Origin of the sequence: Streptomyces sp. NBC_01635, from assembly GCF_045209715.1 — a bacterium.
Taxonomy (GTDB): Bacteria; Actinomycetota; Actinomycetes; order Streptomycetales; family Streptomycetaceae; genus Streptomyces; species Streptomyces hirsutus.
On the sequence record NZ_CP109277.1, the window covers coordinates 2,903,924 to 3,018,911 of the forward strand.

Annotated in this window: 86 protein-coding genes, 3 tRNA genes and 7 pseudogenes (2 of these 96 cut by a window edge); 42 read left to right on the forward strand and 54 right to left on the reverse strand. The window is 71.9% G+C overall.

Translation table 11 applies throughout. The features are described 5' to 3' along the window. The 4 genes from OHB56_RS13745 to OHB56_RS13760 all read left to right on the forward strand — a co-directional run. Window positions 1-437, forward strand: the 3' portion of a protein-coding gene (locus OHB56_RS13745; protein ID WP_406353518.1) for a GvpL/GvpF family gas vesicle protein. 388 nt of this gene lie to the left of the window's left edge; the window shows 437 of its 825 coding nt (coding positions 389-825); the start codon falls outside the window, past its left edge; its stop codon occupies window positions 435-437. Window positions 438-440: 3 nt separating this feature from the next. Beyond that, the gene (locus tag OHB56_RS13750; RefSeq protein WP_055594173.1) at window positions 441-668 is read left to right on the forward strand and encodes a gas vesicle protein; all 228 of its coding nucleotides are present in this window, start codon (window positions 441-443) and stop codon (window positions 666-668) included. Continuing rightward, entirely contained in the window at window positions 665-943 is a 279-nt protein-coding gene (locus OHB56_RS13755) for a gas vesicle protein K (protein WP_055594174.1), read from the forward strand. Before OHB56_RS13750 ends, OHB56_RS13755 begins: the two co-directional genes overlap by 4 nt. 203 nt (window positions 944-1,146) lie before the next feature. Continuing rightward, on the forward strand, window positions 1,147-1,605 hold the full coding sequence (locus tag OHB56_RS13760; protein ID WP_326752541.1) for an Asp23/Gls24 family envelope stress response protein: 459 nt from the start codon (window positions 1,147-1,149) through the stop codon (window positions 1,603-1,605). Window positions 1,606-1,683: 78 nt separating this feature from the next. Here OHB56_RS13760 and OHB56_RS13765 read toward each other — a convergent pair whose 3' ends face one another. The 14 genes from OHB56_RS13765 to OHB56_RS13830 form a co-directional block, all read right to left on the reverse strand. Next, window positions 1,684-2,937 carry a lytic transglycosylase domain-containing protein gene (locus tag OHB56_RS13765; protein WP_406353521.1) on the reverse strand — a complete coding sequence of 418 codons (1,254 nt, stop codon included), beginning with the start codon at window positions 2,935-2,937 and terminating at the stop codon, window positions 1,684-1,686. 82 nt (window positions 2,938-3,019) lie between these two features. Next, the gene (locus OHB56_RS13770) at window positions 3,020-3,856 is read right to left on the reverse strand and encodes a hypothetical protein (RefSeq protein ID WP_406353523.1); all 837 of its coding nucleotides are present in this window, start codon (window positions 3,854-3,856) and stop codon (window positions 3,020-3,022) included. A gap of 53 nt (window positions 3,857-3,909) precedes the next feature. Next, window positions 3,910-4,458 carry a nuclear transport factor 2 family protein gene (locus OHB56_RS13775; protein WP_406353525.1) on the reverse strand — a complete coding sequence of 183 codons (549 nt, stop codon included), beginning with the start codon at window positions 4,456-4,458 and terminating at the stop codon, window positions 3,910-3,912. Window positions 4,459-4,484: 26 nt separating this feature from the next. Further along, window positions 4,485-5,222: a hypothetical protein gene (locus OHB56_RS13780; protein WP_406353527.1), complete on the reverse strand. Its 738-nt coding sequence runs from the start codon at window positions 5,220-5,222 to the stop codon at window positions 4,485-4,487. Next, a complete protein-coding gene (locus OHB56_RS13785; RefSeq protein WP_406353529.1) occupies window positions 5,219-5,770 on the reverse strand; it encodes a hypothetical protein in 552 nt (183 codons plus the stop codon). The genes OHB56_RS13780 and OHB56_RS13785 overlap by 4 nt, the downstream gene beginning before the upstream one ends. Beyond that, complete coding sequence (locus OHB56_RS13790) at window positions 5,767-7,068, reverse strand: MlaD family protein (protein WP_326752546.1); 1,302 nt, start codon at window positions 7,066-7,068, stop codon at window positions 5,767-5,769. The genes OHB56_RS13785 and OHB56_RS13790 overlap by 4 nt, the downstream gene beginning before the upstream one ends. Then, window positions 7,065-8,429 (reverse strand): MCE family protein, encoded by a 1,365-nt coding sequence (locus OHB56_RS13795; RefSeq protein WP_406359049.1) that lies wholly within the window; start codon window positions 8,427-8,429, stop codon window positions 7,065-7,067. Before OHB56_RS13795 ends, OHB56_RS13790 begins: the two co-directional genes overlap by 4 nt. A 50-nt stretch (window positions 8,430-8,479) precedes the next feature. Continuing rightward, entirely contained in the window at window positions 8,480-9,559 is a 1,080-nt protein-coding gene (locus OHB56_RS13800) for an MCE family protein (RefSeq protein ID WP_406353530.1), read from the reverse strand. Beyond that, a complete protein-coding gene (locus OHB56_RS13805) occupies window positions 9,556-10,680 on the reverse strand; it encodes an MCE family protein (protein ID WP_406353531.1) in 1,125 nt (374 codons plus the stop codon). The genes OHB56_RS13800 and OHB56_RS13805 overlap by 4 nt, the downstream gene beginning before the upstream one ends. After that, complete coding sequence (locus OHB56_RS13810; RefSeq protein ID WP_326752549.1) at window positions 10,677-11,735, reverse strand: MCE family protein; 1,059 nt, start codon at window positions 11,733-11,735, stop codon at window positions 10,677-10,679. Before OHB56_RS13810 ends, OHB56_RS13805 begins: the two co-directional genes overlap by 4 nt. Then, window positions 11,732-12,985, reverse strand: coding sequence for an MCE family protein (locus OHB56_RS13815; protein WP_406353532.1), 1,254 nt, complete (start codon window positions 12,983-12,985; stop codon window positions 11,732-11,734). The genes OHB56_RS13810 and OHB56_RS13815 overlap by 4 nt, the downstream gene beginning before the upstream one ends. Window position 12,986: 1 nt before the next feature. Continuing rightward, a complete protein-coding gene (locus tag OHB56_RS13820) occupies window positions 12,987-13,793 on the reverse strand; it encodes an ABC transporter permease (protein WP_055597687.1) in 807 nt (268 codons plus the stop codon). A gap of 5 nt (window positions 13,794-13,798) precedes the next feature. Beyond that, window positions 13,799-14,563, reverse strand: coding sequence for an ABC transporter permease (locus OHB56_RS13825; protein ID WP_326752551.1), 765 nt, complete (start codon window positions 14,561-14,563; stop codon window positions 13,799-13,801). Continuing rightward, window positions 14,560-15,570, reverse strand: coding sequence for an ATP-binding cassette domain-containing protein (locus OHB56_RS13830; protein ID WP_326752552.1), 1,011 nt, complete (start codon window positions 15,568-15,570; stop codon window positions 14,560-14,562). The genes OHB56_RS13825 and OHB56_RS13830 overlap by 4 nt, the downstream gene beginning before the upstream one ends. Before the next feature lie 715 nt (window positions 15,571-16,285). Between OHB56_RS13830 and OHB56_RS13835 the strand changes: the two genes are divergently transcribed. From OHB56_RS13835 to OHB56_RS13850, 4 genes are all read left to right on the forward strand, one after another. After that, on the forward strand, window positions 16,286-16,921 hold the full coding sequence (locus OHB56_RS13835; protein WP_326752553.1) for a hypothetical protein: 636 nt from the start codon (window positions 16,286-16,288) through the stop codon (window positions 16,919-16,921). A 109-nt stretch (window positions 16,922-17,030) separates the two neighbouring features. After that, entirely contained in the window at window positions 17,031-18,614 is a 1,584-nt protein-coding gene (locus OHB56_RS13840) for a DUF6801 domain-containing protein (RefSeq protein ID WP_406353535.1), read from the forward strand. Window positions 18,615-18,661: 47 nt separating this feature from the next. After that, the gene (locus OHB56_RS13845) at window positions 18,662-19,603 is read left to right on the forward strand and encodes a hypothetical protein (RefSeq protein ID WP_406353537.1); all 942 of its coding nucleotides are present in this window, start codon (window positions 18,662-18,664) and stop codon (window positions 19,601-19,603) included. A 217-nt stretch (window positions 19,604-19,820) separates the two neighbouring features. Beyond that, on the forward strand, window positions 19,821-21,032 hold the full coding sequence (locus OHB56_RS13850) for a helix-turn-helix domain-containing protein (protein WP_326752556.1): 1,212 nt from the start codon (window positions 19,821-19,823) through the stop codon (window positions 21,030-21,032). A 168-nt stretch (window positions 21,033-21,200) separates the two neighbouring features. On the opposite strand, the gene OHB56_RS13855 is transcribed toward OHB56_RS13850, so the two are convergent. Continuing rightward, window positions 21,201-21,851, reverse strand: a complete 651-nt coding sequence (locus OHB56_RS13855; protein ID WP_406353539.1) for a DUF4360 domain-containing protein — start codon at window positions 21,849-21,851, stop codon at window positions 21,201-21,203. Window positions 21,852-22,290: 439 nt separating this feature from the next. On the opposite strand from OHB56_RS13855, the gene OHB56_RS13860 reads away from it, so the two are divergent. Continuing rightward, window positions 22,291-25,293 (forward strand): glycoside hydrolase family 35 protein, encoded by a 3,003-nt coding sequence (locus OHB56_RS13860; RefSeq protein ID WP_406353541.1) that lies wholly within the window; start codon window positions 22,291-22,293, stop codon window positions 25,291-25,293. 33 nt (window positions 25,294-25,326) lie between these two features. Here OHB56_RS13860 and OHB56_RS13865 read toward each other — a convergent pair whose 3' ends face one another. The 4 genes from OHB56_RS13865 to OHB56_RS13880 form a co-directional block, all read right to left on the reverse strand. Further along, on the reverse strand, window positions 25,327-26,841 hold the full coding sequence (locus OHB56_RS13865) for an alpha-N-arabinofuranosidase (RefSeq protein WP_406353543.1): 1,515 nt from the start codon (window positions 26,839-26,841) through the stop codon (window positions 25,327-25,329). Window positions 26,842-26,918: 77 nt separating this feature from the next. After that, complete coding sequence (locus OHB56_RS13870) at window positions 26,919-27,782, reverse strand: carbohydrate ABC transporter permease (protein WP_326752560.1); 864 nt, start codon at window positions 27,780-27,782, stop codon at window positions 26,919-26,921. After that, window positions 27,779-28,720 carry a carbohydrate ABC transporter permease gene (locus OHB56_RS13875; protein ID WP_406353545.1) on the reverse strand — a complete coding sequence of 314 codons (942 nt, stop codon included), beginning with the start codon at window positions 28,718-28,720 and terminating at the stop codon, window positions 27,779-27,781. Before OHB56_RS13875 ends, OHB56_RS13870 begins: the two co-directional genes overlap by 4 nt. After that, complete coding sequence (locus OHB56_RS13880; RefSeq protein ID WP_406353547.1) at window positions 28,717-30,075, reverse strand: extracellular solute-binding protein; 1,359 nt, start codon at window positions 30,073-30,075, stop codon at window positions 28,717-28,719. Before OHB56_RS13880 ends, OHB56_RS13875 begins: the two co-directional genes overlap by 4 nt. A 305-nt stretch (window positions 30,076-30,380) precedes the next feature. Here OHB56_RS13880 and OHB56_RS13885 point away from each other — a divergent pair, with 305 nt between their 5' ends. The 4 genes from OHB56_RS13885 (at window position 30,381) to OHB56_RS13900 (ending at window position 34,857) form a co-directional block, all read left to right on the forward strand. After that, entirely contained in the window at window positions 30,381-30,923 is a 543-nt protein-coding gene (locus tag OHB56_RS13885; protein ID WP_406353549.1) for a toxin, read from the forward strand. Then, complete coding sequence (locus tag OHB56_RS13890; RefSeq protein ID WP_406353551.1) at window positions 30,920-32,122, forward strand: MAB_1171c family putative transporter; 1,203 nt, start codon at window positions 30,920-30,922, stop codon at window positions 32,120-32,122. The genes OHB56_RS13885 and OHB56_RS13890 overlap by 4 nt, the downstream gene beginning before the upstream one ends. A gap of 76 nt (window positions 32,123-32,198) precedes the next feature. Then, window positions 32,199-33,437, forward strand: coding sequence for an MAB_1171c family putative transporter (locus OHB56_RS13895; RefSeq protein ID WP_406353552.1), 1,239 nt, complete (start codon window positions 32,199-32,201; stop codon window positions 33,435-33,437). After that, on the forward strand, window positions 33,427-34,857 hold the full coding sequence (locus OHB56_RS13900; RefSeq protein ID WP_406353554.1) for an FAD-binding protein: 1,431 nt from the start codon (window positions 33,427-33,429) through the stop codon (window positions 34,855-34,857). The genes OHB56_RS13895 and OHB56_RS13900 overlap by 11 nt, the downstream gene beginning before the upstream one ends. A 36-nt stretch (window positions 34,858-34,893) precedes the next feature. On the opposite strand, the gene OHB56_RS13905 is transcribed toward OHB56_RS13900, so the two are convergent. The 4 genes from OHB56_RS13905 to OHB56_RS13920 all read right to left on the reverse strand — a co-directional run bounded on the left by OHB56_RS13905 (window position 34,894) and on the right by OHB56_RS13920 (window position 38,538). Continuing rightward, window positions 34,894-35,763, reverse strand: coding sequence for an SMP-30/gluconolactonase/LRE family protein (locus OHB56_RS13905; protein WP_406353555.1), 870 nt, complete (start codon window positions 35,761-35,763; stop codon window positions 34,894-34,896). Then, entirely contained in the window at window positions 35,760-36,533 is a 774-nt protein-coding gene (locus OHB56_RS13910) for an IclR family transcriptional regulator (RefSeq protein WP_326752568.1), read from the reverse strand. The genes OHB56_RS13905 and OHB56_RS13910 overlap by 4 nt, the downstream gene beginning before the upstream one ends. Window positions 36,534-37,134: 601 nt before the next feature. Then, complete coding sequence (locus tag OHB56_RS13915; protein ID WP_406353557.1) at window positions 37,135-38,382, reverse strand: helix-turn-helix domain-containing protein; 1,248 nt, start codon at window positions 38,380-38,382, stop codon at window positions 37,135-37,137. 3 nt (window positions 38,383-38,385) lie between these two features. Beyond that, window positions 38,386-38,538 carry a hypothetical protein gene (locus OHB56_RS13920; protein ID WP_167353774.1) on the reverse strand — a complete coding sequence of 51 codons (153 nt, stop codon included), beginning with the start codon at window positions 38,536-38,538 and terminating at the stop codon, window positions 38,386-38,388. 253 nt (window positions 38,539-38,791) lie between these two features. Between OHB56_RS13920 and OHB56_RS13925 the strand changes: the two genes are divergently transcribed. From OHB56_RS13925 to OHB56_RS13975, 11 genes and pseudogenes are all read left to right on the forward strand, one after another. Continuing rightward, the gene (locus OHB56_RS13925; protein WP_326752570.1) at window positions 38,792-39,766 is read left to right on the forward strand and encodes a DUF3068 domain-containing protein; all 975 of its coding nucleotides are present in this window, start codon (window positions 38,792-38,794) and stop codon (window positions 39,764-39,766) included. A 403-nt stretch (window positions 39,767-40,169) separates the two neighbouring features. After that, window positions 40,170-41,363, forward strand: coding sequence for a glycosyltransferase family 4 protein (locus tag OHB56_RS13930; protein ID WP_055593306.1), 1,194 nt, complete (start codon window positions 40,170-40,172; stop codon window positions 41,361-41,363). Between the two features lie 56 nt (window positions 41,364-41,419). Then, window positions 41,420-42,175, forward strand: a complete 756-nt coding sequence (locus OHB56_RS13935) for a class I SAM-dependent methyltransferase (RefSeq protein ID WP_406359051.1) — start codon at window positions 41,420-41,422, stop codon at window positions 42,173-42,175. After that, the gene (locus OHB56_RS13940; protein ID WP_406353559.1) at window positions 42,172-46,599 is read left to right on the forward strand and encodes an alpha-(1->3)-arabinofuranosyltransferase family protein; all 4,428 of its coding nucleotides are present in this window, start codon (window positions 42,172-42,174) and stop codon (window positions 46,597-46,599) included. The genes OHB56_RS13935 and OHB56_RS13940 overlap by 4 nt, the downstream gene beginning before the upstream one ends. Beyond that, complete coding sequence (locus tag OHB56_RS13945; protein ID WP_406353560.1) at window positions 46,596-47,936, forward strand: condensation protein; 1,341 nt, start codon at window positions 46,596-46,598, stop codon at window positions 47,934-47,936. The genes OHB56_RS13940 and OHB56_RS13945 overlap by 4 nt, the downstream gene beginning before the upstream one ends. Continuing rightward, window positions 47,933-48,688, forward strand: a complete 756-nt coding sequence (locus tag OHB56_RS13950; protein ID WP_055629734.1) for a bifunctional 2-polyprenyl-6-hydroxyphenol methylase/3-demethylubiquinol 3-O-methyltransferase UbiG — start codon at window positions 47,933-47,935, stop codon at window positions 48,686-48,688. The genes OHB56_RS13945 and OHB56_RS13950 overlap by 4 nt, the downstream gene beginning before the upstream one ends. A 28-nt stretch (window positions 48,689-48,716) precedes the next feature. Then, on the forward strand, window positions 48,717-49,643 hold the full coding sequence (locus tag OHB56_RS13955; RefSeq protein WP_406353562.1) for a hypothetical protein: 927 nt from the start codon (window positions 48,717-48,719) through the stop codon (window positions 49,641-49,643). After that, a pseudogene (locus tag OHB56_RS13960) lies at window positions 49,640-49,894 on the forward strand (Trm112 family protein); the annotation flags it as partial. The gene OHB56_RS13955 and the pseudogene OHB56_RS13960, both read left to right, overlap by 4 nt. 101 nt (window positions 49,895-49,995) lie before the next feature. Then, window positions 49,996-50,841 carry an FkbM family methyltransferase gene (locus tag OHB56_RS13965; RefSeq protein WP_406353564.1) on the forward strand — a complete coding sequence of 282 codons (846 nt, stop codon included), beginning with the start codon at window positions 49,996-49,998 and terminating at the stop codon, window positions 50,839-50,841. Then, window positions 50,807-51,463, forward strand: coding sequence for a hypothetical protein (locus OHB56_RS13970; RefSeq protein ID WP_406353566.1), 657 nt, complete (start codon window positions 50,807-50,809; stop codon window positions 51,461-51,463). Before OHB56_RS13965 ends, OHB56_RS13970 begins: the two co-directional genes overlap by 35 nt. A gap of 136 nt (window positions 51,464-51,599) precedes the next feature. Continuing rightward, window positions 51,600-52,679, forward strand: coding sequence for a MerR family transcriptional regulator (locus OHB56_RS13975; protein WP_406353567.1), 1,080 nt, complete (start codon window positions 51,600-51,602; stop codon window positions 52,677-52,679). Window positions 52,680-52,884: 205 nt separating this feature from the next. On the opposite strand, the gene OHB56_RS13980 is transcribed toward OHB56_RS13975, so the two are convergent. Next, the gene (locus tag OHB56_RS13980; protein WP_406353569.1) at window positions 52,885-54,162 is read right to left on the reverse strand and encodes a lanthionine synthetase LanC family protein; all 1,278 of its coding nucleotides are present in this window, start codon (window positions 54,160-54,162) and stop codon (window positions 52,885-52,887) included. Window positions 54,163-54,438: 276 nt separating this feature from the next. Between OHB56_RS13980 and OHB56_RS13985 the strand changes: the two genes are divergently transcribed. The 4 genes from OHB56_RS13985 to OHB56_RS14000 all read left to right on the forward strand — a co-directional run bounded on the left by OHB56_RS13985 (window position 54,439) and on the right by OHB56_RS14000 (window position 59,591). Then, window positions 54,439-55,911: an acyl-CoA synthetase gene (locus OHB56_RS13985; RefSeq protein ID WP_326752581.1), complete on the forward strand. Its 1,473-nt coding sequence runs from the start codon at window positions 54,439-54,441 to the stop codon at window positions 55,909-55,911. Then, window positions 55,904-57,325 carry a carboxyl transferase domain-containing protein gene (locus OHB56_RS13990; protein ID WP_406353571.1) on the forward strand — a complete coding sequence of 474 codons (1,422 nt, stop codon included), beginning with the start codon at window positions 55,904-55,906 and terminating at the stop codon, window positions 57,323-57,325. The genes OHB56_RS13985 and OHB56_RS13990 overlap by 8 nt, the downstream gene beginning before the upstream one ends. Window positions 57,326-57,537: 212 nt before the next feature. Continuing rightward, the gene (locus tag OHB56_RS13995; RefSeq protein WP_406353573.1) at window positions 57,538-58,575 is read left to right on the forward strand and encodes a rod shape-determining protein; all 1,038 of its coding nucleotides are present in this window, start codon (window positions 57,538-57,540) and stop codon (window positions 58,573-58,575) included. Between the two features lie 347 nt (window positions 58,576-58,922). Next, complete coding sequence (locus tag OHB56_RS14000) at window positions 58,923-59,591, forward strand: ANTAR domain-containing protein (RefSeq protein WP_326752584.1); 669 nt, start codon at window positions 58,923-58,925, stop codon at window positions 59,589-59,591. A 15-nt stretch (window positions 59,592-59,606) separates the two neighbouring features. Here the strand turns inward: OHB56_RS14000 and OHB56_RS14005 are convergent, their stop codons facing one another. From OHB56_RS14005 to OHB56_RS14045, 9 genes are all read right to left on the reverse strand, one after another. After that, on the reverse strand, window positions 59,607-60,869 hold the full coding sequence (locus OHB56_RS14005; protein ID WP_406353575.1) for a beta-ketoacyl-[acyl-carrier-protein] synthase family protein: 1,263 nt from the start codon (window positions 60,867-60,869) through the stop codon (window positions 59,607-59,609). Window positions 60,870-60,898: 29 nt separating this feature from the next. Continuing rightward, a complete protein-coding gene (locus OHB56_RS14010) occupies window positions 60,899-62,284 on the reverse strand; it encodes a beta-ketoacyl-[acyl-carrier-protein] synthase family protein (RefSeq protein WP_406353577.1) in 1,386 nt (461 codons plus the stop codon). 54 nt (window positions 62,285-62,338) lie between these two features. Then, window positions 62,339-62,806: an SRPBCC family protein gene (locus OHB56_RS14015; RefSeq protein WP_406353578.1), complete on the reverse strand. Its 468-nt coding sequence runs from the start codon at window positions 62,804-62,806 to the stop codon at window positions 62,339-62,341. Continuing rightward, window positions 62,803-66,846, reverse strand: coding sequence for a non-ribosomal peptide synthetase (locus OHB56_RS14020; RefSeq protein WP_406353580.1), 4,044 nt, complete (start codon window positions 66,844-66,846; stop codon window positions 62,803-62,805). Before OHB56_RS14020 ends, OHB56_RS14015 begins: the two co-directional genes overlap by 4 nt. A gap of 14 nt (window positions 66,847-66,860) precedes the next feature. Then, window positions 66,861-67,154, reverse strand: a complete 294-nt coding sequence (locus OHB56_RS14025) for an acyl carrier protein (RefSeq protein WP_326752588.1) — start codon at window positions 67,152-67,154, stop codon at window positions 66,861-66,863. Between the two features lie 128 nt (window positions 67,155-67,282). Next, a complete protein-coding gene (locus tag OHB56_RS14030; protein ID WP_406353582.1) occupies window positions 67,283-69,148 on the reverse strand; it encodes an acyl-CoA dehydrogenase in 1,866 nt (621 codons plus the stop codon). 734 nt (window positions 69,149-69,882) lie between these two features. After that, a complete protein-coding gene (locus OHB56_RS14035) occupies window positions 69,883-71,484 on the reverse strand; it encodes an MFS transporter (RefSeq protein ID WP_406353584.1) in 1,602 nt (533 codons plus the stop codon). Window positions 71,485-71,849: 365 nt separating this feature from the next. After that, window positions 71,850-72,350, reverse strand: a complete 501-nt coding sequence (locus OHB56_RS14040; RefSeq protein ID WP_355886191.1) for a MarR family winged helix-turn-helix transcriptional regulator — start codon at window positions 72,348-72,350, stop codon at window positions 71,850-71,852. 237 nt (window positions 72,351-72,587) lie between these two features. Beyond that, window positions 72,588-72,845 carry a hypothetical protein gene (locus OHB56_RS14045; protein ID WP_406353587.1) on the reverse strand — a complete coding sequence of 86 codons (258 nt, stop codon included), beginning with the start codon at window positions 72,843-72,845 and terminating at the stop codon, window positions 72,588-72,590. A 122-nt stretch (window positions 72,846-72,967) separates the two neighbouring features. On the opposite strand from OHB56_RS14045, the pseudogene OHB56_RS14050 reads away from it, so the two are divergent. The 4 genes and pseudogenes from OHB56_RS14050 to OHB56_RS14065 all read left to right on the forward strand — a co-directional run. Further along, window positions 72,968-73,123: pseudogene (locus tag OHB56_RS14050) on the forward strand (DUF2252 family protein); the annotation flags it as partial. A 140-nt stretch (window positions 73,124-73,263) separates the two neighbouring features. Continuing rightward, on the forward strand, window positions 73,264-74,880 hold the full coding sequence (locus OHB56_RS14055) for an MFS transporter (RefSeq protein ID WP_406353589.1): 1,617 nt from the start codon (window positions 73,264-73,266) through the stop codon (window positions 74,878-74,880). A 406-nt stretch (window positions 74,881-75,286) separates the two neighbouring features. Beyond that, on the forward strand, window positions 75,287-75,862 hold the full coding sequence (locus tag OHB56_RS14060) for an IS607 family transposase (protein ID WP_406353591.1): 576 nt from the start codon (window positions 75,287-75,289) through the stop codon (window positions 75,860-75,862). After that, a complete protein-coding gene (locus OHB56_RS14065; protein ID WP_406353593.1) occupies window positions 75,855-77,513 on the forward strand; it encodes an IS200/IS605 family accessory protein TnpB-related protein in 1,659 nt (552 codons plus the stop codon). Before OHB56_RS14060 ends, OHB56_RS14065 begins: the two co-directional genes overlap by 8 nt. 271 nt (window positions 77,514-77,784) lie before the next feature. Here OHB56_RS14065 and OHB56_RS14070 read toward each other — a convergent pair whose 3' ends face one another. From OHB56_RS14070 to OHB56_RS14110, 9 genes are all read right to left on the reverse strand, one after another. After that, window positions 77,785-78,087 carry a hypothetical protein gene (locus tag OHB56_RS14070; protein WP_406353595.1) on the reverse strand — a complete coding sequence of 101 codons (303 nt, stop codon included), beginning with the start codon at window positions 78,085-78,087 and terminating at the stop codon, window positions 77,785-77,787. A 221-nt stretch (window positions 78,088-78,308) separates the two neighbouring features. After that, window positions 78,309-81,881, reverse strand: coding sequence for a GH32 C-terminal domain-containing protein (locus OHB56_RS14075; protein ID WP_406353597.1), 3,573 nt, complete (start codon window positions 81,879-81,881; stop codon window positions 78,309-78,311). An 84-nt stretch (window positions 81,882-81,965) separates the two neighbouring features. Then, entirely contained in the window at window positions 81,966-83,510 is a 1,545-nt protein-coding gene (locus OHB56_RS14080; RefSeq protein WP_406353598.1) for a glycoside hydrolase family 32 protein, read from the reverse strand. Further along, window positions 83,507-84,550: an ATP-binding cassette domain-containing protein gene (locus tag OHB56_RS14085; protein WP_332427345.1), complete on the reverse strand. Its 1,044-nt coding sequence runs from the start codon at window positions 84,548-84,550 to the stop codon at window positions 83,507-83,509. The genes OHB56_RS14080 and OHB56_RS14085 overlap by 4 nt, the downstream gene beginning before the upstream one ends. Beyond that, window positions 84,547-85,500 carry an ABC transporter ATP-binding protein gene (locus OHB56_RS14090; protein ID WP_406353600.1) on the reverse strand — a complete coding sequence of 318 codons (954 nt, stop codon included), beginning with the start codon at window positions 85,498-85,500 and terminating at the stop codon, window positions 84,547-84,549. The genes OHB56_RS14085 and OHB56_RS14090 overlap by 4 nt, the downstream gene beginning before the upstream one ends. 3 nt (window positions 85,501-85,503) lie before the next feature. Further along, window positions 85,504-86,424 (reverse strand): ABC transporter permease, encoded by a 921-nt coding sequence (locus tag OHB56_RS14095; protein WP_055627281.1) that lies wholly within the window; start codon window positions 86,422-86,424, stop codon window positions 85,504-85,506. Window positions 86,425-86,437: 13 nt separating this feature from the next. After that, entirely contained in the window at window positions 86,438-87,415 is a 978-nt protein-coding gene (locus tag OHB56_RS14100) for an ABC transporter permease (RefSeq protein ID WP_055595802.1), read from the reverse strand. A 95-nt stretch (window positions 87,416-87,510) separates the two neighbouring features. Beyond that, window positions 87,511-89,136 (reverse strand): ABC transporter substrate-binding protein, encoded by a 1,626-nt coding sequence (locus OHB56_RS14105; RefSeq protein WP_406353602.1) that lies wholly within the window; start codon window positions 89,134-89,136, stop codon window positions 87,511-87,513. A 131-nt stretch (window positions 89,137-89,267) separates the two neighbouring features. Beyond that, window positions 89,268-90,260: a LacI family DNA-binding transcriptional regulator gene (locus OHB56_RS14110; protein WP_326756987.1), complete on the reverse strand. Its 993-nt coding sequence runs from the start codon at window positions 90,258-90,260 to the stop codon at window positions 89,268-89,270. A gap of 227 nt (window positions 90,261-90,487) precedes the next feature. Here OHB56_RS14110 and OHB56_RS14115 point away from each other — a divergent pair. Both OHB56_RS14115 and OHB56_RS14120 read left to right on the forward strand, forming a co-directional pair. Beyond that, a pseudogene (locus tag OHB56_RS14115) lies at window positions 90,488-91,207 on the forward strand (PfkB family carbohydrate kinase); the annotation flags it as partial. Between the two features lie 133 nt (window positions 91,208-91,340). Beyond that, window positions 91,341-94,480: pseudogene (locus OHB56_RS14120) on the forward strand (Tn3 family transposase). Window positions 94,481-94,577: 97 nt separating this feature from the next. Here OHB56_RS14120 and OHB56_RS14125 read toward each other — a convergent pair. Together OHB56_RS14125 and OHB56_RS14130 are read right to left on the reverse strand one after the other, a co-directional pair. Further along, window positions 94,578-95,756: a GDSL-type esterase/lipase family protein gene (locus tag OHB56_RS14125; RefSeq protein WP_406353603.1), complete on the reverse strand. Its 1,179-nt coding sequence runs from the start codon at window positions 95,754-95,756 to the stop codon at window positions 94,578-94,580. Between the two features lie 73 nt (window positions 95,757-95,829). Then, the gene (locus OHB56_RS14130) at window positions 95,830-96,399 is read right to left on the reverse strand and encodes a TetR/AcrR family transcriptional regulator (protein ID WP_406359054.1); all 570 of its coding nucleotides are present in this window, start codon (window positions 96,397-96,399) and stop codon (window positions 95,830-95,832) included. Window positions 96,400-96,696: 297 nt separating this feature from the next. Here OHB56_RS14130 and OHB56_RS14135 point away from each other — a divergent pair, with 297 nt between their 5' ends. Continuing rightward, entirely contained in the window at window positions 96,697-97,725 is a 1,029-nt protein-coding gene (locus OHB56_RS14135; protein WP_406353605.1) for a recombinase family protein, read from the forward strand. Between the two features lie 33 nt (window positions 97,726-97,758). Further along, window positions 97,759-98,046, forward strand: a pseudogene (locus OHB56_RS14140) (PfkB family carbohydrate kinase); the annotation flags it as partial. Window positions 98,047-98,185: 139 nt separating this feature from the next. On the opposite strand, the gene OHB56_RS14145 reads toward OHB56_RS14140, so the two are convergent. The 4 genes from OHB56_RS14145 to OHB56_RS14160 form a co-directional block, all read right to left on the reverse strand. Continuing rightward, the gene (locus tag OHB56_RS14145; RefSeq protein WP_267893674.1) at window positions 98,186-98,311 is read right to left on the reverse strand and encodes a hypothetical protein; all 126 of its coding nucleotides are present in this window, start codon (window positions 98,309-98,311) and stop codon (window positions 98,186-98,188) included. Window positions 98,312-99,060: 749 nt separating this feature from the next. Then, window positions 99,061-99,134 (reverse strand) — tRNA-Ile (locus tag OHB56_RS14150). 204 nt (window positions 99,135-99,338) lie between these two features. Continuing rightward, a tRNA-Asn gene (locus OHB56_RS14155) sits at window positions 99,339-99,411 on the reverse strand. Between the two features lie 5 nt (window positions 99,412-99,416). After that, window positions 99,417-99,489: transfer RNA gene (locus OHB56_RS14160), tRNA-Asn, on the reverse strand. 182 nt (window positions 99,490-99,671) lie between these two features. On the opposite strand from OHB56_RS14160, the gene OHB56_RS14165 reads away from it, so the two are divergent. The 4 genes from OHB56_RS14165 to OHB56_RS14180 all read left to right on the forward strand — a co-directional run bounded on the left by OHB56_RS14165 (window position 99,672) and on the right by OHB56_RS14180 (window position 105,384). Further along, entirely contained in the window at window positions 99,672-99,977 is a 306-nt protein-coding gene (locus OHB56_RS14165) for a YtxH domain-containing protein (protein ID WP_326752601.1), read from the forward strand. Between the two features lie 84 nt (window positions 99,978-100,061). Continuing rightward, window positions 100,062-101,516, forward strand: coding sequence for an FGGY family carbohydrate kinase (locus OHB56_RS14170; protein ID WP_406353607.1), 1,455 nt, complete (start codon window positions 100,062-100,064; stop codon window positions 101,514-101,516). Between the two features lie 206 nt (window positions 101,517-101,722). After that, window positions 101,723-103,456, forward strand: coding sequence for an ABC transporter ATP-binding protein (locus tag OHB56_RS14175; RefSeq protein ID WP_326752603.1), 1,734 nt, complete (start codon window positions 101,723-101,725; stop codon window positions 103,454-103,456). Continuing rightward, window positions 103,456-105,384, forward strand: coding sequence for an ABC transporter ATP-binding protein (locus tag OHB56_RS14180; protein ID WP_406353609.1), 1,929 nt, complete (start codon window positions 103,456-103,458; stop codon window positions 105,382-105,384). Before OHB56_RS14175 ends, OHB56_RS14180 begins: the two co-directional genes overlap by 1 nt. A gap of 91 nt (window positions 105,385-105,475) precedes the next feature. Here the strand turns inward: OHB56_RS14180 and OHB56_RS14185 are convergent, their stop codons facing one another. Both OHB56_RS14185 and OHB56_RS14190 read right to left on the reverse strand, forming a co-directional pair. Continuing rightward, window positions 105,476-106,369 carry a class I SAM-dependent methyltransferase gene (locus OHB56_RS14185; protein WP_406353610.1) on the reverse strand — a complete coding sequence of 298 codons (894 nt, stop codon included), beginning with the start codon at window positions 106,367-106,369 and terminating at the stop codon, window positions 105,476-105,478. Window positions 106,370-106,496: 127 nt separating this feature from the next. Continuing rightward, a complete protein-coding gene (locus OHB56_RS14190) occupies window positions 106,497-107,099 on the reverse strand; it encodes an XRE family transcriptional regulator (protein ID WP_326752606.1) in 603 nt (200 codons plus the stop codon). A 150-nt stretch (window positions 107,100-107,249) separates the two neighbouring features. Here OHB56_RS14190 and OHB56_RS14195 point away from each other — a divergent pair. Then, a pseudogene (locus tag OHB56_RS14195) lies at window positions 107,250-107,819 on the forward strand (MFS transporter); the annotation flags it as partial. 127 nt (window positions 107,820-107,946) lie between these two features. Here OHB56_RS14195 and OHB56_RS14200 read toward each other — a convergent pair. From OHB56_RS14200 to OHB56_RS14215, 4 genes and pseudogenes are all read right to left on the reverse strand, one after another. Further along, window positions 107,947-109,320: pseudogene (locus OHB56_RS14200) on the reverse strand (sigma-70 family RNA polymerase sigma factor). A 152-nt stretch (window positions 109,321-109,472) separates the two neighbouring features. Continuing rightward, on the reverse strand, window positions 109,473-111,407 hold the full coding sequence (gene dnaG / locus OHB56_RS14205) for a DNA primase (protein ID WP_406353611.1): 1,935 nt from the start codon (window positions 111,405-111,407) through the stop codon (window positions 109,473-109,475). Window positions 111,408-111,513: 106 nt separating this feature from the next. After that, window positions 111,514-112,779: an FAD-dependent oxidoreductase gene (locus tag OHB56_RS14210; RefSeq protein ID WP_326752609.1), complete on the reverse strand. Its 1,266-nt coding sequence runs from the start codon at window positions 112,777-112,779 to the stop codon at window positions 111,514-111,516. A gap of 188 nt (window positions 112,780-112,967) precedes the next feature. Further along, entirely contained in the window at window positions 112,968-114,308 is a 1,341-nt protein-coding gene (locus tag OHB56_RS14215; RefSeq protein ID WP_406353613.1) for a deoxyguanosinetriphosphate triphosphohydrolase, read from the reverse strand. A 154-nt stretch (window positions 114,309-114,462) separates the two neighbouring features. On the opposite strand from OHB56_RS14215, the gene OHB56_RS14220 reads away from it, so the two are divergent. Beyond that, window positions 114,463-114,988 carry the 5' portion of a phosphotransferase family protein gene (locus OHB56_RS14220; RefSeq protein ID WP_406353615.1) on the forward strand. It continues 458 nt past the right edge of the window, so only the first 526 of its 984 coding nucleotides appear in the window; it begins with the start codon at window positions 114,463-114,465; the stop codon falls past the right edge of the window.

Genomic DNA, 114,988 nt, shown 5'->3' on the forward strand with positions numbered 1-114,988 from the left:
ACCATGCCGAATGGGGTGTGAAGGTCTACGCGACCGGCTCTCCCGGCGATGTCGGCGGCGGGGCGGCGCAGCGGCCCAGCACGCCGAGTACGCCAGGCGATCGGGGGCGTCCGGCTCCGGGAGCGGGGCGGGCGTATCTGGAGCGCAAACGGAACCTGCAGGCGCGGCACGAGCAGCAGCGGGAGGAGTCCCTGCGCGTCGCCGAGACCGTGGACACGCGGGTGTGCCGCATCGCCAAGGCGTCCCGCCGGCTCCGGCCGCACGGCCCGGGAACGGCCGGCGACCACCGTGTCCAGGTCCTGAACGCCACCTACCTGGTCGCCGAGCACCGGTCGGCCGAACTGGAGCTGTTGGTGAAGGACTTGCGGGAGAGCACCGACGCCGGGATCGAACTCTCGGGCCCGTGGGTGCCCTACTCCTTCGTGGGCGAGGTGTGAGGGGTGACGCACGACGTGGTTCCGTGGGACGGTCCGGGCCCCTTGAGCGGCCCCATCGGGGTGCCGTTGGTCGATCTCCTGGACCGGGTCCTGGCGACCGGGGTCGTCGTCAGTGGGGACCTGGTCATCGCGATCGCCGATGTCCCGCTCGTGCGGGTGTCGTTGCACGCCCTGCTGTCCTCGGTCAGCGAACGCGTGCCCGCCCCCTGGGCCGACAGCGGGCCGCTGTGACGGCCTCACGGGTCGACCTGGACTCCGAGCAGATGGGGCGCGACCTGGTCGCCCTGGTGCTCACCGTGGTGGAGCTCCTGCGCCAGCTGATGGAACGGCAAGCGCTGCGGCGCATCGACCAGGGCGACCTCACCGACGGCCAGATCGACGAGATCGGCACCACGCTCATGCTGCTCGACCAGCGCATGACGGAACTCTGTGAGCAGCACGGCGTACGTCCGGAGGATCTCAACCTCGATCTGGGGCCGCTCGGCACCCTGCTGCCCCGGACCTGACCGGACCTGAGGGCCGGACCTGACCTGACCGGACCGGAAGGGGCGACGAGGTGGAGCCCGGTGCCTCCGCCGGTCACTCACCCGAATGGCGGAGGACCGGTTCCCGGAGCACAGTGGAGTGAGGGCGCGAGACAGCGGATGCCGGTGGATGGCATCCGCCGGATCCGGCCCGCCCCTCCCCGACAGCTCTGTGCGAGGAACTCATGACGACGAACGACAGTCTGAGCGGCACTGCTCTGGGCACGGGCGGCACCGCGGGTGAAACCCCTGGGACGACCGTCATCGCGAACACCGTGGTCTCCACGATCGCGGGCATAGCCGTGCGCGAGACCGAGGGGATCCACTCCCTCGGCGGGGGCGCCTCGCGAGCTCTGGGAGCGGTCAAGGACAGGGTGTCCCGCTCCACCGACCCCAGTCGTGGGGTGAAGGTGGAGGTGGGCGAGAAGCAGACCGCCATCGACGTCGACGTCGTGGTGGAGTACGGCATCGAGATCCTGGAGGCCGCGAGGGAGGTCCGCTCCCGGGTCACGGACGCCGTCGAGACGATGACCGGACTGGAGGTCGTCGAGATCAACATCAAGGTGATCGACGTCCACGTCCCGGGAACGGACGAGGGCGACGAGGGAACGGAGCGCGCTTCCTCGGGTTCCCGCGTCCAATGAGGCGGGTCTCCCGCCCCGCTCCCGCACCCCTGCCTGCGGGAAACCGCTGACGGACGCGGTCGACGCCTCCGGGACGGCTCAGTCGGCGGAGGGTGGGGCCGGGGCGGTGGGACACGGGGAGGTGGTCGGGGAAGGGGCGGGCTCGGGGGACGGGGATCCGGACTCCGGGGAGCAGTCGTCCGGTTCGGTGGGTGAAGGGCCCGGGTCCGTGGGGTCCGGGGAGGGCGACGGGTCCTCGGTGGGGGACTCCTCGGGCGGTGTGGAGGGGGTCTCGCTCGTCGGGGGCTCCGTCGGGGAGGAGGGGCCCGGCGACGGGGACGGGGAGGTGGTGGGCGACGGGGACGAGGAGGGGGGCCGTGTGGGAGTGGCGGGGGTGGTGGGGTCCGGGCCGATGATGATGCCGTCGTCGTTCTCGTTCCCGGTGTCGGCGGGCTCGGTGGCCGGGGTGTCGCTACCCGCGCCGGGGCTCTTCGGGATGACGCCCTCGCCGTCGGGGACGGTGTGGATCCCCCGGCTGTAGAACTCCAGCCAGTACCTGACCAGTCTCAGGTAGGCGCGCGAGTGGTTGTAGCTGAGGATCGCCCGGTCCAGGTCCGCGGCCCGGCCCAGGTTCCGGTCGCCCGCGCACAGGTAGTGCCCGGCCGCCAGGGCCGCGTCGAAGATGTTGTTCGGGTCGGCGCGGCCGTCACCGTTGCCGTCCGTGCCCCAGCGGGCCCAGGTGGACGGCAGGAACTGCATCGGTCCCACCGCACGGTCGTAGACCGTGTCACCGTCGTGGACGCCCCCGTCCGTGTCCCGGATCAGGGCGAAACCCCGGCCATCGAGCGGCGGTCCGGTGATGCGGCCCAGCGTGGTGCCGTTCCGGTCGACCGCTCCGCCGCGCGCCTGGCCGGACTCGACCTTGCCGATCGCCGCGAGCAGCTCCCAGGGCAGTCGGCAGCCGGGGTCCGTCCTGCCCACGGAGGTCCCGGCCGCACGGTAGGCGCGCAGCACGGTGGCCGGGATGCCGGACTGGGAGCGGAGTTCGCGGACGAGCGCCGGGGCCGCCGACCCGACGTCCGGCACCTTCAGGGGCGGGATCTCGGTGTGGTAGGAACCGTCGCCCGGAGGCGCGGACTCGGCGTACGGGATGCCTGCCGCCGTCGGTCTGCCGCCGTCGGTCGAGGGGGCGGCGTGGGCGTCCTTCGCGTCCCGGGCGGGACCGGGTGCCTGGGAGGCGGTGAGGGCTGCCACGGCCGTCACCGCGAGGGCGGTCGTCCGCAGTCTCCTGCGGGCCCGGCCGGGACGCCGACGTCGTGCGCGTGCGCGGTGTCGTGCGCGGGGTAAGGACATGGCGGTCACTCCTGTCGGGTGCGGGGCGTACGGGCGGTGCCGTGCGTACGGTCGGTCACGCGGTCGGTCGTGCGGTCGGCTCTCAGCGGCCGAAGGTGTCGATGGCGGAGACGAGCCAGCGTCCGTCGCGGTGGACGACGTCCACCGCGAGCAGGGCTCCGGCGTACACGCCCTCGTCCTGCCGCTGCTCCTGCTCGCCCTTCGCGGCCTTCCCGTCCTTGTTCGCGGTGGGCTCGGTTCCGGCGGTGCCGACACTGCTCTGGTCGGCGTAGACGAGGACCCGGGCCCGGTCGCCGTCGATGCGTTCGACGGCGCTCTCGGTGACCGTCGTGGTGATCAGCGCCTTCTGCTCGTCGGCCCGTTCGCGGACGTCGGCGAGCAGGGTGTCGTGCCGGCCGACGGCCTTCTCGGTGAGCAGGTCCTTCGCGGCCTCGTCCAGGGCGCCGGGGTCGGTGTGGTCGTACGAGAAGAGCGCCTCTACGGCCTGGGACGTCTGCCCCTTGATCTCGCTGGTGCGGGCGAGGTCGGTCAGGGCGGTGTTGCTCCGCGCGGGGTCGTCCCGGAGTGCCTCGGCCCGCGCGTGGGCCCAGCCCGCGAAGCCGCCGAGGAGCAGGGTCAGGGCGCAGAGGACCGCGAGGGTCGTGGCCGGGCGGCGCGGACTGCGGCGGGCCCGGGTGGTCCTGTGGTCGTCCGCCCCGGGCGCCTTCCGGGTCGCCCCGGACGCCTTCCCGGCCGTGCCTGGTGCCTTCCGGGTCGTCGTCCCGTCCGTGGCCGGCTCGGCCGGAGGGGGGAGGACGGCCGCGTCGCCCGTGCCGGACCGGCTCTCGGTGCCCGGCCGGGTCCCGGTGGAGGCGGCGGGGCGGGTCTCGCGGGCCTGCCGGCGGCGCTGGCGGTTGATGTGGTGGCGGGTCGTCGACATCGTGCGGGTGTCCTCCTCGGTGCGGCGGCCGGCGCTGTACGGACGGGGCCGGATCAGCCGGCCGAGGTGCCGCCCACGGGTGCCTGGCCCAGGGCGCTCAGCTTCCAGCGGCCCTCGGTCCGGGTGAGTTCGCCGAGCATGCGGCTGTCCTTGTCGGTCTTCGCGCCGTCGGCCGCCTCGACGGTGACACGCAGGGCGATCAGCACCCGGGCGCGTCCGGCGCGGTCGTCGATCTCGGTGACGGCGCCCGACAGCACCCGGGCCGTGGTGACCGTCTTGGCCGCTTTCACCTGTTCGGCGAACTCCGTGCGACCGGAGGCCAGTTGCTCGTGCAGTTCCCCGGTCGTCGAGGATTCCCACAGGTCGAGGCCCTGGTCCAGGTTCCGGTGGTCGAGCGTGTTGAGGTTCCGCACGGCCTGCTCCCCGGCGGCGAGCGCCTCGTCCCGTTGCTCGGCGTACGCGGCCCGGTCGTCGTGGGCCGCGCGGTACCAGTCCTGTCCCGCCCACGCCGCGAAGCCGCCCGCCGTGAGGGTGAGGGCGAGCAGCACGGCCGGCAGCGGCCGGGCACGGGTGCCGGCGAGGGCGCGGACCGCGCGTCTCATGGGGTGCTCCACTCTCCCGCGCACGGTCAGCGGGCCTTGATGTCGGTGATCCGCCACTGGTCGTTCACGAGCCGTGCCGTGACGGTGAGTTGGGCTGCCGCGGTGGTGGCCGTGTCCTTGCCGCGGTGGGAGGTCTGGTCGAGGAAGACCAGCAGACGTGCTTTCTCGTCGTCGAGTTCGATCACTCCGGCGCGGGCGACCCGGGTGCTCAGGGTGACGCGCTGCTCGGTGAGGTCGTCGCGGACCTGGTCGAAGAGGGCCTGGTACTGGCGGGCGGCGCGGCCGCTGAGGACGGTGCGTGCGGAGCGTTCGGCGGCCGCGGTGCCGTCCGGTGTGTAGGAGAAGGCCCGCGCGAGGGCATGGCCGACCTCACCGGCGACACGGGTGGTGGCCTCGGTGTCGGTGAGCGCCTGGTTCCGGGCGGGCGGGGCCGATCGCAGTTGGTGGGCGCCGTGGAAGAAGCCGCAGCCGGCGCCGAGGAGCAGCGCGGCGGATCCGGCGAGGGCGGCCCGCCGAAGGCGTTCGGCGGGGAGGTGACGGGAGTGGACGTCGCGCGTAGTGTCTTCCGGCTCCGGGACGGCATCCGGCCGCCCAGCTTCCGTGGCGGGTTGTGTGTCCGTCGCGTCTGTCGCGTCTGTCGCGTCTGTCACGTCCGGCACGTCTGTCACGTCCGGCACGTCCGGCATGTCCGGCACGGAGGTTTTGTCGGGCTCCGGCCGTCTGCCCCTGCGCAGCAGCCGGGTCGGCATCGGGGTCCGCTTCATCGGCCGCTGCCCTCCTTCTCCTCGGAGGTCTCTCCCGCGTCCCGGACCGTCTTCTCCCCCGTGACCGGCACCGCGCTCAATGCCCTCACCTTCCACTCCCCCTCGTCCGTGCGGGCCAGAACCGCCTCCAGCCGTTTGCGGCCGGTGGTCGGCTGCTTCGTCCCGGCGGGCGTGACCTCGACCCGGACGGTGGTGATGAGCTTGGCCGTGCCGGTGCGTGGGTCGAGCGCGGTGACGGCGGCCTCGGTGACCGTGCCGCGCGCCGAGGCGCCCGCCTTGGCCTCGGTGCCGCCCAGTTCCTCGCGCAGGGGCCCGGTGGAGGCGGCGCGCCAGGATGCGATGCCCTTCTCGGCCCGCTGCCGGGTGGAGGCGTCGAGTGTGGTGAGTACGGCGACGCCCTCGCGTCCGTCGGCGAGCGCCCGGTCGCGTTCCCGGCCGTAGGCGAGCGCGTCGTCGGTGCGTGCCTGCGCGTAGGTCCACGCGCCGGCGCCGCAGAAGCCGAGCGCCAGGGCGAGCCCCACGCCGGTGAGGATGCGGATCCGCTTCATCGGGTGCTCCCGGTGCTCGGGGTGAGCAGGCCCGTCATGTCCTCGGGCGCCTCGCCGTCCTGGCCGGGCAGGGCGAGGGCGCCGGGGAGCGCGGTCGCACCGGTCGTCCTCGCCCCGCCGCCGCTCCCGCCGCCGGTGCCGCTGCTGCCTGAGGGCAGGGTGCCGGGCTTGGCCGGTTCGGGTACCGGGCCGCCCTTCGGGGCGTTCGCCGAGCCGCGCACGTTGACCCCGTCCGCGGCGGAGGCGGTGCAGGCCGCGCCGGTGTTGAGGGCGGGCGTGGTGCCGAGGTCGAGCCCGTTGCGGTAGCGGGTGGCGCCGTATCCGGCGGTGCAGGGAAGGGGGTTGAAGAAGGTGACGGCCATGCCGAAGTTCAGCTTTCCTCCGTCGACGGCGGTGGCGCCGGCGGCGACGGCCGCCGGGAACTTCACCAGGAACTCCTCCGTGCCGCGCTGCCGGGTGACGGCGATCTCGGAGGTGGTGAGCAGGTTGGCTAGGACGACGCCGAGACTCGGATCGAGGTCCCGCAGGACGCCGCTGACCTGGGTGGCGGCGTCGGGGGCGACGGTCAGCAGGCGGCGCAGGTCGGCGTCGGATCCCTTGAGGGCGCGGGCCAGTTCCTCCGCTCCGGTGGCGAAGTCGCGGATGGCCTGCGCCTCTTCGGCCTGGGTGCGCAGGACGGTCTCGCCGTCGGTGAGGAGCCGGGTGGTGGACGGCAGGTTGCGGTCGGCGGCCTCCACGAAGCCGCTCCCGCTCTCGAGCAGGACCTCGAGGTCGTCGCCGTGGCCCTCGAAGGCCTTGCCGAACTCGTCCACGACCGTGCGCAGGTCTTCGAGCGGTACGGAGTCGGCGAGGGCGTTCACGCCGGTGAGGACGTCGGTGACGGGGGCGGGCACCTGGGTGTCGGTCTCTTCGATGCGGGTGCCCTCGGCGAGGTAGGGGCCGCCGTCGCTCTCGGGCCTCAGGTCGATGTACTGCTCGCCCACGGCGGAGAGTCCGGCGACCACCGCACGGGTGTCGGCGGGAATGCGCGGGGCGGACTTCTTGATGCGGAGTTCGGCGACGACGCCGTCGGCGGTGAGGCCGATCGGGCCGACCCGTCCCACGGAGACGCCCCGGTAGGTGACGTCGGAGTGGGTGAACAGGCCGCCGGTGCGCGGGAGCAGCACGTCGACGGTGTAGTGGTCGGCGACGCCGAGGTACCGGCCGAGGTCGGCGTAGCGGATGCCGAGGAACGAGAGGGCGAGGACGGCGACGAGGAGGAAGGCGAGGTTCTTCAGGCGTACGGCGAGGGTGATCAACCGGGTTCACCTCCCCGCGTGGCCGCCGGGTCCGCCGGCGGCCCGGCGGCGGTGGCGGTGGCGGTGGCGGAAGCCGTGGCGGGGACGGAGGGCAGGGGCAGCGGCGAGGAGTGCTCCGGTGCGGGCTGCCGCGACGACGTTCCCGGTGACGGAGTGGATTCCGCTCCCCGGCCGGACTCCTCTCCCCCACCGGCCTTCCTGGAGGACGGTCCCTCCCCGGCCGCCGCCGGTCCGCCGTCCGCCGGGGCGGAGGGGGAGGGGGAGGCCGTGCCCTGCGGCACCAGGGGCGGGATCACCTGGGTACCGGGGGCGGCGGTCATGTTCAGGTACACGTTGAGGTAGTCGCCCTTCACTCCCCGCAGCACCTCGTCGGTGAACGGGTACGTCAGCAGTACCTGGAGCGAGTCGGGCAGGTCCGTGCCCGCGTCCGCGAGCGCCTTCAGGGTCGGCGCGATGGCCTTGAGGTCGGCGATCATGTCGTCCTTGCTCGCGTCGATGGTGGAGACGGCGACGCCGGAGAGGGTGTCGAGGGAGCGCAGCATGGTCAGCAGGGAGCCGCGTTGCTTCTCGAGCGTCTTCAGTCCGGGCGAGAGGTCGGTGAGGACGGTGCCGACGTCGTCCTTGCGGGTGGCGAGGGTCGCGGAGAGCCGGTTGGCGGCGTCGAGGGCGTCGGTGATGTCGCCCCGGTTGTCGTCGAGGTCGGTCACCAGGGTGTTGACCCGCTTCAGTACGGAGCGGACCTCGGGTTCACGGCCGCCGAGCGCCGCGTTGAGCTCCCGGGTGATGGTCTTGAGCTGGTTGACGCCGCCGCCGTTGAGGAGCAGGGACAGCGCGCCGAACACCTCCTCGACCTCGGTGTCGCGACTGGTGCGGGAGACCGGGATGACCCCTCCGTCCTCCAGCCTGCCGGTGCCGGTGCCGGTGCCGGTGCCGGCCGTGCTGCCGGACTCCCGGGCGGGCGCGACGAGTTGGACGTACTTCTCGCCCAGCAGGCTGGACTGTTCGAGCCGGGCGGTGGCGTCGGCGGGCAGCCGTACCTCGCCGTTGATCCTCATGGTGACGCGGGCCGACCACTCGTCGTGGCCGAGTTCGATGGCGGTGACCCGGCCGACGGCGACGTCGTTGACCTTCACCGCGGACTGCGGGACCAGGCTGAGTACGTCGTGGAGTTCCGCGGTGACGGTGTAGGGGTGGTCGCCGAGGTCGGCGCCGCCGGGCAGCGGCAGGTCCTCGATGCCGTCGAAGCTCGGGAGGCCGGTGGTGGCCGCGCCGAGGGCCAGGGCGAAGCCGAGACCGAGGGCGATCAGCCCGCCCAGGGTGAGGCCGGCCGCGCCGCCCGTGGTGAGCACGCCGCGCTTGATCCCGTCGGCTCCCGCGCCGGCGCGCCGTGCGCCGTGCTTCCTCGCTCCCTTCACCGCTCCTCCTTTCCGGAGGCCGCGGACCCGCCGTCGTTCCCGGCCCCGCTGCCGCCCGTCGCCCCGCTGCCGCTCGTGGACGAGCCGCCCGCCGCGGGCAGGGGCAGCAGCGGTCCGCCCATGCTGATCTCGTTGAGGTCGGCGCGGCCGTCGAGGGTGCGGGTGTCGGGGTTGTAGGCGCTCACGAGGTTGCCCGCGGCCAGCGGTGCCACGTCCAGCGCCTCGGCGAGGGAGGCCCGCTGCTCGACGAGGGTCCGGGTGAGGGGGACGAGCCGGTCGACGTTCTTCTTCAGCTCGCCCCGGTTGTCCTCGATGAAGGTCTTGACCTGGCCGAGGGCGGTGCCGAGTTCCTCGAGCGCGCCGGTGAGGTCGCCCTTGTTGTCGGCGAAGAAGGTGACGACCTCGTCCAGGCGTTCCTGAGCGGTCCGTACGTCGGTGTCCTTGTCCTTCAGCATGGTGGTGAAGGTCTGGAGGCGGCTGAGCGTGCGGAACAGGTCGCCGCTGCTGCCGTCGAGGGTCTTGGCCGCCTTGCCGAACTCCTCGATGCTCGTGCCGATGGTCTCGCCGTTGCCGTCGAGGTTGGCGGCGCCGGTCGTCAGCAGGTCGGACAGCGCGCCGGTGGAGTTGGCGCCGTCCGGGCCGAGGGCCTCGGAGAGTTCGGTGAGCGATGCGTAGAGCTGGTCGATCTCGACGGGGGTGCGGTTGCGGGAGGCGGGCAGTACGGCGCCTTCGGCGAGGGCGGGCCCCGAGCTGTGGGCGGGGGTCAGCTGCACGTAGCGGTCGGCGACGACGCTCGGGGCGACGACGACGGCCCTCGCCCCCTCGGGAACCTTCACGCCCTCGTCCAGGAGGAGGCCGACGCGCACCGTGGTGCCCCGCGGCCGCACCGACTCCACCTCGCCGGCCCGCACGCCGAGGATGCGCAGGTCGGACCCGGCGTAGATGCCGACGGCGCGGTCGAAGTAGGCGGTGATGCGGGTGCCTTCGGAGTCGAGGACCCTCACGGCGGTCAGGCCTCCGGCGGCGAGCACCGCGAGGGCGAGCACGCCGGTGAGGACTCTTCTGCGTCTGCTCATCGTTCACCGTTCCCCTGGGCCGCCGTCTGTTTCGGCGGCAGGCATCCGGCCTCGGGCAAGGACGTCTCGGGCAGGTAGGCGCGGGGGACGACACCGCACAGGTAGCTGTCGAACCAGCGGCCGTTGCCCAGGGTGTTGCCGACGAGGCGGTAGTACGGTCCGGCCAGGGCGAGGGTCTTGCCGAGCTGGGCGCTGTTCTTCTCCAGGACGCCGGTGACCCGGCCGAGGGCCTTGAGGGTGGGGCCGAGCTGCTTCTCGTTGTCCTCGACGAGGCCGCTGAGTTCGGTGCCGAGCTTTCTGCTTCCCTTGAGGAGGGCGCGGATGGCGTCGCGGCGGTCCTGGAGTTCGCCGAGCAGGGTTCCGCCGTCCTCCAGCAGGGTCTCGAAGCCGGACTGCTTGTTCTGCAGGGTCTTGGTGAACGTGGCGCTGCCCTTGAGGAGTTCGGAGAGTTCCGCGTCCCGCTCGGAGACGGACTTCGACAGCGCGGACAGACCGCCGGCGGCTTTCCTCACGTGGGGCGGGGAGTCCTCGAAGGTGTCGGAGAGGGTCTCGAAGCTCTCCGCGAGTTTTCGGGTGTCGATGGCGTCGACGGTGCCGCTGAGATCCTGGAACGCCTGCGTCACGTCGTAGGGGGAGGTGGTGCGGGACAGCGGGATGCGGCTGCCGGGCTCCTGCCGGGCGGAGCCGAGCGGGTCGAGTGCCAGGTACTTGTCGCCGAGGAGGGTCTTGATGGCGATGGCGGCGGTCGTCCGGTCACCGAGCCAGGCGTCCTCGACCTCGAAGGTGACCTTCACCTTGGCGCCGTCGAGCCCGACGCCGGTGACCCGGCCGGCCTTGACGCCGGCGATGCGCACCTCGTCGCCCTCGTCGAGGCCGGCCGCCTCGGAGAAGTCGGCGCTGTAGGAGGTGCCGCCGCCGAGCGGCAGCCGGTCCACGTGGTAGGCGAGGGCGGCGAGCAGGGCGAGGGCGAGGAGCCCGACGACGGCCACGGCGACGGGGTCGCGTTCCTTGACCGGTCTGATGCGCGGGCGCCGGGGCCCGGAAACCGTCCGCTCGGCCTTCTCCGCCTCCTCGCTCCTGCCTGCCCCGTCGCTCCCGCCGCGTCGCATGAAGGGCCTCATCCCCGGCACCTCGATTCGGTGATCGCGATGCCGGTCGGCGGCTTCGAGCCGTCGGAGGTGCCCACTCCGCTCACGCGGGCCTCGCAGAGGTAGAGGTTGAACCACGATCCGTAGGAGGAGAGGCGGGCCAGGGCGGTCATCTTGGCAGGGGTCCGGTCGAGGAAGTCCTCGATCTGCGGGGTGTGTTCGCCCAGGCCCGTCGAGAGCCGGCCCAGTTCGCGGATGTCCTGCTTGAGGGGCGCGCGTCCGTCCTCGAGGAGGTCGGCGGTGACGGTGGTGAGGTCTCCCATGGCCTCGACCGCCTCGCCGAGGGGTTTGCGGTCCTCGTTGAAGCCGGTGACGAGGTCCTGCAGGGTGTCGACGAGGTCGTCGAATCCGGCCTCGCGGTCGTTGAGGGTCTTCAGGACGGTGCCGAGGTTGTCGACGACCTGGCCGATCACCTTGTCCTTGGCGGCGACGGTGGTGCTGAGCGAGCCGATGTGGCGGATCAGGCTGTCGACGGTGGCGCCCTCGCCCTGGAGCACCTGCACGATCGATCCGGCGAGTTCGTTGACGTCCTTCGGGGACAGTCCTTCGAACAGCGGCTTGAACCCGTTGAAGAGGAGGGTCAGGTCGAGGGCGGGCGCGGTGCGGTCGAGCGGGATGGTGGCGCCCTGGTCGAGGGTGCCGGTGAGGTCGCCGCTGCCGCGGTCGAGGGCGACGTAGCGCTGGCCGACCATGTTGAGGTACTTCACGGCGGCGGTGGTCGACCGGGGCAGCCGGCGGTCGTCGCGGACGGTGAAGGTGACCTGCGCGGTGCGTCGCCGCACGACGCGCACATCGGTCACCTCGCCGACCTTCACCCCGGAGATCCGCACGCTGTCGCCGTCGACGAGCCCGGTGACGTCGGTGAACAGGGCCTTGTAGCTGTGGGTGTCGGAGCCCACGCCGGTGTCGGCGACGCTGAGACCGAGCACGGTCGTGGCGATGCCGGTGACCAGGACGAAGACGAGGGACTTGAGCAGCGTCCCGGTCAGCGGGCGGCGTCGGGTGTGCGCGTCATCCCGGGGAGTCATCCGAGGGTCACCTCCGTGCCGCGGTAGACGGGCCCGACGAGCAGGCTGCTCCAGTCGGGCAGGTCCGCGGGTCTCTGACCGGCGGCGGGCGCGAGCAGTTCGTTGACGAGGGCGTTCTCCTGCGGGGAGTTGGCGGGGCCGAGGTCCTCGTCCGCCCCGGCGGACGCCCGGGCGGCGGGTGCGGCGGACACGCCGAGGTAGGGCACCGGGTGGCAGCGGGGGCCGCCGCCGGAGTCGTAGGCCGGGGTGTCGCGGCCGGGGACGTAGGCGCCGCGCGAGGGGACGGTGGTGACGTCGACGTGGATGCCGGGCCGGTCGGTGCCCTTGCCGAGCACCTTGTCCATGGCGGGCACGAACTCGGCGAGGGTGCGCAGGGTGCAGGGGAAGGAGGGGGCGTACTCGGCGAGCAGTTCCAGGGTGGGCCTGCCGGTGGCGCTCAGGCGGATGATCGTGTCCTCGTTCTTGCGCAGGAAGGCCGTCATGTCCTCGGCCGTCCGGGTGGTGGCGCCGAGGGTGCCGGCGAGGTCGGCCTCCTGTGCGGCGAGGGTGCCGCTGGTGGTGGTGAAGTCGGTGAGCGCCGTGATGATGTCGGGTGCGGCGTCCGCGTAGACATGGCTGACCTTCACGAGCTGTCTGAGGTCCCGGTTGAGCGTGGGCAGGTGGGGGTTGAACTTCCGCAGGTGGTCGTCGAGGACGCCGAGCGTGTCGCCGAGCCGGTCGCCGCGTCCCTCCAGGGCCTGCGAGACGGCCGACAGGGTGGCGGAGAGCTTCTGCGGCTGGACCGCGGTGAGCATCGGCAGGACGTTGTCGAGGACCTGCTGGAGTTCGACGGCGTTCTCGGAGCGGTCCTGGGGGATGACGGCTCCGGCGGCCAGCGGCCGGGGCGAGGGGTTCCGGGACGGTACGAGGGCCACGAACCGTTCGCCGAACAGGGTGGTCGGCAGCATCTGGGCGCGGACGTCGTCCGGTACCCGCTCCAGGGTGCCGGGCTTCATGGCGAGGGTGAGCCGGGCGCCGTCGCCGTGGGCGTCGATGGAGCGGACCTCGCCGACGACGACCCCGCGCAGTTTGACCTCGGCGCCCGGGTGCATCTCGTTGCCAACGCTGCCGGTCTCGACGACCACCGGGTCGGACGCGGTGAACCGCTTGTCGTAGACGGCGACGGCCAGCCAGATCAGCAGGGCGGGCACCAGCAGGAACGCCACCCCGGCGCACCGGCGGCCCAGTGTGACGCCTCGTCGTCCGCTCATGTCACCCCGCTACCTTCACGGTCGTGGTCGCGCCCCACAGGGCGAGCGACAGGAAGAAGTCGGTGACGCTGATCAGCACGATGGCGTTGCGCACGGACCGGCCGACGGCGACGCCGACCCCGGCGGGGCCGCCCGTGGCGCGGTAGCCGTAGTAGCAGTGGGCCAGGATCACCATCACGCTGAAGATCAGCACTTTCAGCACGGAGAGCAGGACGTCCGTGGGCGAGAGGAAGAGGTTGAAGTAGTGGTCGTAGGTGCCCCGGGACTGGCCGTTGAACAGGACGGTCACGTAGCGGGACGCCACGTAGGAGGAGAGCAGCCCGATCGCGTAGAGCGGGACGATGGCGACGACGCCGGCGATGATGCGGGTGGTGACCAGGTAGGGCTTGGAGCGGATGCCCATGCCCTCGAGGGCATCGATCTCCTCGTTGATGCGCATGGCGCCGAGCTGGGCGGTGAAGCCGGCGCCGACGGTCGCGGAGAGGGCGAGTCCGGCGACGAGCGGGGCGATCTCGCGGGTGTTGAAGTAGGCGGAGACGAATCCGGTGAACGCGGCCGTGCCGATCTGGTCGAGGGCCGCGTAGCCCTGGAGTCCGACGACGGTTCCGGTGAAGAGCGTCATCGCGATCATCACGCCGACGGTGCCGCCGACGACGCCGAGGCCCCCGGTGCCGAAGGCCACCTCGGCGAGGAGGCGCTGCACCTCCCTGAGGTAGCGGTGCAGGGTGCGCGGGATCCACAGCAGGGCCCGTGCGTAGAACAGCAGTTGGTCGCCGGTGCGGTCGAGCAGGGCGAGCGGGGAGGCCATCGCGCTCAGCCTCCCTTCGGCGGGACGATCTGGAGGTGGACGGCCGTCATCACCATGTTGACGAAGAAGAGCAGCAGGAAGGTGATGACGACGGACTGGTTGACGGCGTCGCCGACGCCCTTGGGGCCGCCGCGCGGGTTGAGGCCCCGGTAGGCGGCGACGATGCCCGCGATGAACCCGAAGACCAGCGCCTTGAGTTCGCTGACGTACAGGTCGGACAGCTGGGCGAGGGCGGAGAAGCTGGACAGGTAGGCGCCGGGGGTGCCGCCCTGCAGGACGACGTTGAAGAAGAAGCCGCCGAGGGTGCCGACGACGGAGACCAGGCCATTGAGCAGGACCGCCACGCCCATGGTGGCCAGCACCCGGGGCACGACCAGGCGTTGCACGGGCGAGACGCCCATGACCTCCATGGCGTCGAGTTCCTCGCGGATCCTGCGGGAGCCGAGGTCGGCGCAGATGGCGGAGCCGCCGGCGCCGGCGATGAGCAGGGCGACGATGAGCGGGCTCGCCTGCTGGACGACGGCCAGGACGCTGGCGCCTCCGGTGAACGACTGGGCTCCCAGCTGCTGGGTCAGGGAGCCGACCTGGAGGGCGATGACGGCGCCGAAGGGGATCGAGACGAGTGCGGCGGGCAGGATGGTGACGCCCGCGATGAACCAGAACTGCTCGACGAACTCGCGGAACTGGAAGGGTCTTCGGAAGAGGGCGCGGCTCACTTCGGCGGCGAGCGCGAAGAGCCGGCCGGTCTGCCGCAGCGCACCGGTGATCATGCGCCGCTCCCGGTGGCGGGCATCGGCAGCGTGGGAGCCTGGGCGCTGTGCGCGTAGGTCTCCCGGATGGCGGAGCGCGCGGCGGGCGGCAACCGGTCGAGCATGCCCATGACTCGTTCGCGCCGTCGGGCGACGGCCCGGCGCGGCGGGAGGCCGGGCGACGGCTCCAGTTGCGGCACGATCCTCCGGGGCCGGGCGTCGTCGGCGACGGCCGTACCCGCCTCGGCGGCGAGGGTGGCCGCGTCCTTCTCCTCGGACATCCCGATGGGGCCCTCGCGCCGGCCGCCGAGGAACTGGGCCACGACCGGCTCCTCGCTGGTGAGCAGCACCTCGCGCGGGCCGAAGGTGACCAGCTCGCGCCGGAAGAGCATCCCCATGTTGTCGGGCACGGTGGCGGCGATGTCGAGGTTGTGGGTGACGATCAGCATCGTCGCGTCGATCTGCGCGTTCAGGTCGATCAGCAGCTGGGAGAGGTAGGCGGTGCGGACCGGGTCGAGCCCGGAGTCCGGTTCGTCGCAGAGGACGATCTGCGGGTCCAGCACGAGCGCGCGGGCCAGGCCGGCCCGCTTGCGCATGCCGCCGCTGATCTCTCCCGGAAGCTTGCCCTCCGCGCCCAGCAGTCCGACGATCTCGATCCGCTCCATGACGACGCGGCGGATCTCGGACTCCTTCTTGCGGGTGTGCTCGCGCAGCGGGAAGGCGATGTTGTCGAAGAGGGACATCGACCCGAAGAGGGCGCCGTCCTGAAACATGAGACCGAAAAGTTTCCGGGTCTCGTAGATATCCCTTTCGGGACTGTTCACCATGTCCACCCCGTTGATGAGGACACGGCCCTGCTCGGGTTTGAGCAGCCCTATGAGCGACTTCAGGAAAACGGTCTTCCCGGTGCCGGACGGTCCCAGCATCACGCTCACCTCTCCGGCGGGAAGGGTGAGTGTCACGTCCCGCCAGATGCTCTGCTTACCGAAGGACTTGGTCAGGCCCTCGACCACCACTTCGATTCCCATATCACCTCCAGCGGACGCAGGTCGGATGTGCACCGCGGGGCGCACGTTAGGTCGGTGCGGAGCGCAATGACAACGGGCGCGGTGCCGGATTCCCGTCCCCTTTCCGGAACTTGTCACCGCGCAGACAACCGGCCGGCCGCACTTGTCTCCGGGGAGACAGGGGCGGGGTCTCGCGGCTCCGGGGGTGCGGATCCGCGAGACCCCGCCTACGGACGTCCGGGCCCGGCGGGAGGGTGAGGCCGGAAAGCATCCGTCGTGGCTCCGGCCGACGGGGGCCACCGACCTGGAGCCGAGCACCGCATCGGCACGTTACGGTCCAGTAACCTCGGCGGGCAATACCGGGATCCGAGTTTTCCGGGATACTCGCTTCAGCCAACCGGAACCTGTCAGGGCGCAGATAAAAAACGTCCCGGAAATTGTCACCGGATGAGCAGGGCGGATCGACGGCGAGCGGCGAACGGCGAGACCCCGAACCACCGGACACGATGTCGACATTGATATTCGATGACTAAGACGACCTGCGGACCACTCACCCAGGAAACAGATGGTTCGACTTTTGAAAGAATCATGAACGGCGGCATTGTTCGGCCAAGTTTCCCGCAAGTAACGTCATTTCTCGCGGACAGGGAACACCGAGCCGCGGGCCGCACGGCCTTCCCTCGACCGACCGGCCACGGCCCCCTCTGCCGGTCAATCCACAAGGAGTCCTGACGTCATGAAGAAGAACACGAGAAGGTTCGCAGTCGTGGCGGGTGCGGCCGCGGCCGCCTTCGGCCTCACCGTCGCGCCCGCCTCGGCGGTGCCCTCCACGGTGTGGACCGTCACCCCGGCGGGCAGCTACACGGCGACGAACAGCGGCAACATCGTGCTGACCGCCACCATCCCGATGACGTGCACCACCTCGGGCGCGTCGGGCACCGTGGCGAGCGCCACGGGCAACCCGGCGACGGTCGCCGCCATCAACGCCATCAACTTCGGCACCGCCGCCTCGCCGTGCACCAGCGTCCTGGGCAACGTCACCACCGTGGCGGTCACCCCCTGGACCGTCGTCGCCCAGGACTACACCGCCGCGACCGGCGTCACCAAGGGCTACGTCGGCAACGTCACGGCCAACGTGACCGCCGGCGCCTGCAAGTTCACGGTGACGGGCAAGGCCTCGGCCACCTACACCAACTCCACCGGCGTCCTGGCCGTCAACAGCGTCTCCGGTGACCTGGCCGTCAGCTCCAGCCCCGCCCCCGTCAACTGCGGCTCGGTGGTCACGACCACCACCAAGCCCACCTTCAAGGGCAACTACGCCATCAAGGCGTCGAACGGCTCCATTCCGAAGATCGTCGGCTCCAACCCGTAAGGCCACCTTCGCTCGTGAACGCCCGGCCGGCCGTCCCGGCCGGGCGTTCGCGGGCCGTCCGCGCCGGATTTTGCCGGAGTCGGCTTCCGAACCCCTCGAGCGGAGCTGTATGAGAGGCCACCGTGCCGCCGCGTCGCGGCCGTCCCGCGTCCGCGCCAGGAGCGCGGCGATCGCCGCGTTCGTCGTGCTCGCCGCCATGGTCCCGGCCGTGGCCTCCGCCGCGGGCACCCAGGAGGTCGACGCCGAACTCCCCTACGTCTGCACGCTCCCGTCCGGACGGCAGCCCGCCGAGGTACGGGTCTCGGCGGCCTTCCCGGACCGGATGGAGGCCGGCGAGGCGATCTCGCCCACCGACGTCACCACCACCGTGGAACTGCCGGCGGAGGCGGTCGCGGACCTCACCGCGCTCAAGGCCACCACCGCGCAGGCCGCCACCCGCCTCACCCTCGGCGTCGCCCAGAACGAGTCCGCCGCCGAGGCGACCTGGCGCGGCACCGCGGAGCCGGTCGCCCTTCCCAAATCCGGACCGTTGACGCTGACCGCGACGGGTGACGTCCCGTCGGTGACCGGGCGGAGCGACGGCGATCTGACGTTCTCCGCCGGGAATCTCGCCGTCGACCTGGCGCTCGGCACCGCGGACGGGGCCGCCACCGACCCCAGTTCGCTGACCGTCGACTGCTCCCCCGCCGAAGACACTCCGGAGAAGGGGCTGCTGGCCACCGTTCAGGTCGGTACGGAGACGGCCGAGCCGAGCGGCTCGCCGTCCTCGTCCGGCTCCTCCCCCGGGACACCGGACCCCTCCTCCGGGACACCGGACGCACCGGAGGACCGACAGGGGGACCGCGCGCCGAAGGCGGCGGAGAACCCGCCCGGCGCCGCCGCGGACCGCGACGCGCCGCCCTGCCTCTACGACGACGAGCACCCGCCCACACCGGCGTCACTGAACGCCTACGTCACGGGCTACACCGACGTGAAGAAGCTGGACGCCGCCTCGCTCCTGCCGCCGTCCTGCATGCTGATCGAGCAGGGGAACCCCGTGGACGGCCCTCCCGACCCGGACCACCTCGTCTTCGACACCGTGTCGTCCGCCGACTTCCACTACGAGGGACGCAAGGAGACGCCTCCCTTCGAGAGCACCTTCCTGGCTTTCGGCTTCACTCCCGTGAAGGCCACCATGGTGCTGAAGCAGACGGGCCCCGTCACCATCCACTCGCGCATCACGATGCGCCTGTCCGACTTCAGAACGACCACGGACACCTACGTCCGGGCTCTCCTGACCCTCCAGGTGACCGACCTCGAGGTCAACGGAACCCCTCTGGACGTCGGCGCCGGCTGCAGGACCGAGAAGTCCCTCACCTCCCTCGAGCCGGACCCCTCGAACCACCCCGGCGACCACCTGGTGCTGTACGGCAGGGGCGAGCAGGACCTCGGCATGCCGGCCACCGGCTACCTGCTCCTCTCCGGCGGTGTCCTGTCCGGTGAGGCGACCGTCCCGGCCTTCACCGGCTGCGGCGCCGGCGGCGAGAACCTCGACCGCCTCCTCACCGCCTCCGTCTCCGGCCCCGGCAACCAGATCAAGCAGGTCCAGGGACAGACCTGCAGCATCGCCAATCCGGTGTTCGGGGACGAGTTCAACGCACCCCAGTGCACCAGTGACCTGCAACCGCACGTGATCCCCGTCCCCGAACGCTGAGCCGCGCCCCCTCCCGTCACCCTCCCTCCTCCACGGAAGGCCCCACCATGCCCCGGTTCTCCACCCGCACCAGACTCGCGACCGTCTCCGCGCTGACCGCGCTCGGCGCCCTCGCCTCCCTGGGCACCGCCACCGCCGCCGACCCCGCGCTGAACGGCGAGTGGGCCCCCTTCACCCGCTGCCCCGTGGACTCCGCGCCGATGCTGGCCGCCGACGGACTCGCCAAGACCCCGCAGTGCGTGGTCTCCACCTCCGCCGGCGGCTCCATCAAGCTGGGCAAGACCACCGTGGTCACGGGGAAGACCGATCTCCAGATCGGCGTCATGCAGAACGCGGACGGCACCAGCAGCGTGGTCGCCCCGCCCTCCGGCGCGCTCGTCGCCGACCCCGCCACCGTCCCCGGCGGCCTGCTCGGCCTGATGTGCCCGAGCGACGTTCCGGTGATCACGGCCATCTGCCGGACGCTCGACGACTCCGGCCTCAACAGGATCACCGCCACCATGGAGTCCGTCGGCGCGCCCTACGCCTTCGACCAGACCGCGGGCATCCTCACGGACCTGCCGATCGTCGCCCTCCCGGTCCGCATCCACCTGGAGAACCCCCTCCTGGGCGGCAAGTGCTACATCGGAACGGCCTCGAACCCCATCGTGCTGCGCCCGAAGAACCTCAACTACCCCGAGTTCGGGATGAGCTTCTTCCAGGGCGACGGCACCCCCGACGAGGCCGGTGAGATGAGCCGGATCAACCTCACCGGCGCCACCCAGAACGACAGCGCCTTCGCGGTCCCCGCGGCCACCGGCTGCGGTCTGAACGTCGGCCTGATCAACGCCGCGGTCAACGCGAAGACCGGGCTGCCCTCCGCCGCCGGGAACAACAGCCTCACCCTCGACAACACCCGGACCCACCTCACCGGCCTCAACGCGCCCGGCACCGTCGCCCCCGACGCCGGCAGGGTACTCGCAAAGAACTGGCACTCCGCCGTCAAGTAACAGCCACGAAAGGGCGGTTCCCGGCCGTCCCACTGGACGGCCGGTGCCCCCGTACGTCACTTCTGCTCAAAGCGTGTACAAGGCAACCGCGTTGATTTAGCTTCAGCGTGCCAGAACGGCGTGACCCCATGGACCCGGCCGGACGTCATCCGCCCTCCGGCGGAACGGCGCCCGGCCGGTCGCCCCGCCGGACACATCTGAGAGCAAAGGGTGACTCATGCCCTCGATCACACGGTCACCGGAGGCCGGGGAACCGCTCGGCCCCCTCCCCAGACAGTTCGCGGCCTTCATCCGGCCGGAACTGCCGGGGCTGCTGAACGAGATACGGGCGGAGGTCACCCGCGCCTACCCGGTGTACGGCCGGCTGTTCGACGGCCCCGACGGGGACGCGATCCGCCAGGGTGTGGAACATACGCTGGCCGCCTTCGTGGACCGGGTGGCCAACCCCGGCCAGAGCTCGGAACCGCGGGACGAACTGCTGCGCAGGTTCGGCCGGGTGGAGGCCTACGAGGGCCGTGACCTGGAGACCCTGCAGGGCGCCTACCGGCTCGGCGCCCGCATCGCGCTGCGCCGCGCCAAGACGGTGGGACGCCAGCACAACCTCTCCCCCGCCCTCGTCCTCGCCTTCGCGGACGCCCTCTTCGCGTACGTCGAGGAGCTGGAGGCGGTCACCCGCGAGGGGTACGCAGAGGTGCGGGAGCGGAGCGCGTCCGAGGTGTCCGCGTTACGAAGACAGTTATTGCACCTGATCCTGGCCGCGCCGCCGCTGCCCCGGGCGACCGTCTCCGAACTGTGCGAGGCCGCCGCCTGGGAACTGCCCCGGGAGTGCACCCTCGTCGCCCTCCGTCCCCCGGTGCCCCACCACATCCAGGCGGGTCTCGACGACGACGTCCTCGCCGACCTCGACATCCCGCAGCCGTATCTGCTCCTCCCCGGGGACCTCACCCCGCAGCGCCTCACCATGCTCGGCACGGCCCTGGCCGGCACCCGCGCCGCGGTGGGCCTGACCGTGCCGCTCGCGCAGACCGCCGACTCCGTGCGCTGGGCCCGCCGGGTGCTCCAGCTCGTCGACGACGGTGTCGTGCCCGACGCCCCGCTGATCCCCTGCGCGGACCATCTGACGACCTTGTGGCTGTTGTCCGATCCCGCCCTCGTCGACCACCTCGCCGCCCGCGAACTGGCGCCCCTGGGCGGGCTGTCCCCCAGTCGGCGCGACCGGCTCGTCGAGACCCTCCGGGTCCACGTCTCCACCCGGGCGCCCGCCGAGCAGGTCGGCGAGATGCTGGGCGTCCACGCCCAGACCGTCCGCTACCGCCTGCGGAACCTGGACGGCTACCTGGGCGACAGCCTCAGCGACCCCGACCACCGCTTCGCCCTCGAAGCGGCCCTGCGCGCCCTCCACCTGCGCGGCCGCGCCGGCCAGGAGTGACTCCCCGCGGCCGGCCCTCTCCCCACCGTGCGGTGCGCGGGCCGGCCTGCCCGCGCACCGCACGGTGACACGACGGGTCGTCGCGTCCAGGGGATGCCTGCGGCGGCGACCGGTGTGCGGCCCGTGCGGCCGGGGGCCGGACGCACGGGCCGCGCGCCTGTCGCCCCGTCAGGAGCCGGGGCACTCCTTCCAGGCCATGTGGTAGGTCGTACTGATGTCCCCGTCGGTGGAGTCCATCGTCATGAAGCTGACCTTGCCGGGGGACGAGGTGCCGACGCCGACGCGCAGTTCGGTGTTGATGTTGAAGTTGCGCTGGACGCCGCAGGGAGCGTAGACGAGCTGGGCCCAGTCGGTGGTGTCCGTGGCCTGCCAGTTGTCGTCGTAGGGGCCGGCGAAGGGGTGGCTGCGGTACTCCGTGTTCGGGGAGCCCTGGAAGTAGTACGACGCCCTCTGCGTGCCCGTCGCGCCGGGCTGGAGGGCGGCGAAGCCGCGGTAGTCGGCGCTGGCGATGGCGTAGGTGAAGCCCTGGGGCACGTGGACGATGAGGCTGAGCTGGCAGTTCTTGCGTGAGGCGGTGGGATCGGAGGCGCCGCCCGCCTGGGCGAGGTAGTCGCTGTACGTCACCGTGAACGCGGTGTTGTCCTCGGAGACGGCGACCGCGGTGGTGCCCTGGGGACAGCCGGAGCCGTTCACCGTGGCGACCTTGATGACGATCTTGTCCGGGGGCGGGTCCACGAACCCGGTCGACGGGTTGTGCGCGGGTGTCGAGGCGGTGAGCAGCGCGGCCACCGCAGTGCTGAGGAGCAGGCCACCAGCCATGGTTCTCCCTGTCGGTTCAGTGGGGGGTGAGTGGGACGTGATGGTTGAAAAGTCATGCACCTGACAAGAGGCCGGTCGGCCTCCACACATGCCGGCGCACGGACTCCCGGCCCTCGTGAAGGAGGCATGGAGGTGACGTGAAGGCCGGGAGCGCTCGCATCGTAGGCGGCGCCCCGGGGCGCGGGCAGGGTGAACTCCGGCCATTCGCCCCCGCCGGGCGGTGCGGGTGTTCACAGGGAACGGGCGATGGGAACAGCCCGCGCGCGCGTCACTCGTACCGGGCGAAACGGACGTACCGGGAACCTGGCGTGAACACCGTGGCGCCCGGGCGTAGACAATGGCCCACCAGGACCACCCGTCACGGGGGACCAGGACCACCCGACGGCACCACCCGCGGCCCCATGCGGCCGCACCAGCGGCACAACAGGAGGCGGCTCCCTTGGAGCTCAGCAGGCGTACCTTCACCGCGCTGGCCGGCACGGCGGCGCTCGGCCTCACGCTGGCCGGCAGCGGGGCGGCGACCGGCACGAACGGGACGAACGGGACGCGTGCCGTGCCGACGGGGCCGCCGCCCGCCCCGCCGCGCGCGGACGGCAGGCGGCACGAGGTCGGCTTCGACCGGTACTCGCTCCTCGTCGACGGCCGGCGACTGGTGCTCTGGTCGGGCGAGATGCACCCCTTCCGGCTGCCGAGCCCGTCCCTGTGGCGGGACGTGCTGCAGAAGCTGCGCGCCCACGGCCACAACGCGGTGAGCGTGCCCGTCCCCTGGAACGTCCACTCCCCCGCGCCCGGCAGGCACGACTTCACCGGGGTGCGCGACCTCGACCTGTTCCTCACGATGGCGGCCGAGGAGCGGCTGTACGTCGTGCTGCGCCCCGGGCCGTACCTCGGCACCGCCGACCTCGACGCCGGTGGCTTCCCCGGCTGGCTGACGGTCGCCGAGGGCGCGGCCGGGGCCGCGGACCCCGCGTACCTGGGACACGTGGACGCGTGGCTGAGCGCCGTCGACGCCATCGCCGTCCGGCATCTGTTCACCGGGGGCGGCGGCACCGTGCTCCTGTACCAGGTCGAGGACCGGTACGAGGGGCGGAGCGGCTCGGCGGGCGCGGGCGCGGGCGCCTACATGTCCCACCTCTTCGGGAAGGTGCGCGCCGACGGGATCGACGTACCGCTGTTCCACAACGACGGCGGCGCGGACGGCCTGTGGGCGCCCGGATCCTTCCCCACCGGCGCGAAGAAGGGGGAGAGCGACTGGCTGTACGGGTTCGAGTCCTCGCCCGTGCCCGGTGAGGCGCCGGCCGACCTCGGGCACTTCGGTGGGCGCGGGAAGGGGGCCCGGGCCAGTGCGCGCACTCCCGGGTTCGTCGCCGGGGCGGCCGTCGGCGCGTCCGACCCCTGGGGCGGGGCCACCTCCCGGGGCAAGGGGTACATCGAGGTGCGGGAAAGGTGGAACCCGGCGTACGAGCGGAGCAGTCTTCTCACCGGCCTCGCCAACGGGATCACCCTGCACAACACGCGCGTGGCGGCCGGCGGGACCTCGTGGGGGTGGCTGGCCGCGCCGCACGTCTACACCTCGTACGACTACGGGGCCCCGATCGACCAGGCCCGCCGGCCCACCGCCAAGCTGGCCCCGCTCCAGCAGCTCGGGCATCTGCTGCGGACCGTGCCGGACCTCGCCCGCCTCGAGCCGGCGCCCGCGGTACGGCCCGAGGACGACCGGCTGAAGGTCTACCACCTGGCCAACCCCGACACCGACGCCCAGGTGTACGTCCTGCGCAACGACTCCGCCGAGGAGGTCGGGTCGGCGCTGCCGGGCACCGATGTCGGCGTGCCCGTCACGGTCGGCGCGCGGGACGCCAAGCTGCTCGTCACCGGGCTCGACCTGGGGCGGCGCAGGCTGGCGTTCACCACCGCGCAGCCCATGTTCGCGATGACCGTCGGGCGGCAGGACATCGCCGCGTTCGTGGGCCGGGCCGGTGAGACGGCGCAGGTCGTCCTCGACTGCGAGGTCCAGCCGCTCACCAACCGGCTGGACCTCGAGCCCGCCTGGTCCTACGACCGGGGCCGGCTGAACGTGGTCACGCCGCTCGGGGTGGGCGGGCTGAGCAGGGTCCTGATCGAGGGCGGCGACTCCGAGACGCCGATGCTGCTCCTGTTCGCCGACGACGCGACCGCCCAGCGGCTGTGGCCCTACGAGACCCCGTCCGGCCCCCTGCTGGTCTACGGCCCGCCGCTGCTGCGGTCGGCCACGCTGCGCGGCTCCACCGTCCACCTCACCGGCGACATCACGGGCGAGACCGGCCTGGAGGTGTGGGCGCCGCGCGGGATCACCGCCGTGACCTGGAACGGGCAGCCGGTGCGCACCACGGTCAGCAGGGCCGGGTGCCTGGTGATGGAGGGGCTGATGCCCGGCACGCCCGCGCCGTCCCTGCCCGCCCTCACCGGCTGGCGGCGGCGGGCGGAGAACCCGGAGTCCGAACCGGACTTCGACGACGCCGGGTGGACGGCCGCCGACCGCACCGCCTCCCCGGGCGCCACGCCCGTGCCCGAGGGCCGGCCCGTCCTGTTCGCCGACGACTACGGCTTCCACTACGGCGACGTCTGGTACCGGGGACACTTCGAGGACGCACGCGGCGCCACCTCGGTGTCCCTGTCCTACAGCACCGGCACGCAGGGGCTGTTGATGGCCTGGCTGGACGGGAAGCCGCTGGGCACGCACCGGATGCCGGTGCCGGACGAGGACACGGCGGACCGGGGCACCTGGACCGCGACCGCGACGTTCCGCGTGCCCAAGAGGCTGCGCAAGCGCGGCGAGCACGTCCTGTCCGTGCTCGTACGGCGGATGCAGCAGGAGGGGGACACGACGGGCGGGCGCGGTACCCGCCGGGCGGCTCGTGGACTGACCGGCGTCGGCTTCGAGGGGGCCTCCCCCGAGGTGAGCTGGCGGATCCAGGGGGCCGGGGCGCCGGACCGGGTGCGCGGGGCGCTGAACAACGGCGGCCTGTACGGGGAGCGCGAGGGCTGGCATCTGCCGGGATACGGCGACGACCGGGACCGGAACGCCTGGGAGGCCGTGGACCGGCCGCGCGAGGACCGGCGGCGGCAGGGGGTCACCTGGTACCGGACGGAGTTCCGGCTCGACGTCGACCCGGACGTGGACGCGTCGGTCGGGCTCGTCCTCGAGGACGACCCCGAGCGCGCCTACCGCGTCCAGATCTTCCTCAACGGCTGGAACATGGGCCAGTACATCAACGACGTGGGCCCGCAGCACACCTTCATGCTGCCGAACGGGATCCTCCGCACCCGGGGGACCAACACACTGGCCCTGGCCGTGCTGTCCGACGGGACCACACCCTCGGGGCCGGACCGGGCGCGGCTGACCCTGGTGGGCGCGGCGCGCGGCGGAGTGCCGGTGGAGGCGGTGGAGTCGCCGGGACGGTGACCCACGCGCCTCCACCCGCCCCCTCCGGCACGCTCACGCCAGCCGGATCACGTTCCAGGACAGCGGTTCCAGGACGGCTTCGAGTGCGCCGTCCGTCAGGGTCGTGCTCCCGACGGTGTGCGGGGTGACCCGCTCCGGTTCGGCGAGGGTGTTGCGGGCGTCGGGGTCGGCGTCCGCGAGGGCCGTGTGCTCCACGACCGAGGTGAGGCCGAGGCCGCCGAGGGCGATCTCCAGCGGCAGCGGCTCGGTGCGGCTGCGGTTGACGGCGAAGACGGTGACCGTGCCGTCGTCGGCGCGTACGGCGGTGGCGTGCAGCAGGTCGGTCGTGCCGTACCGGGCGGTCTCGTACGTCGGTGAGTCCACGCGGACGTCGAGGACCTCGCCGCGCCCGTGCCGGGAGGCCTGCGCGAACGGGAAGAACGTCGTCTGCCGCCAGGCGGGGCCGCCCGGCTCGGTCAGGATCGGGGCGATGACGTTGACGAGCTGGGCGAGGCAGGCGACCTTGACCCGGTCGGCGTGCCGGAGCAGCGCGATGAGGAGCGAGCCGAACACGACGGCGTCGGTCACGCTGTAGTTGTCCTCCAGCAGGCGCGGCGCCTCGGGCCAGTCGTCCTGCGCGAAGGTCGTCGCCCGCTCCTGCCAGCGGGTCATGTACCAGACGTTCCACTCGTCGAAGGAGAGGTTGATCCGCTTCTTCGACTTGAGCTTCGCGCCGACGTGGTCGCAGGTGGCGACGACGTTCTCGATGAAGGACTCCATGTCGACGGCGGAGGCCAGGAAGGAGTCGAGGTCGCCGTCGTGCGGCTCGTAGTAGGCGTGCAGGGAGATGTGGTCGACGAGGTCGTACGTCTCGGTGAGGACCGTCGCCTCCCACGCGGCGAAGGTGGGCATGGACCGGCCCGAGGAACCGCAGGCGACCAGTTCGACGCCGGGGTCCTGCTGGCGCATCGCGCGGGCGGTCTCGGCGGCGAGGCGGCCGTACTCCTCGGCGGTCTTGTGGCCGGTCTGCCAGGGGCCGTCCATCTCGTTGCCCAGGCACCACAGCCGGATGCCGAAGGGGTCCTTGTCGCCGTGCGCGACGCGCAGGTCGGACAGGGCGGTGCCGGCGGGGTGGTTGGCGTACTCCTGGAGTTCGAGCGCCTCGGTGACCCCGCGGGTGCCGAGGTTGACGGCCAGCACGGGCTCGGCCTGCGGGCCGATCTTCCGCAGGAAGGAGACGTACTCGGACAGGCCGAAGCGGTTGGTCTCGGTGGAGTGCCAGGCCAGGTCGAGGCGGCGGGGGCGGTCCTCGGCGGGGCCGACGGAGTCCTCCCACTTGTAGCCGGAAACGAAGTTGCCGCCGGGGTAGCGGATCGCGGTGACGCCGAGTTCGCGGACCAGGTCCAGCACGTCGGTGCGCAGACCGTCGGCGTCGGCGGAGGGGTGGCCGGGTTCGTGGATGCCGGTGTAGACGCAGCGGCCGAGGTGTTCGACGAAGGAGCCGAAGAGACGGGGGTCGACCGGGCCGACGGTGAAGGCCGGGTCGAGGGTGAAGCGGGCGGTACGCATGTGTTCCTTTCAGGGGTTCGCGGGTCTCCCCGGGGCCGGTACGGGCGCCGGTGCGGGCGCCGGTGCGGCGGGGGGCGTCACTGGCCGGCGAGGCCGGTGTGCGCGACGCCCGCCACGATCTGGCGCTGGAAGAAGACGAAGACGACGATCAGCGGCAGGCCCGCCATGAGGCCGCCGGCCATCAGCTGGGCCCACTGGATGCCGTAGGAGTTCATGACGGTCGCGATGCCGTTCGGCATGGTCATCAGGTCGGGGTTGTTGGTGACCATGTAGGGCCACAGGAAGTTGTTCCACGAGCTGATGAAGGTGAAGATGCCGACCGCCGCGAGCGAGGGGCGCGACAGCGGCAGGATGATCGTGAAGAAGACGCGCCAGCGGCCGGCGCCGTCGATGAAGGCGGCCTCCTCCAGTTCGCGCGGGACGCCCTGGAAGAACTTGTAGAGGATGTAGACCATCGCGGCCGGCGCGCACTGCGGCAGGATCATTCCCCAGTACGTGTCGACCATGCCCATCTGCTGCACCGTCGTGAACAGGGGAACGCCGAGCACGGCCGGGGAGACCATCAGCCCGGTCATCACGACGCCCATCAGGGCGCCCCGGCCCCGGAACTCGGTGCGGGCGAAGCCGTATCCGGCCAGCGCGCTCACCACCAGCACGACGGCGGTCACGCACACCGACACGACCAGGGAGTTGACGAGCCAGTCGGTGAGGTTGCCGGACTCGACGACCGCCGACCACGCCTGGCCGGTCCACTCCTTCGGCAGCCAGTGCGGCGGTACCTCGACGGCCTCGGTCTCCGACTTCAGGGAGGTGAACAGCGCCCAGGCCAGCGGCGCGAGGAACACCACGGAGACGGCCGTGCCGACGAGGGTGAGCACGATCTGGCTCGGCGGCCAGTTCCGGCGGGGCTCGACCCGTACCTGCGGTGCGGCGGTGGTCATCGGCCGCCCTCCTCACGGTTGCGCAGCAGCCGCATCCGGGCGAGGGCGACGGCCGCGATGAGCACGAAGAAGATGATGGAGACGGCGGAGGCGTAGCCCACGCGGTAGCTGGTGAAGCCCTGTTCGAGGGTGTACTGCACGAAGGTGCGGGTCGATTCCTCCGGCCCCGGACCGAAGTCCTGGATCACGACGGCCTGGTCGAAGACCTGGAGCGAGGCGAGGATCTGCAGGGCGAGGACGAGCCCGGTGATGTTGCGCAGCATCGGCAGCGTGATGTGGACCATGCGGTGCCAGGCGTTCGCGCCGTCCAGCTCGGCGGCCTCGTACAGGTGCGCCGGGATGCCCTGGAGCGCGGCGAGGTAGAGCAGGAAGCTGAAGCCGGCCGTCCACCACAGGGTGGTGATGACGATCGCGAGCATCGCGTAGGACTTGTCGGTCAGCCACGGCGTCCCGATGCCGAAGACGTGGTTCACCATGCCCGTGCCCGGGTTGAACAGCCACTGCCACAGGTTGGCGGCGACGGTGGAGGGCAGCAGGAACGGCAGGAAGAAGCACAGCCGCCACAGCCACGTGCCGTGCTCGATGTGGTGGGCGAGCATCGCGAGGAGGAAGGCGAGGACGGTGATGCAGGGCACGACGAGCAGCGTGAAGTACGCGCTGTGGCCGAGCGAGTCCCACATCAGCGGGTCCTTCAGGGCCTCGCGGTAGTTGTCGAGGCCGATGAAGTGCGCGCCGTCGCCGGAGATGTTGGCGTCGGTGAAGCTGAGGTAGAGGCCGCGCAGCAGGGGCCAGATCACGAAGAGCGCGAACAGGGCGAGGAACGGGGCGACGAACCAGCCGCCGTGCTGGAGTCCCTGTGTGCGGCGGACGGTGGCGCCGTCCGCGGCGGTCGTCGCGCGCACCGGGCGGACGACGGTCCCGGCACCGGTCGTCGTCATGCGACCGCACCTCCCTCGGCGGCGGTCCTGCCGTCCATCGGGTTCTTCGTGGCGAGCAGTTCGGTGAGCGTGCTCCGCATCCGGCGGGCGGCCGTCTCCGGCCCGGCGGAGCCCATCGTCGAGGAGACGACGATCGGGCCGACGCGCTGGGCGAGGATGCCGGTGGACCCGGCGAACCACACCTTCGGCTCGGTGGCCTGGTGGTCCATCGCCGTGACGTACTCGTTCTGCGGCTCCAGTTCCCGGTACGCGGCCGTGGACAGGGTCGGCGTGTGGGCGGGGATGTGTCCGCCGCCCGCCCACTGCCGGGCGTGCTGGACGACGTAGGCGGCGAGCCGGTGCGCGCCCTCGTTGGCGGCGCCGCCGCGGTCCGCCTGGTGCGGCAGGACGAAGGAGTGCGACTCGGCGTGGGTGGCCGGCTTGCCGAAGACGGCCGGCAGCGGGGTGGCGCCGTAGTCGAGCTCCGCCCCGGAGAAGACGGGCACCGACCAGTTGCCCTCCCAGACGAAGGGGGCGCCGTTGACGAACTGTTCGGCGCCCGCGCCGCCCCCGAAGCCCGGGTCGGCGTACCCGTCGGTGATGTGCCGGCGCAGGAACTCCAGGACCTGGACGGCCTTGTCGGTGTCGAAGGTGACCTCGGTGCGGGTGTCGTCGAACCAGGTGCCGCCGAGCTGGGTGTAGAAGGCGACGAAGAACCACCACTGGAAGTTCTGGTCGTTGACCCATAAGCCGATGGTCTGCAGCCCTTTCCCGGTGGCCTTCTTCGCCTCCTTCAGGACGTCGAACCACTCGTCGGCCGACGTCACGGGCACCATGCGCCCGTCGGCGTCGAGCAGGCCCGCCTTCCCCAGCACGTCCTTGCGGTAGAAGCAGAGCTGGACGTGGATGTCGAGCGGCAGGGCGTAGAGCTTGCCGTCGACGACGGCGCGCTTCCACAGTGCGGGGTTGAAGTCCTCCTCCCGCACGCCGTACTCGGCGAGCAGGCCGACGTCCCAGGGGTCCAGGAGACGGCCCGGCGAGAAGCCGGTGACGCGGCCCAGGTGCATGACGCCGAGGTCCGGCGCCCTGTTGCCCGCCGCGGCCATGGCGAGCTTGGTGTAGAAGGGGCTCCCCCACTGAAGGGTGGAGTCCTTCACGTCGATGCCGGGGTTGTCCTCACGGAAGGCGTCCAGCATCGCGATCATGTTGTAGCCGTCGCCGCCGCTGAAGAGGTTCCAGTACCGCACCCGCGTACCGGCGTCGGAGGCCAGGGCGTCCGCGCCGGTGCCGAGGGCCGCGAAGCCGAAGCCGCCCGCGACCGTCAGGCCGCCCGCCGCGGCCAGTAAGTGTCTGCGATTCAGGCCAGGTCGTCCCATGCCCTGCCTCATCTGTCGAGGTGTCGTGTCGGAGAGGTGCCTCGTAGGAGATGTGCTCGTAGGAGGTGTGCACGGCATCCGAAGCGGGTGCGTCGGGATGCCCGAGATGACGTGTTCGATATACCGAATAGCGCCCGTAACTTCGAACGGACCGTAAGGGGCGGGCGCGGGCGCGTCAATGCTTCGGACAAGATCTCGGGGCCTGGCCGACGGGACACCTGTTCGCATGACGTGGACCCTCACGGCGCGTACTCTCGAACGGCCTTGAGATCACCCGGGGGAACAGGGAAACAAGGGAGAGAGCGGTGCGTACCAGGAAGGAGATGCGTCGTCTCGCCGACGCGCTCATCGAGCCCATCCGGGTGCCGGTGCCCGCCGATCCCGAGGTCCTGTTCGACGCACTCGTCGCCTCCGTCGGCGTCTGGCGGGGACGTGAAGTCCTCGTCCACCGGGCGGCGTTCCCGCCGCACACCGCGAGCGGCCTGTGGCTGGAGCGGGAGGGCCACGACGACGTGGTGGTGGACGAACGGGCCGCCGCGTGGCACCAGATCGTGATCTTCTGCCACGAGGTGTGGCACATGAACCGGCGGCGGATGGAAGCGGGATCCGGCGACCGCCCGGCCGCCGGCCCGACGATCCGTCGGCCCGTCGCCGCCCGGACCGACTTCAGCCTCGCCGAGGAGCAGGAGGCCGACCGTTTCGGCATGCTGATGGGCCGTCGGCTGCGCACCTGGATGGACGCCTCCACCGACTCCGTGTTCGCCGCCGGGGGCGACGGCTCGGGCGAACCGCAGGACCTCGCCGGACGCATCGGCGCCGCGCTCAACCACCGCGGGACCAGACGATGAACGGCCTGATCAACTACGCCAGTTGCGGGGCGCTGTGGCTCGGTCTGCTGGTGCGGGCCCCGGACCTGCTGCGGCACCGGCGCGATCCGTATCTGCGCTCCATCTGCGCGGTGCTGGGGCTGGCCGGGCTCTGCTTCTTCCTCGGGGCGCCGCCGACGGTGGGCGCGATCAACCGCCTCGGCGGGGTGCCGAACCTGGCGGCGCCGCTGACGTACGCGGCGATCATCGCCTACGGCGCCGCCTCCCAGGTCCTCGTCGTGCACTGGCGCGGCGGACCCGGGGTGCGCCGCACCGCCCGCCGCTGGATTCTCGCCTACACCGGCGTCCTGGCCGGGGTGGCGGTGACCTTCGCCCTCGGGGACGCGCCGGTGGAGCGCCGCACCGACCTGGACACCTATTACGCGACGACCCCCTACCTGGCCCAGATGATCGTGCTGTACCTGGTCGCGCACCTCATCGCGGTGACCGTGACCGCGGTGACGTCGCTGCGCTGGGCGCGCCGGGTGCGGGGCGGACTGCGGGCGGGCCTGACCCTGATGGGAGTGGGCGCGCTGTGCGGCACCGGTTACAGCGTGGCCAAGCTCGTCGCGGTGGTCGCCCGCTGGTCCGGCCGGGACTGGGCGGCGCTCGGCACCGCCGTCTCCCCGGCCGCCGCGGGGCTGGGCGCGCTGCTGACGGTCGTCGGGGTGCTGGTGCCGCTGGTCACGCCCCGGGTGGCCCGGTGGGGGCGGGCCCGGCGGACGTACGCCCGGCTCGAACCGCTGGAGCGGGCGCTCGACGACCTGCTCGTCCGGCGGACGCTGCGGCTGCCCCGACCCCGGCTCGCCTCCCCCGCCGCCCTCCTCGTGTGGCGGCAGACCAGCATCCACAATGCGCTGAGCCACCTGGACGCCTACTTCGACCGGGACCTGTTCGACCGGACCCGCGCGTCCGCGCTCAGGACGGCGGCCGGTCCCGAATGGGCCGAGGCCGCCGCCTGGGCCGCCGTGATCGGCACCGCGGTACGGGACGAGGCCGCGCCCGGACGCCGTCCACCGCCGGCCCACGGCACCGGACGGTTCCTCGACCGGATCCCGGGGCCGGCCGAACTGGCCCGGATCGCCGACGTCCTGGCCGGCGCCGCACCGGTCGCCCCGGTGACGCCGGCGGAACCGGCACCGTCCGCCACGGCGCCCGCGACACCGACGGGGGCCGTATGAACCACGACGCCCGCGGCGGCCGGCCCCGCCGGTCCGGTGGTGCCGGGCGCCCCGCGCCGCGAGGGGGCGCCGCGGCATGAGCCTCGTCGTGTACCTGGCCGCCTTCATGCTGGGGATCTCCTCCGTCCTGGTGCGGCGCCGCCCGCGCACCGCCCTGCGCGACCCGCTGACGCTGTCCACCTGCGTGGCGATCGCGCTCGCCGCCCTGGTCTTCGTCTGTGCCGCCCCGGCGACCCTGGCCGCCGTCAACGAGCTCACCGGCATCCCCAACTTCGGTGCGCCGCTGACCTACGGGATGCTCTCCGCGTACAGCTGCGCCGCGCTCGTCCTGCTGATCAACTGGCGGGGCGGGCCCCGCGAGCTGGTGCGGCGCATGGTGCTGCGCAGCGTCGCCGCGTACGGGCTGCTGGTGCTCGCCATCGTCGTCCTGTTCGCGCTCGCCGACGCGGACACCGAGCGGCTGACCGACCTCGACACGTACTACGCCAACACCCCGTTCATGCGGGAGATGATCCTGCTGTACCTGCTCGGGCACAGCGCGGCCATGCTGGTCATGTGCGCCGTGTGTCTGAAGTGGGCCCGTGAGGTCACCGGGCTGCTGCGCACCGGGCTGCGGCTGATCCTGCTGGGCACCCTGCTGGACGTGGTGGGCTTCCAGCTGACCAAGTACGCGGCGGTCGTGGCCCGTTGGAACGGGCACGACCTCGACTTCCTGTCCACCGGCGTCGCCCCGCCGATGGCCTCGCTGGGCGCGGTGCTGTGCTCGGCGGGATTCGTGCTGCCGAGGCTGCTGCCCCCGGCGCTCGCCCAGTGGCGGGGGCTGCTCGACCACCGGCGGCTGGCTCCCCTGTGGTGCCTCGTCCGGTCGGCGTCCACCGCTCCCAAGCCGCCCACCGCCTGGTGGCAGCTCCCCCAGGTCCGGCTGCAGTGGCGCGAGGTCTCCATCCACGACGCCCTGCTCGCGCTGGCGCCGTACTTCGACCACCGCGTCCGCGAGCGGGCGCGGGACGACGCCCTGGCCGCCGGACGCTCCCCCCACGAGGCCCGGCTGGCGGCGGAGGCCGCCATGCTCGCCGACGCCGCGCGCCGGGCCGCCGCCCGCGAGGAACCGCCCCAGACGGACGGCCGTTACCGGCTGCACGCCACCGAGGTCTCCGGCACGAGCGGGCTGGTGGAACTGGCCCGGGCGCTGGACCGGGACCGCCCTCCCCCCACCGCCGCCACCGCGCCCCGCACACCTCCCGCGCCCGACGGCGCGGGGCCGAACTCCATGGCTGGACCCATGGCAGAACCCGAGGAGCCCCATGTCGCGTAGAGCTGTCGTCATCGGTGCCGGGCTGGCCGGCATGCTGGCAGCGGCCGCCCTGTCCGACGCCGGAGCGGACGAGGTGATCGTGCTGGACCGCGACGATCTGCCCGACGGCCCCGAGCACCGCCGGGGCCTGCCGCAGGGGCACCACGCGCACCTGCTGATGCCGGGCGGGCTGGACGCCATGGAGGAGCTGCTGCCGGGCGTGGATCCGCGGGGGCGGCTGCTCGCCGCCGGCGCGCACGAGGTGTCCCTCAGTTCGGGCATGCTGGCCCTCACCTCCGAGGGCTGGCTGAGACGATGGCGGCGCGCGGGACCGGTCATGCTGACGTGCACCCGGCCGCTGCTGGACTGGGTGATACGGACCGCGGTGCTGGAACACGCGCCGGTCGAGATCCGCAAGGCGGCGGTGACCGGGCTGACGGGATCCGCCGGGCGGGTGCACGGAGTACGGGTGGCGGCGCCCGGCGGCCGGGAAGACCGCCACGCGATCCGCGACGAGGAACTCGACGCGGACCTCGTCGTCGACGCGAGCGGGCGCGGTACGCGGGTCATGACCTGGCTGGACGGGCTCGGGGTGTCCGGCATCCGGGAGCGGATCGTGGACTCCGGTCTGGTCAACGCGACGCGTCTGTACCGGGTGCCGGAGGGGGCGGAAAGGTTCCCGCTGACGATCGTGCAGGCGAACCCGTTCGTCTCCCGGCCGGCGCGGAGCGCGATGGTCATGCCGATCGAGGGCGGCCGGTGGCTGGTGAGCTGCGGCGGCTCACGCGGCGGTGAGCCGCCCGCGGACCCGGACGGCTTCCTGCGGTACATGCTCGACCTGCCGGACCCGATCGTGGGCCGGCTGGTCTCCGGCGCCGAACCGCTCACCGACATCCATCTGAGCCGGTCGACGAGCAACGTGCGGCGGTATCTGGAGCGGGCGCCCCGGTGGCCGGACGGCTTCGTCGCCCTCGGGGACGCGCTGGCCACCTTCAACCCCGCGTACGGGCACGGCATGTCGGTGGCCGCGTTCGGCGTGCGGGTCCTCGGCCGGGAGCTGAACGGGGTGGCCGGTGACCTCGGCGCGCCCGGTCTCGCCCGGCGGGTGCAGCGGGGTGCGGCACGGGTGACGGAGGCGGCCTGGTCCATGGCGGTCAGCCAGGACGTGCTGTACCCGGGGGTGCGCGGCGGCGCGCCGACCGCCGCCGACCGTGTCGTCTCCGCGTACACGCGGCGCGTCACGCGGGCGGCCACCGGTTCGTACCCGGCGGCCTCGGCGCTCTGGGACGTCACCGGTCTGCGCACGTCCCCCGCCCGGATGCTCCACCCGGCCACGGTGCTCGCCACCGTCGCCGGCTCCCCCCTGCCCCCGTCCACCCGGCCGCCGATGACGCCCGGCGAGCACAAGGTCCTCGAACAACTGGACCGTACGGGGTTCTGAGCGACGGGCGGGCGGGGGAGGGGAGCGGTCCGTGCGTCAGCCCGCGAAGGCGGGCTGGGCGACGCCCTCGCCCGCACCCGGGACGACCAGGAGCGAGCCGGCCAGGGGCGGGGCGGGGTGCAGGCCCACCCGGGCCGTGGTGATGTACAGGTCGGTCAGGCCGGGGCCGCCGAAGGCGCAGGCGGTGACGCGCGGGACCGGGAGTTCGATCACCCGGTCCAGGGCGCCGGACGGGGTGTAGCGGCGTACCGCCGCGCCGTCCCACAGCGCCACCCACACACAGCCCTCGGCGTCGACGGTGAGGCCGTCGGGGAAGCCGGCGCCGTCCTCCACCTCGGCCAGCGGGCGGCGGCCGGTGACCCTGCCGGTGTCCGCGTCGTGGTCGAAGACGTCGATACGGCGGGTGGGGGTGTCGATGTAGTACATCCGGCGCCCGTCGGGGCTCCAGCCGGTGCCGTTGCTCACCGTCACGTCGTCGAGGACGAGTTCGGCGGTGCCGTCGCCGGTGACGCGCGCGAGCGTGCCGCCGCCGGTGGCCTCGTCGTAGCGCATGGTGCCGGCCCACAGGGCGCCGTCGGGGGCGACGGCGGCCTCGTTGCCGCGGCGGCCGGGCACGGGCTCGTGGCACAGCCAGCGGAAAGTGTCGTCGGGGTCGAGCAGGCCGATGCCGTCCCGCAGGTTGAGGACCAGGCCGCCGCCCGCGCGGGGCTTGACCGCGCCCACGTGCTGGTCGGTGCGGCGCAGGGTGCGCCGGCCGGTGGCCGGATCGTAACTGTTCAGGCGGGAGTTGAGGATGTCGATCCACAGGAGGCGGCCGGTCGCCGGGTCCCAGGTGGGGCCCTCGCCGAGGGCGGACTCCGCCCGGACCGCCACCTCGTAGGAGGCGCCGTCGCGTGTCGCCGTCATGACGTCCTCCGGTGGCCGAGGCGCTCGGACAGGTCGTCGGCGCCCTTGGCGGCGAGCTGTTCCAGCTCGGCGAGGCGGTCGTCGCTCCAGCGGATCATCGGTACGGAGATGGACAGCGCGGCGACCACCTGTCCGGTGCGGTCGCGGACCGGGGCGGCCACGCAGCTGACGTCCGGGTTGGACTCGCGGCTCTCCACGGCGACGCCCCGGGCCCGGATCTCCGCGAGGGCCTCGCGCAGGGCGGCCGGGTCGGTGATGCTGTTGGGGGTCATCGCGGCCAGCCCGGCGTCGTCGGGCAGGCGCGCGGCGAGTTCCTTCTCGGGGAGGGAGGCCAGCAGCATCTTGCCCACGGAGGTGCAGTGCGCGGGCAGACGGCGGCCGGCCGCCGACACCATCCGTACCGCGTGGGTGGAGTCCACCTTGGCGATGTAGATGACGTCGGTGTCCTCCAGGATCGCCACGTGCACCGTCTCGTCGCAGGTCTCGGCGACGGACCGGGCCACCTGCTGGCCCTCGGCGGCGAGGTCGAGGTGCTCGGCGTAGCGGGCGCCGAGCTGGTACGGGCGTACGCCGAGCCGGTAGCGGCCGGGCTGGCCGGTCACCGGGACGATGTACTTCCGGGCGGCGAGCGTGGTCACCAGTTCGTGCACGGTGGTGCGCGGCAACTGGAGCCTGCGCACGATGTCGGGAGCGGAGAGCGTCCCGTCCCCGTCGAGGAAGAGCTCGAGAATGTCGAGAGCCCGGGTCACGGCTGGTACGAGACGTCCCACGACCGGCCCCTCCCTGTCTGTCTCAGCCCGTTCGAGATATCAACAGGCGATCGGAATGACGAACACACAGGCTAGCCATCCGGACCCACCCGGGCAATGGCCTGCCGGAGAGTCGACACCGGCCTGCCGGACCCGGCGGCCGGACCGGTCCCGACACGGCCCCGGCGGCCCCACCTGCCCGGGCAGTGCGGGGAATCCGGGAAGCCCGGGCAGTCAAGGCAGTCCAGGCAGTCCAGGCAGGCGGGGCAGTCCACCCCGCTCTCGCCGGCCTTGCCTGCCCCGCCTGCCTCACCAGTCCTGGCGGTTCGTCGGTCCTGCCTGTCCGACCGGTCCCGTCTGCCCTACCGGTCCTCTCCTGTTCCGCCGGTCCCGTCTGCCTCACCAGTCCTGGCGGTTCGTCGGTCCTGCCTGTCCGACCGGTCCCGTCTGCCCTACCGGTCCTCTCCTGTTCCGCCGGTCCCGTCCGCCTCACCAGTCCTGGCGGTTCGTCGGTCCTGCCTGTCCGACCGGCTCCGTCTGCCCTAGCAGCCCTACCGGTTCTCTCCTGTTCCGCCGGTCCTGCCCGCCCCGCCGGCCCCGGCGGTCCGGGGCGCCCCTCCGGTCAGCGCCGGGTGCGGGTTCCTCCCAGTTCGCCGCGGAGGCGCTGCGCCCGCAGGACCAGTTCCAGTTCGAAGCGGCGGTCCGGGTCGTCGATCTCGTCGCCCCACAGTTCGCGGATCTGCCGCAGCCGGTAGCGGACGGTCTGCGGGTGCACGCCGAGCCGCGCCGCCACCTCGGGCGCGCCGCCCCGGGTCTCCAGCCACGCCAGCAGTGTTTCCGCGAGCCGCCGCGCGTTCGCGGGGGCGCAGTGGGCCAGCGGGGCGAGGCACTTGAGCGCGAGGTCGTCGATGAGTTCCTCGGGCTGGAGCAGCACCAGCGCCTCGGTGTGCTGGGTGCAGTGCAGCACCTCGCCGGCGGGCAGCAGCCCGCGTTCCATCAGGCGCAGGGCGGCCTCGGCCCAGCGCAGCGACTTCGCCGCGTCGGCCGGCGGCACCGGCGGTCCGATCGCGCCGGACCAGCCGGTGAGCGCGCGGTGCAGCAGTTCGGGGCGGCCCGCGGCGTCCGGCTCGGGGACGATCATCCGGGGCTGCTCGTACTCCATGTCGAGCAGCACCTCCTGGCCCACGGCGGGCGCCACCGCCTCCCGCGCGGGGCGCCGCAGGACGCCCACCGCGACCTTCCCGGGCAGCGGCCAGCCGACGCGGGCGGCCCGCTCGGCGAGCGCTTCGGCCGGATCGCCCCGGTGGTGCTCGGTGAGCAGGAGTTCCATCAGCCGGCGCTGCAACCGCAGCCGCTCCCCCGCCTGCCGGGCGGCGGCCTCGGCGTAGCCGCGGACGGACTGGTCGACCAGTCCGTCCAGGTATTCGTAGCCCGCGTCGGCGAGTTCGTACATCGCGGGCGGCGGGATGTCGATGCGCTGGCCGATCTCGGCGAGCCGCCGCCAGGCCATGCGGACACCGAGCCGGTAGATCGCCTGGAGCGAGTCCAGTGACCGTCCGTGCAGGCCCTCACCGCGCCCGAAGTCGTGGAAGAGACCGGGCGGCACCGTGGGAGGGCCCGCCACATGGTCGGCGTGCTCCAGGTGCTGCACGAACACCTCGATGGCGCGGCGGATACCGACGAGAGCCATCGGTTCGCCCGAGTCGTCGAGCACGACGGGGAGTTCGGGGTACTCCCGCTGGATCTCACCCATGATCTCTTCGGCGAGTCCGGGCGCCTCGGCCATGGCCGTCTCGGCGAACCTGTGCACCTGTGAGCGTGGTACGTCCTGCCAGGCGGACCGGGCCGTGACGGTTCTGAACGCCGTCACCGGTCAGCTCCCCTGCCCCGCGTGCTCGTAGGTGATCAACGGCGTGTTCGGCTGCTCGGGGGTGGCATCGAGCAGCGCGACCACGCCGAGGGCGGCGCCCACGGCGAGGGCCGAGGCGAGCACGACCGTCAGCGCGGCGGCAAGCAGTCTGGACATTTCAGGGTCAGCCTCTCTGTTCGGAGGATTTCCCCACCCCCGAAAGTGCGTTCCGCCATCCCTGTGCGTCGTCCCTCAGTGTCGAGTGTGCATTGACACTGCGTCAAGGGGCGTTTACGGTTCCCGGCCCAGAGGGAGTTCGGTCCCGGCCCGCAGGGGGTGCCGGATGGCTCCGCCCCTCCCCCATGCGCGTTTCCCCTCTACGGATCCGGCCTGTCCGCGTCGATCCGTCCCAAGCCTCTGGAGTGCCCGGATGCGCCGTACAGCCTCCCCCTTTTCCCTGGCCATGCTCGGTTTCGGAACGTTTCTGCTGGTGCTGGCCCCCCTGCTGGCGTGGTACGTCCAGCCACGCGCCGCCGTGAACCCGGTCGACATCGACACCACCGCCGTCTACACCGGCCGGGGCAGCGTGTTCGACCTCGACCGGGTCGAGACCGTGTCGGGCCAGGCGATCACCGTCACCCAGCGGGTGCGCGGGAACGTCGAGGCCAGCGCGGACAGCGGGAACGCCGCCGTGTGGGACGTGATCACCACGGTGGACACCGACAAGTCGCTGCCGGCCGCCGATCCGCACGACGCGCTGGACTTCGCGCCGCACCGCTGGGTGCTGGACCGGCAGACCACGAAGCCGGTCCACTGCTGCGAGGCCGAGCCCCGCATCGAGGGTGAGGCGTACCTCAAGTTCCCCTTCGACGTGCAGAAACGCTCCTACCAGTGGTGGGACAACACCCTCGGCGACACGGTCGTGATGCGCTACCGGGGCACCGAGAAGGTCCAGGGGTACACGGGCTACCGGTTCACCGCTTCGGTGCCGGCGACGAAGACCGGTACCCGACTGGTGCCGGGCAGCCTCGTGGACGAGCCGGACCAGCCGCAGGTGCTGGCCGAGGAGTGGTACTCCAACCACGGCCTCGAGCTGGTCGTGGACCAGGCCACCGGCCGGGTGGTCTACGCGCAGACCGGCCCCCGGCGCACGCTGCGGGCGCCGGGCGGGGACGAGGACGCGGCGGTGCTGCTGGACGCGGAGAAGCTCGCGTTCACGACCGCGACGCAGAAGGAGGCCGTGCGGCAGGCGAAGCGTGACAGCGGGCAGCTGCGCATGGTGGGCGAGACCGTTCCGGTCGGCGCGGCCGTGGCGGGATTCGTGCTCGCGGTGACCGGTGGGATTCTGGTGGCACGTGGACGGAAGGAAGAAGAGCGTCCCGGTTTGCCCGGTACTGCTCAGTAAATACTCACGAAACTCAGTGACTTTCGAGTCACCCGGGCCCGAAATTGTCATCCCGGTGAGTAGCCCTGGGGGACGTCTGGGCGAAAACTGTCCATCCCCACCCCGTGCACAAGCCATTCACCGTGCACGCCCAGGGGGAGCCCGAGCGCTCTCCCGGAGCGTGCGCGTCCCGCTCGACGTCGTCCCGTCCGTCCGAAATCCATCCGTCCCGCACCACCACGTCCCGCACCACCACCACGTTCCGCACCCCCTGCGCCTCGTGACACTCCCTGCACCTCGTGACCTCCCCGCACCTCAGACACTCCCCGCGCTTCGCACCGCGGTCCGCGCTTCGCACACCCCAGCCCCATCCGCACGTGTCCCGCGTACCCCACGCATGACCTCAAGACGAGTTGGAGCACCGATGCCCCAGCACGTACCGTCCTCCTCGCTGCGCACGCCGCTCCCCAGCGTGCCGCAGCCACCTCCGGCGGTGCCTGCCAACCCCCGCCGGATCGTCTTCCTCGCCCACCGCGACCTGGACAATCCCTCGGCCGGCGGCTCCGAACTGCTGGTCGACCGGCTGGCCGACGGCCTGACCCGCATGGGCCATCAGGTCACCCTGCTGTGCGGAGGGCCGGCCTCTCCCAGGCTCTCGGCGGCGCCCGAGCGGGGCGGCACCCCCGTCCGCGGCTACCGCGTGGTGTCGGCGGGCGGCGCCTACAGTCACTTTCTGCGTGCCCGTTCCACCTTCGCCCGCCAGGTCGGCGACTGCGATCTGCTGGTCGAGGTCTGCAACGGCATGCCGTACCTGGCGCCGATGTGGCACCGCGGGCCGACGCTGTGCCTGGTCAACCATGTGCACACCGACCTGTGGGGCATGCGCTTCGGCGGTCCGCTGGCTCCGGCCGCACGGATCGGGCGCAGGCTCGAGCACTGGGCGCTGACCGGCGCCCGGCAGCACGGGCTGCTGGTCGCCGTCTCCCCGTCGACCGCGAACGCGCTGCACGGGATCGGCGTACCGCGCGAGCGGATCAGGGTCGTGCACAACGGTGTGGAGGAACCCGGTCCGCGGACCGGGCGGTCCCCGGAGCCGCTGTTCGTGGCGGTGGGCCGGCTCGTCGAGTACAAGCGGATCGATCTGCTGCTCAGGCTGTGGGAACGGGTGCGGCCGGTCACCGGCGGCCGGCTGGTGATCGTCGGCGACGGCCCCGAGCGGGAGCGTCTCGAACGCCTCGCGGGTCCCGGTGTCGAGTTCACCGGTCACGTCTCCGAGGAGGAGAAGCACCGGCTGCTGTGCGCGGCCTGGCTGCTGCTGCACCCCTCCGCCGTGGAGGGGTGGGGCCTGGTCGTCACGGAGGCGGCCACCCGCGGGACCCCGACCGTCGCCTTCGACGTGCCGGGGCTCAGGGACTCCGTGGTGGACGGTGAGACCGGCGTGCTGGCGCCCGGCGAGTCCTCGTTCGCGGCGGCCTGGTGCACGCTCGCCCTGTCCGGCGCCCGCCGGGAACTGATGGGCGAGACGGCCAGGGACCACGCCGCCCGGTTCCGCTGGGACCGCACGGTGCGGCGGTTCCGCGCGGTGGCGGCGGAGGCGGTGCGGAGTCACCGGCCATGAGCGGCAGACATATGAGTGACAGGGGCATGACCGAAACAGGGCCGGGTGGCAGAGGCATGGGCGGCAGAGGCAGGAGCGGCGGCGCGCCGAAGGATCCCTCCCCGCGCCGTTCACTCGCTCTCTTCCGCGCCTTCATGCGTGAGCAGGAGGACCCCGACGCCTGTTACGCGCTGCTCGCCCGGGACGCCGCCGACCAGGTCGAGGCGTACGGCGGGCCCGTCGCGGGCCGCGTCGTGGTCGACGTCGGCGGCGGCAGCGGGCACTTCACCCAGGAGTTCCGCCGCCGCGGCGCGGACGCCTTCCTGTTCGAGCCGGACGTGCGCGAGCTGGCCGAGAAGCCTCCCGAGGGCACCGTGGTCGCGGACGGCTACCTGCTGCCCCTGTGCGACGGGGCAGCGGACGTCACGTTCTCGTCCAACGTCCTGGAGCACGTGGCCGATCCGCAGACCTTCCTCAGTGAGCTGGCCCGGGTGACCACACCGGGCGGACTCATCTATGTGTCGTTCACCAACTGGTTTTCGCCGTGGGGCGGGCACGAATGGGCCCCGTGGCACTATCTCGGCGCCGAGCGGGCCCGTGCCCGCTACCGGCGCCGAACCGGCAGGCCCGCCAAGCACACGCTCGGCGAGAACCTCTTCCCGGTACACATCGGTACCACCCTGCGGCAAGTACGGGGCCGCGCCGACGTACGCATCGTCTCGGCGCGCTCCCGTTACTGGCCGTTCCTCACCGAGACCGTGGTCAAGGTGCCCGGTCTGCGTGAGTTCGCAACGTGGAATCTCCTTCTCATCCTCCGGCGGTGTCCCGAATGACGACCACGGTCCAGGCTCCCCCTCCGGCAGCCGTCCCCCGTACCGCGACCGCCGCGGGCCCACCCCAGGGTCCGCGGTCGCGGCGCTGGCTGCTGGGCTTCTGGGCGGTGATGTTCGTCCTGCTCCTGGCGGTACAGCCGGGGCGGCAGACGTTCGACACCAAACTGGGTGTCACCGTCGACCCGGGGCGGTTCCTCGCCGACCTCGGCCAGCTCTGGCAGGACCAGGGGTCTTTCGGCGGGGTCAACAACCAGTACGTCGGCTACCTGTGGCCGATGCTGCCGTTCTACTGGCTGTGCGACCTGGTGCAGCTCCCGGTGTGGCTGGCGGAGCGGCTGTGGTTCTCGCTGATCGTGTCCGTCGCCTTCTGGGGCGCGCTGCGCCTCGCGGAGCGGCTGCGCGTGGGCAACGGGACCTCCCGGCTGCTCGCGGCGACGGCGTACGCGCTGTGGCCGCTGTTCACGACGGTGATCGGCTCGACGTCGGCCGCCGCCCTGCCGGGCGCGCTGCTGCCGTGGGTGCTGCTGCCGCTGACGAACGAGCGGTACACGGCCCGGGTCGCGGCGTTGCGTTCGGCCCTGCTCGTCCCGTTCATGGGCGGGGTCAACGCGGCCTCGACGCTGGCGTCGCTGCTGCCCGTGGGCCTGTATCTGCTGTCCCGGCCGCCGGGACCGCGCCGGTGGAAGCTGATCGCCTGGTGGGCGCCCGCGGTCGCGGTGGCGACCTCCTGGTGGTGGATCCCGCTGCTGCTGCTCGGCGTGTACGGCGAGAACTTCCTGCCCTACGTCGAGACCGCGCAGACCACGACGGACACCATGGCGGCCACCGAGGCGCTGCGCGGGGCCGGGAACTGGGTGGCGTACCTGCACTTCGGTGAGGCGTGGCTGCCCGCGGGCTGGACGGTCGCCTCCTCGGTGCCGGTGATCGTCTGCTCGGCGCTCGCGGCCGGTCTGGGCCTGGCGGGGCTGGCCCGGCGGGACCTGCCGGAGCGGCGCTGGCTGGTGCTGACCGTGCTGGTGACGGTGCTGGTGCTGCTCGCCGGCTACGGCGGCGCGTTCGGCGGCCCGTTCCACTCGGTGGTGCAGGGCTGGCTGGACGGCTGGCTGTCGCCGTTCCGCAACATCTACAAGTTCCAGACGGGCCTGGCGCTCGCCCTGGTCCTGGGCCTGGCCCACCTGGTCAGCGTGGCCGCGCGCTCGCGGACGGCCGACACGGCGAGCGGGGCCGGGCGGCGTGTGCGGGGCCGACGGGGCGGGCGTTTCGCGCCCCTGGTCGCCGCGGTGCTGATCCTGCCAGGGCTGGCCTGGCCGTATCTCAACGGGTCGATCCTCAACCCCGGTTCGTTCCAGGAGATCCCCAGGTACTGGCAGGCCACGGCCGACTGGCTGGAGGAGAACTCCCCCGACTCCCGGGCCCTGGTCGTACCGGCGACCGCGCACGGCATCCACACCTGGGGCTCGACCATCGACCAGCCGCTCGACGTGGTCGCCGACTCCCGCTGGGCACAGCGCGACTACGTGCCGTTCGGCACCCCGGGCAACCGGCGGGCCATGGACGCGGTCGAGCAGGCCCTGCTGACCGGCGCCGAGGTGCCGGGCCTGGCCGACTACCTGAGCCGGGCGGGCGTCTTCTACGTCGTCGTCCGCAACGACCTCGACCCCGACCAGGTCGGGCAGGTGCCGACCACCACGGTCAAGCGCACGCTGGCGCAGTCCGGGTACGAGCGGGTCACCGGGCTCGGTCCGGTGTCGACCGGCGGAGTGATCGCGAACGGCACCCCGCTCCAGGTCGAGGGACTGTACCCGCAGCAGCGGGCGGTGGAGATCTACCGTCCGACCGGGACGGACGTCCGGCGTCCGGGGCAGGCCTCGCTGGCCCCGATCGCCGACACCGCCGTGGTCTCCGGCGGCCCGGAGGCGCTGCTGCCGCTGGCCGGCGAGCTGCGCGGCCGGCCGGCGGTGCTGACCGGTGACGGCCACCCGGGGCTCGGCACCCCGCCGGTGCAGGTGACCGGCGACGGGATGCGGTACGCGGACACCCGGTTCGGCCTGGTCAACTCCAACACGTCGTACACGTACACCCGCGACGAGCGCAACGCGCCCGACTCCGTGCAGGGCGCGGGCGAGCGGCCGCACCAGATCCTCCCCAAGGAGGGCCTGGACCACCAGACGGTGGCCGAACTGCGGGGCGCCCGTTCGGTGTCGGCGTCCTCGTACGGCAACTGGCTGTTCCACCTGCCGCAGTACGACCCGGTGAACGCCTTCGACGGCAGCCCGGACACGGCCTGGGCGGAGGGATCGGCCGGATCGCCCGACGGGCAGTGGCTGCGGATCGCCTTCGACGGCAGCTACGACATGCCGGACTCCCTCGGCCTCACCCCGCTCCCGCAGGACAGCGTGCGGGCGGCGGCGACCAAGGTGCGGGTGGAGACGGAGCGGGGTTCCGAGACCAGCTTCCTCCAGGCGAACGGCGCCAAGCAGGACGTCAAGACGCCCGAGGGCGCGACGCGCTGGATGAAACTGACGATCGTCGACTCGGTGTCCGGGCACTCCGGCCTGGGCGGCGCGGGCTTCTCCGAGATCGACCTGCCGGACGTGCGGGTGACCCGGATGCTGCGGCTGCCCACGGACTCGGAGGACTCGACGGCGGCGGCCCAGGTCGTCTCGCTGCACCGCGCCGCCGACCCGACCGGACTGTCGCCCACGGGTACGGAGAACGGACTGCACCGCACGTTCGCCACGGGCACGGCGGGCACGTACGAGGTCGCGGCGAGCGCGGTGGCCGTGCCGGGCGAGGGACTGGACCGGCTGCTGTACGAGGTGGCGCCCGAGCAGCAGGCCCGGATCACCGCCACCGCCGACTCCACCGCGCGCCTCGGCGCCGGCCTGTCGGCGCGCAACCTCACCGACGGTGACCTGACCACCTCCTGGATCGCGGGCGACAAGCCGGTCGTCCACCTGAGCTGGGACGGCAAGCAGCCGGTCGGCGAGATCGTGCTGGCGGCCGCGGGCGGCCTGTCCACCCGGCCGACCGAGGTGCACATCAGCTCCCCGGACGGCGCGGCGATCGCGGGCGTCGACGACAACGGCAAGGTCACCTTCCCTGCCATCACCACCGACCGGCTCGACATCACGATCACCCGCACCGCACCGCTCACCCTGCACAACCCCGTCGTCGGCGAGGACCTCGACCTGCCGGTGGGTCTGACCGAGGTCTACATCCCGGCGCTCGACGCGTACCGCACCCCGCAGCCGTCCGCCGAACGGGAATTCACCCTGGCGTGCGGCAAGGGACCGGTGCTGGCCGTCGACGGCCGGCTGCACGAGACCAGCGTCAAGGGGACGGTGGGCGACCTGGTGGAGCGGCGTCCGGTGGACGTGACGCTCTGCCAGGAGGGCCGGGAGGAGACGGCCCTGGAGCTGTCGGCCGGAGACCACCGGGTCGAGGCCGGTGACGAGGGACCGCTCACCGTGACCGCCCTGACCCTGACCCGCGGCACCGTGCCGGACGTCTCGGCGGCCGACCGCGAGCTGGAGGTCCGGGACTGGCTGGGCGACCAGCGCGAGCTGACGGTCGGTTCGGGCGCCGCCTCGTACCTCACGACGTACGAGAACCACAACAAGGGCTGGACGGCCACCCTGAACGGCGAGGAACTGACGCCGCTGCGGCTGGACGGCTGGCAGCAGGGCTGGCGGATCCCGGCGGGCGAGAGCGGCACCGTGAAGCTGTCCTACGGTCCCGCCACCACGTACGACGCCGGGCTGATCGGCAGCGGCGTCGGGATCGCGGTGCTGATCGGGCTGGCCCTGTGGCGCCGGAAGGCCGAGAACCCCGATGCCCCGCAGCCCGCGCCGGCGGCGCCCGGACTGTGGCTGGGCGCGGTGGCGCTGACGCTGGTCGGCGTGGTGATCGCGGGCTGGTGGGCGCTGCTGGTCCCGGCACTGGCGCTGCTCGCGTGGCGCAGGGCCGCCCTGCTGGTCCCGGTGGCGCTGGCCGCCCTCGCGGGAGCGGGGATCGTGGCGGCCTTCGGGGCCGGGGAACCGGCGGGCGTGGGCGAGGGCGCCTTCGGGCACCTGGCCCAGCTGCTGGCACTGATCGGTCTGTTCGCGGCGCTGGTGAGCCTCGGCGGTCCGGATTCCGGGCGCGCGGTCCGGGAGGACGGCTGGGGATCCGGGCGGGCGGACGGGACCGGGGCGGACGGGCACGGGGCCGGAGCCGCCGGCGGTCCGGGGTACGGCACGGCGCGGTACGACACGGCCGCGCCGCCCCCGGTGCCGCCTCACGTACCGGCGCACTCGGCGCCGCCCGTCCTGGAGAAGCCCACGCAGCCGCTTCCCCGCGTACGGGAAACGGGTGACGCGGACGGCACGGCGGGCAACGGGCCGGCGGGCGACAGGCCGGCGGAAAGGGGCACGACCGGATGACCGCTCCCCTGCGTATCCCGTTCCCCGTGGTGGACGAGGTGTCCCGGCACTGCGTCCAGGAGGAGGAACCGGAGACGGTGCTCATCGAGGCGCACCTCCCCGGGGAACTGGATGCCGGCCGCCTGCGCAAGGCGTTCCTGGAGGCGCTGCGCCGGCACCCGCGCGTCCTCATGCGCGAGGCCCCCGGCCCCTGGTACCGGCGCCGCTACGAGTGGGAACTGACCGACGAGCCCGACGTGGAGGCGGTGAGCTTTCCGCCTCCGGGTCCCGGCTCCCTGCAAGGCGCCCGGAGCCGGGCCATGGCCGTGGCGCCTCCGCTCACGGCGTCCCCGCCGATCCGCCTCGAGGTGGTGACCGCCCCGGGTGACACCGAGTCCGGGGCGGGCGGCGGGGCCGGCGGCGGGGCTGACGGCCGCGCGGGCATCGTGACGGGTACCGCTCTGCTCCTCACCCTCAACCACACGGCGCTCGACGGCCCGGCCGGCCTGCGCATCCTGGCCACCACCGCCGAGATCTACGGCGGCCGGGACAACTCGGCCGCCGCCCCGCCCGTGCGGCCGTCCGGGACGCCGCGGGCGGACGCGCCGGACACGCCTTCCCCGTGGGCGTCGCCCGCCCGGGTAGCCCGCGGCGCCCCGGACCCGCCCCCGGGTCCCCGTCGCGGCAACGGACTGCTCCACACCGAGCTTCCGTTGCCGCACCGGCCCAAGGGCTCCCCGTACACCGTCAACGACCAGCTCATGGTCGCCACCGCCCTGACCCTCGCCCACTGGAACCGTGAACACGGCGCCCGGGTCCGCCCGTTGCGCATCACCATGCCGGTGGACGACCGTCCCCGGGACGCCACGATGCCCATCGGCAACGGCACCCGGCTGGTCGAGGTCCCGTTCTCCCCCGAAGAGCTGGACACATCCGACCTGCCCGCCCTGCTGCACCGCACGGCCCTGCGCACCCGCGCCCTGAAAGCACTCCCCCGCCCTCAACTGGGTCACGGGGCAGTCCTGTTGACCGCGCCCTGGGGGCCGGTCACCGCCCGCGGCGCCCTCACCCGCGCCCTGCGCAGGGCGGCGGCGCCCTGGATGTCGACGACCCTGCTCAGCAACATCGGCCGTATCCCGTACCCGCTGGACTTCGGAGAGGGAGCCGGGTGCGCGCACGCGGTGTGGTTCTCGGCCCCTGCCCGGATGCCCCGCGGCCTCACCTTCGCCACCGCCTCCACCGCGGGCCGGCTGCACCTGGCCGTGCGCTGGTCCCGCGCACTGCTCGGGCACGACGACGGCGCCCACCTCCGCGACCTGTTCGCGCACCATCTGCACTCCACGGAGGCGACCCCGTGACGACCGGCGCAACCACCGCATCCGCTGCCTCCCCGCCCCGCGACCTGCGCGACTTCTACGAGAACCCCGCCGTCCCCGTGGCCTCGGGCCCCTCCCGCAGTCTCCGCCAGGCCCGGATGCTCGCCGGGGCGCTCGGCCCGGCCGGTGCCGGGGGCGCGCGCACGATCCTCGACATCGGCTGCGGCGACGGCTCCGCCGCGGCCACCGCCGCACCCCTCCTGCAGGGCCACCGGCTCGTCGGCGTCGACTGGTCCCAGGACGCCCTGGCGCGGGCCCGCACCCGGATGCCGTACGCGGTGCGCGGCGAACTCACCGACGGCGGGCTGCCGTTCGCGTCCGGATCGGCCGACGCGGTGCTGTTCAGCGAGGTGATCGAGCATCTCGTCGACCCGGACGCGGCCCTGGAGGAGATCCACCGGGTGCTGCGCCCCGGGGGCCATCTGATGCTGTCCACCCCCAATCTGGCCGCCTGGTACAACCGGGCGCTGCTGCTGGCCGGGGTGCAGCCGGTGTTCTCCGAGGTCAGCCTGCGCGGTATCCACGGCAGGCCGGGTTCGGAGGTGGTGGGGCACCTGCGGCTCTACACCGCCCGCGCGCTGCGGGAGTTCGTCGCCGCGTCCGGCTTCACCGTCGTACGTCTCGAAGGCGCCCCGTTCCACGGGGTGCCGCGTCCGCTGCGGATGCTGGACCGGCTGGCCTGCGTCCGGCCGCCGCTCGCGTCGATCCTGCTGCTGCACGCGCGCCGGACGTAAGGGGGGACCGGGGACGATGTGGTGGGGAGTGGCCGCTGCCCTGGTGTCGAACGTCCTGTACAGCGGCGGGTTCGTCCTGGAGAAGCGGGCGCTCGCCACCCTGCCCGAAGTAACGGTTCACCGGCCGGCGCGGCTGCTGCGGCTGGTGCTCGGCAGCCCGCTGTGGATCGCCGGCGCGCTGTGCCTCGCCGGTGGTTTCGGCGCACAGCTCGCCGTGTACCGGACCCTGCCGATCGCCGCCGCCCAGGGCCTGTTCGTCTCCGGTCTGGTGCTCCTGGTGACGCTGTCGGCGCGGCTGCTCGGCGAGGAGACCACCGGCCGGGAACGGTACGCGCTGGGCGCCATCCTGCTCGCGCTGCTGATGGTGGTGCTGTCGCTGAAGGAGGGCGGCGCGGGCGCCGACACCGTCGGCCGGGACGCGCCGTACCCGCTGATCCTGCTGGTGTGCGTGCCGTCGCTGGCGGCCGGGGTGTGGCTCTACCGGTCCGCCGAGCGCCGCGCCCGGCGCCGGCACCGGATGCCGACCACCGGCGTCGAGTACGGGGTCGCCGTCGGCCTGCTCTACGGCGTCAGCTCGCTCGCCGTCAAGGGGGTGTCGAGCCACCTGACGACCAGCGGCATCGGCGACGCGCTGCTCGGCCTGCTGCGCTCCCCCTACCCGTATCTGCTGCTGTTCACCGGCGCGTTCGGCCTGGTGCTGTCGCAGGCGGCGCTCCAGCGCTGCCGGGCCTCGCTGATCGTTCCGGTGTGCACGACCGTGACGTGCCTGTACACGACGGTGCTCGGCACGCTGTCGTTCGGCGAGGAACTCCCCGACGAGCCCCTGCGGCTGGCCCTGCGCGTGGCGGGCACGGTGCTCGCGGTCACCGTGCTGCTGGCCATGCCGAAACACGACACCGCCTCGCAACCGAGCACCAAGACCGAGACCGAGAACAAGGAGTTGACGCCCCCGTGAAGCCCGACGACCCGCTGCTGAGGATTCTGGCCTGCCCGCTCGACAAGGGTCCGCTGCACCTGCTCCCCGCCACTGCCGCTGCCGCTGCCGGGAAGGACGGCACAGCGGCGGTGGACGGAGCCGAGGAGGCGCTGTACAACCCGCGCCTGCGCCGCCGCTACCCGATCGTCGACGGCATCCCGCAGCTGCTCCCGTCCTCCGGCGAACAGGTCTCGGACGAGGAGCACGAGACACTGCTGGCACGTGTGTCCGAGGCCCACATGACCGCGGGGAACACGGCCGAGGAGCACAGGGCAGAGGACCACGTGTCCGGGAACCACACCCGCCGTCCCGGCACCCCGGGGGCGACCATATGACGAAGGGCCGTCCCAGGGTCACGCTCGCCGCCCGCGCGGCGTCCGTCCTGCCCACCCGGGTCGTGGCCGCCGCCGCCCGCGCGGTCTACCCGCGCTTCGAGCCCGAGCTGGCCCGGCTCGACGACCTGTGCCCGCCGGACTGCGGCACGGCGGTCGACGTCGGCGGCTGGTACGGCCCCTGGACGCACCGGCTGGCCCGGCGCGCCCGCCAGGTGGTGACCGTCGAACCGGTCCCCCATCTGGCGCGGCTGCTCACCTCCGGCGCCCCGCCGAACGTCCGCGTGGTCCGCGCGGCGGCCTCGGACCGCGCCGGGATCGCCCGGCTGTGGCTGCCGCCGGACGACGGCGGCGACCGGGGGGTGTCCTCCCTGGTCCGCCGGGACATCCACGGCCACGCCCTGGACGTCACCTGCGTCACGCTGGACGGACTGAACCTGAAGGACGTCGGCTTCATCAAGATCGACGTGGACGGCAACGAGTCGGCGGTGCTGCGCGGTGCCACCGGCATCCTCGCCCGCGACCGCCCGGCGCTCTTCGTGGAGCTGGAGTCCCGCATCCAGCCGGTCGCGCCCGTGGTCACCTATCTGTCCCTGCTGGGCTACGACGGCTGGGTGCTGCCCGGCGACGCCTGGGTCCCGCTGGCCCGTTTCCCCCTGGAGGCCCACCAGGCCAGGGCCTCCTACGTCGTCTCCCACGGTCTGCTCCGCCGCGTCCTGCCGCACGACGCGCTCAGGGGCCCTCGCTATGTGAACTCGGTGCTCTTCCTCCCGGACGGCCGCCGCCCCGGAACGCCCCCGGTGAGCGACGATGGTCCCCGTGCCTCCCCCGAATCCCCCCGGTAGCCCCTTTGGCCCGTTCACCCCGCTCGACCTCCAGCTCGTCCTGCTGCGCCGCATGGCCGACCACCAGCCCGGCCTGGTCGAGGACGCCCGTCACGAACTGGGGGTCTCCCTCGCCGGGATGCGCGAGGCGAACAAACGCTGGCAGGCCATGGTCCGCTCGCCGCGCTCCCGTTCGGCCCGCTCCAGATACCTCTCCGTGCTCGGCGAGCCGGAGTCCCGGGCCCGGCGCCGGATCGGCGACCTCGACTGCGAGGCGTCGCGGTGGCGGCTCCCGCTCTGGCCGGACCTCCGCTTCGAGATCCTCACCGCGCCCGACGGCACCGTCTGGAACGAGTGGCTGGTCCGCGCGCCCGACGCCGACCCGCCCGTCCTGCGCACCGTCGAGGACCTGACGCCCTGGTCCTGCACGGTCGACGAGGCCGCCCGCGCCTTCGCCCCGGCCCGCCCGCTCGAAGGCACCGCCCCCACCCGGTGGGGCCTCGCCTTCGTCGCGCCGGACGCGCGGGGCGGACGGCACGAGGTGGTCGCGGAGTTCACCTGGGGCCTGCTGCAACGGACCCGGACCGAACCCGTCGGGCCGCAGGCCGGCAGTCCGCCGTTCGGCGAACCACCGCCCGGATGATCGCGTCCACCACCCGGGCATCGAGCCGGTGTGCAGGAACCTGAACAGCCCGCTTGACCTTCCCCTTCGGTGAAGCCCCAGCATCGGTGACGGAACAGGAACGGGAACGCGGAACAACGAGGTGCACGGAGGTCCGATGGAGGAGACGCTGACGATCGGCGCGTTCGCGAAAGCGTGCCGGCTCTCGCCGAAAGCACTGCGCCTGTACGACGAGCTGGACCTGCTGCGGCCCGCCCGGGTGGACCCGGACACCGGCTACCGCTACTACGCGGCCGGACAGCTGGAGCGGGCCCGGCTGGTGGCGTGGCTGCGACGGCTGGGCATGCCGCTGGCCGAGATCCGTCACGTCTGCGCCCTCGGACCGGCGGCAGCCGCCCGGGAGATCCGCGCCCACTGGGCCCGGGTGGAGGCGGAAACGGCCGTACGGCGGGACCTCGCCGCGTTCCTGGTCGATCACCTGACGGAAGAATCGAGAGGGGACCTCACCATGAACGCCACCACGCTGGAGCTGCGCTACTGCGCCCACTCCGACCGGGGCCGCGTCCGCCCCGCCAACCAGGACACCGCGTATGCGGGCGGCAGGCTGCTGGCCGTGGCCGACGGTTTCGGACCGGCGGGCGCGCCGGCGAGCAGCGCCGCGGTGGAGGCGCTGCGGTTCCTGGACACGCCGGAGATCCCGGCGGGCGGTGTCCTGAACCTCCTGGAGGACGCGGTACAGGGCGCGGCGCGCGCGGTCCGCGACGTGGCGGACGGCACGGACGGGGTCGGCACCACCCTGACCGCTCTCCTGTGGACGGGCTCACGCCTGGCCATGGTCCACCTGGGCGACTCGCGTGCGTATCTCCTGCGCGACGGCAACCTGTTCCGCATCACCCACGACCACACCGTGGTCCAGTCGATGCTCGACGAGGGCCGCCTGACCCCGGAGGAAGCAATTTGCCACCCCCAGCGCTCCCTCCTCCTGAAGGCCCTCACGGGCAAGGAGACGACAACGACCCCGGACCTCCGTCTCCACGACGCCCAGGCCGGCGACCGCTACCTGCTCTGCTCCGACGGCCTCTCCGCGGTCGTCCCCGACGACACGATCGAGCGCCTCCTCACCGGCGCCCCGGCCCCGGACGAGGCGGTCCACACCCTGATCACCGCGGCCAACGAGGCCGGCGGCCCGGACAACATCAGCTGCGTGGTGGCGGACGTGGTGGAACCAGCCCCCTGACCCACGGCAGGCGCGCGCTCACCGCCGCCCGCACCCACGGCTCGTGCCGCCCCTCGCATAGCTCTCGACCGGCGGCGCATGCCGGGTCAGGACCGCCTCCGCCGCCGGCTCAGCGGGCCTGCACCGGTGGGTGCCAGGTGCGCGACAGGTGTCGTGGACCGGACCGGTGCGGTGCGGTGGCGGCCTGATGCTGTTCTTCGGGGCCTCAACAGGTTTTGTTCGAGCCGCTCTGCACTGCCGGCTGATCCGGCCAGGTGACCGCATAAGCCGGATCTGCTCCCCGGCTCACGCGTAGGAAGCGCAGCAACTCGCGCACGATACCGGCATTGCCCATGGCCCAGCCGGTGCGGGGCTCGAGAACGCTCGGCAAGGACCGGTGTTCGAGGTTCGACCATCGCACGCCGTTGGCGTCTCGGGTCGAGCGGCGGAAGATGTCCGCGACGAGGAGCCGCGCGAAGTCCGGGTGGTCGCCCTGCTCGGCCATCCGGTCACAAGCGAGAGCCAGCACACCGGCCGTGCCACAGCACCGACCGCTGTTGTCCCAGAAGCCGGGGCGCAGCCGGCGTGGCAGGCCGGACCGGGTCACCGTGTGCCAGCAGCGATCGGCGAGATCCTGCCAGGCAGAGTCGTCGAAGACTGCGCGAAGCAACCGGAAGACCTGAGCGTCGCCTGCCGGACCGTGACACCAGCCGTAGGAGTGGCGAGCGGTGACCTCGGGAAAATCCTGCGGGTCGGAGTGGGGAACGAGGAAACCGGCCGGGCCGGCCTCGTTCCGTGCCACGACGTCTGCGGCACCCGCTCGTGCCAGTTCGACGAAGTCGGCGCGGCCGGCGGCCTGACCGATGCGGGCCAGCGCGTACACGATGCCGAGCGTGCCGTGCGAGATGTGGTGGAACCGCGAAACCCTGCCCTCGAGCACCTCCCAGTGGACACCTGCCGGGGTCTGCTCGGCGGTGCGCAGGTAGGGCTCCAATGCGAGAACGGCCAGGTCGGTATCCCCCGCGGCCAGTGCGCCGAGGCCGATGCCGGCGTTGCCTCCGAGCAGTTCGAACCAATCACCCCAGCGTGTCCCGTCGAAGCGTGCGCGCACCAGCTCCAAAGCCCGGCTCGCCGCGGCAGCGGCGTCCGGAGCGCCGAGTTCGTCGTGGACGGCTCTCAACGCGAACGCCAAGCCGGTCAGGCCGCTGTACAGGGAGTTGTCCTCCCGGTGTTCGACGGCATCGGACACGCTGCGGGCGGCGCGCAGGGCGGCGTCGCCGTACCGGTCGTCGCCGAAGTGCCGCCATGCTTCAAGGAGGACGGGGATGACACCGGCCGTGCCGCTGTAGAGCGTGGGATCAAGCTCGTCACCGGTAGGCGTGGCGGACCAGGCAAGGCTTTTGTTCTCGGCCTCCCGCGCATTCCCGAGGAGCCAGCGCAAAGCATCCGCCGTCAACGCTTCGACCTCGCCCACCGCCGCTTTCATCGCTTCCGCCGCTGCCATGGCGCCTCACTGTGGCATGCGGCGTGGCGCTCGCACACCTGGCCTCCCTTGCCCTGCCGGTAGAGAACCAAGGCCGAACGACGGAGCCTCCGTCGGTTTCTCCGCCACCAGCGCGTGGTCCGACAGGTACAGCGCGACGCCGTCCGCCCCGAACTCCGCCGAGTACGTCTTCATCCCCCTGTGCGACTTCTCTCCCTCCAGGCCTCGGGGCCCCATGTCTAAGGTGTCCATGCCCAGGAATAAAGGCCCGGTAACGACACCCAAGGAGTGCGTCGCGTGTCCTCTCTCTTCCCGGCCCTGACCGACGGCGGCGGCCCTGCCGCCGGCCGACCCGCCCTCCGGTTCGGCGAGCGCTCACTGACGTACGGGGAACTCGCCGCCGCGGTCGGCCCGGTGGCCGGCGCCGTCCGGGAGGCGCGGCGGGTCGCCGTCTGGGCGACCCCGACGCTGGAGACGGCGGTCGCGGTCACCGCGGCGCTGCTCGCCGGGGTGACCGTGGTCCCCCTGAACCCGAAGTCGGGCGCCACGGAGCTCGGTCACATCCTGTCCGACAGCACCCCGGACCTGGTCCTCGCCGCGCCCGGCCAGGACCTCCCTGAAGCCCTGGCCGGCCTGGCCCGTCTGGACGTCGACCCGGCCGACCGCGCCCCCGGCACACTCCCCGGGGACCTCGCCGGGAGCCGCGCGGACGACGAAGACCCCGCCCTGGTCGTCTACACCTCCGGCACCACCGGCCCGCCCAAGGGCGCCGTCATCCCCCGTCGCGCGATCGCCACCACCCTGGACGCGCTCGCCGACGCCTGGCAGTGGACCGGCGACGACATCCTCGTCCACGGACTCCCGCTGTTCCATGTGCACGGGCTGGTCCTGGGCGTCCTGGGCCCGCTGCGCCGCGGCGGCTCGGTGCGTCACCTCGGCAGGTTCACCACCCAGGGGGTGACGCGGGAGCTGAGCGGCGGCGCGACCATGCTGTTCGGCGTGCCGACGATGTACCACCGCGTCGCGGAGGCGCTGCCCACCGAGCCGGAGCTGGCCGAGGCGCTGGCCGGGGCGCGGCTGCTGGTGTCGGGGTCGGCGGCGCTGCCCGTGCACGACCACGAGCGGATCGCGGCGGCCACCGGACGCCGGGTGATCGAGCGGTACGGCATGACGGAGACGCTGATGAACACCAGCGTCCGTGCGGACGGCGAGGCCCGGCCCGGCACCGTGGGCGTGCCGCTGCCGGGCGTGGAGCTGCGGCTGGTGGAGGAGGACGGGGCCCCGGTGGCCGCGTACGACGGGGAGACCGTGGGCGAGATCCAGGTCCGCGGCCCGAACCTGTTCACCGAGTACCTGAACCGGCCGGACGCCACCGCGGGCGCCTTCACCGCCGACGGCTGGTTCCGCACCGGCGACATGGCGGTGCGCGACGCCGACGGCTACGTCCGCATCGTCGGCCGCAAGGCCACCGACCTGATCAAGAGCGGGGGTTACAAGATCGGCGCCGGTGAGATCGAGAACGCGCTGCTGGAACACCCCGGTGTCCGGGAGGCCGCGGTGACCGGGGAGCCGGACGCCGACCTGGGCGAGCGGATCGTCGCGTGGGTCGTCCCGGCCGTCCATCAGAACCCGCCCACGCTGGAGGAGCTGGCGGCTCATGTAGCCGCCCGCCTGGCCCCGCACAAGCGCCCTCGGGTGCTCCACCACCTCGCCGCACTGCCCCGCAACGACATGGGGAAGATCATGAAGCGGGCGCTGCCCCATGACTGACCGGCTCACCGCACGCGAGACCGTCGCCCTCGTCGCCGACGAGGCGACCTTTACCGAACTCCCTGAGCCCATACGGGAGTCGGCCGAGTCCGCCGGGCCGGCCCCCGACGGCCCGCTCGGCTGGCCGGGGTACGACGCCGCCCGCGCCCGTGCGGCCGAGCGCACCGGCGAGCAGGAGTCGGTGGTCTGCGGCACCGCGCTGGTCGAGGGCGTCCGGGCCGTACTGATCTCCTTCGAGTTCGGCTTCCTCGGCGGCTCGCTCGGCGAACGCACCGGCGACCGGCTGGTGGCGGCGTACGCGCACGCCCGCGCGCACCGGCTGCCGGTGGTCCCGCTGGTCGCCACCGGCGGCAGCCGGATGCAGGAAGGCATGCTCGCGCTCACCCAACTCCAGCGAATAGCCCGCGAGTCGGTGCTCACCGGGGAGGCCGGGCTGCCACAGATCGCGGTGCTCCGGGACCCGACGACGGGCGGCGGCTGGGCCACCCTGGGCGCGGGCGCCGACGTGGTCCTCGCGCTGCCCGGCGCGCAGGTCGGCTTCGCCGGCTCACGGGTCCGCCCGGCGGACGCCGACCCGGCGGCTTACAGGGCCCAGGCGCAGGTGGCGGCGGGGGCGGCGGACGCCGTGGTCCCGCCGGAGGAGCTGCGCGGCACGCTGGGCCGGTGGCTGCGGCTGCTGACCCGCCCGTCCGCGACCCCGGCCGCCCCGCCGCATCCGCTGGGCACGGGGCCGGGCGACCTTCCGGCCACCGGCTGGGACGCCGTACGGCGTGCCCGGTCCTCCGAACGCCCGCACGCACCGGACTACTTGGACGCCTATTTCACCCACCGCGTCGCGCTCGACGGCGACCGCTGCGGCGGCACCGATCCGCAGGGCATGCTCTGCGGCTTCGGCGAGCACGAGGGCCGTACGGTCGCCTACGCCGCACAGACCGGCGCGGCCACCCGTCCCGCCGGGTACCGCACCGCCGCCCGGCTGATCCGGCTCGCGGACCGGCTCGGCATCCCGGTGCTGACCCTGGTGGACACCCCGGGCGCGGCCAACGACGCGGAGGCGGAACGGCAGGGGGCGGGGGCGGCCATCGCCGGCCTGTTCGCCGCGGTGGCCGCCGCCCGCACCCCGGTCACCACGCTCGTCGTCGGCGAGGGCGGCTCCGGCGGCGCCCTGGCCCTGGCGGCCCCGGGCAACACCTGGGCCACACCCGACAGTTACTTCTCGGTGATCGCCCCGGAACTCGCGGCGGCGATCCTCAAACGCCCCCCGGAGGAGGTGGAGGCCACGGCGGACCAACTCCGCGTCCGCCCGCAGGACCTGGTGGACCTGGGCGTCGTACGGGGCATCGTCGGCCACCACTACCAGGGCCAGGACCAGGGCCAGGAGCCCGACCCCGATCGCCCATACGACGACCGGTGAACCCGGGGCCGCCCGCGGCACTTCGGCCGAGCCCGCGACACGTACGGGGCCGGGGAGGCTCGGGGCCGTCCCCGCGGCTGCCGCGCCCCGCCCCCGTTCAGCGACCCCCCGCCCGGCCCCCCACAAGGGGCGGCGGCCCTCCCGGGCGCGCACGATGGCCATGAGGTCCGCCCCCCGGCGGCCCGCAGGACCGCGCACTCGGGAGGATCGCCGTGACCGCCAGGCTGGAGCAGTTGCGCCGCTGCCACTTCGCCGTCGACCTGGGAGCGGCCCGCACCCGGGTCTACGTCAAGGGCGCCGGTCTCGTCGTCGACCAGCCGTCCGCCGCCGCCGTGAACACCCGTACCGGCGCGCTGATCGCGGTCGGCGAGCTCGCGGAGCGGATGAAGGGACGGACGCCGAGCTACATCCGGGTCGTACGGCCCGTGTCGGGCGGCACCGTCGTCGACATCGACATGGCACAGCGCATGCTGCGGCATCTGCTCGGCGAACGGATCCGCCGCACGCTGCGCCGCCGGCCGGGCCTGCGCGCCGCGGCCTGCACGCCGCACGACGCCGATCCGCTGGCCCAGCGCGCCACGATCGAGACCCTGGTCGGACTGGGCGCCCGCCGGGTGGAGCTGGTCGACACGCTCATCGCCGCCGCCGTCGGCTGCGGGCTGCCCGTGGAACGTCCCGAAGCGACCATGATCCTGGTGTGCGGGGCGGCAACCACGCAGGTGGCCGTGCTCTCCCTCGGCTCGATCGTGACGGCCGAGCGCATGTCGGTCGGCGGTGACGCCGTGGACCACGCCATCGTCCAGCACCTGCGCCACCAGCACGAGCTGATGCTGCCGAGCCAGTCCGTACGGCCGTTGCAGCTGGCCCTGTCCGGCAACGGGCTCACTCCACACGGCCCGGAGTCGACGGAGATCCACGGCCGGGACGTCGCCACCGGCCTCCCCCGCTCGGTCAAGGTCGACACGGCCGCCGTGCGGCACGCCATCCAGACCCCGTTGACGGCGGTACTGGACGGGATCGGCAAAGTGCTGCGGGGCTGCCCGCCCGACCTGGTCGCCGACCTCGTCGACCGCGGGATCATGATGGTCGGCGGCAGCGCCCTGCTGCCGGGCCTCGACCAGATGCTGCGGCAGGCGACGGGCATGCCGGTGCACATCGCCGAACGGCCGGACGTGTGCGCCGTCCAGGGCCTGGGCGCCATGCTGGAGGGCAAGATCGCCCCCCTGGCACTGAACCCGCTGGCGACCTGAGCCCCCGGGCCGGCCGTACCCGTCATACCCGCCTACCCTCCGTACCCGCCGTGTCCGGATACCCGCCGTACCCGCCGTGTCCGGCCGGAATTCCGGCCGGTTCGACGACAAGGGGTGTGAGGCGCGGCAAACCGGGCAGGCGCATCCGCGAGCACTGCATGGACCGCGCACGTTCCGCCCTCCGGCATGTCCCGCATGCCCTGCCGCCCGGTCCACGGCGACCGAACCGTACGCCCGACGGCCCGCACGCGTACCGACAAGGCGGTGTCATGACCTCCGCGGCCCCACCCCCTTTCCCTGGACGACCTTTCCCGGGACGACACGACACCCTGGTCATCGGCGGGCGCATGGACGCGGACCGGGCGCTGCTCACCCCGCGCGGTGAACTGGTCCACGGCTGCGCGGACGCCCTCGCCCGGAAGCTGGCCCGGCTGCCCGCCCGCACGGCCCGGGTCGACCTGGACATGAGCGGGGTGCGCTTCATGGACACGGCGGGCCTGCGGTTCCTGGAGGTCCTGCGCGATCACGGCCGCCGGCGGTCGGTGCCGGTGACGGCCACCGGCTGGACCGGTCAGCCGCGCCGCATCCTGGCGCTCGTCGGCCTGGACACCACCGACCCGCTGCGCACTCCCGGCAGGGACCGCGCGCCGGCGCCCGCCACCGCCCCGGCGGTGGCGGGGGAGCCGGCGAAACGGCCGCCCTTACGGGAGGAGGCCGAGCTGCTCCGGGCCGCGATCGCCGCCCGGCCGGCCGTCGACCGGGCCCGCGGCCTCCTCATGGCCGCCCACGGCTGCGGCTCGGACACCGCCTGGCGCATCCTGCGCGAGGCCTCCCGGCTGTCCGGCGCCCCGCTGCGTACCGTCGCCGCGGCGGTGACCGCCGATGCCGACCGGGCGGGCCCCCGCCCTCCGGAGGAGGTACGGAAGGCCCTGGTCACAGCCCTCGCCCGCCACCTCCGCCCGCCCCGGGCCGGAACGGACCCGGAGGGGGCGGACCCGGGCACGCCCCACCGGTGAGCGCGCCGAGCGGTGTCACCAGGTCCGGAACGCCAGCACCACGTTGTGGCCGCCGAACCCGAAGGAATTGTTCAGGGCGGCGATACGCCCCTCGGGCAGCGGACGCGGCTCGTCGCGGACGATGTCCGCGGCCACCTCGGGGTCGACGGTGTCCAGGTTGACGGTCGGGGGCGCGAGCCGGTCCCGCAGCGCGAGGATCGCGGCGACGGACTCGACCCCGCCGGCCCCGCCCATCAGGTGGCCCGTCATGGACTTGGTGGCGGAGACCGCGAAGCGGTCGGTGTCGTCGCCGAACACCGTGCGCAGCGCGGTGATCTCGGCGACGTCCCCCATCGGGGTCGAGGTGGCGTGCGCGTTGACGTACACGATCTCGGCGGGTTTCAGGTCGTTCGCCTCCAGCAGGTTGCTCAGCGCGGCGGCGATGCCGCGGCCCGTCGGCTCGGGCCGGGTGATGTGGTGGCTGTCCGCGGAGAGCCCCTGCCCGACGGCCTCCGCGTACACGCGGGCGCCGCGCCGGGCCGCGTGCTCGGCCGCCTCGAGCACCAGGACGCCCGCGCCCTCGCCCATGACGAAGCCGTCCCGGTCGACGTCGTAGGGGCGGGAGGCCGCCTCCGGGTCGTCGTTGCGCTTGGACATCGCCATCATGTTGCCGAAGGCGGCCATGTTCAGCGAGCAGACGGCCGCCTCGGTGCCGCCCGCGAGGACGATGTCGGCGCGGCCGGTGCGGATCATCTCGATGGCGTAGCCGATGCCTTCGGCGCCCGTGGCGCAGGCGCTGACCGGACTGTGCACTCCGGCGCGGGCGTTGACGTCCCGGCCGACGGTGGCCGACGGCGTGCTGGCCATCATCATCTGCATCGCGTGCGGGGAAACCCCGCGCGGGCCCTGCTGCTTGAGCATCTCGTACTGGTCGAGCAGCGAGGTCATCCCTCCGATGGCGGAGGCGACGACCACGCCGAGCCGGTCCGGGTCCACCGGGGCGTCCGCGCCGGCCCGGCCGGTGAACCCGGCGTCGGCCCACGCCTCGCGCGCCGCGACGAGGGCGAACTGGGCCGCGCGGTCCAGCTTGCCGGTCTCGGAGGCGGGCAGCACCTCCCTCGGCTCCACGGCGGCCTCGGCGGCGATGCGCACCTGGACCTCGCGGGCCCAGTCGTGCCTCAGCGGGCGGACCCCGGAGCGGCCGGCCAGCAGCCCCCGCCAGGTGGAGGCGGCGTTCCCGCCGAGTGGTGTGGTGGCACCGAGACCGGTGACGACCACAGTGCGGTCAATCGCTGTCACTGGAACAACTCCACGTCTGGATACGGGTGTTACCGGTGCTGTGGTGACGGGTTCCGGCGGGCGGGGACGCCGCGGAAGGTGAGGGCGACGTTGTGCCCGCCGAACCCGGCCGAGTTCTTCACCGCGACGTTCCGCTCGCCCTCCAGCTTCCGCGGGCCGCCGTGCACGATGTCGACCGACAGGTCCTCGCCGAGCCGGGTGAAGTTGCGGGTCGGCGGCACGATGCCGTGGTGCAGGGAGAGCACGGTGGCGATCGACTCGATCGCGCCGGCCGCGCCCAGGCTGTGCCCGGTCATCGACTTGTTCGCCGAGACCGCGGGTCCCCGGCCTGCGTCCCCGAACACGGCCCGGATGCCGTGTCCCTCGGCCGCGTCGCCGGGGAGCGTGGCCGTGCCGTTGGCGTTCAGGTGGACCACCTCCTCGGGCCGGGCCCCGGCGTCGGCGAGCGAGTCCCGGATGGCCCTGGCGGTGCCGGCCCCGGCCGGGTCGGGCTGTACCATGTCGTAGGCGTCCGAGGAACTGCCCACGCCGGCGAGTTCGGCGTAGATCCGCGCGCCGCGCTCCCGTGCGTGCTCCTCGGACTCCAGGACGAGGATGCCCGACCCCTCGCCGAGCACCATTCCGTCGCGGTCCGCGTCGTACGGGCGGGACGCCGAGGCCGGGTCGTCCAGCCGCTTCGACAGGGCCCGCATCGACCCGAACGAGGCGAGGACCAGCGGGTGCAGCGGTGCCTCGGTGCCGCCGGCCACGACGACGTCCGCCTCGCCGCGGCGGATCAGCTCGGCCGCGGTGGCCAGCGCCTGCGTCCCGGAGGAGCAGGCGTTGACCGTGGCGTGCACTCCCGCCCGCGCGTTCACCAGCAGGGCGACGGCGGCCGCGGAGCCGTTGCCCATGGACATCGGCACCGTCAGCGGGGGCACCCGGTTCCAGCCCCGGCTCTTGAGCGCCTCCCAGCCGCTGATCATCGCGTTCATGTCGCCCAGGGCGGCCGACACGACCACGGCCACCCGGCGCGACCCCGCCGGGGCGCCGTCGAGGCCGGCGTCGTTCCAGGCCTCCGCGGCGGCCGTCACGGCGAGCTGGGCGGAACGGCTCAGCCGACGGCGCTGCTTGTGCTCGAGCGCGGGCCCGGGTTCGGCCTTCACCCGCCCGCCGAGCGCCGGGGGCATGTTTTTCGTCCAGTCCTCGTCGTCCAGCAGCCGGATGCCGTTCTCGCCGCGGAGCAGCGCCTCCCAGGTGGTGGCCACGTCACCGCCGAGCGCGGTGGTGGCGCCGACACCGGTGACGACGGTCTTCGGTTGCGGCCGGCCCGCGGACCGCGGTGCGCGCGTGTGCGTGGGCGTGGGCGTGTTCCCTTGCTGTGGTGTGTTCCCGTACGGGGGTGTGGTCCCGTGCTGAGGGGTTTCCCCTGGCATGGCTTCTCCTGTCAGGACGCGGGTGTGGTCGGTACGGGCGCGCCGGGGCCCGGGTCAGGACGACCGGGGCCGTTCCGCCCGCGCGAGCCGGTCGGCGAGCCGGCCGGAGTCCTTCTTGACCTGGCTGACCAGCACCTTGCGCAGCAGGGACTTCGGCATGATCCCGAAGTAGTCCCCGGGCTCCACGTCGAACGTCCAGTGCACGCCGGTGGTGCCGTCCGGGCGCTCGGTGTAGTCGTAGGTGCCGGTGTAGCCGAACGGCCCGTCCACCACGTGGAACCGGGACCGGCGGCCCGGCTCGTACGCGGTGATGTCGACGGTGAACGTCATCCGCTTGCCGATCAGCGCGAAGGTGATCTCGTACCGGCAGCCCTCGCGCGCGGCCCCGTTGAGCAGCTTGGTGTCCACGCAGCCGGCCTGCCACTCGGGGTCGCGGGCGGGGTCGGACAGCCAGGCGAAGGCCTCCTTCGGCGGCACCGGAAGGTCGAACTCGTACTCGGCCCTGAGGGATGCGGTGTTCATCGCTGGTGTGCTCCCATGTGCGGTGCGATCGCCTCGGCGGCGACGGCGGCGTGCGGCGGGTACATGACGGAGTTGTGGTCGCCCTGGACGTCGACGACCTGGAGCGATCCCTTGATCAGCGTGTCCCAGCCGAGCTTCGGCCCGTAGTCGACGGGTTCGTCCACGGCGCGGAGCAGCAGGAGTTCGAGGTCGTTCGGCTCGGGCAGATAGGTCTGCAGGGCGATGCCGTTGGCGAGGTACGCCTCGAAGTAGCGCAGGATCTGGTCGCGGTCCGCGTCCTCGGCGAGGACGCCGATGGCGGCGGCCCGGGCCAGGATGTGGTCGAACGCGGCGTCGCCGCCGAGTTCCCGCAGGTCCTCGGCGGGGATGTCGAGGCTCTTCCCGTAGGGCACCGCGAGGTCCCGCGCGAACCACGACAGGATCGTCGCGTCGTCCGCGGTCTCCGGGATGTTCTCCTCGATCGGGGCACGGCTGTCGATGGCGGCGAGGAGTTCGATCTCCTCGCCGGCGGCGCGCAGTTGGCCGGCCACCTCGTAGGCGATCACCCCGCCGAAGCACCAGCCGCCGAGGGCGTAGGGCCCGGTGGGCTGGATCTCCCTGAGGTACTCGATGTACCGGGCGGCCATCCCCTCGACGCTCACCTCGGCCTCGCCCGTGCTCTCGATGCCGGGCGCCTCCACCGCCAGGACCGCGCGGCCCGGCGGGAGGTGGCGGGTCAGCTCGACGTAGCAGAAGACGGTGCCGCCGAAGGGGTGGAACAGGAACAGCGGCCTGCTTCCCTCCTCCCCCTCGCGCAGGGTGACGACCGGGACGCGGGGGGTCTCCTGGCCGCCGCGCCGTACGGTCGTGGCCAGTTCGGCGATGGTGCCCTGCCGCAGCAGTTCGGAGATCGGGATCTCCACGTCCCATTCCTCGCGGATGGCGGCGCTGAGCCGCACGGCGAGCAGCGAATGGCCGCCCACGTCGAAGAAGTCGTCGTGCACGCCGACCTCGGGGATGCCGAGGATCTCCGTCCACATGCGGGCCAGCGTGATCTCCGTGGCGTCGCGCGGCTTCTCGAAGACGGCGTCCGAGGTGACCTCGGGCTCCGGCAGCCGGTTGCGGTCGATCTTCTTGTTGGCCGTCAGCGGGAGTTCGTCCAGGACGACGAGGATGCCCGGGACCATGTACGGGGGCAGCGACACGGCCGCCGCCTTCTTGATCGCGGCCGTACTCGGTCCGGTGCCGGGCTCGGTGCCGGGCTCGGTGCCGGGCTCGGGCACCACGTAGCCGACGAGCCGGTCGTCGCGGACCACCACGACGGCCGCGGAGACGCCGTCCACCGCCTGCAGCACGGCCTCGACCTCGGCGAGTTCGATGCGGTAGCCGCGCAGCTTGACCTGGTTGTCGAGGCGGCCGTGGTGCAACAGCCGGCCGTCGCTGGTCCAGCGGGCCCGGTCGCCGGTGCGGTACAGCCGCTGCCGCGGGGCGGCGGGCAGCCCGGTGACGAACCGTTCCGCGGTCAGCTCGGGCCGGTCCCAGTACCCGGCCGCGAGGCCCTCGCCGCCGATCCACAGCTCACCGGGGAAGCCCGGTTCGACGGCACGTCCCCGAGGATCCAGCACATACAGCCGCGTGTTGGCGAGGGGGCGGCCGATGTCGATGCCGGCGGCGGGGTCGACCAGGCCCTCGGTGGACCAGATGGTCGTCTCGGTCGGCCCGTACACGTTGCGCAGGCTCGCCACCCGGCCGGACAGGAACTCGGCCAGCTCCAGAGGCAGTTCCTCACCGCCGCAGAGGACGTTCAGCCGTGGGGAGCCGTCCCAGCCGGCGTCGCGCAGCATGCGCCACGAGGTGGGGGTGGCCTGCATCCAGGTCGCGCCGGATTCCTCGATGCGGACCGCGAGCCGGGCGCCGTCGGCGGCCGTGTCGCTGTCGCACACGATCACGCGCCCGCCGGCCACCAGGGGCATGAACAGTTCCAGCCCGGCGATGTCGAACGAGACGGTGGTGACGGCGAGCAGGCTGTCATCGGCGCCGAATCCGGTGGTGTCGCGCATCGACAGCAGCAGGTTGACCAGGGCGCGGTGCCCGATCGCCACGCCCTTGGGGCGGCCGGTGGAACCGGAGGTGTAGAGGATGTACGCCAGCCCCCTGCCGTCCGGGCCCGTCCCCTTCCTGTCCGGCGCCTCCCTGCCGGTCCCCTCCGCACCCGTCCGCTCCGCGCTTCCGGCGCCGGTGACGCCCGCCGCCAGGTCGTCCAGTCGCAGCACGGGAAGTCCGAGTCCGGGCAGCGTGTTCTCCCCCGTGCCGCGCTCACCGAGCAGCAGCCGCGCGCGGGAGTCCTCGGCCATGTAGGCGAGCCGCTCCACCGGCAGTTTGGGGTCCAGGGGCACGTAGGCGGCGTCGGCCTCCAGCACGCCGAGCAGGGCGGCCACCAGCGGGGCCCCGCGTTCCGCCATCACCGCGACCCGGTCGCCCGCGGTGATGCCCGCGGTGCGCAGGGCCGCCGCGACCTCCTCGGTCCGCGCCAGCAGCCGCGCGTAGCTCCACTCCTCGCCGTCGGCGACCAGGGCGGTCGCGTCGGGGGTGCGCCGGACCTGGTCCCGGAAGAGGTCCGGGAGCCTGGCGTCGGGCAGCGCGCGTACGGGGCCGGACCCCTGGGTGGCGAGCCGCGCCGACTGGCGCTCGTCGCCCCGGGCAAGGCTGTGCAGCGGTGCGTCCGGCTGCCGGACCAGGCTCTCCACGGTCGCGACGAAGGCGGCGGCCAGGTCGCGGGCCGTGCCCGGCTCGAAGAGGTCGGTGTTGTAGCGCAGGACACCCGCGAAGGCGCCGTCCCGCTCCCCGCCCATCTCGACCCACAGGTCCGTCTGGCCCTCCTGCTGCGGCACCGGGTAGGGCCGCAGGGTGGCGCCGGCGACGGCCAGTTCGGCGGTCCGGTCCGGGTCCAGCAGGAAGAAGGCGTCCATGTCGGTGAGGAACGGCAGCCGGTCCCAGGCGAATCCGGCCTGGTACAGCGGGGTACGGCTCGGGTCGCGGGGCGGCGCGAGTTCCCGGACCAGCCAGGGGAACGGCAGTTCCTGGGCCCGCATCGCCTCGAGCACCCGGGCCCGTACGGAGGCGAGCACCTCCCGGTACGTCGCGGTCTCCTCGACCTCGCCGCGCACGACGACGGTGTTGACGAAGTTGCCGAGCGCGTCGCGGTACTGGCGCTGCAGTCTGCCGGAGGTCGGGGTGCCGACCAGGACGTCGGACTGGCCGCTCAGCCGGCTCAGCAGCACGAAGTAGGCCGACAGCAGCACCATGTACGGCGTCGCCGCGGACTCGCGCGCCAACTCCCTCACGGTGTCGGTCGCTTCGGCCGACAGGGCGAACGGTGTCGAGCCGCCCTCGTACGTCGGGGCCGGCGGCCTGGGCCGGTCGCCGTACAGGTCGAGGCCGGGAGGCGCGCCGGCGAGCCGTGCCGCCTCGTCGGCGACCAGCGCGGCGGCCTTCCCGCCGGCCAGGAAGGTCCGCTGCTGCTCGGCGTAGGACGCGAAGGCGCCGCCGTCCAGGGTGAACTGCCCCTGTGTTCCCTCCAGTCGGGCACGGACCTCGCCGAGCAGCAGGGCCAGTGACCAGAAGTCGGCGGCGGCGTGGTGCAGCACGGCCGCGAACACCCAGGTGCGCTCGGCGGTCCGGTACAGGTGGATGCGCCACAGCGGCGGCCGGGACAGGTCGAACGGTGCGCGGGTGTCGGTCCTGACGCGGTCCCGCAGCGTCTTGGGGTCCGTGCCGCGGGCGTCGGTGTGCCGGATGTCGAGCGGCACGGACTCCTGGACCCGCTGCGCCGGCCCGTTCTCGCCGGGCTGGAAGCAGACGCGCAAGGCGTCGTGCTCGGTCATCAGGTCGCGGAGGATCTCCTCGGTCCGGTGGCCGAGTGCGGCGTCGGCGGTGACCTCGGCGCCGAACACGATGTGGTAGGCGGAGCACTGGGGGTCGGTCTCGTGGATGAACCAGAGACCGGCCTGCTGCGCGTTGGCGGGCGGCGGTGTGGCAGCCGCCGGGGATGCGGTGGTCATGGGGGTTCCGGTCGTCATCGCCGGCCGTCCGCGGTGGCCGGGACGGGCACGGTGTTCATCAGGTTCCAGAGCGCCTCGGAGAGGCTGTCGACCGTCGGGTGGTCCCACAGCAGGTCCACCGGCAGGTCGGAGAGCCCGCAGGCGTCCTCGATCTCCATGCCGACGGCGAGCGCCGCCATGGAGTCGAGGCCGTACGAGGTGAACGGCTGGTCGGTGGCCAGGTCGGCGGCGGGTACGCCGGCCTCGGCGGCGACCGCCTGGGCGAGGACGCGCTTCACGTCGTCGAGCGTCATGTCGGTGGTGTTCATCGCAGGTCGGGACCTTCCGGTGAGCAGGTGAGCAGGTGAGCAGGTGGATCGTGTGACGGGCGGTCGATCGCCCGGTGGGCGGCTGATCGTCCGGCGGGCGGCCGATCGTCCGGTGGGCGGGTGCCGGGTCAGGCGGCGGAGGCCGGCCGGTCCGCGCCGTGGTGCGCTTCGTGCGCGCCCGGGGCGGCCTGGCGCATGGTCCTGAGGGAGAAGAACTCGTGCTTCTCGCGCTGGGAGTTCATGCGGTCGAAGAGGGTGCGGGCGGTCCGGGGGTCGAGGTCGCCGACCTCGTACTGGTGGACCTGCTCACGGGCCAGGGCGGCCTCGAGCCAGGCCCCGTCGGCGAAGAACGCGTCGAGGTGGTCCCGGTTGTGGAGCCAGATCCCGAGGGCGGCGACCTTGGCGTGCAGGGCGCACAGGTCCTCCGCCAGCCTCATCAGCCGCGGCGGAGTGGTCTTGGCGGAGGCCGGCGACGTTGCCGCCGGCGCCCTGCGCAGGTCGTGGAAACGCGCGTAGAGCGCGTCGAGCCGTGCGCGCAGTTCCTCGGCCCGGGTCCGCAGTGCGGTGAGCCGTTCCTCGTCACAGCCGGCGTCGGGTGCGAGGCCGGCGAGACGGTCGATGAGCGCGGGGAGGCTGGCGAAGGTCGCGTCCCGGCCGCGGCCGAACACACTCACCCGGGCCGGCCGGAACGGGGACAGTTCGGCCCGCAGGTCGTACAGCGTGCTCCAGTCCTCGTCACGGGGCCGCTCGTGGGACTTGGCGAGGGCGGCCAGTTGCTGGGTGATGCTGTCCAGGCAGACCGGCTCGCTGCCGTCGAAGACGGACACGACGGCACCGTCGCGGAGCATCTTCTGGAAGATGCCGACGTGTTCCGCCGCCCGCATGTAGTACCGGGCGCCCAGCGTGCGGGCGAGCGCCTTGCCGGCGAAGTCGACGAGGCGGGCCACCTGGACCTTGGCGGCGTTGCCCCAGACGCTGAACTCCTCGGTGTACAGATGCAGTCCGCGCATCGCGACCAGGCTCTCGCACTCGGCGACCAGCAGGCTCAGGTAGGCGTTGGCGAGGGACTCGGTGACGTACGGGATCTCGCTCGCCGGCCCGTCGTACAGGGTCCGGCCGGAGAGGAAGCCGCCGACCGTGCGCAGCATGGTGTCACCCGTGCCGAGGGACAGGCCGGTGCACAGGGTGCGGGTGATCAGCAGGCCGCGCAAGGACAGTTCGAGCCCTTCCCCCTCGGCGCCCAGCCGGGCGGAGGCGTCCACCCGGGCGTCGTCGAAGGAGACTCCGCTGATGTCGCATCCGCGCAGGCCGTACGTGGGGACGCGGGGTACGCCGGTCACCTCGCCGGAGACGACGCGCGACCTGTCCACGAGGAACATGGACTGCTTGCGCTTGGCCGGCACGCCGTCGTCGCCCGTGGTGCCGAGGAGCACCACATGGGTCGAGGTCCGGCCCCGGTTGATGGGCCATTTCTCGCCGGTGAGGACGTACTGTCCGGCGTCCGGGGTGGCCACCAGTTCGTTGGCGGCCAGGTCGGCGCCGTGGCCGGGTTCCGAGTAGGCCAGGCAGGGGACGACCCCTCCGCGCAGCACCGTGCTCGCCCACTGGGCCCGCTGTCCGTCGTCGCCTCCGATCCAGGCGAGCATCATCCAGATCTGGGTGCTCTCGCTCACGGCCACGTTCATGTCGCGGCGGGCGATCACCCGGGTGAGCATCAGCAGTTCCTCGGTGCTCCGGAGGTCTCCGCCCAGCCAGTCGGGCACGAAGTACCGGTGAAATCCGAAAGCCCGCACCCGGCCGATCCCGTCGGCCGGCAATTCCTCACGTTCGTCGAGCTCCAGGCTCCGGGCGAAGGACAGGGAATTCACCTCCACATCGGGGTCGCCCAGCCACTCCTCCAGCGCTTCGGCCGGAGCGGCAGCATCGATCGGACGCTTTTCCGGTTCGTCGGAGAGGGTACCTGCAAGCTGCTTTTCGGACACGAATTCGCGCATGGAGCACTCCATTTCAGCGCATGACAAAGACGAAGTCGGCACCGGCCGGCCCTTTCCACGGAATACGTCAGGGATCAGCCGGCGACTTCCGATGGATTTCGGCCGTGCGGGAATCGGCCCGGGGCGGCGCGCAGCACGGCGTTGTGCCGCGGCACCGGATCGGGCGAAAAGGGCACCGCCGTCCGGACCGCACAGGGGTACCGGACGCGGGCACCAGAAAAAGGGCAGGTCACCGACATCGTTCGGACGCCGGCGCCGGCGTCATCTACGGCAACAGCCGAACAGAATGCGGTTCACTCGAACGTCCCCCGTGACGTATGTGTGTGTCTCGGCGGGAGTCGGCCGGAATCTCGTCCGGTCGCCCCTCCCCGAGATCTCCCCCGTAGTGGTTGCACATTCGACAACCTGCCGCCGCCCTGGGCGGCTTCGCTCTACGTCAGGACTCTAACATTCACAAGCCTTGCCGGTTTGTGATGCCCGTCACTATTTTACGCTCCCTTTGCGCGAATATTCGATCAGGTCGGAACTTTAAATTCCGTTCACCGCAAATGAAGGACGCACGAATTCCACTTCACCTGCCTTTCGCTTCGGTTGAATTGGCAATTGACACGGATTCAAAAATCACCCGCCCCAGCGGTTCCCTGTCGGCACGCAAGACGCCCGGCCGGGGTGTCCCGGCCGGGCGTCGGCGTCACGTCGGTGCCGCCGTGCGGCGACAGTGGGTCGAGAGCGGATCAGGAGGGCGCGCCCACCGGCACGTCCGGCCGCAGCTCGCCGTCCTCGTCGAGGTCCGGCGGGATCGTCGACAGCGCGCTCGCGTGGAGGTCCTTGGTCCGCAGCATCAGGAAACCGATGAGCGCGGCGATGAACCCGAGGATCGCGCAGAGGGTCATGGCGCCGTGGAACGCGGTCATGAACGCGTCCCGTCCGGCGGCGACCACCTGCTCCTGGAGCGCACCCGCGTTCGCGGCGACCGCGTCGAACGCGCCGGCGCTGATGCCGTGGGCGGCTTCCTCGGCGGCGGCATCACCCATCTGCTGTCCGACCGCCGACGCGGCGAACTCGTCGGCCACGCGGTTCTGGAAGAAGGCGCCCACACCCGCGATCCCGACAGCGACACCGACCTGCTGGAAGGTCTCGTTGATGCCGGACGCGACACCGGACTTGGCCGGTTCGGCGACGCCGATGGCCAGCGCCGCCCGGGTCGGGTTGAAGGCGCCCATGCCGAAGCCGGCGATGATCAGGGCCGGCAGGAGCACGGTCCAGGCCGAGTCGACCTCCGCCAGGTTGAGGAAGAGCAGGCCGATCGCCATGACGAGGGTGGAGCCGCCGAGCAGGATCCGGAAGGGGACCTTGCCGATGAGTCCGCCGCCGATCGCGCCGGCCACGAACATCGCGGCCGTCAGCGGCAGGAACCGCAGCCCCGCGTCCCAGGCGTCCATGCCCAGCATGTTCTGGAGGTAGCTGGTCTCGAAGAACACCGACGGCAGGGCGCCCGCGTTGCCGATCATGGCGACGAGGGAGATGCCGACGAAGGTGCGGTTGCGGAAGAACGCCAGGTCGATCATCGCGCGCTCGCCCAGGCGCCGCTCGATGAACAGGAACACCACCAGGAAGACGGCGCTGGCCGCGTACAGGCCGAGCGTGTTGACGCTGGTCCAGCCCTCCTCGGGCGCCCGGATGGTGGCGAACACCAGGGCCCCGAGCGCGATACTGAAGGTGATCAGTCCGGCCCAGTCGGTGGGATGGGCCCGCCGGTTGAGCGACTCGCGCACCCGCAGCGCGCCGACGAGGACGGCGAGGATGCCGACCGGCACGTTGATGTAGAAGATCCAGCGCCAGGACAGCGAGCTGGTCAGCGAACCGCCGATGAGCGGTCCGGCGGCGACGGCGACACCGACGGCGGCACCGAACACGGTGAAGGCGGTGGCCCGCTCCTTGCCGTGGAACTCGTGGCTGAGCATGGCCGGGCCGACCGCGAACATGACGGCCGCGCCGACGCCCTGCACGGCGCGGTAGAGGCTCAGCGCGGTGGCGTCACCGGCCAGGCCGCAGGCGAGCGAGGCGATGGTGAAGATGACGAAGCCCACCTGGAAGAGCCGCTTGCGGCCGAGCCGGTCGGCGAGTGAGCCCGCTGCCACCAGGAAGATCGCGAGGGTGAGGGCGTAGGCGTCGAACACCCACTGCAGGTCGGCGAAGCTGCTGTCCAGGGACTCGTGGATCGCCGGCAGCGCGACGGCCACCACGCTCAGATCGAGCATCAGCATGAACGTGCCCAACGCGACGATCCCCAGGGTCCACCACCTTGCGGGCGATGGTGCGCGTTCTGCGGACATGACGGGGACTCTCCTATCAACCGGATTCATCGATGATGGAAAAATAGATGATTGGAAAGTCGAGGTCAACCGCAGTCACGGTGAGTGACGAGGATCCGGCCGCCCCCGCACCGCACCGCGGCAGGACCCACACGCGGTCACGGACGGACGGCGGGGAAGCGGAGGGAACCGGCGGAGGGAACCGGCGGACGGACGAGGACAGACGAAGGGCGGAGGGAGGGCGGACGAAAGGGAGGGAGGGCAGACGAAGGGGACCGGCGGGCAAACGAAAGCGGGCGGACCCCCAAGGGCCCGCCCGCACCACCGCCAACGCCAACGCCACCGGCGCCGCCGCCGTCAACTCACCTCCGTGCCACCCGTTCCGGTCAGTCGGAACAGACGGACGCGGGCCAGCGGCCCGCCAGCATCCGGTCGAGCATCCTGCGCATCACTTCGCGCTCGTCGTCGTCGAGCGCGCCGAAGAACGCCGTCTCGACCTCGGTGACCACACTGTCCACCGCCGCCAGCGCCGCACGGCCGGCGTCGGTGAGGATCAGGTTGTACCGCCGCCGGTCGGCGGGGTTGCGCCGCCGCTCGACGTGCTGGTTGCGCTCCATCTCGTCGATGACCGTCACGACCGTGGTCGGGTCGAGGTTGAGCAGCCGGCTCAGGTCCTGCTGGGAGAGCTCGGGCCCTCCGGCCAGCGAGGCCAGCACGAAGAAGTACCTGCTGCGCATGCCGACCGTCTCCAGGGCCTTCTCCACGTCCTCGAGCAGCAGCAGCGCCGCCTTGTGGAGCAGGTATCCGGGACGCTCGGCGATGAAGAAGTCCTCGCGTGGCCGCAGTGGTGCCCCGTCCCGCTCGGCATTGCCGCCACTGCGCGTCATGGGCCGACTCCCTTCAACCATACGAAACGTCCACCATCGAAGATACCAACGCTTCGGAGAGCCGGAACATGCCCGCGCAGCTCCGGGCAGCGGACCCGGCTTCCGGTGAGCGCGGTTCAGGAGGGCGGACGACAGCGGGACCGGTCAGCTGCCGGCAGCGGGACCGGCGCCGCACCCACCGCCCGGTGCCCCGGCGAAGCGTGGGCAGCTCCAGGTCGGCACGGCGCCTTACCTCGGTCACCGTGTATGTCGGCTGGAGCGTCGGCGCAGCGTGAAGACGCAGGCGAGCATGCCGAGGCCCCAGGCGATCAGAAGGGCGCCCCAGAGCGGCATGGTCACCTCTGGAATGAGAAGGCGGATCTTGACGTTCGCGCGGTTCTCGAAGATGAAGATCAGAGCGATCACGGTGATCAGAAAGAACGGTGCGAAGCGGCGGACACCAGGGCGGGAGAAGAACGGCGTGTGTTCCCTGTGGTGTGTGCTGGTCCGAGTCATGGGATGCCTCTCAATCACACGTTGCCCCTGGATCCAGCATCCTCTTCCACCCTGCGGCCCGCTGCTGAAGCGACCGCAGCCCCTGCGCGGCGCCGCTCGCCGCGGTCGGGCCGCGCCGCATACAAGCCGTGCCGGGCCCCGCCTGGGAGTGGGACGTCGAGCGGCTCTCGGCGAGTCTCGTCATCGCGGGCCGGGCAAACGGCGTCGACGACGCCGAGCGCGCCCGCATCGTGAGCTCCACGGTGCGTTCGTACCGCGGGGCCGTGATCCGCTTCGCACTGCCGCGGCGTAGGGGACCGCCCCTCTCGCACCAGGGCGACTCCCGCCCGGAGTGACTCCGCCGACCTCGGTCCACCAACCGGTTGACCTCCATGGCGGGTCACGGGTCGTCCTCCGGGGCAGCTGGGACGATGCGCGCATGGCACCAGGAACAGGCACTGCCGAGAGTTCGGCAACGACGCGCATCGTCCTGCCGACCCTCGCGGCCGGGCAGTTCCTGATGGCGCTCGACAGCTCGGTCATGAACGTCTCGATCGCGACGGTGGCCGAAGACCTGGGCACGACGGTGACGGGTATCCAGGGCGCCATCACGGCCTACACCCTCGTGATGGCGATGTTCATGATCCTCGGCGGCAAGGTAGGGGCGCTGATCGGCCGCAAACGCGCGTTCATGATCGGCTGCCTCATCTACGGCTGCGGCTCCCTCACCACGGCGCTCGCGCCGAACCTGCCCGTGCTGCTGCTCGGCTGGTCGCTCCTCGAGGGAATCGGGGCGGCACTCATCCTGCCCGCGATCGTGGCGCTCGTGGCGAGCAACTTCGCCGCTGAACGCCGTCCGGCCGCCTACGGTCTCGTCGCGGCCGCAGGGGCTGTGGCGATCGCGGCCGGGCCGCTCATCGGAGGTGTCGCGACGACGTACTTCTCCTGGCGGTGGGTCTTCGCCGGTGAGGTCGTGATAGTGCTCGGCATCCTGGTGCTCGCCGGCCGCGTCGCTGACGCGCCGATCGGCGAACGCCCTCGCATCGATCTCGTCGGTGCCGTGCTGTCCTCGCTCGGGCTCGGGATCTTCGTCTACGGCGTACTCCGCTCGGACGAATGGGGCTGGTTCCAGCCGAAGCCCGACGCGCCCTCGTGGCTCGGGGTTTCGCTGGTCGTGTGGCTGATGCTGGCCGGTCTGCTGCTGGTCTGGCTCTTCCTCCGCTGGGAGGCCCGCAGGGTGGAGCGGCGCAGGGAACCACTCATCGACCCGGCCATGCTGCACAACAGGCAGCTCACCGGCGGGCTGACGATGTTCTTCTTCCAGTACCTCGTTCAGATGGGCGTGTTCTTCGTCGTACCGCTCTACCTGTCGGTCGCCCTGGGTCTGTCCGCGCTCACGACTGGCGCCCGCATCCTGCCGCTCTCCTTGACGCTGCTGGCGGCCGCCGTCCTGATCCCCCGCTTCTTCCCGAACGTCTCGCCTCGGCGGGTGGTGCGGCTCGGGGTCCTCGCGTTGCTCGCGGGCGCGGTGGTCCTGATGGCCGCGCTCGACGCGGACGCCGGCGCGGAAATCGTCACCCTCCCCCTCCTGCTGATCGGATTCGGCATGGGCGCGCTGGCGTCCCAGCTCGGGTCGGTCACCGTGTCCGCGGTGCCCGAAGCACAGAGCGCCGAGGTCGGCGGCGTCCAGAACGCCGTCACCAACCTCGGCGCCTCGATCGGTACGGCACTCGCCGGGTCGCTCATGATCGCCGCGCTGACGGCTTCCTTCCTCACCAGCGTGGACCAGAATCCGGCGATCCCGGCCGAGGTCAAGAGCCAGGCGACCGTCGAACTCCAGAGCGGCGCACCCTTCCTGTCGGACGCCCAGCTCAAGTCCGCCCTCGACGAAGCGGGCACGAGCACGGAGGTGGCTCAGGCGGCACTCGACGCGAACACCGACGCCAGGATCGACGGTCTGCGCGCCGCACTCGCCATCCTCGCCTTCACCGCTCTCCTCGCGATGTTCTTCACCTCACGGATCCCGAAGACCCAGCCCCGTTCGACGGAGCCATAGTCGCGGGACGGCTGGAACCAAGCCGTCCCGGCCCGGATCGGCCCGGATCGGACCCGCGAGAGATCACAGAGCTGGGCCGGAAGGCCGACTCGGAACTGGGGGGTCCGCCGTCGGACGAAACCCCTGGCGTCCGTGGCCGCGAGGCGCCGGCACGCGCCGGAGTGCACCGTCGACATCACGCCGAGGCCGAAGCCGCGTGTGGCACAGCCTGCCCGTGAAGGGAGGCCACGTCGTCCGAGGGGATCGACCCGCAGTACGCGGAGCTGGTGGCGGTGTGGAAACGCACACGACAGCCGGGCTCTCGTGGCCCTCGGGAAGCACGCCCTGTGCGGGGGTCTGCACCTGCTGGTTCTCGACGTCGGATGAGTGAGCGTAACCATGCATGGGTGAGTGTCGTTGTCAGGGCGTGAATCTGACGGAGTGGGCGAAGACACAGGGCGTGCATCCGCAGACCGCGTATCGCTGGTTCCGTGAGGGGACGTTGCCGGTACCGGCTCAGCGGGTCGGGCCACGCACGATCCTGGTGAACATCGACGCGAACACCACGCCCGAGACCACTGGCGGTCTGGGGCTGTATGCCCGCGTGTCCTCACACGGTCAGAAGACCGATCTGGAACGCCAGGTCGCTCGGCTGTCGGCGTGGGCGGCGAGGGCCGGCCACCGGGTCGTTCGCGTGGAGGCGGAGATCGCTTCAGGGATGAACGGCTGCCGCTCCAAGGCCCGGCACTTGCTGGCCGACCCGCAGGTGACCTGCGTGGTGGTGGAGCACAAGGACCGGCTCGGCCGGATGAACGTCGAACTCATCGAGGCCGCCCTGTCCGCGACGGACCGTCGCCTGCTGGTGCTGGAGGACGGCGAGGTCGAAGACGACCTGGTGCGCGACATGGCGGAGGTGCTGACCTCGTACTGCGCCCGCCTGTACGGGCGCAGGTCGGCGAAGAACCGCGCCCGCAAGGCACTGGAGGCCGCCGAACATGGCTGACCTCCGTTCGATCTCCGCGCCGTTCGTCGCTCTGGGCCCGTCCGGTGTGGCGGTACGTACCCGGCTCAAGGACCTCGCACCCGAGGACGAGAAGGTGCTGCGCCTGGTGGGTGCGCACCTGGGCTCGCTCGCCGCGAAGGACCTCAAGACCCGTTGTCGTGACGGTTTGGAGCACTCCACGGATACATGGGCGGCCCGGAAACGGGAGCTGACCGCCCAGTCGTCGTCCAGGTGGGCCGGCGCGATCACGAAGGCCACGCACGATCAGTGGGCGCTCGCCCGGCGCGGCCAGGCCGCGCACGTCCAGTGCCTCGAAGCCGGGCTCACGACGATCCGGCACCGGCTGTCGCTCCCGGTCGAACAGAAAGGCACCAAGCGGGCTCCGGGCGGCTACCGCTCCGCGCACGAGTGGTTTCACAAAGCACGCCGCCTGCATGTGCTCAAGGACCGGCTCGAGAAGGTTCGGGCCGACCGGGAAGCGGGTCGGGTGCATGTCGTGCGGGGCGGTAAACATCTGCTGGGCACCCGTCACCACCTCGAGCAAGCGCAGCTCACCAAGAACGAGTGGCACGAACGCTGGGAAGCCTCACGCTGGTTCCTCCAGGCCGACGGCGAGTCGGGGAAAAGGTTCGGCAACGAGACGATCCGCCTCACGCCCGAGGGTGAAGTATCGATCAAGCTCCCGGCCCCGCTCGCCCAGTCGTCCAACGCCAAACACGGCCGGTACGTACTCGCGGCGAAGGTGCGGTTCGCGCACCGGGGGCAGGAGTGGACCGACCGGGTGGAGGCAAACCGCGCGGTCGCCTACCGCATCCACTACGACGTGCAGCGCGAACGCTGGTACCTGACCGCCTCCTGGCACCACCCGGTCACCAGGACCGTCCCCATGGCCACGGCCCTGGCTCGGGGTGTGATCGGCGTGGACACCAACGCCGACCACCTCGCCGCCTGGCGCCTCGACACTCACGGCAACCCGATCGGCCGGCCGCGCCGGTTCTCCTACGACCTGTCCGGTACCGCTCAGCACCGCGATGCCCAGGTGCGACACGCCCTCACGCGGCTGCTGAACTGGGCCAAGACCTGCGGCGTCCAGGCCATCGCGGTCGAAGACCTCGACTTCTCCGCCGAGAAAACCAGAGAGAAGCACGGGCGCAAGCGCCGATTCCGGCAGCTCGTCTCCCGCATGCCGACCGGTAGGCTCCGCGCCCGGCTGACCTCCATGGCCGACGCCACCGGTATCGCGATCATCGCCGTGGACCCGGCCTACACCAGCAAGTGGGGCGCCCAGCACTGGCAGCGCCCCATGACATCGAACGAGCGCAAGACCACCCGGCACGATGCGGCGAGCATCGCGATCGGGCGACGCGCCCAAGGGCACCCGATCCGGCGACGGACGACACCGCCCCGTGCACACCGGAGCGATGTGCACGGGCATCGGATCATCCAGGCCGACCGGCGTGCCCCTGGGCGTGAGGGACCCCGCCCCCGCATTCCCGGACCACGGACACGATCCGTGTCGCCGGACGCGGAGCGTACGCGGGCGACCAGGACATCCACCACCGTTCGGGATGTCCGCAGTGACCGGGAATGGGTCCAGGACTCACTCCTGCTCACTGATCAGGAACGGTTCGTGATCCCGTGCAAGTCCTGACCCACCCAGCGGCGCAACACACCCCCAGGTTGAACCCGCGGGCCCCGGCCGAGGGCCTCCACAGACTCGAAAACCCCCTCCGTCTGGAGGGGGCTGACGTCCGGTGGCCGGCCAGAGGGTTTCTGCACGCGTAGTGCTTGGTGGGGCGGGTGGGACTCGAACCCACGGCCGACGGATTATGAGTCCTTTGAGGATCTTGGCAATCCTTGCCGATCAACGCTCATCCTTGACGTTTTCGCAGGTCAGATGGGGCTATCCATGTGAGTGCTTCTCAGCCCTTGTCAGTCTGTTCCTGCCCTTGCGGCCTCAACTCGGCCTCAATGAGGCCCGACAGGATCGCGCTGAAGACGAAAAGGACGATCGCGCCAGCTGAAAGACGGGATTCGAACCCACGCGCAGTGGACTTCCAACGCGCAGAGGCTCCACTCCGGGGTGCCGGGTGGGCCTGGCGCACGATGCCCTGCGCCGACAACAGCGCGACAAGCTCCCGGTCGGCCCGCTCACCGAGCACCGAGCACCCAGCACCCAGCACCCAGCACCCGCGATTGGCGCGGAACAGGGCCACGTCGTCCATGTTCGAATCCCAGCCCACGTGGTCCCGCCCTAGCTGGTCCTGCTCTGGATTGACGTAGCTCGCCCCGGTCGGTGACGGACGAGGAGGCGCAAGCCGCCAGGGCTTTTGCGCCTCCGTCTCCGCCTGAGCGTTTTGACCCTCGCGCTCGCGGAGGCTCCACCCGCCGGATACTCGGGGGCGGAGCCTCCGCGGTCACGGTTGCTTGTCGGCTTGGCCGGCGGTCACAGCTCCTTCGCGTAGGTGTCCTGGTACGCCGCCCTCCCTCCGAACACGTTCAAACCGATGTGTCCGCTCGTGTACGTCGTGTCCGTCACGTCGATGATCCGCTTGCCGTTGAGGAACACCTGGATGCGGTCGCCCTCGGTGAGGATGCGGACGGGGTAGCTCGTGCCGTGGCGGACCAGGGCCGGGACGCGGGCGAGGGCGGCGCCGTCGTCGAAGTAGCCGTTGGCCTTGGCGACCAGGCGGATCACGCGTAGGTCGGGGTCGATGTTGAGGCAGTAGGCGTCGGCGCCGTCGGAGGAGGCGCGCCAGAGGAGGGAGAGGGCGCCGCTCGTGTCCGGGGCGGGGCCGCCGAGCCGGACCAGAGTGGTGAGGTCCAAGTCCGTCGCCGTGCGGGCCGAGATCGCGTGGGAGTCCTTGTCGAAGCTTCCGGCGCGGCCCGCGCTGTCCGTCGACCAGCGGCCGGCGGGGGTGATCGTCAACTTGCCGAGGTCCGAGCGGAATTCACCGCCGCTCGGGGCGGCCACCAGCGGCTTCACCCGATCCACCAGGCGGAAGGTGCTGTCGAGCCTGTGTACCTTGAGCGACTCGATGTGCGCGGTGCCGCCCTTGGCGTAGAAAGCCATGCCGTCGGCGTCCGGGCCGGGGAAGATCAGGCTGGTCACGGCGGCCTGTCCGTCCGCGCTGAATGCCTCGACCGAGGACGAGTCGACGTACACGCGCAGGGTCGCGCGGCCGTCGGTCGTCTTCATCGGCGCGGTCGTGCGGCCCGTGAAGTACTGCGTGAAGTCGCTCAGGCCCGATGCCGAGCGGTCCACGAACAGCTCCTGCGCCTCGGCGTCGTATCCGACTGTCGTGTGCTGCTCGTCGTCGGTCCGGAGCCGGAAGCCGATCTCCCTGGCAGTACCAAGGGTGATCTCGGCCTCGATCTCGTAGGCGATGCCCCGGACTCCCGCGAGCGGGTTCGCGGAGTCGGGGCGGACGGCGAGGTCCTTGCGGGTTGTGGTGGACGTGCGCAGCGTGACCAGCTCCGGGACCGGGCGCTGCGCCAGGCGTACGCCGTCGGCGGTGTCCGTGAGGGTCAGTTCGCGGGGGGTGCTCAGCTGGCCGTTCCAGCCGCCGGTCGGGGCGCTGAAGGGGTAGTCCCAGTTGCTCATCCAGCCGAGCCAGACGCGGCGGTCGTCGGTCAGGCCGTAGAAGGACATGGCGGCGTAGTAGTCACGGCCGGAGTCGGCGCGCAGGACCGTGCCGGCCTTCTGGTCGGGAGCGAAACCGGTGCCGTTCCACTCACCCGTGAAGTACTGGGCGGCCGAGCCGTTCGTGGCGCGTACGGCACCGGTGCTCAGGGTGAGGACCCACTTCACCTTGTCCTTGTCGCCGTCGACGGGGAGCGGGAAGAAGTCGGGGCACTCCCAGACGCCGGGTGTGGCCCAGTCGCCGTAGCCGAAGGAGCTGACCTGGGTCCAGGTGAGGAGGTCGGTGGAGGTGAAGAAGCGGATGTGGTCGCCGCCGGAGACGACCATCAGCCACTGTTCGTGGGCCTCGTCGCGGATGACCTTCGGGTCGCGGAAGGTCCAGTCGGCGTCTGGGCCGCCCGGGTTCTGCACGGCCGGACTCGAGCCGCCGTGCAGCTGCCACGATCGGCCCTTGTCCTTGCTGTACGCGATGCGCACGCTGGCGTTCCCGCCCGGCTTGTCCGGGTGGTAGCTCGTGTAATAGGCGATCAGGCCCGAGCCGCCCTCGAAGAGACCGGAGGTGTCGTCGGCGTCCACGACCGCGCAGCCGGTCCAGCAGTGGCCGTAGGCGTTCCAGGGCAGGGCGATCGGCAGGGGCTGCCAGTGGACGAGGTCGGTGCTGACCGCGTGCGCCCAGCGGCCCTCGTCCTGGTGGAAGAGGTGGTACTCGCCGTCGTGGTGCAGCAGGCCGCAGGGGTCGCTGGTGGATCCGGTGAGCTGGGAGTAGTGGTACGTGGGGCGGTACGGCTCGGTGAAGTAGTCGGCGGTGCTGTGGACTTCGACGTTCTGGAAGTACGACGTCCCGTGCGCGGCCGCGGTGCCGAAGGCGGCGCCCTTGGTGCGGGACACGCGGGTCTTGAGCGCGCGTACGCCGTCCACGTACACCTCGATGGTTCTGCCCGTCGCGCGGGCCTCGACGCGGTACGTGCCTCCGGCCGTGATGCGCCGGACCGGGCCGGAGGCGGAGGCGAGGCGGGTGCCGGAGGAGCGGTCCAGCAGGGCGACGGCGTTGCGGCCGGCTTCCAGGCGGGCTTCGTAGCCGCCGGAGCCGTTCGCGGACGCGCGCAGGACGAGGCCGGCCGAGGAGGAGCGGTCGCCGGGTGTGATGTCGGCCCTCGCCACCAGGTCGCCGTCGGCGAAGGGGGCCGTGCGCAGGCCGTTCTCGCCGCGGATGCCGCGCAGGTCCGGGGTCCAGGTGCCGGAGCGGGCCGTCCAGCCCTGGAGGCCGGTGGCGAGGTCGGCCGCGGCGATGTCCTCGAAGGACACCTCGCCGGCCGAAGCCGTGACGGCGAGTCGGCCCTTCGTGTGGGTGGAGTCCTGGGCGGTGATGACGGGGCTGTAGCCGTCGGGAGAGAGGAAGTTGGTCTGCCAGTGCACGCGCAGTTCGTCGTGTTCGGCTTCGACGCGCAGACGGTAGACCGTGTCGGCCTTGATGGTGGTCGCGTAGGTGCCGAGGGTGACGTCGCCATCGATGCGGTAGAGCCTCAGCCTGCCCTGGTCCGCTTCGACTTGGACGCCGTAGCCGCGCGTGGCCTTGGCGTCGGTGCGCACCAGCAGTGAGGCGATGGCGGAAGCGTCGTGCAGGAGCAGGTCGGCCTGGAACGCGGTGTCGTACGTCTTGGTCGTGGTGAGGGCGCGGGCGGTGGCTCCCTGGGTTGGGGCCGCGCGCCAGCCCAGTGGACTCGCCGTCCAGGTGCCGCCGCTCGTGGTCCAGCCGGTGAGGTTGGTGGTGACCGAGGAGAGGGAGGGCGGGCCGAAGGTGACCTTGCCGCCCTGGGCGAGCAGGCCCACCGAGCCGGTGTCGTGGCGGTGGTCCTCGGTGTGGAGAAGCCGCTTGCCGTCGACATGCACCGTCAGCTCGGGTCCGTCGACCGCCACTTCGAGGTCGTAGGGCTTTCCGGCCTGCGCGCCCGGAAGTGGAGCGGTGGCGAGTGTGTCGCCGCCGGCCAGGTCGTAGAGCCGTATGCGGGAGCGGCCGGGGTCGAGGGCGACCGCATATCCGGTCGAGCCGTCGAGGGCGGCCCGGAACACCAACGCGCCTACGGCGGAAGAGGATTGGGGCGTGACGCGGGCCGCGTACGTGCCTTTGGCCGCGAGTGGCTGCTCGGACAGGGCGAGGGCGGGCCCGCGGCGGCCGGCGGTCGCCGTCTGGCCGCCGTCGGAGGTGCGGGTCCAGGTGCCGGTGACGGGGATGGGGTCGGGGATCGGGGTGGCGGCGGGGGCCGCTCCGGTGGTGCTCGGGGCGGCGGCCTGTGCTGCGGGGAGGATGCCTCCGAGAGGCAGCAGGGTGGCGGCGGTTCCTCCGGCGAGCAGGAGGGTACGGCGGGACACGCTCATGGCAGCTCCTGATGAGAACAGGGGAGGGTGGGCCACGGCCCGGGGGGACGTCCACCCCTCGGGCCGTGGTCGTGTGTAAGACGGTCACGGCCACAGCGGCCGGGGTCCGTCGGTCAAGGCCGACGCCATCTGCCAGGCTTCGAACCGCTCCAGGGCCACATCGCCGTCGGCACCGATACCGACGCCGACTGCCTCGTCCGGGCGGGTGGGGTAGATGCGGGCGGTGAGGGGTCGCCCGTTGGCGAAGATCTCCAGTGCGGAGTGGTCGACGAGGACGCGCAGGTCGACCCGACCCTCGGGGCCCAACGACAGGTCGCCGTAGCGGGGTTCGGTGTCGACCGTCGGGTCGAGGCTGCTGGTCTCGCGGTGCAGACGGAGGGTGCCGTCCGTTCCGTCGTGCGACCGGCTCACCTCCACGACCGTGCGTTCCGCGCCGTCCGGTGTCTCGCGGAGCACGAGCCGGACGGTCGCTCCGGGGGCGAGACGCAGCGTCGTCTCGATGTCCAGCTGGTCCCCGCGCACGGCGGGCAGCGGGGTGTACGGGTCGGCCAGCCGGCCCGGAGCCACCTCTACGCGCTCCCGCCGCAGCTCGGTCAGCTCCGGCACCGGGGCCTGGTGCAGGCCGCCGTCCGTGGCGAGCGTGACGACCCTCGGCAGGGACATCACACCGCACCAGCCGGCCTGCGCGTTCGCCTCGTCCGTCCGGCCCTCCTGGAGCCAGCCGAACATGATGCGGCGGCCGTGCTCGTCACGGGTGGACTGGGGGGCGTAGAAGTAGCGGCCGCCGTAGTCGAGGCGATGGAGGGCGGTCGGGGTGAAGGTGTCGCCCTGGTAGCGGCCGGTCCAGTACAGGGGGTGGTGGGTGGTGCCCCCGTCCCAGGCGGAGAAGACCAGCACGTCGGTACTGCCGGCCTCCTCGTCCTCGCCGAGCCGGAAGAGGTCGACGCACTCCCACATCGTGCCGGTCCAGTCGAGCTCGCCCTGGTTCTGCGAGGCGTCGCCGGTCAGCAGGGGGCCGACGTAGCGCCAGCTGCGCAGGTCGTCGGATTCGTACAGGAAGGCCGTTCCGCCGACGCCCCGGATTCCCGAGCCCACCAGCTGACGCCACACCGTGTTCTCGCCGGAGCCCTCCCGCCAGACGCAGTGGTCGCGGAAGGCCGTGATGTCGACGCCCTCCGGCGGGGCGGTGATGACCGGGTTGGCCGAGTCCTTGGTCCAGTACGTCAGATCCGCCGATCCCCTGGCCACGCAAGGGAGTTCATGCTCGCCGTGCCTGCCCGAGTAGACGAGCGTGGGCACCCCCCCGTCGTCCACCAGGACACCGGACCAACAGCCGTCGCGGTCCGGGCCGTCCGAGCCTGGCACCAGGGCGACTGGCTCATCGGCCCAGTGCACGAGGTCGGTACTGGTGGCGTGGCCCCAGTGGATGCGGTGGTGGGCGGCGGCGAGCGGGTTGTACTGGTAGAAGAGGTGGTAGACGCCGTTCCAGTGACTCAGCCCGTTGGGGTCGTTGAGCCAGCCGCCGGGCGAGGTGAAGTGGAAGCGGGGGCGGTGGGGGTCGCGCAGGGCGCGCTCGGCCAGCCCCTCGGCGGTGGGACTGCCGGAGGGGAGGGTGAGGTCGTGGGTCATACGGCGGTGGTCTCCGCTTTCTCGGTGTCGTCGGTGGCCTCGCTGTCCGGCCGGTCGGTGGCCTTGAGGACGCGGCGGGCGATGTCGGAGGCGGGTGCGCGCAAGTGGCAGCGCACCCAGTGGGGCTGTCCGTCGTCTTCGCCGACGATGTGGCGGACGGGCTCGGTGCGGCTGCACGTGCCGTCGTCGCCATAGGGGCAGGACGTGGGGTTGAGGATCGCCTCGCGGAGCTTGGCGCGCTCGACGGGGTCGTAGCTGCCGGCCCGTTCGGGGTCGGGTACGGCGGACAGCAGCAGGCGGGTGTAGGGGTGGGCGGGGGCGTCCATGACGGCCAGTGCGTCGCCGCCCTCGACGAGTTCGCCGGCGAACATGACCATCGTGGTGTCGGCGAGGTAGCGGGCGGAGCCCAGGTCGTGGGTGATGTAGAGCATGGCGATGTTCCGCTCGTCGCGCAGGCGCCGCATCAGGTTGAGCACGCCGACGCGCACGGAGACGTCCAGCATCGACGTCGGTTCGTCGGCCAGGATGAGGCGCGGTTCCACCGCCAACGCGCGAGCGATGGAGACGCGCTGACGCTGGCCGCCGGAGAGTTCGTGCGGGTAGGACTGGAGCATGTCCTCGGTCAGGCCGACCGTTTTTATCAGCTCGCGCAGCGCCTCTGGTGTGGCGGAGTGGCCGTGCAGGACGAGGGCCCGGGTGAGGAAGTGCTCGATGCGGTGGACGGGGTTGAGTGAGCCGAAGGGGTCCTGGAACACCATCTGGACCTTGCGGCGGTACGCCCGTGACGCCCGGCGCCGCTCGGTGCGCAGGACGTCCTCGCCGTCGAGCAGCACCTGTCCGGCGGAGGGCTGTTCGAGGCGGGCGAGACAGCGGGCGATGGTGGACTTGCCGCTGCCGGACTCGCCGACCAGGGCGGTGATCCGGCCGGCCGGGAGATCGAAGGAGACGTCGTTGACGGCTCGGACGCGGCGCCGGGAGAAGACGGTGCCGACCTGGAAGTCCTTGGTCAGACCGCGTACGGACAGCAGGGGCTGGGTCATCGCGGGGCTCCCTGGGCACTCTGGGCCGCCCACCGGCCGGGGGCGATCTCGCGCAGGTCGGGGATGTTCATGGAGCAGTCCGAGCGGTCCTCGGGACAGCGGACGTGGAAGCCGCAGCTGTCGGCGGTGCGCGGGGCGTCGAAGAGGCCGGTGAGTTCTTGGCGCGGGCCGGTCAGCGGCGGGAAGGCGTTCATCAGCGCCTCGGTGTAGGGGTGGAGCGGATGGGCGAACAGGTCCTTGGCGTCGGCGAGTTCGACGATCCGTCCGCCGTACATCACGCCCATGCGGTCCGACAGCTCGACCATCAGGGACATGTCGTGGGTGATGAAGAGGATGGAGAAGCCCAGCTCCCGCTGGAGGTCGCGGATCTGCGCCATGATCTCCTGCTGCACGACCACGTCGAGCGCGGTGGTCGGCTCGTCCATGATCAGCAGCCGGGGGTGGAGTGCGACTGCCATGGCGATGACGACGCGCTGGCGCATGCCGCCGGAGAGCTGGTGCGGGTACGCCTTCAGCCTTCCCGGGTCGATGCCGACCAGCTGAAGCAGCTCGCCGGCCCGCTCCCGCGCGGCCCGCTTCTTCAGCTTCTCGTGGGTGGTGAAGATGTCGACGATCTGCTCGCCGATGGTCAGGACGGGGTTGAGCGAGTTCATCGCCGACTGGAAGACCATGGCGATCTCCCGCCACCGGAAGGCGCGCAGCTCGCGTGCGTCCAGGGCGAGGACGTTGCGGCCCTGGAAGCGAATGCTGCCCGCGGTGATTTCCGCCGGGGGCTTCAGCAGTCGCATCACCGCGTTGGCGATGGTCGACTTGCCGCAGCCGGATTCTCCGGCGAGGCCGAAGATCTCTCCGGCTCCGATGGAGAAGGAGACGTCGTCGGCGCCCACGACGGTGCGTCCGTCACCGCGGTATTCGACGCGCAGGCCGTTCACCTCAAGTACGGGTTCCATGGCTCAGCCCCTCCTTTCACGCCGGGCACGGCGGCTGCGCAGCCTGGGGTTGGTGATCTCGTCGACCGCGTAGTTGACCAGCGCGAGCGCGAACGCGACGAGCGCGATGCACAGTCCGGAGGGGACGAAGGCCCACCACGTGCCGGTCATCAGCGCGCCGTCGTTGCTGGCCCAGTACAGGTTGGTGCCCCAGCTGACGACGCTGCTGTCGCCGAGGCCGAGGAACTCCAGGCCGGCCTGGGCGCCGATGCCGAAGATCACGCAGCCCAGCAGCGTGGTCATCACCACGGACGCCATGTTGGGCAGGATCTCGCGGAACATGATCCGCAGGGGGCGCTCGCCGGTGACGACGGCGGCGGCCACGAAGTCCTTGCCGCGGATCGACTTGGCCTGCGCGCGCAGGACCCGGGCCGAGCCCGCCCAGCCGGTGACGACGAGCACCAGGATCACGGTCGAGGTCCCGGGCGGCAGGAACGCGGCCAGGATGATGAGCAGCGGGAGGCCGGGCAGCAGCAGGAAGATGTTGGTGACCAGGGTCAGCGCGTCGTCCACGATACGGCCGAAGTACGCGGACGCCAGGCCGACGAGGATGGCGACGCCGGTCGCCACAAGGCCCACGGTGAAGCCGACGAAGAGGGAGCTGCGCGCACCCCACAGGGTGAGGGCGAGCACGTCCTGTCCCTTGGCGGTCGTACCCAGCCAGTGTGCGGCCGAGGGTGCCTGGCTGCCCGTGGAGTTGATGAGCGACGGGTCGCCCGGTGCCAGGACGGGCGCGAGCAGAGCCAGCAGCGCGAAGAGAGCGAGCAGGATCAGCCCGGCCAGCGCCTTCTTGCTGTCGATGAGCTGGCGCAGCAGTCCGCGGCGGCGGGACGTGCGTGCGGGGATGGTCGGCGTGGTGGCCGTCGCGATGTCGATGGCGGTCATGTCGGCAACCTCCTCAGCGGACGCGGACGCGCGGGTCGAGGCGGACGTAGACGAGGTCGACGAGGAAGTTCGCGAGCAGCACCGCGGCCGTGATCGTCAGGAAGATGCCCTGCATCAGCGGGTAGTCCAGGCCCTGGACGGCCATCAGCAGCTGGTAGCCGATGCCGGGGTAGGCGAACACGACCTCGGTGAGCAGGGCGCCGCCGATGACGAAGCCGAGCGCCATGCCGAAGTTGGTGACGGAAGGCAGCAGCGCGTTGCGGGCGGCGTAGCGGAACATGATCCGCGAGGGGCTGAGGCCCTTGGCCTCGGCCATCGTGATGTAGTCCTCGGCCGTCGTGGCGATCATGGTGTTGCGCATGCCGAGCATCCAGCCGCCGATGGAGACCAGCACGATGGTCAGCGCCGGCAGCACCAGGTGGGTGGCGACGTTCGAGAGGAACTCGCCGTTGAAGCCGGGAGTCAGGCCGACGTCGTAGGCGTGCCGCATGGGGAACCAGCCGAGGCTCACCCCGAACAGGTACAGCGCGCCCATGGCCAGCCAGAAGTACGGGAACGAGCCGACGAAGATCAGCAGGGGCGGGAAGGCGGAGTCGAGGACGCCGCCGCGCCGCCAGGCGGCGACGATGCCGAGCAGGTTGCCGAGCACGGCCGCGATGACGAGCGCGACGCCGCCGAGGAGCAGGGTCCAGCCGATCTGTGAGCCGATCACGTCGGAGACCGGGGTGGGAAAGCGGGTGATGGAGATGCCGAGGTCGCCGGTGAAGACGCTTTTGACGTAGGAGACGTACTGCTCCCAGAGTGGGCGGTTGTCGAGGCCGAAGAGTTTCCGCAGCTGGGCTATCTGGTCGGGCTGCATGGTGCCCTGGGCCTGCGCGAACATCCGGGAGACCGGGTCGCCCGGCATGAAGCGCGGGAGAACGAAGTTCAGGGTGATGGAGGCCCAGAAGGCGAGCAGATAGAACCCCAGGTTGCGCAGGATCAGACGCACGGGTCGTGCTCCCTGTCGGTGGGGGGTGAACGTGTGGCTCGGTGCGCGGGGGCGGCCGTCCGGGGAGGAGGGCGGCCGCCGGTCCGCGGGCGGCGTCAGCTCTTGACGGGCTTCAGCGACGTGAGCACGAGGATCGTGCTGCCGTTGCGGTTGCCGAGGGTGGCGTACGGGTTCTCTTCGGTGGGCCAGCCGGTGAAGCGGGCGTCCGTGTACGCGCCCCACTCGGGGCCGGTGAACAGCGGGACGACGGGCGCGTCCTTTTCGTACAGCTCCTGCAGGCCGTTCATCTGCTCGCGCTGCGCACTCTCGTCCGTGGCGGCGGCGAAGGCGTCGATGAGCTTGTCGGCCTTCTTGTCGCCGAAGCGGTGGTAGTTCTCCGTGGCCTGCTTGCCGACCGGCTGCACCATCTTGGTCGACATCACGCCGCGGAAGTACTCGTACGGCGTGGCGCCGTTGTTGCTCCACACGATGCCGGTGTCGAACGTGCCGGTGTTGTACGACGCCGAGACCGCCGACCAGTCGGGCGTCTTCACGGTGGCGGTGATGCCGACCTTCGCGAGGTTCTGCTTGATGATGTTGGCGACCGAGATCCAGTCGGAGGAGGCTGAGCCGACGGAGATGTCGAGCGTGAAGTCCTTGCCGTTCTTCAGCTTCCGCTTGCCGCCGCTCTCCTCGTAGCCGGCCGCATCCAGCGCCTTGGCCGCCGCGTCGGTGTCGTACTTCGTCCAGGTGCAGGACGCGGCGAGCAAGGTGTCACGCCACTTGTCGTACGTGCGGGCCAGGCCCGTGCAGTCGGCGGGTTCAGCGTAGCCGTTCATCGCGACCTTGGTGATCTGGTCGCGGTCGACGGCCATGCTGAGGGCCTTGCGCACCGCCGGGTCGTCGAAGGGCGCCTTGGTGGTGTTCAGCTGCCAGTTGATCATGGCGCCGGTGGCCGGGAACCAGTAGTGGTTGTGCTTCTTGTCCTTGGCGACGAAGGACTTCTCGATGTCCGGGATGAACGACTGCGTCCAGTCCACCTCGCCGTTGGTGAAGGCGATGTTGGCGCTGTCGTTGCCGGAGAAGGCGAGCATCTGGATACCGGCGATCCGCTGCTTGTCCGGCTGCCAGTAGTCGGGGTTCTTGCGCAGCTCGTACGACTGGCTCTGGAACTTCTCGATCTTGGTGTACGGGCCGGTGCCGACCGGGTTCGGGTTGGTGAACTTCGCCGGGTCCTTCACCTTGGACCAGATGTGCTTCGGCAGGATGTAGTGGCCGCTGATCTCGTAGAAGGCGGTCGAGAACGCCTTGTTGAAGGAGAACTTCACCGTGTGGGCATCGACCGCGGTGACCTTGTCCAGGTAGTCGAAGCCGCCGAGCACCTTCTTCTGGAGCTCGAAGGTGTAGACGACGTCGTCGGCGGTGAGCGCCTGGCCGTCCGACCACTTGACGCCCTCGCGCAGCGTGAAGGTGAGGGACTTGCCGTCCTTGGCCTGCTCCCACTTGGTGGCCAGCCACGGCGTGTCCTTGGCGTCCGCCATGCTGTGCACCGCCAGCGGCTCGTAGACCGCCTGCAGGGTCATGGGGGCGGCCTGCGGGGAGAGCGGGTTGAAGTTGCGCGTGAACGTCGCCAGATCCTCGCGCGGGATGGTGAGCAGCTGGTTGCCGGAGGTGTCACCGGCGCCGGAGGTGCCCGAGCCACCCGTACAGGCGGACAGGACCAGGGCCGCGGCGGCGGTCACGGTGACCGCTCTCAGGACGGCTCGGGGCCGCCGTGAAGGTATGCGGGAGGGTGCCATAATGGAGACTCTTTTCCTCTCTTCAACACACAGGGCGAAGACGGGATGGGATTCCTCGGCGGACTGATTAGCGGTCAGACCGACGAGCGTTCGAGCAGCGGGCAGTCGATCGTCACCTGACGGGTGTCGAGCGGCTGCCCCGCTGCGAGAGCGGCGAGCATGTCGATGCCCTTGGTGCCCATGGCCTCGAAGGGCAGGGCGAGCGTCGTCAGCTTCGGCCGCAGATAGGCGGCGATGAGTTCCTGGTTGTCGAACCCCACCACGGCCACGTCGTGCGGGATGCGCAGCCCACGTTCCTTGATCGCGTCGTACGCGCCCATCGCCATCCGGTCGTTTCCGCAGAACAGCGCGGTCGGCCGGTCGCCGGCCGGGCGGTCAAGGAGTTCGCAGGCGGCGGTATAGGCGCTGTCCGCGGTGGCCCAGCCGGGGACGACGAGGGAGGGGTCGGGGGTGATCCCGGCCTCGCGCAGGGCACGTTCGTGCCCCTCGCGCCTGCCGATGGCCGCCGGGATCGCCGGGTCGAGGTTGATGAACCCGATGCGGGTGTGACCGGCGTCCAGGAGCCGGCGGGTCGCCTTGTAACCGCCCGACACCTCGTCGGGCAGGATGCACGGCAGCTCACCTTCCGCGTCGTAGCAGTTGACGAGCACCGTCGGCACCTCCCGGGCGGCCTTGGGGAGCGTGACGGCCCGGTGCCAGGTCGTGGCGTACAGGAGCCCTTCCACCCGGTGTTCCAGCATCTGGTCGAGCGCGGCGGCCTCCTGGGCGGGGTCGCCCTCGCTCGCGGCGATCAGCAGGAACCTCCGATCGCCCCAGGCGCGGCTCTGCGCACCCGTGATCACCTCGGTCGCGAAGGGGCCGGTCACGATCTCGGTGATCAGCCCGAACCATCCGCTGCGGTTCGCGGCCAGCGCCCGCGCCCCGGCGTTGGGCCGGTAGCCGAGCTCGTCGATCGCCTCCAGGATCCGCCGACGGGTCTCCTCGGGGATGGCGGCGCCGGGCTTGTCGTTGAGGACGAAGGAGACGGTGGTCCGCGAGACACCCGCGTGGCGCGCCACATCGCTCATGGTCACGCGCTGCGTCCTGTTCGTGGCCACTTCCAGTCCCTTTCGGCCGTCCGGCGGTGAGACAGCACCTCCGGTTTCGCGCTTTAATAACGCGCGTTACTTCCGTGTTGCAGGGAAGTTACGTGCGTCTTGAGCGGCATGTCAATACCTGCGCATGGGCCACATCAGGCCACCGGCCCGGTGCCCTTCGCCCCCCGCGCTCTTCCCGAGAGAGGCAACCAACCACCATGGCCCGACCCCAGGCCCCCAGCAGCGTCACCGTCCTCGGCGAGTGCGTCGCCGAGGCTTTCACCGACCCCGCCCGGTCCAGCTCCGATGAACTCGCGCTGCGCGCCCTGCACGGTGGCGGCCCCGCCAACACCGCCGTCGCCCTCGCCCGGCTCGGTACCCGGACTCGTTTCCTCGGGCGGTTCTCCCACGACGTCTTCGGCGCCCTCTTCCATGCCCGCCTCAGTGCCTCCGGCGTCGACCTGACCGGCAGCGTGACCGCCGCCCCCGAGCCCAGCACCCTCGCCGTCGCCGACCTCGACGACTCCGGCCAGGCCACCTACACGTTCTATGCCGACAGCGCCGCCGACTGGCAGTGGACCGACGACGAACTCGCCGGCGCCCGGCTGGACGATGCGGCCTGCCTGCACACCGGCTCCCTGGCGCTGATACAGCAGCCCGGCGGCAGCCGCATCGAGGACAATCTCGCCAGGGCGCGCGAGCACGTCACCGTGTCCATCGACCCCAACGTCCGGCCCCTGCTCGTATCGCCCTCCGTCTACCGCGAACGGCTTCCCCGCTGGTGCGCCCTCGCCGACATCCTTCGCCTCAGCGAGGACGACCTCGCGCTGCTCCTGCCCGGCGTCGGCCCTGAGGAGGCGTGCGACACCTGGCATGCCGCCGGCGCGCGCCTCGTCGTCATCACCTTCGGCGGGCGCGGCGCCCTTGCCTCCCTAGACCGGGTGTGAGTAGTTGCGGTACAGAAAGTGCCGCTGAGATTGATCATGGTCGGCTAGCACGCGGGATGCGGCTGCCGCTGGGGTTCGCGGAAAGGCCGCTGGGCAGCCGTTGACGCTGCCTACGGTCCCAGTCGTGCCGGTGGAGTTTCTGACTGATGAGCAGGCCGAGGCGTACGGGACGTTCACCGAGGTGCCCACGCGCCCGGAGCTGGAGCGGTTCTTCTTCCTCGACGATGACGACCGTGACCTGACCGCGCTACGGCGTACAGACGCGCACCGGCTGGGCATGACGGTGCAGATCTGCACGGTCCGCTACATCGGCCGGTTTCTGGCCGATGATCCGCTGGCGGTGCCGTGGGAGGTCGTGGAGTACCTGGCCGGGCAGCTCGGCATCGAGGACACGTCGTGCGTGAAGCGGTATCCCGAGCGGCGCAGGACGCCGTACGAGCATGCGGAGGAGATCCAGGAGCGGTTCCGGTACCGGGACTTCACCGACCGGCGGTGGGGGCGGGAGTTCCGCGGGTTCCTGTACGGGCGGGCGTGGACGCACGCGGAGGGGCCGGTGGCGCTGTTCAACCACGCGGTGACGTGGTTGCGGAAGAACCGGGTGCTGCTGCCGGGGGTGTCGGTGCTGGCTCGGCAGGTGTCGGAGGCCCGCACGGCGGCCGAGCGGCGGCTGTACGAGGCGGTGGCCCGTGCCGCGCATCGGGCCGATCCGGCGCTCGCGCCGGCGCTGGCGGAACTGCTGGTGGTGCCGGAGGGCAAGCGGGTCTCGGAGCTGGAGCGGCTGCGCACGCCGCCGGTGAAGTCGACGGGCACCGCGATGGTCCGGGCGATGGAGCGGGTGGAGGAGATCTCCGCGTTCGCGCTGGGCCGGGTGAACCTGTCCCGAGTGCCGGTGAACCGGCTGTCCACGCTGGCCCGGTACGGGCAGCTCAGCAAGGCGCAGACCATCGAGCGGGCGCCGGAGCCGCGGCGGACCGCGCTGCTGACGGCGGTGGTGCGGCAGCTGGAGGCGCAGGCGATCGACGACGCGCTGGACCTGTTCGCGGTGCTGATGGCGAACCGGCTGATCAGCCCCGCGCGGCGGGCCTCGGAGCGGGAGCGCCTCGCGATGCTGCCGCAGCTGGAGAAGGCGGCCCGCATCCTGGCGAAGGCGTCGAAAATCCTCACCGAGGAGCTGGACCTGGTCGCCGAGCACGAGGCGGACCTGGACGTCGCGGCGCTGTGGGCGGCGGTGGAGGAGGCCGTGTCGCGTACGGCGGTGGCCAGCGCCGTCGCGACGGTGGAGGTCCTGGTGCCCGAAGACGACGGGTCGGCCGAGGCAGCGATGCGCGAGAAACTCGGCCTGCGCTACAACACCGTGCGCCCGTTCCTGTCCCTGCTGGGCGAGTCGGAGGCGCTGAACGCGGCCCCGGCCGGGCGGCGCATCCTGAAGGCGGTGCGTCGCCTGCCCGCGCTCTCGCGCCGCCGGGTCAAGGACCGGCCGCTGCTGCCCCGTGAGGTCGACGCCGACCTGGTGCCCGCGATGTGGAAGCGGGCGGTGTTCTCCAACGCCAAGCTGCCCCAGGGCGCGGTCGACCGCGACGCGTACGTGGTGTGTGTGTGCTGGAGCAGCTGCACCGTGCCCTGAACCGGCGCGATGTGTTCGCGGCTCCCTCGAACCGGTGGGCCGATCCGCGCGCCCGGCTCCTGGACGGTCCGCGGTGGGAGGCGATGCGCACGGACGTGCTGGCGGGCCTGTCCCTGACGGAAGACGCCGGCGAGCACCTGGCCCAGCTCGCGCGCGGGCTCGATGCGGCATGGCGGCAGATGGTTGACCGCCTGGAGGAGGCCGGCGCCGATGCGAAGGTGGAGATCGTCGTTCCCGAGGGCGGCGGCCGGGCCCGCCTGTCGGTGGACAAGCTCGGCGCGGTGGGCGAACCGGAGTCGCTGATCTGGCTGAAGACCACCACCGAGGCCATGCTCCCCAGGATCGACCTGCCGGACCTGCTGTTCGAGGTCCACTCCTGGACCGGGTTCCTTGACTCCTTCGGGCACGTCTCCGACCGGCGCACCCGCATGGAGGGTCTACTCGTCTCCCTGGTCGCCCTGCTGGTCTCGCAGAGCTGCAACATCGGGTTGACCCCGGTCATCGACCCGAACAACAAGGCGCTGACCCGCTCGCGCCTCTCGCACGTCGACCAGAACTACGTGCGCGCCGACACCATCGCCGCGGCGAACGCCGCGCTGATCGGCGCCCAGTCCGCGATCGAGCTGGCGCAGATGTGGGGCGGCGGGCTGCTCGCCTCCGTCGACGGCCTGCGCTTCGTCGTCCCGGTCAAGAGCATCAACACCGGGCCCTCGCCCAAGTACTACGGCTACAAACGCGGCGTGACCTGGCTCAACGCCGTCAACGACCAGGTCGCCGGAATCGGCGCGATGGTCGTACGCGGCACCCCGCGCGACAGCCTCTACACCCTGGACACCCTGCTCAACCTCGACGGCGGCGTGAAGCCGGAGATGGTGGCCACCGACAACGCCTCGTACTCCGACATGGCGTTCGGCCTGTACAAGATGCTCGGCTTCCGCTTCGCCCCGCGCTTCCGTGACCTGGCCGATCAGCGGTTCTGGCGGGCCGACCTGCCTGACGACGACGGGGAGCCGGCCGCCGGATACGGGCCGCTGGAGGACGTGGCCTGCAACAAGGTCAACCTGAAGAAGATCGCCACGCACTGGCCGGACATGCTCCGTGTCGCCGGGTCGCTCATCACCAATCAGGTCCGGGCCTACGACCTGCTGCGGATGTTCGGCCGCGAAGGGCACCCGACCCCGTTGGGGGCGGCGTTCGCCGAGTACGGGCGGATCGACAAGACCATGCACCTGCTCGCTCTGGTCGACCCGGTCGATGACACCTACCGGCGGCTGATGAACCGGCAGCTCACCGTCCAGGAGTCCCGCCACCGGCTCGCCCGCGCGATCTGCCACGGCGGCCGGGGCCAGATCCGCCAGGCGTACCGCGAGGGCCAGGAGGACCAGCTGGCCGCCCTCGGGCTGGTCCTCAACGCCGTGGTGCTGTGGAACACCCGCTATTTGGACGCCGCCGTGGCTCGGCTCCGCGCCGAGGGGCACGACATCAAGGACGAGGACATCGCCCGCCTCTCCCCGCTCAAGGACCGGCACATCAACTTCCTGGGCCGGTACCTCTTCAACATCACCGCCAGCGGCCCAGACCAGGGACTGCGGCCCTTCCGTGATCCAGACGCGCCCGAGGACGGTGACGAGGAGGGGTAGCCCCCGGAATGTGTGGCCGAGTCCTGTTCGCCTACGGGGTGGTGCGGTACGGGGGAGCCAGCCATCACGCTCTCCCCGCTGGCCACGGGTATCCGGGTCAGCCAGTCGTGATGGCGAAGGGCCCGTTGTTTGCGAAGACGAGCTTGGCGAAGTTCTCGCCGATGCGGCGGTGTCCTTCGGGGCTGGGGTGGATCGCGTCCGGCAGGGGGAACTCGTCGTGGTCGCTCTCGCCGTAGAGGTCGAGTCCGTCGAGGTAGTGGAGGTTGGGGTCTTCGGCGGACCGCTGCTTGACGATGTCGGCCAGGACGTCGCGGACGATCGTGAGCGTCAGCCGTCCGGCGGCGGTCTCGGCCGGATCACCGGTGGCCTTGAACTTCAGGGTTCCACTGGAGAGGTCCGGCATGAGAGGTCCGGGGGTGTTCTCGTGGGTCGGACACAGGACAGGGGAGACCAGGAGCAAGGGGGTTGTGGGGTGGCCCTCGCGGATGGTGTCGAGGAAGCCGTGGATGGCGGGGGCGAAGGCGCGCAGGCGCATGGCGTCGTTGTTGACGACGTTGATGCCGAGCTTGAGGCTGATCAGGTCTGCGGGGGTGTCGCGCATCGCGCGGGCGGTGAACGGGTCGACCAGTGCGCTGCCGCCGAATCCGAGGTTGATCAGCTCCACATCGCCTGCGGCGGCGGCCAGGGCGGGCCAGATGGTGCTGGGGAAGGCGGCGTTGGATCCGTGGCTGATGGAGCTGCCGTGGTGCAGCCACACCCGGCGCCCGGTCTTCGGGGCCGGCTCGACGGGGGCGTCGGTGCGCAGGGCGATGACCTCGGTGATCTCCGCGTGCGGGAGCCAGATCTCGATGTCCTTCTCGTCGGCGGGGAGGTCGGTGAAGTGGGCGGTGCCGGCGGGGCCCGGGGTGAATTCCGCGGTCTGGGTCTGCATGTCGGTGATGGTGCGCAGGTTCCCGCCGTCCACGGTGGCCTGGGCGGCGAGGCGGCCGTCGACCAGGAGGTCGTAGACGCCGTCCGGCGGGGGCGGGAAGCCCAAATAGACGCGCTTGGTGGGCAGGGTGTCCAGGTCGATGGTGGTGGCGCTGGTACGGAAGGCCAGCCGGACACCGGAGGGCTGGGCCTCGGCCACGGCCAGCCGGTCGTCGGGAATCTGGCGGCGCGCCCAGGCAGGCAGCCGGTGCGGCAGCAGGCCGTGGGCAGTCTCTTCCACGTCGAGGTGTCCGCGCAGGAAGTCGGCGGTGATGGGGGTGGTGATCAGGTTCTGTTCGGTGCTCATTGCCTCAAGCCTTTTGATTCTGGGGCGGGGTGTCGGGTCGGTATGGGGAAGCCGTCGCGGGTGACGCGGCCGGTCAGGGGGTGGATCGGCTCCGCAATGCGGTGTCGAGGCAGTCCAGGGTCCAGGCCCAGGACTGCTGCGCGGCGATGTCGGTGTGGTCGAAACCGCCGGCTGCCTCCAGGGAGACGTAGCCGTGGAAGACGCTGCCCAGCATGCGGACCGCGTGCGTCTGGTCCGGCTCGGCCAGGTCGTAGCCGCGCAGGATCGCCCGTGTCATCTGCGCGTGCCGGACGCCGGCGCTGGCCGCGGCGGTCTGCGGGTCGAGCCGGTAGCGCGCTGCTTCGTACCGGCCGGGGTGCGCCCGGGCGTAGTCCCGGTAGGCGTTCGCGAAGGCCGTCAGGGCGTCCTTGCCCGCGCGCCCGGCCACGGCGTCGGCGACCTGGTCGGCGAGTTCCTCCAGCGCGAACAGCGCGATCCGGGTCTTGAGCTCGTGGGAGTTCTTCACATGCGCGTACAGGCTCGCCGGCTTCACGTCGAAACGCCGGGCGAGCGCGGACAGGGTCACCTGGTCGAAACCGGCCTCATCGGCGAGTTCCGCACCAGCGAGCGTCAGCCGCTCCGGGCTCAGTCCTGCCCGAACCACAACCATCACCTACTCTCAGTATGACTATGATCAGTATGCATCTACCTACAACCTATAGGCAAATGATGTATCACCTTAGGGTTTGGCGCACTCTGCCGAATGAGGCGAGCGCGACGACAGGGCCGGCGAAGCCGCACGGGCACCCCCCTTGATTCGCGCAAACGGTCCTTTGCCCGAGCAAGATCAAACGTGACGGCCCGGCGACCGCGAAGCGCCGTTCCGGTTCGCAGAACCCGTTCTCACTCAAAGGCGAGTCCGGGGTACTTCTGCGAATCGTTTGTGACAGCATCCGGGGGCATGACGGCCCCTCAAGAAGCCTCCCCGAGCGACGCGGACGACGTCGAGCGCCACCCCTGCCCGCGCTGCCGGGCCGAACCCGGCTCGCCGTGCCGCTCGCGCTCCGGCGCGGTCGCCGGCACCTACCACACCGGCCGCTTCGCCAAGGTGCCCCGACTCGCCAAGCTCCTACGCGTGCCCACCCCCGCCGACCGCGGCCCCGGCCAGCCGTGGCGCCCCGGCACCCCCGTCCCGCTCGCCCTCGCGCCGGACACCCCGACCGCCGACATCCGCATCGGGTACGCGCGGTGCTCGACGCTCACCCAGGAACTCCATTCCCAGCTCGACGCCCTCGCCAAGCACGGCATCCCGCGCGACAAGGTGTTCTCCGAGAAGATCAGCACCCGCGTCCGGGTCCGCCCCCAGTTCGAGGCCGCGCTCGCGCTCGCCCGCCAGATCAAGGCCCACGCCCCGCACTGCCGGGTCATCTTCACGGTGTACGAGATGAAGCGCCTCGGCCGCGACGCCGCCGAACTCACCGCTCTCGCTGATCACCTCACCGCCCACGGCCTGGTCCTGGAGATGCTCGCCGGACCGCTGCCCGGGATGTACGACCCCAGCGGGCCGGGCCGCCTGCTGTTTGCGTTCTTCGCGGCGATGGCGGAGACCGAGCGGGAGAACATCCGGGAGTCGACTCTGGAAGGGCTCGACGCGGCAGCCCGCAAGGGCAAGCACGGCGGCCGGCCGCCGGTCATCACCGACGACATGCTGCATACCGTGCTACGGCGCCGCGCGAACGGCGAATCCGTCGAGCAGATCCAGCCGGACCTGATCATCCCCACAGGCAAACGCAAGGGCCAGGCCCCCAGCGTCGCGAGCATCTACCGCGCGCTCGCCGAGCACGAGAAGAGGGAGGCGTACCCCGAAGCCGTCGCGGTGGCCCGCGCGGACTTCGCCGATCTCCCGGACGCCGACGACATCCCCCGCCCCCGCCGAGTCCGCATCCGGCGGCCGGACGACCCGCTCGCCCTGACTCCGCCTGGACCATGATCAATCTCAGCGGCACTTTCTGTACCGCAACTACTCACACCCGTAGACGGCCTCCGCGTCACCGTCCCAGCCCCGGCCGTGGACGTTGTGGACACCGTCGGCGCCGGGGACTCCTTCACTGCGGGCCTGCTCCACCGCCTCGCCGCCCTCGGACACCTTGGCGGGCGACTCGACGCACTGAGCCTCGAGGACGTCACCGACTCCTGCTCCTTCGCCGCTCACGTGGCCGCCGTGACCTGTTCCGTCCACGGCGCGAACCCGCCCTGGGTGGACGAAGCGGCGATGGAGGCCGGCGTGGAACAGCTCCTGCCGCATGCCTGAACGTGGCATGCCCGTTCCCGCAGACAGGACTGCGGGAACGGGCGTCGAATCCACACGGCCGGCACCCCGTACGCGCTGTTGCCATGGCGTCGTCATGGTTGCGGAGCCGCAGAGCCGGGGAGCCGAGCGGTGCTTGAGATCAGGTGCGGCTCTCAGTGAGGTCTGCCAGCTCGGCCTGGATGCGGTCGGCCTCCTCGCGCAGTTCGTCGACCCGACGGCGAGCTGCGAGCTCGTGCTGTTCCAGCAGTCCGACAACCGACGGCATCCGCGACCTCCCGGGGAGCGACGACACCACAGGCCATGGCTCCCACGGAATCACCGACCCGCCTGACCAGCGGATATACCGTCCTCAAGTCCGGAAAGACAACAGCTTCACGACTTCTTCGGCCGCCTTGCCTTCTCCCCGGACACCGGCACCCTCGCCGTGCTCACCGCGCGAGCGGAGGTGATCCATCTGAGACGCGTTAGTCGAAGCCGCCGGCCGTCACACCGACAGTGACCGGGCATCGGAACATACTCAGCTGCCGGCGGTCCGTAACCTGAGCAGCTGGACGAGACCCGTCTTCGACCGCCCCGACGTCCTGACCACATGAACCACGGAGCACCACACGAGAGGACCGAGTGACCGCTCGGGGCCGTTTCCTCTTGGGGCAGTTCCTGGCGCCCACCGGCCATCACCACGACGCACACTCTCGCGCGCCGCACACCCAGACGGCCACCACGTCGAACGCCTCGACCCACCTGCGCCGACCGGAGCACAGGATCATCGATAACACTGTCCTCGTTACCAGCGGCCTCAGGATGGCCTCAATTCATGGCCCTACGCAGCGCGGCCCAGCAGAACACGTCTCCTTGGCTACGCACCTACGCGCATTCGTGCAGGTCAGAAGGCCACCAGCTGTCGCAGACCGAGCCGCCCCCAAACTCACGAGCAGCGGATTCAGTCCGTTCAGGCAAAGTTGACGCTCCGACAGCCAAAAAAGAACGTTTCCGCAGGTCAGAGACCTGTATAGGTGGGGCGGGTGGGACTCGAACCCACGGCCGACGGATTATGAGTCCGTTGCTCTAACCGGCTGAGCTACCGCCCCAAGCGGCGTGTCGCGCACAGGTGTGCGTGCCGTCTGCCGCAGCATAGCCGCTCATACGATCTCCTGCCTCGATGATCGACTAGGCATGGGCCCCCTTCGCGACCCCGAGGGCTGCCTCCGGGCCCGCCCGGTCCCTCCAGGCGGTCGACCGGGACGTGAACCGGGCATGAAAAAGGACCCCCCAGGGGGTCCTCGTTCAGCATGCTCCCCCGACTGGACTCGAACCAGTAACCTGCCGGTTAACAGCCGGCTGCTCTGCCAATTGAGCTACGGAGGACCGAGCTCCCCCGACTGGACTCGAACCAGTAACCTGCCGGTTAACAGCCGGCTGCTCTGCCAATTGAGCTACGGAGGAATGCCTCGTCTGCATCGAACGCACTCACCTGGGTATTCGCCAGGGGGCGCGCGCTCTCTGCGACACATACATTAGCGCAAGCAGGGGGGTGCTTCGCCAATCGGTACTCTCCGGCCCCGTCGCCGCAACCGGAGAGCCGTGCAGACCCGCACGCAGTCCTACACAACGGAAGGGTGGCCGCCATGCGTTACCGGCTCACGTTCGTCACCGGAGTCGTCCTGGGTTACGTGCTGGGCACGAGGGCCGGACGCGAGCGCTACGAGCAGTTGAAGAAGTCGGCTCAGCGGTTCGCGCAGAACCCCGCCGTGCGCAACACCGCGGAGACCGCGGCGCAGCAGGGCCGGGACATCGCGGGCCGGGCGTACCACGTGGTGAGTGACAAGGTCGGCGACCGGATGCCCGACTCGGTGGCCCAGCGGGTGCGCACCCTGCGCGAGCGCGCCTCGCAGGGCGCCGGCGAGGACGACTGGGGGACGAGCAACACCTGACCGGGGCACCGGTGACACCCGGCGGAAAGCCCCCGGCGGACCGGCCCGGCGTCACGATGTCGCCGGGTACGGCAGAATTTGGCCATGGGGATAGTCGCCGGGTTGGACAGTGCGCCCGATTTCACTCGCATCGTCGTCTGTGACGCGGACAGCGGAACCGTGCTCAAACAGGGGTATGCGCCGCACCCGGTGGACCATGCCCAGGGCGCGGGCCGTCCGTCCGACGTCGATCCGCAGAACTGGTTGCTGTCGCTGGGCGAGGCGGCGGGCGGCGGCCTGCTCGAGGGCGTGCAGGCCATCGGGGTCTCCGCGCAGGCGAACGCGCTGGTGCCGCTGGACTCCCAGGGCAACACCGTGCGGCCCGCCATGGTCGGTGCCGACAAGCGGACCCAGGTCGCGGCAGCCGATCTGATCGACGCGCTCGGCGGCCGGGAGGCGTGGGCGCAGGCGGTGGGCAGCGTTCCGCAGGCGGCGCACCCGGTGACGAAGCTGCGCTGGCTGGCCCGTACGGAGCCCGAGAACGCGGCGCGCACCGCCGTGCTGCTCCAGGCCCACGACTGGCTGGTGTGGCAGCTCCTGGGCCGTCCGGGGCGCCGGACCACCGACCGGGGCGGCGCGTCCGGAACCGGCTACTGGGCGGCGGCGACCGGGAATTACCGAGCCGATCTGGTGGAGCTGGCGCTCGGGCACCAGACCATGCTGCCGGAGGTGATCGGCCCGGCCGACGCGGCCGGCGCCACGCCGGAGGGGCTGCTGATCTCCGCGGGTACCGGGGAGACGATGGCGGCGGCGTTCGGGCTGGGGATCGGGCTGGGCGACGCGGTGGTGTCGCTGGGCGCGTCCGGGTCCGTCATGGCCGTCCATCCCGAGGCGCTCTACGACCCGTACGGCATGATCACCGCGCTCGCGGACGCCACCGGCATGCATCTGCCCGTCGTCACCACGCTGAACGCGGTCCGGGCCCTGCGCGGGACCGCGGAACTGCTCGGGCTGCCCGATCTGGAGAGCCTGTCCGACCTGGCGATGAAGTCGACGCCGGGTTCGCACGGGCTGGTGCTGCTCCCCTATCTGGAGGGCGAGCGGACGCCGAATCTGCCGCACACCGCCGGAACCCTGTCGGGGCTGCGGCGGGAGTCGATGAAGCCGGAGCACCTGGCGCGGGCCGCGTTCGAGGGCATGCTGTGCGGGCTCGCGGACGCGCTGGACGTGATGCGCGGCCGGGGCGTGGAGGTCCGGCGGGTGTTCCTGCTGGGCCAGGCCGCGGAGCTGCCCGCCGTGCAGGCGGCGGCGCCCTCCCTGTTCGGGGCGCAGGTGGTGGTGCCGCAGCCCGCGGACTACGCGGCGATCGGCGCCGCCCGGCAGGCGGCGTGGGCGCTGGGGGTGTCCCAGGGCGTCCTCGACCCGCGGACGCCGCCCGTCTGGCAGGGCCCGGTGGCGCAGGTGCTGGAGCCGGGCGACGACCTGGCGGTGGGGCAGGCGGTGCGCCAGCAGTTCGTTTCGGTGCGCGAGCAGACCCATCCGGGGGCGTTCCGGATGTGACCGGCCGGGCGGCGGGCGGTGCGTGCCGCCCGCCGTCCGGCCCGTGGAGCGGCGCGTGGTTCCGCGGGCCGAAGAGCGCGTGGTTCCGCGGGCCGAAGGGCGCGTGGTTCCGCGGATTAAATCGGTTGAGGTAACACGGGTGGGGTGCCCGACGATAGGGGCCAGGGGCAACCATTGGCTCCCGCCGACCACCCGAGAGACTCAGCGTGCTGATACGACTGCTGCGGACTCATCTGAGGCCGTACAAAAGACCCATCGTCCTTCTGGTGCTGCTGCAGTTCCTGCAGACCTGCGCCACGCTCTATCTGCCCACCCTCAACGCCGGCATCATCGACGACGGTGTCGTCAAGGGGGACACCGGCTACATCCTGTCCTACGGCGCCCTGATGATCGGCATCTCGCTGGCGCAGGTCGTGTGCAACGTCGGTGCCGTGTACTACGGCGCCCGGACCGCGGCGGCGGTGGGGCGGGACCTGCGGGGGGCCGTCTTCGAGCGGGTGCAGTCCTTCTCCGCGCGTGAGGTAGGCCACTTCGGCGCCCCCTCGCTCATCACCCGTACGACGAACGACGTCCAGCAGATCCAGATGCTGGCGCTGATGACGTTCACGCTGATGGTGTCGGCGCCCATCATGTGTCTGGGCGGCATCGTGCTGGCGCTCGGTCTGGACGTGCCGCTGTCCGGGGTGCTGGTCGGGGTGGTGCCGGTGCTGGGTGTCTCGGTGACACTGATCGTGCGGCGGCTGCGTCCGCTGTTCCGGAGCATGCAGGAGCGGCTCGACACGGTGAACCGGGTGCTGCGCGAGCAGATCACCGGCAACCGGGTGATCCGGGCGTTCGTCCGGGACGCGTACGAGCAGCGGCGGTTCGGGAAGGCGAACGCCGAGCTGACCGACGTGGCGCTGGGCACCGGCAATCTGCTGGCGCTGATGTTCCCCGTGGTGATGACGGTGGTGAACCTGTCGTCGATCGCGGTGGTGTGGTTCGGCGCGCACCGGATCGACAGCGGGGGCATGCAGATCGGCGACCTGACCGCGTTCCTCGCCTACCTGATGCAGATCGTCATGTCCGTGATGATGGCCACCTTCATGTTCATGATGGTTCCGCGGGCCGAGGTGTGCGCCGAGCGCGTCCAGGAGGTGCTGGACACCTCCTCCAGCGTCGTGCCGCCCGTCGCGCCCGTCACCGAGCTGCCCCGGCACGGCCATCTGGAGATCCGGGGCGGCGGCTTCCGCTTCCCGGGTGCCGAGGAGCCGGTGCTGAAGTCGGTCGACCTGGTGGCCCGCCCGGGCGAGGTCACCGCCGTCATCGGTTCGACCGGCAGCGGCAAGTCGACGCTGCTCGGACTGGTCCCCCGGCTGTTCGACGCGACCGAGGGCGAGGTCCTCGTGGACGGCGTGCCCGTCGCGGACCTCGATCCGGCGCTGCTCGCGAGGACGGTCGGGATGGTGCCGCAGAAGCCGTACCTGTTCGCGGGGACGGTGGCGACGAATCTGCGGTACGGGCATCCGGACGCCACGGACGACGCGTTGTGGCACGCGTTGGAGGTGGCGCAGGCCAGGGAGTTCGTCGAGCGGCTGGAGGGCGGGCTGGACGCGCCGATCGCGCAGGGCGGCACCAACGTGTCCGGCGGCCAGCGCCAGCGGCTCGCGATCGCGCGGACGCTGGTGCAGCGCCCCGAGATCTATCTCTTCGACGACTCCTTCTCCGCGCTCGACTACGCGACCGACGCGGCGCTGCGCGGGGCGCTGGCCGAGGAGACCGCCGAGGCGACGGTGGTGATCGTCGCCCAGCGGGTGGCGACCATCCGCGACGCCGACCGGATCGTGGTCCTGGACGAGGGCCGGGTCGCCGGCACCGGCCGGCATCACGAGCTGATGGCTGACAACGAGACCTACCGGGAGATCGTGCTCTCCCAGCTGACGGAAGCGGAGGCCGCCTGATGGCCGGGGCCATGGCGCGGGCCGGGGCCGGGACGGGCCCCGACCACCAGTCGCTGCATTTCAAGGAGTCGGGCAGACGGCTCATCGCGCGGTTCGGGCCGGAACGCCTGACCATCTACGGGCTGCTGGCCTGCGTGGTGCTGAGCGTGGGGCTCAGCGTGATCGGGCCGAAGATCCTCGGCCGGGCGACCGACCTGGTCTTCGCGGGCATCGTCGGACGGGACATGCCGGCCGGGGCCACCAAGGAGCAGGTGCTGGAGTCGATGCGGGAGCGCGGCGAGGGCGGTGTCGCGGACATGCTCCGCAGCACCGACTTCACGCCGGGCGAGGGCATCGACTTCACGGCCGTGGGCAACGTCCTGCTGTTCGCGCTGGCGGTGTTCGTGGCCGCCGGTCTGCTGATGGCGGTGGCGACGCGGCTGGTGAACGGGGCCGTGAACCGCACCATGTACCGGATGCGCGAGGACGTGCAGACGAAGCTGTCGCGGCTGCCCCTGTCGTACTTCGACAAGCGGCAGCGCGGTGAGGTGCTGAGCCGGGCGACCAACGACATCGACAACCTCGGGCAGACGCTCCAGCAGACGATGGGCCAGCTGATCAACTCGCTGCTGACCGTCATCGGGGTGCTGGCGATGATGTTCTACGTGTCCTGGATCCTGGCGCTGGTCGCGCTGGTGACCGTGCCGCTGTCGTTCGTGGTCGCCACCCGCGTGGGCAAGCGGTCGCAGCCGCACTTCGTGCAGCAGTGGCGCACGACGGGCACGCTCAACGCGCACATCGAGGAGATGTACACCGGGCACACCCTGGTGAAGGTGTTCGGACGGCAGGAGGAGTCGGCGAAGCGGTTCGCCGAGGAGAACGGGGCGCTGTACGAGGCCGGTTTCAAGGCGCAGTTCAACAGCGGCGTCATGCAGCCGCTGATGCTCTTCGTGTCGAACCTCAACTATGTGCTGGTGGCGGTCATCGGCGGGCTGCGGGTCGCGTCGGGTTCGCTGTCCATCGGCGACGTGCAGGCGTTCATCCAGTACTCGCGGCAGTTCTCGATGCCGCTGACGCAGGTCGCCTCGATGGCGAACCTGGTGCAGTCGGGTGTCGCGTCGGCGGAGCGGGTCTTTGAGCTACTCGACGCCGACGAGCAGTCGGCCGACGTCTCGCCGGCCGAGAAGCCGGCCGAGCTGCGCGGGCGGGTGGCGCTGGAGCGGGTGTCGTTCCGGTACTCCCCGGAGAAGCCGCTGATCGAGGACCTGTCGCTCACGGTGGAGCCGGGGCACACGGTCGCGATCGTCGGCCCGACCGGTGCCGGCAAGACGACGCTGGTGAACCTGCTGATGCGGTTCTACGAGGTGTCCGGCGGGCGCATCACGCTCGACGGCGTCGACATAGCGCGCATGTCCCGGGACGAACTGCGGGCCGGGATCGGCATGGTGCTCCAGGACACCTGGCTGTTCGGCGGCACCATCGCGGAGAACATCGCGTACGGCGCCTCGCGGAAGGTCACCCGGGAGGAGATCGAGGAGGCGGCGCGGGCGGCCCACGCCGACCGGTTCGTCCGCACCCTGCCGGACGGGTACGACACGGTGATCGACGACGAGGGCAGCGGGGTGAGCGCCGGTGAGAAGCAGCTCATCACCATCGCGCGGGCGTTCCTGTCCGACCCGGTGATCCTGGTGCTGGACGAGGCGACGAGTTCCGTGGACACCCGTACCGAGGTGCTGATCCAGAAGGGGATGGCCGAACTGGCGCACGGGCGTACGTCGTTCGTCATCGCGCACCGGCTCTCCACGATCCGGGACGCGGACACGATCCTCGTCATGGAGAACGGCTCGATCGTCGAGCAGGGTTCCCACGAGAAGCTGCTGGCGGCGGGCGGAGCCTACGCCCGCCTGTACCGTGCGCAGTTCGCGCAGGCGGCGGTGGAGGTCGACTGACGGTCGCCTCGCGCGCCACGGCGGGCTTGCCGTGGCGCGCGAGGCGATTGCTCCCGCACGTGGCGGCCTGCCGTTCGCGGTGGCCGGTCGGTCAGTTCTTGCGTCGTGCGGCCCAGACCGTGCGCTCGGTGCGCACGGCGAGGTCGTCGCGGCGCAGGACGCTGTGGGGGCTGTCGGTGTCGAGCAGCCGGTCGAGCGCGGCGAGATCCTGGGGCGGGAGTGCGTCGGCGACGCTGCGGCGCATGCGCCGCAGGCTGCCGAGGGCGTACGCACCGACCGCCTCGCTGCGGGAGCCGTCGATGTTCACGGTGATCGTGCGTTCGCCGTCGAGGGTGAATCCGGCGGCGGTGAGCTTCGGTCCCCAGTCGGCGCCGCGGTGGGACACGTGCTCGGCGTGGAAGCGGTCGCTCGCGGTGTGGCAGCGTTCTTCCAGGCCGGGCCGGTCTTCGGGGGCGTTTTCGGGCAGGAAGCGGGGGAAGCCGGCCAGCTCCACGACGGCGAACAGTCCGCCGGGGGCGAGCAGGTCGTGGACCTTGCGCAGGACGCGGTCGGGGTCGGCCATGTGGTGCATCGAGGCCGATGCCCACACCAGGTCCGGTGTGCCGAGGTCGGGCCAGCCGGTGTCGTCGAGGTCGGCCCGTACGGCGAGGACACGTCCCTCCGCTCCCCGGGCGCGTGCCTTCCGGCTCAGGCGCTGGAGGTGACCGGCCGAGGAGTCGACCGCGGTGATCTGCGCGTCGGGGAAGCGGTCGAGGAGGGCGAAGGTGCCGGCCCCCGTCCCGCAGCCCAGGTCCACGATCCGGTGAGGGGGCGCTTGGACCGGCAGCCACGCGGTGACGGCGGCGATGTGTCCGGCGAGGACTTCCGCGTCCAGGTCGAGGATCTCCGCCTCGCCGTCGGTGTCGTGCTGGTGCCGGTGCTGGTCCTGGTCCTGGTCCTGGTGACGGTGGGGGTGAGGGGATGCATGCGGGTGGGCGTGGGTCATGTCTTCACCCTAGGGCGGACATGCGCCTACAGCACTAACTCTTGCCGTTTACGCAAGGCGATGGCCGTGTGGACTGCCGGCCGCGCAAGACGCGCCCGCGCGGACGGCGCGAGACGACGCCGCCCCGTCACCGGGGGGATTCCTGAAGGGCGCGGTCGCCGTTGTCGCGCTGGTGGCCGCGCCGGGCATCACGGTCGAAGATGCCCAGGATCTCGCACGGCCCGCCCTCGGCGCCGATCGCGTGCGGCATCATCGTGGGGAACTCCGCGGCCTGGTTGGTCTCGACGCGGAAGCGGCGGTGTCCCAGCATGAGGATCGCCGTGCCCGACAGGACCACGAGCCATTCCCGCCCGGGGTGCGCACGCATGCGGGAGGGCTTGTCGGGCGGCGGCTCGGTCAGGCGCTGGCGCATGACGCTCACGCCCGGGTCGCCCTTGACCGGCCAGCGCATCCGCCCATGGGCGCCGTCGATCATCGGACTGATGACGACGTCGTCGGAGGCGGTCTCCACGAGTTGATCGAGAGTGGTGTCCAGGGCACGGGCGAGTGTGACCAGGCTGTCCAGCGCCAGGCGGCGCCGGCCGTTCTCGATGCGGCTGAGCGTGGACTGACTGAGCCGGGCGCGCGTGGCCAGTTCCTCGAGGGACCAGCCCTGGGCCAGCCGCAGGGCACGGATCCGTTTGCGTACCAGGCTGTCCAGCTCGTCATCATCTTGCGTCATGGGCAACATCCTATGCCTACCTTGCAAGTCGCGGTTGGCGTCGGACGAGGCGCCCGGGACAGCAGGGTCTGAACGGCCCGCCGCCCCGCCCCGCCCCCTTCATTCGGCGACCGGCCATGTCCCGGCACTGATTCCGCATGCCCTTGGTGAGAGGAACCCATGAGTACGAACCAGCCTGCGCAGGTGGCAGCCGCTGAAGCCGACGAGGGAGCCCGCGGCGCGGGCGCGCCGGACGCGCGTCGGCTGCGCATGATCCTGATCGCCGTCTGTACCGCGTTGATGGCCGTGGTCGCCTCGGTGTCCGGGCTGAACGTCGCCCAGCCCGACCTCGCCGTCGAGTTCGGCGCCTCGCAGAGCACGGTCCTGTGGATCATCAACGTCTACACCCTCGGCCTGGCTGCACTCCTGCTGCCGCTCGGCGCGATCGGCGACCGGCTGGGCCGCAAACCCATGCTGATCGCCGGTCTGACCGTCTTCGGCATCGCGAGCGCCGTGGCGGGTCTGGCCCCGACGGCCGAGGTGATGCTCGCCGCGCGCGTGGTGAGCGGCGCCGGCGCGGCGATGATCATGCCCATCACCCTCGCGGTCATCACCTCCACCTTCCCGGAGGGCGAACGCAGCCGGGCGATCGGCGTGTGGACCGGCGTCGCCGGCGGCGGCGGCGTCCTGGGCATGTTCCTCTCCGCCGTCCTCGTCGACGTGGCGAACTGGCGGTGGCTGTTCGTCCTGGGCCGGGGTGCCCGCCCTCCCGACCACGGACCCGGCGGACCCCGGCGTCTCCCCGACACGGCGTCAACTGCCGTACATCACAAGCGCATCGGTCCGCCCGCGGTTTCCGTGAGCGGCCCCTTCCCGTTCACTCCAGGTAGCCCCGCAGCTGGTCGGCGAAGGCGTGGTCGCGGAGTTTGTTGAGGGTCTTGGACTCGATCTGGCGTATGCGCTCGCGGGTGACGCCGAAGATGCGGCCTATCTCCTCCAGGGTGCGGGGGCGGCCGTCGACCAGGCCGTAGCGGAGCTGGACGACCTTGCGCTCCCGCTCCCCCAGCGTCGACAGGACCGCCTCCAGGTGTTCCCTCAGCAGCAGGAACGCGGCCGACTCGACGGGGCTCGCGGCGTCGCCGTCCTCGATGAGGTCGCCGAGGGCGACGTCGTCCTCCTCGCCCACCGGGGCGTGCAGGGAGACGGGTTCCTGGGCGAGCCGCAGCACCTCGCCGACCCGCTCGGGGGCCAGGTCGAGGTGGGCGGCGACCTCGACCGTGGTCGGTTCGTAGCCGCGTTCCTGGAGCATGCGGCGCTGGACGCGGACGACACGGTTGATGAGTTCGACGACGTGCACGGGGACGCGGATGGTGCGGGCCTGGTCGGCCAGCGCGCGGGACATGGCCTGGCGGATCCACCAGGTGGCGTAGGTGGAGAACTTGTAGCCGCGCGCGTAGTCGAACTTCTCCACGGCCCGGATCAGGCCGAGGTTGCCCTCCTGCACCAGGTCCAGCATGGTCAGCCCGCGGCCCACGTACCGCTTGGCGACGGAGACGACGAGCCGCAGGTTGGCCTCGATCAGCCGCCGCTTGGCCATCCGGCCCATGACGACGAGCCGGTCCAGGTCCAGAGCGAGCCTGCTGTCCAGGTCGGAGGCCAGCCGCAGCTTCTCCTCGGCGAACAGTCCGGCCTCGACGCGGCAGGCGAGTTCGACCTCCTCGGCGGCGGTGAGCAGGGGGATGCGGCCGATCTCCCGCAGGTACTGCCGGAACAGGTCCGAGGAGGGGCTGCCGGACTCGGTGCGCACCGGCGGCGGGGCCGCCTCCGCCGCCTCCACTGGTTCCACTGGTTCCACCGCCTCCACGGGCTCCGCCGTCTCCACGGGGCCCGCCGCGTCCGCGGGGTCCGCCGCGTCCGCGGGGTCCGCCGGGTTCCCCGGGGCGAGTGCGGCGGAGGGGGGTTCGGGCTCCGTCCGGGGGTGGTGTGCGGCCCGGCTGTGCGTGGGCACCGCCACCAGGACGTCCGCGTCGGGCCGCGCACCGGCCGTACGCGCGGCGGACTGGGCGAGGGTCTGGGTCTGGGTCTGCACCGGGGCGACCTCCAGGATGATCGCTGCCGAGGAGGGCGGCAGCGGCACTTCGGGGCGGAGCCGGTGGCCTCGCCGCTGTCCGTCCCGTACGCGATGAGCGTGGCCGCGGGGGTCCGGGACCCGTCGGGGGACGGAGCGGCCGCGCTCCGAGGACTCAGGCACCGCACCCAGTGTGGGGTACGACACATCGTCCCCACGAGGGGCGTGCGACGACTTTTTGCTTCCGGCCGGTGACCGCACGGTGACGGAAGGAGACAAGGGCGGAGAAAAGGAGGGACGGGGAGAGGAGGCGGGGGAGGCGGGGCGGGTACGGGTTACAGGGCCGCCGCGCCGTGTGCGCGCAGGGCCTGGTCGTACTGCTGGAGGACCCACAGCTCGTTCTGCACGGAAGCCAGTTCGGCCGGGTCGCCCTGGGAGGCGACCCGGGTCAGCCGCCCGGTGATCTCGCGGATACGGCGCTCGACGGCGCGGCGGCGGACGGTGACCAGCTGGGCGCCCGCGTAGTTCTCGTCGACCTCCTTGACGCCCCGGTGCAGCATGATCGCCTCGACGGCGAGTTCGGTGACCATGGCGCGGACGGTGTCGTCGGGGGCGGCCTCACGGACGCGGATCAGATAGCCCTGGGAGTCGGGAACGCCGGACTCGGCGCCTCCCGCGTCCAGAATGGCCTGGCGCACCGCCGCGTACACCGGGGCGGTGAACTCGTCGAGGCCGTACGCGTCGAAGGCCGGGGAGACCAGCTCGGGGCGCTGGAGGGCGAGCTTGAGCAGTTCGCGTTCGGTGGCGAAGACGGGGTTGCGCAGGTTGAGGGCGGGGCCGCGCGGGGATGCCTGGGCGGGGGCGGAGCCGTACTGCTGCGGGCCGCCGCCTCCGCCGTGCTGCTGCCGGTCGGGGGCGGGGCCCTTGCCGCCGCGGTCGCGGGCCCAGCGGGCGAGCTGCGCCACCCGCTTGACCACGAACTGGGTGTCGAGGATGCCGAGCATGCCGGCGAGCTGGACGGCGACCTCGTGCTGGGCGCCGCTGTTCTTGATGCGGGCGACGACGGGGGCGGCCTCGTCGAGGGCGGCGGCGCGGCCGGCCGGGGTGTCCAGGTCGTAGCGGCCCACGATGTGGCGGAGGGCGAACTCGAAGAGCGGGGTGCGGGGCTCGGCGAGGTCCGCGACCGCGTCGTCGCCCTTGGCGAGGCGCAGGTCGCAGGGGTCCATGCCGTCGGGCGCGATGGCGATGTAGGTCTCGGCGGCGAACTTCTGGTCGTCCTCGAAGGCGCGCAGGGCCGCCTTCTGGCCGGCCGCGTCCCCGTCGAAGGTGAAGATCACGCGGGCCGAGCCGTTGTCCATCAGCAGCCGGCGCAGGATCTTGATGTGGTCGCCGCCGAAGGCGGTGCCGCAGGTCGCGATGGCGGTGGTGACGCCGGCGAGGTGGCAGGCCATGACGTCGGTGTAGCCCTCGACGACGACCGCGCGGGACGACTTCGCGATGTCCTTCTTCGCCAGGTCGATGCCGTAGAGGACGTGGGACTTCTTGTAGATCGCCGTCTCGGGGGTGTTGAGGTACTTCGGCCCGTTGTCCGACTCGTACAGCTTGCGGGCGCCGAAGCCGACGACTTCGCCGCCGATGTCGCGGATGGGCCACATCAGACGGCCCCGGAAGCGGTCGATGGGGCCGCGGCGGCCCTCCTGGGAGAGGCCGGAGAGGACCAGTTCCTTGTCGGTGAAGCCCTTGCCGCGCAGGAAGCGGGTGAGGTGGTCCCAGCCCTGGGGGCTGTAGCCGACGGAGAAGTGCTGGGCGGCGGCCTGGTCGAAGCCGCGCTCCGCGAGGAAGGCGCGGCCGGTGTCCGCCTCGGGGGAGGTCGCGAGCTGCTCCCTGTACCAGTCGGCGGCGATCCGGTGGGCCTCGACCAGGCGGATGCGCTCGCCGCGCTGGTGGGCGGGGTTGTACCCGCCCTCCTCGTAGCGCAGGGTGATGCCGGCCTGGGCGGCCAGGCGCTCGACCGCCTCGGAGAAGGAGAGGTGGTCGATCTTCATCACGAACGTGAGGGTGTCGCCGCCCTCCTGGCAGCCGAAGCAGTGGAAGAACCCCTTGCTCGGACTCACCTGGAAGGACGGCGACTTCTCGTCGTGGAACGGGCACAGGCCCTTGAGGTTGCCGCCGCCCGCGTTGCGCAGCTGGAGGTACTCGGACACCACGGCGTCGATCGGGACCGCGTCCCGTACCGCCTTCACGTCCTCGTCGTTGATCCGTCCAGCCACGCGTGAAGTCTACGGCGGTCCGCCGACAGCCGGATCCGAGGTCTCCGCCCCGCTGGGGTGCGGGGCGGACGCCGGGCGTCCAAAGGCGCGGTGCCGGCAGGCCTCGTCAGGAGGCGAGGCTCTCCAGCGGGACGCGCGGGTCCGCCAGGGAGTCCGGGTCCACCGTGGCCCGGGAGGTGATCAGCCGCTGGATCGGGTCGGTGACGTCCCACACGTTGACGTTCATGCCGGCCAGGACCCTGCCCTCCTTCGTCCAGAAGGCGATGAACTCCCGCTTGCCCGCGTCGCCCCGGACCACGACCTGGTCGTAGGAGCCGGGCGGCGCCCAGCCGGAGTACTCCATGCCCAGGTCGTACTGGTCGCTGAAGAAGTACGGGACCCGGTCGTAGACGACCTCCCGGCCGAGCATCGCGCGGGCCGCGGCCGGGCCGCCGTTGAGGGCGTTGGCCCAGTGCTCGACGCGCAGCCGGGTGCCGAAGAGGGCGTGCGGGAAGGAGGCGACGTCACCGGCGGCGTAGATGTACGGGTCGGAGGTGCGCAGCCGCTCGTCGACCCGGATGCCGCCGCCGTCCGCGGGGTCGGCGAGGTCCAGGCCCGCCGCCTGGGCGAGGCCGGTGCGCGGGGCGGCGCCGATCGCCGCGAGGACCGCGTGCGCCGGGTGCTCCTCGCCGTCGTCGGTGCGGGCGGCGAGGACGACGCCGTCCTGCCCGGTGATCCCGGTGAGGGTGGCGCCGAAGTGGAAGCGGACGCCGTGCTCGCTGTGCAGGTCGGCGAAGAGCTGGCCGAGCTCGGGCCCGAGGACCGAGTACAGCGGGGTCCGCCCGCGGTGCACGACGGTGACCTCCGCGCCGTACTCGCGGGCCGCCGCGGCGACCTCCAGGCCGATCCAGCCGGCGCCGGCGATCACCAGGTGGCCGTTGTCCCGGCCGAGGGAGGCCAGGACGCCCTTGAGACGTTCGGCGTGCGCGAGGCGGCGCAGGTGGTGGACGCCGAGGAGGTCCGTCCCCGGGATGTCCAGACGGCGGGGCTCGGCGCCGTTCGCCAGCAGCAGTTTGTCGTAGCGGACGGTGGTGCCGTCCTCGCCGAAGCGGACGGTCTTCGCGGCGCGGTCGACGGCGTCCACGGTCTGGCCGAGGTGCAGCTCGATGTCGTGGCGCGCGTACCAGGCGGGTTCGTGCACGAAGACGCTGTCGCGCTCCTCCTTGCCGAGCAGGAAGCCCTTGGACAGCGGCGGCCGTTCGTACGGGTGGTCCCGCTCGTCGCAGATCAGCAGGACCCGGCCGGTGAATCCCTCCGTTCGCAGCGTCTCGGCCGCCTTCGCGCCCGCCAGGCCGCCTCCGACGATGACGAATGTCTGATCCGCGTCGACCACTTGATGCCTCCTGCAGGGGGTCCGGGGAGTGTCCCCCCGGAAAACACTGTGGGTGCCGCCACTTGCGAGCGTCCCGCACACAGGGTGATGCGGGAAGAGGGGGTGGCCCGATCAGGCCACGGAGGGTCACCTTCGAGCGAGCACAGGTCTCCGGTGTCCCACCGGCCCCCTCCGCGTCCCCCTCTCCTTCATGCCTGCCCCGTGAGGCGGATGTGAAGCGAGCGGGCCGAGACGTCGGTGAGGGACGCGATCCGGTCGACGATCACCCGCTTGCGGGCGCGGTCGTCCGGCGCCTGTGCGAACAGGGAGCGGAACTGCGGGTCCAGGCCGTCGGGGGCGCGGGCGCTGAGCGCCTCGGCCAGTTCGAGGACGACGATCCGCTGGTCGGCGCGGAGCCGCTCCTGCTCGGCGCGCTGCATGACGTACCGGTCGGCGACCGCCTTGAGGACGGCGCACTCCATCCGGGTGCCCCGGGGGACGACGAGTTCGGCTCCGTAGCGGGTGAGACGGCCACTGCCGTGTTCCTGCCGGGTGGCGCCCTCGGCGGCCAGGCAGAAGCGGCCGATGAGCTGGCTGGTGGCGTCCTTCAGGCGGGCCTGGGCGACCGCCGTGCCGTCGTAGCCGTGCGGCCACCACTCCTGGGCGAGGAGGCGGTCGAGCGCCTCGGCGAGCTCCGCCGGGTCGGTGTCCGCGCCGACGTAACGGCCGACGGCGACGGCGAAGACCTCCTGCCGTTCGGGCTCGGCGTGCAGGACGTTGGGGTCGATGTGGCCGGCGTGCAGGCCGTCCTCCACGTCGTGCACCGAGTAGGCGACGTCGTCCGCCCAGTCCATGACCTGGGCCTCGAAGCAGATACGGCCGTCGGGGGCGCCCTCGCGGGCCCAGTCGAAGACGGGGCGGTCGTCCTCGTAGACGCCGAACTTCGCGGAGGCCGGGTCGGTGGGGTGGGCGCCCCGGGGCCAGGGGTACTTGGTGGCGGCGTCGAGGGTGGCCCGGGTGAGGTTGAGGCCGACGCTGACGGGGTCGCCGGTCTGCGGATCGGTGACGAACCGCTTGGGTTCGATGCGGGTGAGCAGGCGCAGCGACTGGGCGTTGCCCTCGAAGCCGCCGCAGTCCTCGGCGAACTCGTTCAGCGCCTGTTCGCCGTTGTGGCCGAAGGGCGGGTGGCCCAGGTCGTGCGAGAGGCAGGCGGCCTCCACCAGGTCCGGGTCGCAGCCGAGGGCGGCACCGAGCTCCCGGCCCACCTGCGCGCATTCGAGGGAGTGGGTGAGGCGGGTGCGGGGGCTGGCGTCCCAGACCGGGTCGGCCTCTCCGGGGGTGACGACCTGCGTCTTGCCGGCCAGGCGGCGCAGGGCCCCGGAATGCAGCACGCGGGCGCGGTCGCGCTGGAAGGCGGTACGCCCGGGACGCTTGTCCGGCTCGGCGGCCCAGCGGGCGGCCGACGCCGGGTCGTAGCCGGGAGGTGAAGCGGGGTGCTGCCGCGGGGGCGCCGCGGAGCCGGTGGGGGTCGTGGTGCCGGTGCCTGCCATGCTTCGACCCTACGGGCACGGGGTGACAGCCGCCGTGACGGCCGAAGCGACGGCCGGGGCACGCCCGCGCGGCGAGGCCCCCGCCGGATCGTCGGCGCTGTCGGCGGATCCGGTTCACGGGATGCGTTCGCCGGGAGGCGGATAGCCTGCCTCCATGGTTTCGGGTGAGGGGGCCGGAGACACCGGCACGGATCTTGACCGTCAGGGCTGGGGTGCCACGCGCTCCTGGGTGGAGAAGGGGCTGTCCGAGGCGGAGCGCATCGAAAAGGTGGTGCGGCTGCGCGGCGGCTGGACGTCGGAGATGCGACGCCTGGACCTCTGTGGTCCAGGGGGTCGGCGCTCACTCGTCCTGCGGTCCTTCGTCAAGCCTTTCTTCGTTCGGCACGCGGAGGGCCTGCTGACCCGTGAGGCGACCGTCCTGCGCCTGCTCGGTGACACGGACGTGCCCGCGGCCACGCTCGCGGCGGTGGATGCGACGGCGCAGTACTGCGATCACCCCTCCTTGCTGATGTCCCTGCTGCCGGGGACCGTGCGTCTGGGCGATCAGGGTGCTGATGACCGCGCTGAACTGCTGGCCCGGCAGTTGGTGCGTATCCATCGGCTGCCGGTGACCGTGCGACAACGGCCCCGCACCTACCAGGCCTGGGCCTCTCCCGAGCGGGTGACTCTGCCCGCGGCCA

What these genes read in the sequence shown, in the direction of transcription:
- OHB56_RS13760 (WP_326752541.1), top strand. Translation starts at nt 1,147, where the DNA reads ATGACGACGAACGACAGTCTGAGCGGCACTGCTCTGGGCACGGGCGGC.
- OHB56_RS13765 (WP_406353521.1), bottom strand. Translation starts at nt 2,937, where the DNA reads ATGTCCTTACCCCGCGCACGACACCGCGCACGCGCACGACGTCGGCGT.
- OHB56_RS13770 (WP_406353523.1), bottom strand. Translation starts at nt 3,856, where the DNA reads ATGTCGACGACCCGCCACCACATCAACCGCCAGCGCCGCCGGCAGGCC.
- OHB56_RS13775 (WP_406353525.1), bottom strand. Translation starts at nt 4,458, where the DNA reads ATGAGACGCGCGGTCCGCGCCCTCGCCGGCACCCGTGCCCGGCCGCTG.
- OHB56_RS13780 (WP_406353527.1), bottom strand. Translation starts at nt 5,222, where the DNA reads ATGAAGCGGACCCCGATGCCGACCCGGCTGCTGCGCAGGGGCAGACGG.
- OHB56_RS13785 (WP_406353529.1), bottom strand. Translation starts at nt 5,770, where the DNA reads ATGAAGCGGATCCGCATCCTCACCGGCGTGGGGCTCGCCCTGGCGCTC.
- OHB56_RS13800 (WP_406353530.1), bottom strand. Translation starts at nt 9,559, where the DNA reads ATGAGCAGACGCAGAAGAGTCCTCACCGGCGTGCTCGCCCTCGCGGTG.
- OHB56_RS13805 (WP_406353531.1), bottom strand. Translation starts at nt 10,680, where the DNA reads ATGAGGCCCTTCATGCGACGCGGCGGGAGCGACGGGGCAGGCAGGAGC.
- OHB56_RS13810 (WP_326752549.1), bottom strand. Translation starts at nt 11,735, where the DNA reads ATGACTCCCCGGGATGACGCGCACACCCGACGCCGCCCGCTGACCGGG.
- OHB56_RS13815 (WP_406353532.1), bottom strand. Translation starts at nt 12,985, where the DNA reads ATGAGCGGACGACGAGGCGTCACACTGGGCCGCCGGTGCGCCGGGGTG.
- OHB56_RS13820 (WP_055597687.1), bottom strand. Translation starts at nt 13,793, where the DNA reads ATGGCCTCCCCGCTCGCCCTGCTCGACCGCACCGGCGACCAACTGCTG.
- OHB56_RS13825 (WP_326752551.1), bottom strand. Translation starts at nt 14,563, where the DNA reads ATGATCACCGGTGCGCTGCGGCAGACCGGCCGGCTCTTCGCGCTCGCC.
- OHB56_RS13830 (WP_326752552.1), bottom strand. Translation starts at nt 15,570, where the DNA reads ATGGGAATCGAAGTGGTGGTCGAGGGCCTGACCAAGTCCTTCGGTAAG.
- OHB56_RS13835 (WP_326752553.1), top strand. Translation starts at nt 16,286, where the DNA reads ATGAAGAAGAACACGAGAAGGTTCGCAGTCGTGGCGGGTGCGGCCGCG.
- OHB56_RS13840 (WP_406353535.1), top strand. Translation starts at nt 17,031, where the DNA reads ATGAGAGGCCACCGTGCCGCCGCGTCGCGGCCGTCCCGCGTCCGCGCC.
- OHB56_RS13845 (WP_406353537.1), top strand. Translation starts at nt 18,662, where the DNA reads ATGCCCCGGTTCTCCACCCGCACCAGACTCGCGACCGTCTCCGCGCTG.
- OHB56_RS13850 (WP_326752556.1), top strand. Translation starts at nt 19,821, where the DNA reads ATGCCCTCGATCACACGGTCACCGGAGGCCGGGGAACCGCTCGGCCCC.
- OHB56_RS13855 (WP_406353539.1), bottom strand. Translation starts at nt 21,851, where the DNA reads ATGGCTGGTGGCCTGCTCCTCAGCACTGCGGTGGCCGCGCTGCTCACC.
- OHB56_RS13865 (WP_406353543.1), bottom strand. Translation starts at nt 26,841, where the DNA reads ATGCGTACCGCCCGCTTCACCCTCGACCCGGCCTTCACCGTCGGCCCG.
- OHB56_RS13870 (WP_326752560.1), bottom strand. Translation starts at nt 27,782, where the DNA reads ATGACCACCGCCGCACCGCAGGTACGGGTCGAGCCCCGCCGGAACTGG.
- OHB56_RS13875 (WP_406353545.1), bottom strand. Translation starts at nt 28,720, where the DNA reads ATGACGACGACCGGTGCCGGGACCGTCGTCCGCCCGGTGCGCGCGACG.
- OHB56_RS13880 (WP_406353547.1), bottom strand. Translation starts at nt 30,075, where the DNA reads ATGGGACGACCTGGCCTGAATCGCAGACACTTACTGGCCGCGGCGGGC.
- OHB56_RS13890 (WP_406353551.1), top strand. Translation starts at nt 30,920, where the DNA reads ATGAACGGCCTGATCAACTACGCCAGTTGCGGGGCGCTGTGGCTCGGT.
- OHB56_RS13895 (WP_406353552.1), top strand. Translation starts at nt 32,199, where the DNA reads ATGAGCCTCGTCGTGTACCTGGCCGCCTTCATGCTGGGGATCTCCTCC.
- OHB56_RS13900 (WP_406353554.1), top strand. Translation starts at nt 33,427, where the DNA reads ATGTCGCGTAGAGCTGTCGTCATCGGTGCCGGGCTGGCCGGCATGCTG.
- OHB56_RS13905 (WP_406353555.1), bottom strand. Translation starts at nt 35,763, where the DNA reads ATGACGGCGACACGCGACGGCGCCTCCTACGAGGTGGCGGTCCGGGCG.
- OHB56_RS13920 (WP_167353774.1), bottom strand. Translation starts at nt 38,538, where the DNA reads ATGTCCAGACTGCTTGCCGCCGCGCTGACGGTCGTGCTCGCCTCGGCC.
- OHB56_RS13925 (WP_326752570.1), top strand. Translation starts at nt 38,792, where the DNA reads ATGCGCCGTACAGCCTCCCCCTTTTCCCTGGCCATGCTCGGTTTCGGA.
- OHB56_RS13930 (WP_055593306.1), top strand. Translation starts at nt 40,170, where the DNA reads ATGCCCCAGCACGTACCGTCCTCCTCGCTGCGCACGCCGCTCCCCAGC.
- OHB56_RS13935 (WP_406359051.1), top strand. Translation starts at nt 41,420, where the DNA reads ATGGGCGGCAGAGGCAGGAGCGGCGGCGCGCCGAAGGATCCCTCCCCG.
- OHB56_RS13940 (WP_406353559.1), top strand. Translation starts at nt 42,172, where the DNA reads ATGACGACCACGGTCCAGGCTCCCCCTCCGGCAGCCGTCCCCCGTACC.
- OHB56_RS13945 (WP_406353560.1), top strand. Translation starts at nt 46,596, where the DNA reads ATGACCGCTCCCCTGCGTATCCCGTTCCCCGTGGTGGACGAGGTGTCC.
- OHB56_RS13965 (WP_406353564.1), top strand. Translation starts at nt 49,996, where the DNA reads ATGACGAAGGGCCGTCCCAGGGTCACGCTCGCCGCCCGCGCGGCGTCC.
- OHB56_RS13970 (WP_406353566.1), top strand. Translation starts at nt 50,807, where the DNA reads ATGGTCCCCGTGCCTCCCCCGAATCCCCCCGGTAGCCCCTTTGGCCCG.
- OHB56_RS13975 (WP_406353567.1), top strand. Translation starts at nt 51,600, where the DNA reads ATGGAGGAGACGCTGACGATCGGCGCGTTCGCGAAAGCGTGCCGGCTC.
- OHB56_RS13980 (WP_406353569.1), bottom strand. Translation starts at nt 54,162, where the DNA reads ATGGCAGCGGCGGAAGCGATGAAAGCGGCGGTGGGCGAGGTCGAAGCG.
- OHB56_RS13990 (WP_406353571.1), top strand. Translation starts at nt 55,904, where the DNA reads ATGACTGACCGGCTCACCGCACGCGAGACCGTCGCCCTCGTCGCCGAC.
- OHB56_RS14000 (WP_326752584.1), top strand. Translation starts at nt 58,923, where the DNA reads ATGGACGCGGACCGGGCGCTGCTCACCCCGCGCGGTGAACTGGTCCAC.
- OHB56_RS14010 (WP_406353577.1), bottom strand. Translation starts at nt 62,284, where the DNA reads ATGCCAGGGGAAACCCCTCAGCACGGGACCACACCCCCGTACGGGAAC.
- OHB56_RS14015 (WP_406353578.1), bottom strand. Translation starts at nt 62,806, where the DNA reads ATGAACACCGCATCCCTCAGGGCCGAGTACGAGTTCGACCTTCCGGTG.
- OHB56_RS14020 (WP_406353580.1), bottom strand. Translation starts at nt 66,846, where the DNA reads ATGACCACCGCATCCCCGGCGGCTGCCACACCGCCGCCCGCCAACGCG.
- OHB56_RS14025 (WP_326752588.1), bottom strand. Translation starts at nt 67,154, where the DNA reads ATGAACACCACCGACATGACGCTCGACGACGTGAAGCGCGTCCTCGCC.
- OHB56_RS14030 (WP_406353582.1), bottom strand. Translation starts at nt 69,148, where the DNA reads ATGCGCGAATTCGTGTCCGAAAAGCAGCTTGCAGGTACCCTCTCCGAC.
- OHB56_RS14035 (WP_406353584.1), bottom strand. Translation starts at nt 71,484, where the DNA reads ATGTCCGCAGAACGCGCACCATCGCCCGCAAGGTGGTGGACCCTGGGG.
- OHB56_RS14040 (WP_355886191.1), bottom strand. Translation starts at nt 72,350, where the DNA reads ATGACGCGCAGTGGCGGCAATGCCGAGCGGGACGGGGCACCACTGCGG.
- OHB56_RS14045 (WP_406353587.1), bottom strand. Translation starts at nt 72,845, where the DNA reads ATGACTCGGACCAGCACACACCACAGGGAACACACGCCGTTCTTCTCC.
- OHB56_RS14055 (WP_406353589.1), top strand. Translation starts at nt 73,264, where the DNA reads ATGGCACCAGGAACAGGCACTGCCGAGAGTTCGGCAACGACGCGCATC.
- OHB56_RS14065 (WP_406353593.1), top strand. Translation starts at nt 75,855, where the DNA reads ATGGCTGACCTCCGTTCGATCTCCGCGCCGTTCGTCGCTCTGGGCCCG.
- OHB56_RS14070 (WP_406353595.1), bottom strand. Translation starts at nt 78,087, where the DNA reads ATGGACGACGTGGCCCTGTTCCGCGCCAATCGCGGGTGCTGGGTGCTG.
- OHB56_RS14075 (WP_406353597.1), bottom strand. Translation starts at nt 81,881, where the DNA reads ATGAGCGTGTCCCGCCGTACCCTCCTGCTCGCCGGAGGAACCGCCGCC.
- OHB56_RS14080 (WP_406353598.1), bottom strand. Translation starts at nt 83,510, where the DNA reads ATGACCCACGACCTCACCCTCCCCTCCGGCAGTCCCACCGCCGAGGGG.
- OHB56_RS14085 (WP_332427345.1), bottom strand. Translation starts at nt 84,550, where the DNA reads ATGACCCAGCCCCTGCTGTCCGTACGCGGTCTGACCAAGGACTTCCAG.
- OHB56_RS14090 (WP_406353600.1), bottom strand. Translation starts at nt 85,500, where the DNA reads ATGGAACCCGTACTTGAGGTGAACGGCCTGCGCGTCGAATACCGCGGT.
- OHB56_RS14095 (WP_055627281.1), bottom strand. Translation starts at nt 86,424, where the DNA reads ATGACCGCCATCGACATCGCGACGGCCACCACGCCGACCATCCCCGCA.
- OHB56_RS14110 (WP_326756987.1), bottom strand. Translation starts at nt 90,260, where the DNA reads ATGAGCGATGTGGCGCGCCACGCGGGTGTCTCGCGGACCACCGTCTCC.
- OHB56_RS14125 (WP_406353603.1), bottom strand. Translation starts at nt 95,756, where the DNA reads ATGAGCACCGAACAGAACCTGATCACCACCCCCATCACCGCCGACTTC.
- OHB56_RS14135 (WP_406353605.1), top strand. Translation starts at nt 96,697, where the DNA reads ATGACGGCCCCTCAAGAAGCCTCCCCGAGCGACGCGGACGACGTCGAG.
- OHB56_RS14145 (WP_267893674.1), bottom strand. Translation starts at nt 98,311, where the DNA reads ATGCCGTCGGTTGTCGGACTGCTGGAACAGCACGAGCTCGCAGCTCGC.
- OHB56_RS14165 (WP_326752601.1), top strand. Translation starts at nt 99,672, where the DNA reads ATGCGTTACCGGCTCACGTTCGTCACCGGAGTCGTCCTGGGTTACGTG.
- OHB56_RS14170 (WP_406353607.1), top strand. Translation starts at nt 100,062, where the DNA reads ATGGGGATAGTCGCCGGGTTGGACAGTGCGCCCGATTTCACTCGCATC.
- OHB56_RS14180 (WP_406353609.1), top strand. Translation starts at nt 103,456, where the DNA reads ATGGCCGGGGCCATGGCGCGGGCCGGGGCCGGGACGGGCCCCGACCAC.
- OHB56_RS14185 (WP_406353610.1), bottom strand. Translation starts at nt 106,369, where the DNA reads ATGACCCACGCCCACCCGCATGCATCCCCTCACCCCCACCGTCACCAG.
- OHB56_RS14190 (WP_326752606.1), bottom strand. Translation starts at nt 107,099, where the DNA reads ATGTTGCCCATGACGCAAGATGATGACGAGCTGGACAGCCTGGTACGC.
- OHB56_RS14215 (WP_406353613.1), bottom strand. Translation starts at nt 114,308, where the DNA reads ATGGCAGGCACCGGCACCACGACCCCCACCGGCTCCGCGGCGCCCCCG.